98 protein-coding genes, 3 tRNA genes and 1 riboswitch (2 of these 102 running past the window's edge) are annotated in these 115,063 nt (G+C 71.5%); of the genes, 38 read left to right on the top strand and 63 right to left on the bottom strand.

Features of this window, described 5'->3' with window-relative positions:
* The 9 genes from NOSIN_RS02515 to NOSIN_RS27590 form a co-directional block, all read right to left on the bottom strand.
* Positions 1-349, bottom strand: the beginning of a protein-coding gene (locus tag NOSIN_RS02515; RefSeq protein ID WP_077689182.1) for a type I polyketide synthase. Its footprint begins 6,962 nt before the window's first position; only the first 349 of its 7,311 coding nucleotides appear in the window; its start codon is at positions 347-349; its stop codon lies beyond the left edge, outside the window.
* A gap of 96 nt (positions 350-445) precedes the next feature.
* A complete protein-coding gene (locus NOSIN_RS02510) occupies positions 446-5,191 on the bottom strand; it encodes a type I polyketide synthase (RefSeq protein WP_077689181.1) in 4,746 nt (1,581 codons plus the stop codon).
* Entirely contained in the window at positions 5,178-13,322 is an 8,145-nt protein-coding gene (locus tag NOSIN_RS02505; RefSeq protein WP_227014641.1) for a type I polyketide synthase, read from the bottom strand. The genes NOSIN_RS02510 and NOSIN_RS02505 overlap by 14 nt, the downstream gene beginning before the upstream one ends.
* A gap of 552 nt (positions 13,323-13,874) precedes the next feature.
* Positions 13,875-15,140, bottom strand: coding sequence for a styrene monooxygenase/indole monooxygenase family protein (locus NOSIN_RS02500; RefSeq protein WP_077689179.1), 1,266 nt, complete (start codon positions 15,138-15,140; stop codon positions 13,875-13,877).
* A 60-nt stretch (positions 15,141-15,200) separates the two neighbouring features.
* Positions 15,201-15,758 carry a GTP-binding protein gene (locus NOSIN_RS02495; RefSeq protein WP_077689178.1) on the bottom strand — a complete coding sequence of 186 codons (558 nt, stop codon included), beginning with the start codon at positions 15,756-15,758 and terminating at the stop codon, positions 15,201-15,203.
* Between the two features lie 22 nt (positions 15,759-15,780).
* A complete protein-coding gene (locus NOSIN_RS02490; protein ID WP_077689177.1) occupies positions 15,781-16,140 on the bottom strand; it encodes a DUF742 domain-containing protein in 360 nt (119 codons plus the stop codon).
* A 45-nt stretch (positions 16,141-16,185) separates the two neighbouring features.
* Positions 16,186-16,611, bottom strand: coding sequence for a roadblock/LC7 domain-containing protein (locus tag NOSIN_RS02485; protein WP_073702711.1), 426 nt, complete (start codon positions 16,609-16,611; stop codon positions 16,186-16,188).
* A gap of 99 nt (positions 16,612-16,710) precedes the next feature.
* A complete protein-coding gene (locus NOSIN_RS02480) occupies positions 16,711-19,305 on the bottom strand; it encodes an ATP-binding protein (protein ID WP_236743283.1) in 2,595 nt (864 codons plus the stop codon).
* A 696-nt stretch (positions 19,306-20,001) separates the two neighbouring features.
* Complete coding sequence (locus NOSIN_RS27590; RefSeq protein ID WP_236743282.1) at positions 20,002-20,382, bottom strand: MDR/zinc-dependent alcohol dehydrogenase-like family protein; 381 nt, start codon at positions 20,380-20,382, stop codon at positions 20,002-20,004.
* A 20-nt stretch (positions 20,383-20,402) separates the two neighbouring features.
* Between NOSIN_RS27590 and NOSIN_RS27585 the strand changes: the two genes are divergently transcribed.
* On the top strand, positions 20,403-20,603 hold the full coding sequence (locus NOSIN_RS27585) for a hypothetical protein (RefSeq protein ID WP_227014639.1): 201 nt from the start codon (positions 20,403-20,405) through the stop codon (positions 20,601-20,603).
* 13 nt (positions 20,604-20,616) lie between these two features.
* Here the strand turns inward: NOSIN_RS27585 and NOSIN_RS27580 are convergent, their stop codons facing one another.
* From NOSIN_RS27580 to NOSIN_RS02445, 7 genes are all read right to left on the bottom strand, one after another.
* Complete coding sequence (locus NOSIN_RS27580; RefSeq protein ID WP_236743281.1) at positions 20,617-21,108, bottom strand: alcohol dehydrogenase catalytic domain-containing protein; 492 nt, start codon at positions 21,106-21,108, stop codon at positions 20,617-20,619.
* A 493-nt stretch (positions 21,109-21,601) separates the two neighbouring features.
* On the bottom strand, positions 21,602-23,410 hold the full coding sequence (locus NOSIN_RS02470; RefSeq protein ID WP_077689175.1) for an ABC transporter substrate-binding protein: 1,809 nt from the start codon (positions 23,408-23,410) through the stop codon (positions 21,602-21,604).
* A complete protein-coding gene (locus tag NOSIN_RS02465; RefSeq protein ID WP_077689174.1) occupies positions 23,407-23,595 on the bottom strand; it encodes a hypothetical protein in 189 nt (62 codons plus the stop codon). The genes NOSIN_RS02470 and NOSIN_RS02465 overlap by 4 nt, the downstream gene beginning before the upstream one ends.
* 4 nt (positions 23,596-23,599) lie before the next feature.
* Positions 23,600-24,640 (bottom strand): ABC transporter ATP-binding protein, encoded by a 1,041-nt coding sequence (locus NOSIN_RS02460; RefSeq protein ID WP_375539655.1) that lies wholly within the window; start codon positions 24,638-24,640, stop codon positions 23,600-23,602.
* Positions 24,633-25,691 (bottom strand): ABC transporter ATP-binding protein, encoded by a 1,059-nt coding sequence (locus NOSIN_RS02455; RefSeq protein WP_077693360.1) that lies wholly within the window; start codon positions 25,689-25,691, stop codon positions 24,633-24,635. The genes NOSIN_RS02460 and NOSIN_RS02455 overlap by 8 nt, the downstream gene beginning before the upstream one ends.
* Positions 25,692-25,696: 5 nt before the next feature.
* Positions 25,697-26,575, bottom strand: coding sequence for an ABC transporter permease (locus tag NOSIN_RS02450; RefSeq protein ID WP_077689172.1), 879 nt, complete (start codon positions 26,573-26,575; stop codon positions 25,697-25,699).
* Between the two features lie 10 nt (positions 26,576-26,585).
* A complete protein-coding gene (locus tag NOSIN_RS02445) occupies positions 26,586-27,659 on the bottom strand; it encodes an ABC transporter permease (RefSeq protein WP_143832834.1) in 1,074 nt (357 codons plus the stop codon).
* A gap of 326 nt (positions 27,660-27,985) precedes the next feature.
* Here NOSIN_RS02445 and NOSIN_RS02440 point away from each other — a divergent pair, with 326 nt between their 5' ends.
* Positions 27,986-29,596, top strand: a complete 1,611-nt coding sequence (locus tag NOSIN_RS02440) for an alpha/beta hydrolase (RefSeq protein WP_077689171.1) — start codon at positions 27,986-27,988, stop codon at positions 29,594-29,596.
* A gap of 71 nt (positions 29,597-29,667) precedes the next feature.
* Here NOSIN_RS02440 and NOSIN_RS02435 read toward each other — a convergent pair whose 3' ends face one another.
* From NOSIN_RS02435 to NOSIN_RS02415, 5 genes are all read right to left on the bottom strand, one after another.
* On the bottom strand, positions 29,668-30,255 hold the full coding sequence (locus NOSIN_RS02435; RefSeq protein WP_077689170.1) for a septum formation family protein: 588 nt from the start codon (positions 30,253-30,255) through the stop codon (positions 29,668-29,670).
* A 227-nt stretch (positions 30,256-30,482) separates the two neighbouring features.
* Positions 30,483-30,983 carry a septum formation family protein gene (locus tag NOSIN_RS02430; protein ID WP_077689169.1) on the bottom strand — a complete coding sequence of 167 codons (501 nt, stop codon included), beginning with the start codon at positions 30,981-30,983 and terminating at the stop codon, positions 30,483-30,485.
* A 413-nt stretch (positions 30,984-31,396) separates the two neighbouring features.
* Positions 31,397-31,470, bottom strand: a tRNA-Lys gene (locus NOSIN_RS02425).
* 199 nt (positions 31,471-31,669) lie between these two features.
* Positions 31,670-31,743 (bottom strand) — tRNA-Lys (locus NOSIN_RS02420).
* A 136-nt stretch (positions 31,744-31,879) separates the two neighbouring features.
* Positions 31,880-32,065, bottom strand: a complete 186-nt coding sequence (locus NOSIN_RS02415; RefSeq protein ID WP_077689168.1) for a hypothetical protein — start codon at positions 32,063-32,065, stop codon at positions 31,880-31,882.
* Between the two features lie 681 nt (positions 32,066-32,746).
* On the opposite strand from NOSIN_RS02415, the gene NOSIN_RS02405 reads away from it, so the two are divergent.
* Together NOSIN_RS02405 and NOSIN_RS02400 are read left to right on the top strand one after the other, a co-directional pair.
* Entirely contained in the window at positions 32,747-33,733 is a 987-nt protein-coding gene (locus NOSIN_RS02405; protein ID WP_077689166.1) for a MurR/RpiR family transcriptional regulator, read from the top strand.
* An 81-nt stretch (positions 33,734-33,814) separates the two neighbouring features.
* Positions 33,815-34,846, top strand: a complete 1,032-nt coding sequence (locus NOSIN_RS02400) for an N-acetylmuramic acid 6-phosphate etherase (protein WP_077689165.1) — start codon at positions 33,815-33,817, stop codon at positions 34,844-34,846.
* 85 nt (positions 34,847-34,931) lie between these two features.
* Here the strand turns inward: NOSIN_RS02400 and NOSIN_RS02395 are convergent, their stop codons facing one another.
* On the bottom strand, positions 34,932-36,500 hold the full coding sequence (locus NOSIN_RS02395) for a DUF885 family protein (protein WP_077689164.1): 1,569 nt from the start codon (positions 36,498-36,500) through the stop codon (positions 34,932-34,934).
* 383 nt (positions 36,501-36,883) lie between these two features.
* Here NOSIN_RS02395 and NOSIN_RS02390 point away from each other — a divergent pair, with 383 nt between their 5' ends.
* A complete protein-coding gene (locus NOSIN_RS02390; protein ID WP_375539657.1) occupies positions 36,884-37,537 on the top strand; it encodes a SanA/YdcF family protein in 654 nt (217 codons plus the stop codon).
* 97 nt (positions 37,538-37,634) lie between these two features.
* Here the strand turns inward: NOSIN_RS02390 and NOSIN_RS02385 are convergent, their stop codons facing one another.
* From NOSIN_RS02385 to NOSIN_RS02370, 4 genes are all read right to left on the bottom strand, one after another.
* Positions 37,635-38,600, bottom strand: coding sequence for a hypothetical protein (locus tag NOSIN_RS02385; protein WP_077689163.1), 966 nt, complete (start codon positions 38,598-38,600; stop codon positions 37,635-37,637).
* Positions 38,601-38,784: 184 nt separating this feature from the next.
* Positions 38,785-40,215 (bottom strand): hypothetical protein, encoded by a 1,431-nt coding sequence (locus tag NOSIN_RS02380; RefSeq protein ID WP_077689162.1) that lies wholly within the window; start codon positions 40,213-40,215, stop codon positions 38,785-38,787.
* 130 nt (positions 40,216-40,345) lie between these two features.
* A complete protein-coding gene (locus NOSIN_RS02375) occupies positions 40,346-40,951 on the bottom strand; it encodes a SanA/YdcF family protein (RefSeq protein WP_077689161.1) in 606 nt (201 codons plus the stop codon).
* Between the two features lie 256 nt (positions 40,952-41,207).
* Positions 41,208-41,825 (bottom strand): DUF1707 SHOCT-like domain-containing protein, encoded by a 618-nt coding sequence (locus NOSIN_RS02370; protein ID WP_227014638.1) that lies wholly within the window; start codon positions 41,823-41,825, stop codon positions 41,208-41,210.
* A gap of 797 nt (positions 41,826-42,622) precedes the next feature.
* On the opposite strand from NOSIN_RS02370, the gene NOSIN_RS02365 reads away from it, so the two are divergent.
* Positions 42,623-44,449, top strand: coding sequence for a UvrD-helicase domain-containing protein (locus NOSIN_RS02365; RefSeq protein WP_077689159.1), 1,827 nt, complete (start codon positions 42,623-42,625; stop codon positions 44,447-44,449).
* 72 nt (positions 44,450-44,521) lie between these two features.
* On the opposite strand, the gene NOSIN_RS02360 is transcribed toward NOSIN_RS02365, so the two are convergent.
* Both NOSIN_RS02360 and NOSIN_RS02355 read right to left on the bottom strand, forming a co-directional pair.
* A complete protein-coding gene (locus NOSIN_RS02360) occupies positions 44,522-46,072 on the bottom strand; it encodes a DUF6114 domain-containing protein (protein ID WP_077689158.1) in 1,551 nt (516 codons plus the stop codon).
* 4 nt (positions 46,073-46,076) lie between these two features.
* Positions 46,077-46,724: a DUF6230 family protein gene (locus NOSIN_RS02355; RefSeq protein WP_077689157.1), complete on the bottom strand. Its 648-nt coding sequence runs from the start codon at positions 46,722-46,724 to the stop codon at positions 46,077-46,079.
* 211 nt (positions 46,725-46,935) lie between these two features.
* Between NOSIN_RS02355 and NOSIN_RS02350 the strand changes: the two genes are divergently transcribed.
* Positions 46,936-48,837 (top strand): GMC oxidoreductase, encoded by a 1,902-nt coding sequence (locus NOSIN_RS02350; protein WP_077689156.1) that lies wholly within the window; start codon positions 46,936-46,938, stop codon positions 48,835-48,837.
* A gap of 75 nt (positions 48,838-48,912) precedes the next feature.
* On the opposite strand, the gene NOSIN_RS02345 is transcribed toward NOSIN_RS02350, so the two are convergent.
* On the bottom strand, positions 48,913-49,713 hold the full coding sequence (locus NOSIN_RS02345; RefSeq protein ID WP_077689155.1) for a MerR family transcriptional regulator: 801 nt from the start codon (positions 49,711-49,713) through the stop codon (positions 48,913-48,915).
* A 116-nt stretch (positions 49,714-49,829) separates the two neighbouring features.
* On the opposite strand from NOSIN_RS02345, the gene NOSIN_RS02340 reads away from it, so the two are divergent.
* The 5 genes from NOSIN_RS02340 to NOSIN_RS02320 all read left to right on the top strand — a co-directional run bounded on the left by NOSIN_RS02340 (position 49,830) and on the right by NOSIN_RS02320 (position 54,769).
* Positions 49,830-50,684: an SDR family NAD(P)-dependent oxidoreductase gene (locus NOSIN_RS02340; protein ID WP_077689154.1), complete on the top strand. Its 855-nt coding sequence runs from the start codon at positions 49,830-49,832 to the stop codon at positions 50,682-50,684.
* Between the two features lie 16 nt (positions 50,685-50,700).
* Positions 50,701-51,612, top strand: a complete 912-nt coding sequence (locus NOSIN_RS02335; RefSeq protein ID WP_077689153.1) for an AurF N-oxygenase family protein — start codon at positions 50,701-50,703, stop codon at positions 51,610-51,612.
* A gap of 277 nt (positions 51,613-51,889) precedes the next feature.
* The gene (locus NOSIN_RS02330; protein WP_171986546.1) at positions 51,890-53,431 is read left to right on the top strand and encodes a flavin-containing monooxygenase; all 1,542 of its coding nucleotides are present in this window, start codon (positions 51,890-51,892) and stop codon (positions 53,429-53,431) included.
* The gene (locus NOSIN_RS02325; protein WP_077689152.1) at positions 53,428-53,766 is read left to right on the top strand and encodes a DUF4873 domain-containing protein; all 339 of its coding nucleotides are present in this window, start codon (positions 53,428-53,430) and stop codon (positions 53,764-53,766) included. Before NOSIN_RS02330 ends, NOSIN_RS02325 begins: the two co-directional genes overlap by 4 nt.
* Positions 53,767-53,869: 103 nt before the next feature.
* Positions 53,870-54,769, top strand: a complete 900-nt coding sequence (locus NOSIN_RS02320) for an alpha/beta fold hydrolase (RefSeq protein ID WP_171986545.1) — start codon at positions 53,870-53,872, stop codon at positions 54,767-54,769.
* 64 nt (positions 54,770-54,833) lie between these two features.
* On the opposite strand, the gene NOSIN_RS02315 is transcribed toward NOSIN_RS02320, so the two are convergent.
* Positions 54,834-55,265, bottom strand: coding sequence for a PPOX class F420-dependent oxidoreductase (locus NOSIN_RS02315; RefSeq protein WP_077689150.1), 432 nt, complete (start codon positions 55,263-55,265; stop codon positions 54,834-54,836).
* Positions 55,266-55,541: 276 nt separating this feature from the next.
* Between NOSIN_RS02315 and NOSIN_RS02310 the strand changes: the two genes are divergently transcribed.
* Positions 55,542-56,558 (top strand): helix-turn-helix domain-containing protein, encoded by a 1,017-nt coding sequence (locus NOSIN_RS02310; protein ID WP_077689149.1) that lies wholly within the window; start codon positions 55,542-55,544, stop codon positions 56,556-56,558.
* A 286-nt stretch (positions 56,559-56,844) separates the two neighbouring features.
* Positions 56,845-57,033, top strand: coding sequence for a hypothetical protein (locus tag NOSIN_RS26575; RefSeq protein ID WP_143832832.1), 189 nt, complete (start codon positions 56,845-56,847; stop codon positions 57,031-57,033).
* Positions 57,034-57,893: 860 nt separating this feature from the next.
* Here the strand turns inward: NOSIN_RS26575 and NOSIN_RS02305 are convergent.
* From NOSIN_RS02305 to NOSIN_RS02290, 4 genes are all read right to left on the bottom strand, one after another.
* Positions 57,894-58,163 carry a type II toxin-antitoxin system RelE family toxin gene (locus tag NOSIN_RS02305; RefSeq protein WP_227014637.1) on the bottom strand — a complete coding sequence of 90 codons (270 nt, stop codon included), beginning with the start codon at positions 58,161-58,163 and terminating at the stop codon, positions 57,894-57,896.
* Positions 58,160-58,369 carry a hypothetical protein gene (locus NOSIN_RS02300; protein ID WP_077689147.1) on the bottom strand — a complete coding sequence of 70 codons (210 nt, stop codon included), beginning with the start codon at positions 58,367-58,369 and terminating at the stop codon, positions 58,160-58,162. Before NOSIN_RS02300 ends, NOSIN_RS02305 begins: the two co-directional genes overlap by 4 nt.
* 647 nt (positions 58,370-59,016) lie before the next feature.
* Positions 59,017-59,301: a hypothetical protein gene (locus tag NOSIN_RS02295; RefSeq protein ID WP_309232735.1), complete on the bottom strand. Its 285-nt coding sequence runs from the start codon at positions 59,299-59,301 to the stop codon at positions 59,017-59,019.
* Between the two features lie 175 nt (positions 59,302-59,476).
* A complete protein-coding gene (locus tag NOSIN_RS02290) occupies positions 59,477-60,022 on the bottom strand; it encodes an ATP-binding protein (protein WP_143833011.1) in 546 nt (181 codons plus the stop codon).
* Between the two features lie 251 nt (positions 60,023-60,273).
* Between NOSIN_RS02290 and NOSIN_RS02285 the strand changes: the two genes are divergently transcribed.
* The 3 genes from NOSIN_RS02285 to NOSIN_RS27575 all read left to right on the top strand — a co-directional run bounded on the left by NOSIN_RS02285 (position 60,274) and on the right by NOSIN_RS27575 (position 62,117).
* Complete coding sequence (locus NOSIN_RS02285) at positions 60,274-61,137, top strand: helix-turn-helix domain-containing protein (RefSeq protein ID WP_077693356.1); 864 nt, start codon at positions 60,274-60,276, stop codon at positions 61,135-61,137.
* The gene (locus tag NOSIN_RS02280) at positions 61,134-61,376 is read left to right on the top strand and encodes a DUF397 domain-containing protein (RefSeq protein ID WP_077689144.1); all 243 of its coding nucleotides are present in this window, start codon (positions 61,134-61,136) and stop codon (positions 61,374-61,376) included. The genes NOSIN_RS02285 and NOSIN_RS02280 overlap by 4 nt, the downstream gene beginning before the upstream one ends.
* A 576-nt stretch (positions 61,377-61,952) precedes the next feature.
* On the top strand, positions 61,953-62,117 hold the full coding sequence (locus NOSIN_RS27575) for a hypothetical protein (RefSeq protein ID WP_227014636.1): 165 nt from the start codon (positions 61,953-61,955) through the stop codon (positions 62,115-62,117).
* A gap of 214 nt (positions 62,118-62,331) precedes the next feature.
* On the opposite strand, the gene NOSIN_RS02270 is transcribed toward NOSIN_RS27575, so the two are convergent.
* Both NOSIN_RS02270 and NOSIN_RS02265 read right to left on the bottom strand, forming a co-directional pair.
* A complete protein-coding gene (locus NOSIN_RS02270; protein WP_077689143.1) occupies positions 62,332-63,693 on the bottom strand; it encodes a four-carbon acid sugar kinase family protein in 1,362 nt (453 codons plus the stop codon).
* A gap of 152 nt (positions 63,694-63,845) precedes the next feature.
* Complete coding sequence (locus tag NOSIN_RS02265) at positions 63,846-64,928, bottom strand: Gfo/Idh/MocA family oxidoreductase (RefSeq protein WP_077689142.1); 1,083 nt, start codon at positions 64,926-64,928, stop codon at positions 63,846-63,848.
* A 342-nt stretch (positions 64,929-65,270) separates the two neighbouring features.
* Between NOSIN_RS02265 and NOSIN_RS02260 the strand changes: the two genes are divergently transcribed.
* From NOSIN_RS02260 to NOSIN_RS02250, 3 genes are all read left to right on the top strand, one after another.
* Positions 65,271-66,635 (top strand): ABC transporter substrate-binding protein, encoded by a 1,365-nt coding sequence (locus NOSIN_RS02260; RefSeq protein ID WP_077689141.1) that lies wholly within the window; start codon positions 65,271-65,273, stop codon positions 66,633-66,635.
* Positions 66,636-66,757: 122 nt separating this feature from the next.
* Positions 66,758-67,735: a carbohydrate ABC transporter permease gene (locus tag NOSIN_RS02255; protein WP_077689140.1), complete on the top strand. Its 978-nt coding sequence runs from the start codon at positions 66,758-66,760 to the stop codon at positions 67,733-67,735.
* Positions 67,732-68,706 (top strand): carbohydrate ABC transporter permease, encoded by a 975-nt coding sequence (locus NOSIN_RS02250; protein ID WP_077689139.1) that lies wholly within the window; start codon positions 67,732-67,734, stop codon positions 68,704-68,706. The genes NOSIN_RS02255 and NOSIN_RS02250 overlap by 4 nt, the downstream gene beginning before the upstream one ends.
* A 24-nt stretch (positions 68,707-68,730) precedes the next feature.
* Here the strand turns inward: NOSIN_RS02250 and NOSIN_RS02245 are convergent, their stop codons facing one another.
* The 5 genes from NOSIN_RS02245 to NOSIN_RS02225 all read right to left on the bottom strand — a co-directional run bounded on the left by NOSIN_RS02245 (position 68,731) and on the right by NOSIN_RS02225 (position 74,003).
* A complete protein-coding gene (locus tag NOSIN_RS02245) occupies positions 68,731-69,660 on the bottom strand; it encodes a fructosamine kinase family protein (protein ID WP_077693355.1) in 930 nt (309 codons plus the stop codon).
* Between the two features lie 23 nt (positions 69,661-69,683).
* Positions 69,684-70,211, bottom strand: coding sequence for a low molecular weight protein-tyrosine-phosphatase (locus tag NOSIN_RS02240; RefSeq protein WP_077689138.1), 528 nt, complete (start codon positions 70,209-70,211; stop codon positions 69,684-69,686).
* A 108-nt stretch (positions 70,212-70,319) separates the two neighbouring features.
* Positions 70,320-70,754 carry a response regulator gene (locus tag NOSIN_RS02235; protein WP_073702827.1) on the bottom strand — a complete coding sequence of 145 codons (435 nt, stop codon included), beginning with the start codon at positions 70,752-70,754 and terminating at the stop codon, positions 70,320-70,322.
* Positions 70,755-70,782: 28 nt separating this feature from the next.
* Positions 70,783-72,714 carry a sensor histidine kinase gene (locus NOSIN_RS02230; protein WP_077693354.1) on the bottom strand — a complete coding sequence of 644 codons (1,932 nt, stop codon included), beginning with the start codon at positions 72,712-72,714 and terminating at the stop codon, positions 70,783-70,785.
* A 23-nt stretch (positions 72,715-72,737) separates the two neighbouring features.
* On the bottom strand, positions 72,738-74,003 hold the full coding sequence (locus tag NOSIN_RS02225) for a PP2C family protein-serine/threonine phosphatase (RefSeq protein ID WP_077689137.1): 1,266 nt from the start codon (positions 74,001-74,003) through the stop codon (positions 72,738-72,740).
* Between the two features lie 521 nt (positions 74,004-74,524).
* Between NOSIN_RS02225 and NOSIN_RS02220 the strand changes: the two genes are divergently transcribed.
* The 3 genes from NOSIN_RS02220 to NOSIN_RS02210 all read left to right on the top strand — a co-directional run bounded on the left by NOSIN_RS02220 (position 74,525) and on the right by NOSIN_RS02210 (position 76,359).
* Positions 74,525-75,214 (top strand): biliverdin-producing heme oxygenase, encoded by a 690-nt coding sequence (locus tag NOSIN_RS02220; RefSeq protein WP_077689136.1) that lies wholly within the window; start codon positions 74,525-74,527, stop codon positions 75,212-75,214.
* Positions 75,215-75,284: 70 nt separating this feature from the next.
* Entirely contained in the window at positions 75,285-75,944 is a 660-nt protein-coding gene (locus NOSIN_RS02215) for a TetR/AcrR family transcriptional regulator (RefSeq protein WP_077689135.1), read from the top strand.
* A 154-nt stretch (positions 75,945-76,098) separates the two neighbouring features.
* Positions 76,099-76,359 (top strand): hypothetical protein, encoded by a 261-nt coding sequence (locus NOSIN_RS02210; RefSeq protein WP_077689134.1) that lies wholly within the window; start codon positions 76,099-76,101, stop codon positions 76,357-76,359.
* A gap of 29 nt (positions 76,360-76,388) precedes the next feature.
* Here the strand turns inward: NOSIN_RS02210 and NOSIN_RS02205 are convergent, their stop codons facing one another.
* On the bottom strand, positions 76,389-77,327 hold the full coding sequence (locus NOSIN_RS02205; protein WP_077693353.1) for a 3'-5' exonuclease: 939 nt from the start codon (positions 77,325-77,327) through the stop codon (positions 76,389-76,391).
* Between the two features lie 270 nt (positions 77,328-77,597).
* Here NOSIN_RS02205 and NOSIN_RS02200 point away from each other — a divergent pair, with 270 nt between their 5' ends.
* Both NOSIN_RS02200 and NOSIN_RS02195 read left to right on the top strand, forming a co-directional pair.
* Complete coding sequence (locus NOSIN_RS02200) at positions 77,598-78,560, top strand: asparaginase (protein ID WP_077689133.1); 963 nt, start codon at positions 77,598-77,600, stop codon at positions 78,558-78,560.
* 44 nt (positions 78,561-78,604) lie between these two features.
* Complete coding sequence (locus tag NOSIN_RS02195; protein WP_077693352.1) at positions 78,605-79,873, top strand: NAD(P)/FAD-dependent oxidoreductase; 1,269 nt, start codon at positions 78,605-78,607, stop codon at positions 79,871-79,873.
* Here the strand turns inward: NOSIN_RS02195 and NOSIN_RS02190 are convergent.
* Complete coding sequence (locus NOSIN_RS02190) at positions 79,857-80,048, bottom strand: ferredoxin (RefSeq protein ID WP_077693351.1); 192 nt, start codon at positions 80,046-80,048, stop codon at positions 79,857-79,859. The two genes, NOSIN_RS02195 and NOSIN_RS02190, sit on opposite strands and share 17 nt — an antisense overlap.
* Positions 80,049-80,342: 294 nt before the next feature.
* Here NOSIN_RS02190 and NOSIN_RS27960 point away from each other — a divergent pair, with 294 nt between their 5' ends.
* The gene (locus NOSIN_RS27960; protein WP_269087583.1) at positions 80,343-82,577 is read left to right on the top strand and encodes a DUF4153 domain-containing protein; all 2,235 of its coding nucleotides are present in this window, start codon (positions 80,343-80,345) and stop codon (positions 82,575-82,577) included.
* Positions 82,578-82,697: 120 nt separating this feature from the next.
* On the opposite strand, the gene pip is transcribed toward NOSIN_RS27960, so the two are convergent.
* A complete protein-coding gene (gene pip, locus NOSIN_RS02180; RefSeq protein WP_077689132.1) occupies positions 82,698-83,654 on the bottom strand; it encodes a prolyl aminopeptidase in 957 nt (318 codons plus the stop codon).
* Positions 83,655-83,952: 298 nt separating this feature from the next.
* Complete coding sequence (locus NOSIN_RS02175; RefSeq protein WP_077689131.1) at positions 83,953-84,840, bottom strand: DUF4429 domain-containing protein; 888 nt, start codon at positions 84,838-84,840, stop codon at positions 83,953-83,955.
* 218 nt (positions 84,841-85,058) lie between these two features.
* On the opposite strand from NOSIN_RS02175, the gene NOSIN_RS02170 reads away from it, so the two are divergent.
* Both NOSIN_RS02170 and NOSIN_RS02165 read left to right on the top strand, forming a co-directional pair.
* A complete protein-coding gene (locus NOSIN_RS02170; RefSeq protein ID WP_077689130.1) occupies positions 85,059-86,777 on the top strand; it encodes an AMP-binding protein in 1,719 nt (572 codons plus the stop codon).
* A gap of 255 nt (positions 86,778-87,032) precedes the next feature.
* Positions 87,033-88,094, top strand: coding sequence for a 3-deoxy-7-phosphoheptulonate synthase (locus tag NOSIN_RS02165; RefSeq protein WP_077689129.1), 1,062 nt, complete (start codon positions 87,033-87,035; stop codon positions 88,092-88,094).
* A 96-nt stretch (positions 88,095-88,190) separates the two neighbouring features.
* Here NOSIN_RS02165 and blaOXA read toward each other — a convergent pair whose 3' ends face one another.
* Complete coding sequence (blaOXA, locus tag NOSIN_RS02160) at positions 88,191-88,991, bottom strand: class D beta-lactamase (protein WP_375539656.1); 801 nt, start codon at positions 88,989-88,991, stop codon at positions 88,191-88,193.
* Positions 88,992-89,419: 428 nt separating this feature from the next.
* A riboswitch (glycine riboswitch) is annotated at positions 89,420-89,522 on the top strand.
* A gap of 145 nt (positions 89,523-89,667) precedes the next feature.
* Between blaOXA and gcvT the strand changes: the two genes are divergently transcribed.
* The 4 genes from gcvT (at position 89,668) to NOSIN_RS02140 (ending at position 94,075) form a co-directional block, all read left to right on the top strand.
* Positions 89,668-90,780, top strand: a complete 1,113-nt coding sequence (gene gcvT / locus NOSIN_RS02155) for a glycine cleavage system aminomethyltransferase GcvT (RefSeq protein WP_077689127.1) — start codon at positions 89,668-89,670, stop codon at positions 90,778-90,780.
* A gap of 155 nt (positions 90,781-90,935) precedes the next feature.
* Positions 90,936-91,316, top strand: a complete 381-nt coding sequence (gene gcvH, locus NOSIN_RS02150; RefSeq protein WP_077689126.1) for a glycine cleavage system protein GcvH — start codon at positions 90,936-90,938, stop codon at positions 91,314-91,316.
* Between the two features lie 7 nt (positions 91,317-91,323).
* Positions 91,324-92,592: a serine hydroxymethyltransferase gene (glyA, locus tag NOSIN_RS02145; protein ID WP_077689125.1), complete on the top strand. Its 1,269-nt coding sequence runs from the start codon at positions 91,324-91,326 to the stop codon at positions 92,590-92,592.
* 70 nt (positions 92,593-92,662) lie between these two features.
* Complete coding sequence (locus tag NOSIN_RS02140; RefSeq protein WP_077689124.1) at positions 92,663-94,075, top strand: L-serine ammonia-lyase; 1,413 nt, start codon at positions 92,663-92,665, stop codon at positions 94,073-94,075.
* Here NOSIN_RS02140 and NOSIN_RS02135 read toward each other — a convergent pair.
* From NOSIN_RS02135 to NOSIN_RS02125, 3 genes are all read right to left on the bottom strand, one after another.
* Positions 94,062-94,532 (bottom strand): hypothetical protein, encoded by a 471-nt coding sequence (locus NOSIN_RS02135; RefSeq protein WP_077689123.1) that lies wholly within the window; start codon positions 94,530-94,532, stop codon positions 94,062-94,064. The two genes, NOSIN_RS02140 and NOSIN_RS02135, sit on opposite strands and share 14 nt — an antisense overlap.
* 227 nt (positions 94,533-94,759) lie before the next feature.
* Positions 94,760-96,190: a sodium:solute symporter family protein gene (locus NOSIN_RS02130; RefSeq protein ID WP_077689122.1), complete on the bottom strand. Its 1,431-nt coding sequence runs from the start codon at positions 96,188-96,190 to the stop codon at positions 94,760-94,762.
* Positions 96,191-96,373: 183 nt separating this feature from the next.
* Complete coding sequence (locus tag NOSIN_RS02125) at positions 96,374-97,207, bottom strand: MurR/RpiR family transcriptional regulator (protein ID WP_077689121.1); 834 nt, start codon at positions 97,205-97,207, stop codon at positions 96,374-96,376.
* 134 nt (positions 97,208-97,341) lie between these two features.
* Between NOSIN_RS02125 and NOSIN_RS02120 the strand changes: the two genes are divergently transcribed.
* A complete protein-coding gene (locus NOSIN_RS02120; protein WP_077689120.1) occupies positions 97,342-98,598 on the top strand; it encodes a metal-dependent hydrolase family protein in 1,257 nt (418 codons plus the stop codon).
* Positions 98,599-98,603: 5 nt separating this feature from the next.
* Here the strand turns inward: NOSIN_RS02120 and amaP are convergent, their stop codons facing one another.
* From amaP to purU, 7 genes are all read right to left on the bottom strand, one after another.
* Positions 98,604-99,194, bottom strand: coding sequence for an alkaline shock response membrane anchor protein AmaP (gene amaP / locus NOSIN_RS02115; RefSeq protein ID WP_077689119.1), 591 nt, complete (start codon positions 99,192-99,194; stop codon positions 98,604-98,606).
* A 2-nt stretch (positions 99,195-99,196) separates the two neighbouring features.
* A complete protein-coding gene (locus tag NOSIN_RS02110; RefSeq protein WP_077689118.1) occupies positions 99,197-99,802 on the bottom strand; it encodes a DUF6286 domain-containing protein in 606 nt (201 codons plus the stop codon).
* Position 99,803: 1 nt separating this feature from the next.
* Positions 99,804-100,187 (bottom strand): Asp23/Gls24 family envelope stress response protein, encoded by a 384-nt coding sequence (locus tag NOSIN_RS02105; protein WP_218908754.1) that lies wholly within the window; start codon positions 100,185-100,187, stop codon positions 99,804-99,806.
* A 1-nt stretch (position 100,188) separates the two neighbouring features.
* Positions 100,189-100,362, bottom strand: coding sequence for a hypothetical protein (locus NOSIN_RS27080; RefSeq protein WP_170293649.1), 174 nt, complete (start codon positions 100,360-100,362; stop codon positions 100,189-100,191).
* 37 nt (positions 100,363-100,399) lie between these two features.
* Positions 100,400-100,717 carry an Asp23/Gls24 family envelope stress response protein gene (locus tag NOSIN_RS02100; protein WP_077689117.1) on the bottom strand — a complete coding sequence of 106 codons (318 nt, stop codon included), beginning with the start codon at positions 100,715-100,717 and terminating at the stop codon, positions 100,400-100,402.
* 2 nt (positions 100,718-100,719) lie between these two features.
* Entirely contained in the window at positions 100,720-101,190 is a 471-nt protein-coding gene (locus tag NOSIN_RS02095) for an Asp23/Gls24 family envelope stress response protein (protein WP_077689116.1), read from the bottom strand.
* A gap of 377 nt (positions 101,191-101,567) precedes the next feature.
* Entirely contained in the window at positions 101,568-102,449 is an 882-nt protein-coding gene (purU, locus tag NOSIN_RS02090; RefSeq protein ID WP_077689115.1) for a formyltetrahydrofolate deformylase, read from the bottom strand.
* A 192-nt stretch (positions 102,450-102,641) separates the two neighbouring features.
* On the opposite strand from purU, the gene NOSIN_RS02085 reads away from it, so the two are divergent.
* A complete protein-coding gene (locus NOSIN_RS02085) occupies positions 102,642-103,868 on the top strand; it encodes an alanine racemase (RefSeq protein WP_077689114.1) in 1,227 nt (408 codons plus the stop codon).
* A gap of 251 nt (positions 103,869-104,119) precedes the next feature.
* Here NOSIN_RS02085 and NOSIN_RS02080 read toward each other — a convergent pair whose 3' ends face one another.
* Positions 104,120-104,515 (bottom strand): DUF3618 domain-containing protein, encoded by a 396-nt coding sequence (locus tag NOSIN_RS02080; protein WP_077689113.1) that lies wholly within the window; start codon positions 104,513-104,515, stop codon positions 104,120-104,122.
* Positions 104,516-104,531: 16 nt separating this feature from the next.
* The gene (locus NOSIN_RS02075) at positions 104,532-105,653 is read right to left on the bottom strand and encodes a CDP-alcohol phosphatidyltransferase family protein (protein WP_077689112.1); all 1,122 of its coding nucleotides are present in this window, start codon (positions 105,651-105,653) and stop codon (positions 104,532-104,534) included.
* 317 nt (positions 105,654-105,970) lie between these two features.
* Here NOSIN_RS02075 and bcp point away from each other — a divergent pair, with 317 nt between their 5' ends.
* A complete protein-coding gene (bcp, locus tag NOSIN_RS02070) occupies positions 105,971-106,453 on the top strand; it encodes a thioredoxin-dependent thiol peroxidase (protein ID WP_077689111.1) in 483 nt (160 codons plus the stop codon).
* Positions 106,454-106,564: 111 nt separating this feature from the next.
* Positions 106,565-106,639, top strand: a tRNA-Leu gene (locus NOSIN_RS02065).
* Positions 106,640-106,781: 142 nt separating this feature from the next.
* Here NOSIN_RS02065 and NOSIN_RS02060 read toward each other — a convergent pair.
* The 4 genes from NOSIN_RS02060 to NOSIN_RS02045 form a co-directional block, all read right to left on the bottom strand.
* A complete protein-coding gene (locus tag NOSIN_RS02060) occupies positions 106,782-108,065 on the bottom strand; it encodes a serine/threonine-protein kinase (protein ID WP_227014635.1) in 1,284 nt (427 codons plus the stop codon).
* A gap of 250 nt (positions 108,066-108,315) precedes the next feature.
* Complete coding sequence (locus NOSIN_RS02055; protein WP_077689109.1) at positions 108,316-109,662, bottom strand: M16 family metallopeptidase; 1,347 nt, start codon at positions 109,660-109,662, stop codon at positions 108,316-108,318.
* A gap of 58 nt (positions 109,663-109,720) precedes the next feature.
* The gene (locus NOSIN_RS02050) at positions 109,721-111,052 is read right to left on the bottom strand and encodes a M16 family metallopeptidase (protein WP_077689108.1); all 1,332 of its coding nucleotides are present in this window, start codon (positions 111,050-111,052) and stop codon (positions 109,721-109,723) included.
* 170 nt (positions 111,053-111,222) lie between these two features.
* Complete coding sequence (locus tag NOSIN_RS02045; protein WP_077689107.1) at positions 111,223-111,897, bottom strand: hypothetical protein; 675 nt, start codon at positions 111,895-111,897, stop codon at positions 111,223-111,225.
* Positions 111,898-112,095: 198 nt separating this feature from the next.
* Between NOSIN_RS02045 and sppA the strand changes: the two genes are divergently transcribed.
* Together sppA and NOSIN_RS02035 are read left to right on the top strand one after the other, a co-directional pair.
* On the top strand, positions 112,096-113,841 hold the full coding sequence (gene sppA, locus NOSIN_RS02040) for a signal peptide peptidase SppA (protein WP_077689106.1): 1,746 nt from the start codon (positions 112,096-112,098) through the stop codon (positions 113,839-113,841).
* 20 nt (positions 113,842-113,861) lie between these two features.
* Complete coding sequence (locus NOSIN_RS02035; RefSeq protein WP_077693348.1) at positions 113,862-114,320, top strand: flavin reductase family protein; 459 nt, start codon at positions 113,862-113,864, stop codon at positions 114,318-114,320.
* 428 nt (positions 114,321-114,748) lie between these two features.
* Here NOSIN_RS02035 and NOSIN_RS02030 read toward each other — a convergent pair whose 3' ends face one another.
* On the bottom strand, positions 114,749-115,063 hold the 3' end of the coding sequence (locus tag NOSIN_RS02030) for an ABC transporter substrate-binding protein (RefSeq protein WP_077689105.1). The gene runs 591 nt beyond the window's last position; only the last 315 of its 906 coding nucleotides appear in the window; its start codon lies off the right edge, out of view — the gene reads right to left on this strand; its stop codon occupies positions 114,749-114,751.

Raw genomic sequence — 115,063 nt, 5'->3', positions numbered from 1 at the left:
GCGGGTCCATGGCCGCCGCCTCACGCGGCGAGATCCCGAAGAAGTCCGCGTCGAAGCCCGCCACGTCGTCCAGGAAGCCGCCCCAGCGCCTCGATCCCAGCCGGTCCGCCAGGGCGTCCAGGTCCCATCCCCGGTCGGTGGGCGGGTCGCCGACCGCGTCCACCCGGTCCTCCAGCAGGCGCCACAGCGCCTCCGGGGAGTCCGCCCCTCCCGGCAGCCGGCATCCCATGCCCACGATCGCGATCGGCTCGGAGTCGCGCGAGCGCAGGTCCTCCAGTTCGGCGCGCGTACGGCGCAGGTCGGCGGTCACCCGTTTGAGGTAGTCGAGGAGTCGGGCGTCTTCCGTCATGGTGTTGACTCACCGTTTCGCGTTGTCCACGGACCCGGGGCCAGGCGTGGAGGGGTGCTTGGAGCGGGGGATCGGGTAAGTACGGGCCGATACGGGTCAGCCGCCCAGGGCGTCGTCGATGAACGCGAACAGCTCTTCCCTGCTCGCGGACTCCAGGTCGTGGTCCCCGCCGGGGGCCTGGGGGGAGAGCCGCTCGAGCAGTCCGCGCAGCCGCCGGGCGACGGCTTCGCGGTCCAGGGCGGAGCCCTCGTGTTCGGCCAGGGCGGCCTCGATGCCGTCGATCCGCGTCATCACGACCTGCTCGGTGTCACCGAACAGCCGCCCCTCCAGGTGGTGGGCGAGCGCCACGCACGTCGGGTAGGAGAAGGCGAGCCCCGAGGGCAGACGGAGCCCCGTGAGCGTGGCGAGCCGGTTGCGGAGTTCGACGGCGGTCACCGAGTCCATGCCCAGGTCCTTCAGGCCGCGGTCGACGTCGAGCGCGTCACCGGAGGGATAGCCGAGGATGGCGGCCACGTGCTCGCACACGTGGTCGGTGAGGACCCTCCGGCGCTCGGCGCGTCCCAGCCCGGACAGCCGTGCCTCCAGACCGCCCGCGACGGCCTCACCGGCCCCGGGCCCACCGGTGCCGGCGGCCCCCAGGCCGTCGATGAGCGGGCTCGGCCGGTTGGCGGTGAACGCGGTACGGAACCGCGGCCAGTCGACGGCGGCGACGGCGAGCGCGGGCAGGTCCCGGTCGAGGGCGTGCCCGAACGCCGTGACGGCGGCCTCCGGGTCCATGGTCGGCAGGCCGTGGCGGCTCAGGAGGGCGGCGACAGCCCCGTCCTCGGCCATGCCGCCGCCCGCCCAGGCCCCCCACGCCACCGACGTGGCGGGCAGCCCGAGTGCGCGGCGGTGGTGCGCGAACGCCTCGCAGAACGCGTTGCCCGGCGCGTAGTTGCCCTGCCCGGACACGCCGAAGACGGCGGAGACCGAGGAGAACAGGACGAAGGCCGACAGGTCCGCGTCCCGGGTGAGTTCGTGCAGGTGCACGGCCCCGTCGGCCTTGGCGCGCAGGGCGCGGGCCACCTGGTCGGGGGTGAGCGAGTCGATCGCGCCGTCGTCCAGGGAGGCCGCCGTGTGCACGACCGCGCGGAGCGGGTACTCATCGGGGACCTCCTCCATAACCTCGGCGAGGGCGGCCCGGTCGGCGATGTCGCACGCGGCGAACGTCACCCGGGCTCCCTCCGCCCGCAGCTCGGCCTCCAGTTCCCCGGCCCCGGGCGAGCCCGCCCCGCGGCGGCTCACAAGGAGCAGGTGTTCGGCGCCGCGCCGGGCGAGCCAGCGCGCGGTGTGCGCCCCCAGCGCCCCGGTTCCGCCCGTGACCAGGACGGTTCCGGAGGGCTCCCAGCGGCGTACCGCCCGGATCCGGCTCAGCGGTGCCCGCTTGAGTCGGCGGGCGAGGATCCGGTCACCGCGGACCGCGATCTGGTCCTCACCGTCGGAGCGCTCCCCCGCCAGGACCGAGGCCAGTACCTCACCGGCCCCGGGTGCGTCGGCGGCGGGCAGGTCGACGAGGCCGCCCCAGCGGTCGGTGTGCTCCTGGGCGGCGACCCGTCCGAGTCCCCACACGAGTGCGGCGGCGGGATCGGTCACCCCGTCCCCGGCCGTGACCGCTCCCCGTGTCACGCACCACAGGGGTGCGGTGATCCCGGCGTCGCCGAGGCCCTGCATGAGCAGGACGGTGCGCCGGTGCCCGGCGGCCTCGGTGGGCCGGGGCACGGACCTCTCCGTACGGGCGCCGGCCAGGGCGGACGCCGAGAGGACTCCGACGACGGAACCGGCCTCCTGTGCGGCCTTGGCCGCGAGGCTCGCCATGGAGGCGCGGTCGGCGTCGGCGGGCACGTCCACCGTCCGGACGCGGTGGCCGCGCGAGCCCAGCGCCGCGGCGCAGTCGGCGACGGCGGGGTCGGCCGGGTCGGAGTCGAACAGCAGCCAGGTCCCGGCCGGTCCGGGGCGGCCCGTGCCCGCGTCCACGGGCACCCAGTCCTCCTCGTAGGACCAGTCGTCCAGCGGGTCCGCCGCCCGGGGGCCGGAGGGCGTCCGCCCCGGGGACACGGGGCCGGCCGCGACGGCGGGGTCCCGCCAGTACCGCTGGTGCTGGAAGGCGTAGGTGGGCAGGTCGACGACACTCCGCCGACCGCCGTACACCTGGTCCCAGTCCAGGTCGACGCCGTGCGCGTGGGCCTCTGCCAGCGAGGTCAGGAAGCGTTCGGTGCCGCCCTCCCCCCGGCGGATCGTGCCCAGGACCACCGTGTCCCGGGCCTCCGACTCCTCGGAGGTCTCCTGTATGGCGGGGGCGAGCACGGGGTGCGGGCCGACTTCGACGAACATGTCGTACCCGTCGTGGAGGAGGGCGCGGGTCGCCCGTGCGAACTCGACCGTGCTGGAGAGGTTGCGGTACCAGTACTCGGCGTCCATCCCGGTGGACTCCAGCCTGCCGCCGGTGAGGGTGGAGTACACGGGGATGTCGGGCCGTCTCGGGGTGATCCCGGCCAGTGACGTGGTGACGCGCTCGCGCAGGCGCTCCACGTGGGGCGTGTGCGAGGCGTAGTCCACCGCGATCATCCGCGCGTGGACGCCTTCGGCCTCGTACCGCTCGACCAGCGCGCGCACCGCCTCGGCCTCACCCGCCACGACCGTGGCCGCCGGGCCGTTGACGACCGCCACGTGGACCTTCCCGTCCAGCGTGGCGACGCGTTCGCGGACCTGGTCCGCCGACCGGGCGACCGAGGCCATCGCCCCGGTGCCCGAGAGCTCCAGGACCGCCTGGCTGCGCAGCGCCACGACCTTCGCGGCGTCTTCGAGGGAGAGTGCGCCGGCCACGCAGGCGGCGGCGATCTCGCCCTGGGAGTGTCCCACCACGGCCGCCGGGCGCACACCGTGGGTGCGCCACAGCTCGGCGAGGGAGACCATCACGGCCCACAGCACCGGCTGGACCACGTCCACGCGTTCCAGGGAGGCACCTCCCTCCTTCCCCCGCAGCACCGAGGTCAGCGACCAGTCCACGTGCGGGGCCAGCGCCTCCTCGCACTCGGCCATCCGCCGGGCGAAGGCCGGCGAGGAGTCCAGGAGTTCCACGGCCATGCCCTCCCACTGGCCGCCCTGGCCCGGGAAGACGAAGACGGGCTCGCGGTCGCCCCTGGCCACGCCGAACACCACACCGGGGTGCGGACGCCCCTGGACCAGGGCGTCCAGGGCGTCCAGGTACCCCTCACGGCCGTCGGCGACGACGACGGCCCGGTGCTCCAGCGCGGAGCGGGTGGTGGCCAGCGACCAGCCGACGTCCGCGAGATCGGCCCCCGGCCGGTCCCGCAGGTGGTCGCGGAGCCGCGCCGCCTGTCCGCGCAGGGCGGCGCCGTCACGCGCCGAGAGCCTCCAGGGCCGGGGGCCGGCCGTGCGGCCGGGGCGCGGAGCTTCCTCGGGGGCGTCCTCGGGAGCCTGCTCGACGATGACGTGGGCGTTGGTCCCGCTCATCCCGAACGAGGACACGGCGGCCCGTCTCGGCCGGTCAGTCCGCGGCCAGGAGCGCTCCTCCGTGAGCAGCCGGACCGCCCCCGCCGACCAGTCCACGTGCGGTGTGGGCTCGTCCGCGTGCAGGGTGCGCGGCAGCACGCCGTTCTGGAGGGACAACACCAGCTTGATGAGTCCCGCGACCCCGGCCGCGGCCTGGGCGTGGCCCACGTTGGACTTGAGGGAGCCCAGCCACAGCGGCCGGTCCGCGGACCGGTCCTGGCCGTAGGTGGCCAGCAGCGCCTGCGCCTCGATGGGGTCGCCCAGCGTGGTGCCCGTGCCGTGCGCCTCGACCAGGTCGATGTCGCCTGGTCCCAGACCGGTGTCGGCCAGGGCCTTGCGGATGACCCGCGCCTGGGAGGGGCCGTTGGGCGCGGTGAGGCCGTTGGAGGCACCGTCCTGGTTGACCGCGCCGCCCCGGACGAGCGCCAGGACGCGGTGGCCCCTGCGGCGGGCGTCGGACAGGCGCTCCAGGACGACCATGCCCACGCCCTCGGCGAAGCCGGCTCCGTCGGCGTCCGCTCCGAACGCCTTGCACCGGCCGTCCGGTGCCAGCCCCTTCAGGTGGGTGAACTCCGTGAGCGGCCCCGGTGAGGACATGACCGTCGCCCCGCCCGCCAGCGCGAGCGAGCACTCGCCCGCGCGCAGGGCGTGCACGGCCAGGTGCACGGCCACCAGGGAGGAGGAGCAGGCGGTGTCCAGCGTGATCGCGGGGCCGGTGAGTCCCAGGGTGTAGGACAGGCGGCCGGAGGCGACGCTGAGCGCCGTCCCCGTCATCGCGAACCCGTCCTCCGGCGCCTGGTCCAGCCGCGGCCCGTACTCGGACGTGAGCGTGCCGACGTAGACGCCGGTGTCCGAGCCCGAGAGCGAGGACGGCGCGATCCCGGAGCGCTCCAGGGACTCCCACGCCACTTCGAGCAGCAGGCGCTGCTGCGGGTCCATGGCCTCGGCCTCGCGGGGGGAGATCCCGAAGAGTCCGGGGTCGAAGTCGCCCGCCGCGTCGAGGAAGGAGCCCTGGGACATCGCGGAGCGGGGCGCGCCGCCCTCCTCGCCGAGAAGCGACGGAACGTCCCAGCCGCGGTCGTCGGGCAGCGGGCCCACCGTCTCGCGACCGTGCGAGAGCAGGTCCCACAGGTCCTCGGGCGAGTCGACGCCGCCCGGCAGGCGGCAGCCCATCCCCACGATGGCGATCGGCTCACGGGAGGCGGTCCGGTCGGCTTCCTCCCGCAGCCGCGCGTTCTCCTTCAGCGCGGATCGGAGTGCCGCAACCAGTTGGTGGTCATCGGTAGTCATCTGCCGTCTCCTGTCCACTGGGGGATGCGTGGCCGTCGCCCTTCAGGGCGAGGTTCACGAGATCCTCGACCCCCATCGCATCGATGCTGCTCTCGTGTGATCCGGCGTCATCGACGGATGTGTCGGTGTCGGCGTGCCCTCGCTGAGCGGCCTCCGGCTGGTCGGGTACCAACAGGCCCGCCAGCGCGAGCGCGAGCGCGCGCGGGGTCGGGTGGTCGAAGACGGCGGTGGCCGGAACGCGGACCCCGACCGCGGCGCCGAGCCGGTTGCGCAGCTCCAACCCGGTGAGCGAGTCCAGTCCCAGGTCGGTGAAGGGCCGGTCGGCGGACACACGGGAGGGTCCGGCGTCGGGTCCGTGGCCCAGGACCACGGCGGTGTGCGAGCGGACCTCGGCGAGCAGGGCGCGGTCCCGCTCGGCCCCCGACAGCGCGGCGAACCGCTCGGCGGCGGTGTCCGCGCCGTCCGCCGGGGTGTCCTGAACGTCCTGGGCGCCCTGGGTGGTCCGAGTCCCCTGGGTGGTCGGTCCCACCAGGCCCCGCAGGACGCCGCCACCGGTGCCGGCGGTGTCGAACAGGGCGGGGACGCCGTTGACCATGTCCCACAGCAGAGCGGTGTCCAGGTGCCGCAGGGCCTCCTCGGCGGGCATCGGGAGCAGGCCGCCCCGGCTGAGGACGCCGAGGTCGCTGTCGTCCAGGTGACCGGTCATGCCGCTGGCACCGGCCCACAGCCCCCACGCCAGCGAGGTGGCGGGCAGTCCGCGCTCGTGGCGGTAGTGGGCCAGGGCATCGCAGAAGACGTTGGCCGCGGCGTAGTTGGCCTGACCCGCGTTGCCCAGGACTCCGACGGCCGACGAGAACAGCACGAACGCTCCCAGGTCCGCCCCGGAGGTCAGCTCGTGCAGGTTCCACGCGGCGTCGACCTTGGGCCGCAGCACCCTGTCGACCTGCTTCGACGTGAGCGAGGTGACGGTGGCGTCGTCGAGCACGCCGGCGGTGTGCACGACCGCACCGAGGGGGCGGTCGTCGGGGATCCCGTCCAGGACCCGCTCCAGGTCCTTCCGGTCCGCGGCGTCGCAGGCGACCACCTCCACCCGGGCTCCGAGTGACTCCAGTTCGGCGGTGCGCGCCTCCTGACCCTTCGCCTCGGGACCGCTCCGGCTGACGAGCAGCAGGTCGCGCACCCCGTAGCCGGTGACCAGGTGGCGCGCCACCCGGTGTCCCAGGGTGCCCGTACCGCCCGTGACCAGCGTGGTGCGCTCCTGCGGGAAGGGCGCCGGAACGGTCAGGACGAGTTTGCCGACGTTCTCACCGCGTTGGAGGGAGCGGAAGACCTCCTTGGCCTCGCGGAGATCGTGGGCCGTGGTCGGAAGGGGCCGGATCGTGCCGCTGGTGAACAGCTCCATGATCCGTCCCAGCATCTGACCGATCCGCTCGGGAGCCACCTCGGTCAGCTTGAACGCCTCGTAGCCCCGTCCTGGAAAGGCCTCGGCGACCTCTTCCTCGGAACGGACGTCGGTCAGCCCCATCTCCACGAAGCGGCCGCCCGGGCCCTCGCCGTCACCCGGCGAGCGCAGCAGTCGCAGGGACGCGTCCACGAACTCGCCGCTGAGCGAGTTGAGGACCACGTCCATCCCGCGCCCGCCGTTGGCGGCACGCAGACGCTGCTCGAACTCCAGGTCACGGGAGGAGGACAGCCGCTTCTCGTCGAGTCCGTACTCGGCCAGTCCCGCCCACTTGTGAGGGCTCGCGGTGCCGAACACGCGTGCCCCCATGTGCTGGGCGAGTTGGACGGCCGCGGTTCCCACACCGCCCGCGGCGGCGTGCACCAGGACGCTCTCCCCCGGACGCACCGCGGCCAGGTCCACCAGTCCGTAGTAGGCGGTCAGGAAGGCGACCGGAACGGCCGCCGCCTGTTCGAAGGTCCATCCGCCGGGGATGCGGGCGAGCTTGCGGCAGTCAGCGACCGTGATCGGCCCGAACGCGCCGTCGAACATGCCCGCCACCCGGTCGCCCGGGGCCAGGTCCGTCACCTCGGCACCGGTCTCCAGGATGGTCCCGGAACCTTCGAGGCCGATCCCCGTCTCCCCCTCGACCAGGCCGAGTGCCACGACCACGTCCTTGAAGTTCACCCCGGCGGCACGGACGGCGACGCGGACCTCGTGGGGTCCGAGCTCTCCCCCGGCCTCGGGCGCCGACAGCAGCTCCAGGTTCTCCAGGGAGCCGGGACGGCGGGTGTCCAGCCGCCACAGCGCGTCGGGGGGTGTCAGCTTCTGGTCGTCGCCGGCCCTGACCAGCCGGGGCACCAGGAGCGCACCCGAGCGCAGCGCCATCTGCGGTTCGTCGAGCTCGACCGCTTCGGCCAGGACCCGGTGGGAGTCCTCCGACCCGTCGGAGTCCACGAGCACGAGGCGCCCGGGGTGCTCCCGCTGGGCCGCCCGCAGCAGGCCCCACACCGGGGCCGCGGCGAGCCCGGTGAGCCGGGTCCCCGGGTCGGTGGCCACCGCGCGCCAGGTCACCACCACCAGCCGGGCGTGGTCGGTACGCGGGTCGGTCAGCCAGGAACGGACGGTCTCCAGGACGGATTCCAGGCCCTGGCGGACGGACTCGGGCACCGAGGCGTCCTCGGAGTAGACGGCCGCGGCGGGCAGTTCGGTGAAGACCACCGGCGGCACCGTGCCGTCCAGGTCGATCTCCCTCAGATCGGGCAGACCGGTGGGCACGGAAGGGGCGGGGTCGGGCGCGACGGCCCTCTCCCACACCAGCTCGTACAGGCCCGGCAGCTCGGAGGGATCGCGCTCGGGAAGGGCGTCCGCGTCCAGCGGGCGCATGACCAGTTCGTCCACGGCCACGACCGGGTCTCCGGCGTCGTCGAAGACGTGCAGGCGGTAGCGGTCGGCCCCCAGTTCGGTGGCGCGGACACGCAGGCGGCCGGACACCGCGCCGTCGGCGGCGGCACGCACCCGTACCCCCGACCAGGCGAAGGGAACCGTCAGGGCGCGTTCGTCGGTGCCGCCGTACAGCAGGACCCCGTGCAGGGCGGCGTCCACCAGGGCCGGGTGGGGGCCGTGGAAGGGACCGCCGGTGTGGGGCACGTCGGGCAGTTCGATCTCGGCCAGGAGGTCGTCCCCGCACCGCCACACGCCCCGCAGTCCCTGGAAGAGCGGACCGTAGGCGTAGCCGCGCCGGGCCAGACGGGTGTAGTCGGGCCACACGGTCACCGACTCGGCGTCGGCCGGAGGCCACGAGGTGTCCGCCGATGCGGCACCGTCCGTGCCGGAGTGCTCGGCGTCGAGCGCCGGTCCCTCGGCCAGGGCGCCCGAGGCGTGCCGGGTCCAGGGCGCGTCCGACGCGGCGTCCCCGGGCCGTGCGTGGACGTGCACCTCGCGCCGTCCCTGTTCGTCGCGGACGCCCACGGTGACCTGGAGCCTGGCACCCGCGCCGCGCGTCAGGACCAGCGGCGCCTCCAGGGCCAGGTCGGCCACGGCGGTGGCGCCGACCCGGTCGGCCGCGTGCGCGGCCAGGTCCACCAGAGCCGTGCCCGGCACGACGATCCGGCCGAGGATGCCGTGGTCGCGTACCCAGGAGTGGTCGTCGAGGCCGATGCGGCCGGTGAACACGGTGCGCCCGTCGGCCAGCGCCAGTCCTCCGTCGAGCAGCGGCCGCGCGACCGCCTCCGGGGCGGCCTCGACCAGGGTGGACGGAACCACCCAGTGGCGTTCGCGCTGGAAGGGGTCGTCGGGAACGATGACCGGGGCGCTCTCGTCGGCCACGCCCTCCAGCACCACGTGCGCGTTGGTGCCGCTGATCCCGAAGGAGGACACCGCGGCACGGCGCGGGCGCCCGGTGTCCGGCCACGGTTCCGGTTCGGCGAGCAGCCGCACGCCGCTGCCGTCCCAGTCGACCTTGTCGGTGGGCTCGTCGGCGTGCAGCGTCCTGGGCAGGCGCCCGTGCCGCAACGCCTCCACCGTCTTGATCACCCCGGCCACCCCGGCAGCCGCCTGTGAGTGCCCGATGTTGGACTTGAGCGAGCCCAACCGCAGATCCTCGTGGGAGCCGTCTCGCGCCCGGCCGTACACCGAGATCAGCGCCTTGGCCTCGATCGGGTCGCCCAGCCTGGTGCCCGTGCCGTGCGCCTCCACGGCGTCCACCTCGCCGGGTTCCACTCCGGCTGACGCCAGGGCCTGCCGGATCACCCGTTCCTGGGACTCCCGGTTGGGTGCGGTCAGGCCGTTGCTGGCGCCGTCGGAGTTGACCGCACTGCCCTTGAGCAGTGCCAGGACCGGGCGTCCTGCGCGGCGGGCACGCGAGGCGCGCTCCAGCAGGAGCACACCCGCGCCCTCGGCCCAGGCGGTGCCGTCGGCCGACGCCCCGAAGGCACGGCAGCGACCGTCCGGAGACAGTCCGCGCTGGGCGGAGAACTCCAGGAACATGCCGGGGGTGGCCATGACGGTGGCTCCGCCTGCCAGGGCCATCTCGCACTCGCCGCGCCGGATGGCCTCGGCTCCCTGGTGCAGGGCCACGAGGGAGGACGAGCAGGCGGTGTCGATGGTCATCGCCGGACCGCGCAGGCCCAGGACGTAGGCGATACGGCCCGAGGCCACGCTCAGGGTGCTGCCGGTGAGCCGGTACCCCCCGTCGTTCTCCGTGCCCTGGTCGGCCAGGCGCGGCCCGTACTCGGTGGGCATGGCGCCGATGAACACGCCGACCTGGCGTTCACGCAGGTCGTCCGTGCTCATGCCGGCGCGCTGGACCGCCTCCCAGGAGGTCTCCAGCAGCAGCCGCTGCTGGGGGTCCATGGCGTCGGCCTCGCGGGGGCTGATCCCGAAGAAGCCGGGGTCGAACAGGTCCGCGTCGTACAGGAATCCGCCCGAACGCGTGTAGGTGCGGCCGGGGGTGCCGGGTTCGGGGTCGTAGATGCCCTCCAGGTCCCAGCCGCGGTTGTCGGGGAAGTCACCGATAGCGTCCACGCCGTCCTCCACGAGGCGCCACAGCTGCTCGGGAGAGCGCACCCCGCCCGGCAGGCGGCAGGCCATCGCGGTGATGGCGATCGGGTCGTCGTCGGGAACCGGCGCGGCGACGGCGGGCACCGCGGGGGCGGTGGGAGCGGGAGCAGAGGTGGCGGCGGGGACGGCGGTCGAGTCGGAGGCGGGTTCGGCGGCCCCGAACACCTCCTCCCCCAGTTCCCCGACGAGGAACCCCGCCAGTGCGGAGGGCGTGGGCAGGTCGAACAGGACGGTGTCCTCCAGGTGGACCCCGGTCTCCCGGGACAGCATCCGCCCGAGCTGGAGCAGCATCATCGAGTCGAAGCCGAGGTCACGGAAGGCACGTCGCTCGTCCGAGGCCGTCAGGGACGCCCTGCCGAGTACCCGAGCGGTGTGTTCACGCACCAATGCACGAGTATTCCGGCCGTCGCTTCGCGTCAGGACGGTGGGCTCTTCGGGCCCTGAGACCGCTGCCCGGTCGACGGGCACCACGGCCTGTGTGTCCGGCCAGTAGCGCTGGCGTTGGAACGGGTAGGTCGGCAGGTCGATATGACGGGCACCGGTGCCCCTGAACAGCACCGCCCAGTCGACGTCCACGCCGGCGGTGAACGCCTGGGCCGCCGCGGTCAGCAACTGTGCCTGGTCCCCCGCCTCCCTTCGCAGGGTCTGCAGTACCCGGCCCTCCACCCTGGCCGCGTCCAGCGTGCGCTCGATGCCGAAGGACAGGACCGGATGCGGTCCCACCTCGATGAAGGTGGTGTGGCCGGCGTCCACGGCCGCCTTCACCGCGTCGGCGAAGCGAACGGTGCCGCGCAGGTTCTGGTACCAGTACGACGCGTCCGTTGGCGTCTCGGTCCCGTCGAGCCGCTCCCCGGTCAGAGTGGAGAAGAACGGCACCCGGGCGGAGTGCGGCTCAACACCGCCGAGCCGTTCGAGCAGGTCCTCACGGATATGTTGGACGTGTTGGGAGTGGGAGGCGTAGTCCACGTCGACCAGAGCACCGTGGACACCGTGGTCGACGCAGTACTCCACGGCTCCGCGGACCGCCGCCGGACTGCCGGAGACCACGACCGACTCGGGTCCGTTGACCGCGGCCAGGTGCAGGTCCTCGTAGCTTCCGACGAGCTCCTCGGCACGCTGGGGGGACAGCCCCAGCGAGGCCATGCCACCGCTTCCGGCCAAGGAGGTCAGCGCCTGGCTGCGCAGGGCCACGACCTTCGCGGCGTCGTCCAGCGACAGGGTCCCGGCCACACACGCCGCGGCGATCTCCCCCTGGGAGTGACCGATCACCGCCGCGGGCTCCACGCCCAGCGCCGACCACACCCTGGCCAGGGAGACCATGACCGCCCACAGCACCGGCTGCACGACGTCCACCCGTGTTCCCGGGCCGGTGAACGTCGGCGCTTCGGGCTCGCCGCGCAGCACCTGGACCAGTGACCAGTCCACATGGGGACTCAGCGCCCGCTCACACTCCAGCAGGCGCCGGGTGAACACCTGGGCGAGGGGGCCGTCGCCGTCGAGGAGGTCGCGTGCCATCCCCGCCCACTGACCGCCCTGCCCGGGGAAGACCATGACGGGCCGCTCCTGTGCCCTGTCGGCCGGAACCGACGCGGGTGCGACCGACTCCAACTCCCTCGCTCCATCGCCACCCGACGCGAAGATGACCGCGCGGTACTCGAACACGGCACGAGTGGTGGCCAGCGACAGGCCCACGTCCTGTGCCCTCAGGCCCGGACGGGACGAGACGAAGAAGTGCAGGGCGGACGCCTGGGCGCGCAGCGCCCCCTCGGAGCGGGCCGACAGAACCCACGGAACGGGGTCGAGGGTGCCCTCGCCCGTGGCGGAACCGGCCCTGCCGGCCTGGACCGGCGGGGGCGGACCGAGCACCAGGTGGCAGTTGGTACCGCCCATCCCGAAGGAGGACACACCCGCGAGCGGGGCGTCCGCGGGCCAGGGCTCACGGCGGACCTGCGGACTCAGCCGCAGCGTCTCCAGGTCGATGTCCGGGTGGGGCGCGGCGAAGTTCCGGGTGGGTGGGAGCTGCCCGTGGGAGAGGCTGAGCACGGTCTTGACCAGGCCCACGATGCCCGCCGCGCCCTCCAGGTGGCCGATGTTGGTCTTGGCCGACCCCACGCGCAGCGGCTCCTCACGGCCGTCGGCGAACACCGAGCCGAGCGCGGCCGCCTCGACCGGATCGCCCGCCGGGGTACCGGTGCCGTGCAGTTCCACGTAGCCGACCTGTGCCGGGTCGACCCCCGTCCGTCGGTAGGCCGCGCGCAGGACCTCCTCCTGGCCGTGGACGTCGGGGCGGGCGAGGTAGGAGGTCTGACCGGAGTTGTTCACGGCGCCGCCGCGCAGGACGGCGTGGACGGGATCGCCGTCGGCCAGGGCGCGGTCGAGCGGTTTGAGCACCACGACGGCGCCGCCCTCACCCCGCACGTAGCCGTTGGCCCGTGCGTCGAAGGTGTAGCAGTGCGCGTCCGGCGAGAGCCCGCCGAACTGGACCACGCCCTCGGTGCTCTCCGGCGTCAGGATGAGGTTCACCCCGCCCGCCAGGGCCGTACCGCACTCGCCCCGGCGCAGGCTCTCCATGGCCATGTACACCCCGACCAGGGACGAGGACTGCCCGCTGTCCACGGTCAGGCTCGGTCCGGACAGGCCGAGGGCGTAGGAGACGCGGTTGGCGATCATGCCGCGCTGGGTGCCCACGAACGTGTGGTGGGTGATGCCGCTCTGTGCGGTACGTCGCTGCAGGAGGGCGTAGTCGGAGGCGATGGCACCGGTGAACACGCCGGTGTCGGTGTCCCGCAGGGCGTGCGGCGACATGCGGGCGTGCTCCACCGCCTCCCAGCTCAGTTCGAGCATGATGCGCTGCTGCGGATCCATGGCCAACGCCTCGCGCGGGGAGATCCCGAAGAAGCCCGCGTCGAAGTCCTCGGTCCGGTCGAGGTACCCGCCCCAGTAGCGGTCACGTGCCGAAGAGGTGACGCCGAGCCGGTCCGGCGGAGCGGAGATCGACTCCCGCCCCTCGCACAGCAGCCGCCAGAAGGCATCGGGGGTCGAGGCTCCGGGGAGACGGCAGGAGACTCCCACCACGGCGATGGGAGCACCGGCTTCTCCCTGACCGCCGTACGCATGGTCACTGCTCAACGCGTTCCCTCCGATCACGCCCACACCGATCACGCCCACGCTCTCGCCGTGCGTACACGATGACTTCCGCGATGTGCGTCCTCGCGGAAGGCGTACTTGTATCCGTATCGTGCAGATGCACGGACTGAATCGCTTTTTCGCAGGTCAGAATGGATTCTTTGGAAATATGACGTATCTCTCCCCCGGGAAGGACTAAAGTCCTCACCCCGAACGGAGCCAGAGGGAAGGCCTGCGAAAAGGAGCACACACGGGGATACACGAAACACCTTTCTGGCTGGCAGGCCTTCTTCCGGGAGGCACCCCCGGTGCTGCAGGTGCCTGACGTGCCAACCCCACTGTCACATAAACCCCACCAGTGATCATAGGACGCGTACAGGCACCAACACGGAGGATCGTAACCGCTGCTCAGGATGCATGACAACGCATCACCGCTTTTCGGTCATTCCACTTAACCATTCGGGCAGTGTCATAACCTGAGAAAAAAACCGTTCCAAGACAGCAAGAAGCCCGATGTCCCAGAGGACATCGGGCAGGTGTGCGGCGACGCCGCTGTCAGGCTCCGTGCTGTGCGCGGACCTCGGCGAGGTACTGCATGGCCAGGTCCGGATCGAGCAGCCACTTGGCGTAGTCCGGCGGGTAATCCCACCCCTGGATCCAGCGGTTCCCGATCTCGGGGAAGGTGTTGGCTCCTTCGATGAGCTCGTAGAAGTACGGCGGAAGGTCACCGGTCTCCCACATCGTGGAGTTCATCTCCGACCAGAGCTGGTTGTGCAGGCCGAACTCCCAGAAGCGGTCGAACGTGTTGACCAGGAACTCCTCGTCGAACTCGCGGTCGCCGTGCTCCATGATGCACTCCAGGTACGTCTTGGCACAGCGGGTGGAGTTGTTCCAGCTCTGGCACACGTACGGATCCATCGTGACGACGACGTCCGCCATGCCGAGGACATGCCCGCCGGACGGAAGCACACCCACGGGGTTTCGGACCTGGGGTGTCAGGTCCTCGACCAGGGTGCTGTTCCCACCGTTGATCAGGACCGCGTCCTTGGCGCGCTCGAAGTACTCCGGAGCATAGTTACGGAGGAGGTCCTTCATCCGCCGCAACTGCTCCTCGGGGCCGGGCCGGTCAGGCCACGCGTCCATGGGGCCACCCCGCTGGTCCACCATCATCAACGTGTGGCAGGGGCCGTCCTGTGTAAGGATCGGCATGAAGTTGATGTTGCCCGCCTGGGCCGCCGACGCGGCCCAGCCGATGTTCTCCTCAGCGTGCTCGTCCGGCCAGACGTCGTACACGTACGCCTGCGCGATCGAACGCGGCCTGGCCCCGCTGAACCTGCTCTCGTCGTAGTCGAAGAGCTGGCCGAGCTCACCGTGTCCGACGGCCACGACGATCAGGTCGAACATGCGCGAGAAGTAGTCGAGGTCCGTGACGGTGACACCGTGGATGACGACCTTGCCACCGCGGTCCTCGAAGTACTCCAGCCAGTCGGCCATCTTCACGCGCCGGTCGACCGAGACCATGTAGTCGTTGCCCTCGCCTGTCCTGCCCTTGAAGGACAAGGGCGGCCGGTCCTTCGTCGGGTACAGGTGCACCTTCTCCTCCCTGATCTGCGGCGCCAGGGCGCTCCAGAGATCAAGGTCGTGGTGCCGTTCGTAGTTCAACGCCGTCGGAAGCGTGAACTGTGAGATCGAGGGCTTGCCCGTTCGGATCTCCATCGAGGACTGCCCCGTGATCACCGTGACGTCGTAGCCATGGGTCAGGAGCCCGTGAGCCAGGTGCAGGCCGGCGTGACCCGCGCCGACGATAAGGATCTTGCGCATTGTCGCTAACTTTCCTGGGGAATCTGCGGGGCGATGGGGAGGACTGGGGCTCCCCGTCCGTCAGGCGACGGGCTCGCTGGTGCGGTTGTGCTCCAACGCGTACCTGAGCAGCGTCTTGAGCACCTCACCTCCGGACAGCCGGTTCCGGGCGTCGAAGTCGATGATCGGTACCTCCGGACTGACCTCCAGTGCCTCGCGAACCTGCTCGGAGGTGTAGTCGAGGTGACCCTCGAACTTGTTGAGCGCCACGATGTAGGGAATGCGTTTGTTCGTCTCGAAGTAGTCGACGGCGTCGAAGGAGTCCGCGAGCCTCCGGCAGTCGACGACCACCACGGCACCCACGGCGCCCCGGACGAGATCGTCCCACATGAACCAGAAACGCGCCTGGCCCGGTGTGCCGAACATGTACATGACCAGCTCTTCGTCGATGGTGATGCGACCGAAGTCCATCGCGACGGTGGTGGTCGTCTTGTCGGGTGTGATCGAGTTGTCGTCGTGACCGATGCTGGCCTCGGTCATGATCGCCTCGGTGGTGACAGGCGGAATCTCCGATACCGAGTGCACCAAGGTCGTCTTGCCGGCGCCGAAGCCACCGGCGATGACGATCTTGCTCGACATCTTCTTGCGATTCGACCGCTTGTCACTGGAAAAGTCGTTCGAGACCACGAAGAGCCCTCTCCAGAACCTGGTTTTCCGATGGACTGCTGCCGGTGATGGTCGGGTGAATGTACACCAGGTCCTGTTCAGCCAGGTCACTGACCAGGACCTGGGTGACGCCCAGGGGGATGTTCAGCTCGGCCGACACCTCGGCCAACGACCGGGTCTCCCGGCACAGCTTGTAGATATTGATCGACTCCGGCATGAGGGTGCCGGGGGGATCCTGCCCGGGCTCGGATGTCGAGACCAGGGTCTGCACCATCAGCGGATGCCGTGACCGTGTCCGCCCACCAGTGAAGGTGAACGGGCGAACACGGTTACTCCTTCGCCTGCGGAAGCTCATAGCCGAGGCAACCTCATTCCTCCCGAACGGTTACGTTCACCGTCGTCAGTTCTGGATGACCTCGCGCAGCTGCGATCGCAGCTGCGGCGTGAGCACATGGGCGACGTTCTCGACGAGCTTGGTCATCTGGAAGCCGACGATCTTGAGTTCGGTGCCGGGGGCCGTGAGGACCGCCATGCAGGAGCCGTCGCTGATCGCCATGATGAACAGGTGCCCGTGGTTGAAGCGGACGAGGAGCTGCTCGCACTCACCCCTCTGGAAGAGGCTGGCACCGCCGACGGCCAGACTGTGCAGGCCGCTGGCGATGGCCGCGAGCTGTTCGGCGTGCTCCTCGGGGAAGTCACTGGAGTGGGTCAGGACGAGGCCGTCGGAGGAGACCACGACGGCGTGCTCGACACCGCGCACGTCCCGGACGAACCGGTCGATGAGCCAGGAGAAGTTCTCAACACTGTCGTTCACGGATTCAGTCATCGCTGTGCCTTACCTGCCTGGGCCGGGTGTGGTGTTCGCTGAGGTCGGGGATGCGGAGCGCACCGGGAGGCGCGCCCCCGGAGGGGGTCGGGAGGTCCGTCACTTCTTGTCGTTCCCCGACTCGTCGGGGCCCTCGAGTGCCTCGCGCTCCCCGTCGAAGAAGTCGCCGAGCTCGTCTCGGATCTGCTTGGCTCTGGCCTCGCCGCTCAGTTTGGGCGGGGTGTCGTCGCGGGTCTTGGGCTTGTTGTCCGAGCCCTGCCCGCCGGGGCGCGGCATCATCCGCAGGGGGGAACCGTGCGGGGTGGCGCTGCGCCGGGGCAGCCCCGCGGAGGTGACCGCGGAGGCGTCGCCCACGGGCGGCTTGGCCGATCCGTTGACGGAGGGGCGCGGAGCCTTGGGGGCCGTCGGAGCCGCCGGAGCCGGGGTGGCCGGGGTGGCCGGGGTGGCCGGGGCACTCGCCGGAACGGTCGATGTGCGGGCCTGTCCGGGGGTCCGCGGAGTGGCCACGCGCAGCAGCTCCTTGGGGATGATCGTGTAGGCGTTCACCCCTCGGAAGGAGCGTGACTCGAGCCTGGTCTCCAGTCCGTGCCTCCTGGCGATCCGGCTGGCGACGTAGAGGCCCATGTGGCGGGGTACCTCGTCGTCCAGGACCGGCTCTCCGCCCAGGCGCTTGTTGAGCTCGACGAGCTGGGCCTCGGGAATGCCCACGCCCTCGTCCTCGACGACGACCATGAGCCGTCCGTCGTCCATCTCCTGGGCGCTGATCACGACCTGGGAGTGCTCGGGCGAGTTGGCGGTGGCGTTGTCCAGGAGTTCGGCGAGCAGGTGGCTGATGTCGTCGGCCGCCATACCGGTGATGGAGGTCTGGGGGATCTTGCCCATCCGGACCCTGGGATAGTCCTTGATCTCGGAGGTGGCGGCGCGGGCCACGTCGAGCAGCGGGACGATCTCGTCGTGGGCGTCGGACTCGCCGCCGTCATGTCCTGTGAGCACCAGGAAGTTTTCCCCGTTGCGCCGCATACGGGTCGCGAAGTTGTCGATCTGGAAGAGCTTGTCGAGCAGATCGGGGTCCTGGGAGTCGGTCTCCAGGTCCTCGACCATCTCCAGCAGGGCGTCCACGAGCGACAGGTCGCGCATGGCCAGGCCGGCGAGGGCCTCGTTCAGGAGGTTGTGCCCTCCGTTGGAGAGCGCCGCCTGGAGTTCCTCCCTCTTCTTCTCCGTCGCTCCGGAGGGCGCCGCCTCGGCCGCGGGCTCCTCGGCGGCGGGTTCGGGAGCGGCGGGCTCCTCCTCCGGCTCGGGCCGGGGATCGGCGGCCTTCTCCAGTTCCCGCTTCTTCTCGGTGTCGGCCCCGTCCGGCTCGGCCCGGGTCAGGGCCCGGTCCTCGCGTGCGTCCTCCGACTCGGTTCCGGTCGTCTCGGCGTGCTCGGCGAACAGCATGCTGGCCGACTCGGCGCTGACCACCTTCGGCGGCTGTCCGGCGGTGAGCACGATGACGTGCTGGACGGGCTGGCCGTAGTGGCCGTAGGGGTTGTGCTGGCCCGGGTAGAAGACCGGCTGCCCCTGGAAGACGTACCCCGGGGGCTGGAAGGGCGCGGGATAGGCGCTCTGGTAGCTGACCAGGGGCTGGGGCGGGTACGGCATCGGGTAGGAGGCGGGGTGGCCCTGCGGGTAGGGGGCCTGCTGGGGGTAGGGAGCGGGCTGGCCCTGCGGGTAGGGGGCGTAGCCGCCGTACTGCGGCGGAGCGGGCGCGTAGCCCTGCGTAGGGGGCGCCTGCTGGGGGTGGTGCTGCTCCTGCCAGCGCTGCTCGTGGGGGTTGCCGTACTGTGCGCCCGGAGCCTGCTGGTAGGGGCCTCCGTACGCCGCGTAGGGGTCGTGGCCCGTCTGGCCGGCGCCCGGCTGCGAGGCGGCGTACCCGTGCTGTCCCTGGACCTGCGGGGGCGCGGGAGCGGCGGGCCGCTCTCCGGGCGCCTGGTAGGGCTGCTGGGGCGCGGGCTCCTGCCCGCCCCACGCGGCCGCCCGCGGAGGCTGCTGGTACGTCTCTCCTCCTTGGGGTGCTCCACCCTGGGGCTGCTGGGAGTCGTGCCGCTGGAACGCGGTCGGCGCCTCCGTGCCCTGGGGCGGCTGGCCCTGGGGCTGCTGCGGCCCCTGCTGCGGCTGCTGCGGCTCCTGAGGCTGCTGGCCCTGCGACTGCTGCGGTCCTTGGGGCTGCTGCGGTCCCTGAGCCTGGTTGTGGGCCTGGGACTGCTGACCCTGGTCCTGCTGGGGCTGCGCGGGCTCCGGGGCGGGAGCCGTGAACGGCTGTGTGTGCGCCGCGGGGGCCTCAGGCCGCTCCGCGCGCTCCGGCTGGGAAGGAGTGTCAGTCATGGCGTCCGTGGTGGCGGGGATGTGCGGAGGGCGTGGTTCGGGCTCGTCGAGGCCAACGCCGCGCCACTGGCCGACCGGGGTGGCTCCGGTGTCGACGTCGTCGACGTTCACCCGCCGGGTGGTGGTGTAGGGGTTGGGAACGCTCACCCTCGTGGAAGGGCGGTACCCGTTCTCGGCGGAGCCGGAGAAGGGGCCGGTGGCGGGCGGGACGGGGTCTCCGCCGCGTTCCGTGGTGCTGGCCTCGGAAGCGTCCCCGGCCGTGTGCTGGCCGCCTTCCCGGTCCGATTTACGGCCGGGGTCCTGAGAGTGCGGATGCACGGGATGATGCACGGGATTTCCTTGCTCGGTCTCCGGGGAGAGGTGTTCCTGGGCTCTGATCATGCGGGAGATGGCCCGGCGGAACCTGCCCTCTCGTCTGGCTCCTTGCCCGTCCTCCGCCGATGGCCTCGGCCCGTCCCCGTGAGGGCGGGGAGCGGAGCTGTCTCGCGGCGACGGCGCCTCTGCCACAATCTCGTCTCCTCGTATGCGGGTGGGCGGATCGGCGGTGGTCCCGCACCACCGCCCTGACCTGGGATGTGGCCGTCTCGGGGACCGCGGCGGGGCCCGTGGCAGCCGGGAGCCCCGTACGCCGGGGGAACGCCTTCACGGGGACTGTGCGCCCCCGCTCGGGCGGGGATCCAGACGGACATGCCACCCCATCCGGTGACAAGCATCCTCGTCCCGCACAATTCCTGTACTTCCACCGAGAACCGTCGTTCGGTTCGTCAGACTAACAAAGGACGGCGGACTTGGCAGACGAATCGGGGAAGCACCGCCAAAGCATCTGGGACATCCCCCCTGACGTGCGGGAACACCCTGTGGGGACACCTCACCTGCGGCTGCTTTTGTGAGTTTTATGGAGTCATGTCTGTTTACGGTCCGGTGTCAGCAACTTGTACCGTCGGCGCTACAGATCGAACCCGGCCTGCCCGGCACGTGCGTTGACCAGCGCGGACATGTTTCCCGGCGGCTGCGCGTCGTCCCGGATCAGCTGGTGCGCGTCCCGATCTCGTCGAATTCCACGATTCTTGTCACACACGGGTCGAGCTGTCCGCCCTCGACGAGGTCGATCACCATCCGGCACTGCGCCGGGGAGGCGAAGTGCGACCCCTGGAGGCGCTTGGGGCGCATCCACAGGAACCACAGGTCCACGCCGGCGCGGAAACCCGAGGCCGCTCCGCAGATGACCGCCGTCCCCGCGCTGTCGCACAGGTAGAGCGAGGTGGGCAGGGTGTCGGCGCCGGTGTGCTCGAAGACGGTCCGGGGCGCGCGCCGCTCCCCCGGCTCCTCCCGGAAGCGCTTGCCGAAGGCCCGCACCCCGCGTGACCAGGCCGCGTAGGCCTGCGCGTCCTGCTCGTCGGGGGACACGGCCCCAGTGGTCGAAGTCGGTGCGCAGGATCACGCCGACCGCGCCCAGCTCACGGCACACCCTCGCCTTGGCCTCGGTGGAGACCACCGCGATCGGCCTGCCGCCCACCTGGCGGGCCAGTCGGATGGCCGCGCTGCCCAGTCCCCCGGCGCCGCCCCAGATCAGCACGGGGTCGCCCGGACGGACCACGTTGGGCTCCCAGCCGAGGAGCTGGCGGTAGGGGGTGGCCGCGCTCACCGGGAAGCCGCCCGCCACGTCCCAGGGCAGGCTCTCGGACTTGGGGTGGCACTGGAGGTCCCGCACGAGGGTGAACTGGCCGAAGGAGCCGAAGTCGTTCTCGTAGCCCCACACCCGCATGCTCCGCGAGGCGATGGGGTCGCGGCCCGTCCGGATGTCTCGGCGCCCTCGTCCCACTGGCCGGGGGCGATGACGACGTGGTCGCCGACCGCCACGCCGCGCACGCCCTCCCCCACCGCCCAGACCACGCCGGAGCCGCCGATGTGGTAGTCCTCCTCGGCCCCCGCCTTCTCTCGCATGGCGATGACGTCGACCGGGTGGCCCTGGGCCGCCCAGACGTCGTTGTAGTCGATGCCCGCGGCCATCGTGCAGACGAGGACGTGCCCGGGCCGGACCCCGGGCACCGGAACGACCTCGCGGGCGAAGGCCTCACGGGGATCGCCGTAGCGCTCCCGCCGGAGGGTGAAGGCGTGCATGCGTGCGGACACGTGGCCCGGCGGGGCACCTCGCCGAGGTCGTACAGGTCCTTGCGCACGTGCGGTTCCTTTCGGGGAAAGGCCCGGGAGGCACTGCGCGGGGCGGCGACGTGCGGAGCGGGGGCCACGGCCCTCCCGCCGGTTCCTTTCCGACCTGCTTCCCCGCCTCTCCCGGCCCGTCCCGAGAAAAGCCCCGGACTGGGAATCCAGCATTCCCGTCCTTCCCAGACCGAGCTCGGACACATCGAAAGACCACCGGGCCCGTGGAAAGCACAGCGTTTCCGCACCACCGGGGAACAGAGGCGAAAGTCCCGGAAGAAGGATTTTCCGCCGAAACGTGCGGTACTCACCACCGCCCGTGCGATGTGGCAGAGAAGTATCTTCCCATCCTCCATACCGGCATAAACGATTATTGTTCCGAAGAAGCACGCACGAGCACGGGGGCGGGACCGCGCGGTCCCGCCCCCGTGCCCTCCGGCGGCCCGGGCCCCGGGCCGCCGCCGTCCTACTGCTCGACCGGTCCCAGGCCGCCCTGGATCAGTGCCAGCATGATGTGGTTGTCCATGTAGATCTGGTTCTGGTCGGCGGGGTGCTCCTCGGGGAAGGACTCCACCCGGACACCCTCCAGGGCCGGCGCCAGGTACTCGTACGTCCAGATCGGGATGCGCGGCAGCAGTTCGTTGAAGACGATCGCCATCGTCTTCAGGGCCTTCCTCTGCTCCTCCTCGTTCCCCGCCGTCTTGGCGGTCTCGACGAGCTCGGCCAGGTCCACCTCGCCCTGGCTGGGGCTCTCCACCTTGAGGTCGAAGGACTGGCCCGGGGCGTCCTCGGTACCCGCGTTCTCCACGAGGTAGTTCATCTGGAAGGCGCCCCAGTACTGGGGGATCTCCGGATTGCCCCAGTGGCGCACGGCCACCTCGAAGTCACCCGCGGACCAGATGCCCCAGGGGTTGTCCGCGGGGACGTTGCGCGCGGTCGTCTTGATGCCGAAGGCGTTCCACGCCTCCTCCACCTGGACGGCCGTCAGCTCGAAGTCGCCCCAGCCCGCGACACCGATGATCTCGAAGCCGGCCGCCTCGCCCTCCGCGGTGTGCCAGACCCCGTCCTCCTTGGTCCAGCCCGCGTCCTCCAGCAGTTCGGCGGCCCGGTCCAGGTCATGGCCGTAGGCCTCGAAGCCCGCGAGCTCATCGGCGCTGAAGACCTGCTCGGTCTGGAGGTCGACCATCCCGGAGTAGTACTTCACCGGGGAGTAGGCCTCGCCCCGCGCCACCCGGCCGATCTGGTCGCCGTCGAGCAGGTGCGCGAGCGCCTTGCGCACCCGCACGTCCTTCAGCTCGGGCTTGGCCTCGTAGTTGAACATCAGGCCGCAGCCGTCGTAGCCCGGGTGCTCGATCCACCGGAAGCCCTCGACGCCCTTGAACGCCTGCTGGTCGGCGGCGGAGGTGGCCAGGGTCGAGTAGTCGATCTCGCCCTGCTGGATCAGCAGGGAGGCCTGGCGGTTGTCGCCCTTGTGCACGACCACCTCGTCGAAGTTCACCTTCGAACCCTGGTAGCCGGTCTCCTCGCGTACCAGGGTGATCTGCGCGTCGGACATCTGTGCCTGGTCGAACGTGTACGGGCCGCTGGTGATGATGGTGTCGGGGTTGAACTCGATGAACTCGGCGTTGAACTCGGCGTGCTCGTCGTCGCCCTGGCGGACGCCGTCGGCCACCATGGCGATCGCGCGCGCCCCGAAGTCCCCGTAGGTGGACTTGGAGAAGACGCGGTGCTTGACGACCTGGAGCTCGATCCCGGGGAACGGGTTGTCGAAGCGCGCGCGGACGCTGAGGTCGTCCAACTGCTCCAGCTCGGTGACCTGCGGGAAGCCCACCGACCAGCTGGGCGCCTCCAGGACCCGGATGGCGTAGTTCTGGTGCAGGTCCTCGGCCGTCAGGTCGGTGCCGTCGCTCCACTTCAGGCCCGGGCGCAGGGTCACGATGAGGTCGTCGCCCTCCCAGGCGCTCTTCTCCAGGAGCAGGTAGTCCCACTCGTGGGTCTGCCAGTTGTAGAACGCGCCGGAGGGCAGGAAGAGGTCGGCGTACACCGAGTTCATCAGCAGCGCGCCGTCCTCCACGGCGACGTTGCGCGTCTGGGCGGTCAGGTCGAAGTCGAAGACGCCCGTGAACCGCGCGGCGCCGCCCGAGCCGGTGTCGCCACCCGCGCAGGAGGTCAGCACGCCGGCGCCGGCGGCGCCCGCCGCGCCGAAGCCGATCGTTCGGAGCAGGCGCCTGCGGCTCATGTCCGGAATCAGGGGGTGGGGGGTGGTGGGGGTCATGGACTCTTCCTTTCGAGTACGACGGCGAGCAGACCGAGGGAGAGCACGACCAGGCCGATCACGACGGTGAGGGCGCTGATGACGAACTCGGCTGTGCCGGGGGGAGTGAGAACGGTCGTGAGGGCACTGGTCAGGGTGAGGAAGGCTCCGACGAGGAGTCCGAAACGGCCGACGACGAGAAGCACGGCCTCACCCCCTGTTGACGACGTGGCAGGCCAGAAGCCGGTCGTGGCCGGGTACCAGCGGCGGCCGGACGGTGTCGCAGTCGCCCTGCTCGTAGAGGGGGCAGCGCGGGTGGAAGTCGCATCCCGGCGGCAGGTCCGTCAGGTCGGGGATGTCGGCGCCGCGCAGCCTGATCCGCTCCCGGTTCCGTGCCAGGTCGGGGTCCGGCTCGCAGACGGCGTCGATGAGCGCCTCCGTGTAGGGGTGGCGGGGATCGTTGATCACGCGCGAGGTGGGACCGTGCTCGACGACCCTGCCCAGGTACATGACGGCGATCTCGCCCTCCCAGGCGAAGTACTTGGCCACGGCCAGGTCGTGCGTGATGAAAAGGAAGCCGACGCCGAGCTCGTCCCGCAGCCTGCCGAGGGTGTTGAGCAGGCTGACCCGGATGGACACGTCCAGCATCGAGGTGGACTCGTCGGCGATGATCACCTCGGGGTTCATCGCCAGGGCGCGGGCCACGGCCACGCGCTGGCGCTGGCCGCCGGACATCTGGTGCGGGTACTTGTCGAGGTGTTCCTCGGCCGGGGTGAGGTCGACCCTCTCCAGGAGTTCGGCGGCGGCCCGGCGGGCTTCGCGGCGGTCCTTGACCAGTCCGTGGCGGCGCAGTCCCGCCGAGACGGTCGAGTAGACGGTGCGCACGGGGTTGAGCGAGGCGTAGGGGTCCTGGTGGATGTACTGGACCGAGCGGCGGAAGCGGCCCTTCTCGCGTCGGTCCATCGCGGCGACGTCCCTGCCCCGGAAGAACACGGAGCCGTGGACGGGGTCGGCCAGTCCGGCGGCCATGCGGGCGCTGGTGGTCTTGCCGCAGCCGGACTCCCCCACCAGGCACAGCACCTTCCCCGGGCGCACGTCCAGGTCGACCCCGGCGACCGCGGGGACGTCGCCGCGCGGGGTGGAGAACACCTGGTGCACGCCCCGGAGGCTGAGCACCGCGTCCCCGGCGCCCGTTCCGGGGGCGTGCGCGTGTCCGGGCCGCGGGGAGGCTGGGACGGTCCGGTCAATCACGGGTGACCCCCTCGGAGAAGAGTTCGTGGGAACGCAGGCAGGCGGCGGCGTGGCTCATCCCCTCGGGACGGCTCCTGAGCACGTCGAGCGTGGGACGGGTGGACTCGCACCGGTCGACGGCGCGCGCGCAGCGCGGCGCGAAGGAGCATCCGGGCGGCAGCGCCCCGACGCTGGGCGGTCCGCCGGGCAGCGACTCGGGGACCCGGAGGTCGCCGGTGACCGGGGGCACCGAGTTGATCAGCGCCGAGGTGTAGGGGTGCCGGGCGCGGTGGAAGATGTCGCGGGTGGTGCCGGTCTCGATCATCCGGCCCGCGTACATGGTGCCGACGCGGTCGGCGAGCTCGGCGGCCAGGCCCAGGTCGTGGGTGATGAAGACCATCGCGAAGCGCAGCTCCTCGCGCAGTTCCGCGAGGCGTTCGACGATGGAGCGCTGGGTGAGGATGTCCAGTGCGGTGGTGGGCTCGTCCAGGATGAGCAGCTGCGGTTCCAGGGCGAGGGCCAGGGCGATGAGGGTGCGCTGGCGCATGCCGCCGGAGAGCTCGTGGGGGAAGCCGTCCAGGACCCGGGCGGGGTCGAGCCGGACCATCCGCAGCAGTTCGGCGGAGCGTTCGAGGATCCGCGCGCGGGAGCGGCGGCCCCCCTCGTGGGCGCGGAAGGTGTCGAGGAAGTGGTCGCGCACCCGCAGTACGGGGTTGAAGGCGTTCATGGCGCCCTGGAAGACCATGGCGGCCTCGTTCCAGCGGAAGCGGCGCAGGTCCTCGCGGGCGAGGGTGCGCACGTCGACGAGGCGGCCGTCCTTGCGGCGGAAGAGGACCTCCCCGGCGGAGACGACACCGGTGCGCGGGAGCAGCCGGAGCAGGCCGAGGCCGAGGGTGGTCTTGCCGCAGCCGGACTCCCCCACCAGGGCCATGGACTGGCCGGGGTAGAGGTCGAAGGAGACGTCCCGGACCGCGGTGACCTGTTTCCTGCGGCCGGTGCGGTAGCCGACGTCGACGCCGCGGACGGAGAGCAGCGGCCCCTCGGCGGTCGGGGCGGCGGTGGGGTCGGTCACGTGGCTCACCTGTCCCGGAGTCGTGGGTTGAGGGCCTGTTCCAGGGACCGGGTCATGGTGACCAGCCCGATCTGGAAGAGCATGATCATCACCATCGGGGCGATGAGGAAGGGAGCGGCCTGGGGCAGCAGGAACGCGTTGTTGTTCCAGGCCTGCTGGATCATCAGTCCCCAGTTGTCGGCGGTGCTGGGCAGCAGGCCGAGCAGGTACATGCCGACCACCGCGTAGATCGCGTTGGTGACGGCGATGATGAAGTTGACGAAGATGTAGCCCGCCATGTTGGGCAGCACCTCGACGAAGAGGATGCGCGCGGTGCCCAGGTCCTGGAGCCGGGCGGCCTCGACGAACTCGCGTTCCTTGAGCGTGAGCACCTGGGCGCGGATGGAGCGCATGAGGTAGGGCCAGGTGACCAGGCCGATGATGAACGAGACCACCAGCGGCGACGCGGTGCGGTAGAACGACGCGATGACCAGCATCAGCACGATGAACGGGATGGTCATCGTGATGTCGGTGAGCTGGAGCAGGAGGTGGTCGACGCGTCCGCGCACGTACCCGGCGACACCGCCGAGGACGACGGCGGTGGCCACGGTGATCAGGGCGGCGACGACGCCGACCCAGATGGGTTCGCGTCCGCCCAGTACGAGCTGGACGAAGGTGTCCTTGCCCTCGTGGTTGGTGCCGAGCCAGTGCTCGGAGGTGATCGGGCCCCAGATCGCGGTGACGTCGGTGGGGTTGCGGGTGTCGATGAGCAGCGGCCCGACGAAGGAGAAGGCCAGGACGCCGAGGACCAGGCAGAGGCCGAGGAACCCGCTGGTGCTGCGGGTGACGCCCTGCCAGACGGCGCCCCAGACCCCGGGGGCGGAGGTGGTGTTGACGACGGCCATGCGGGGGCTCCTACGTGCGGATACGCGGGTCGAGGCGGCTGTAGAGCAGGTCGGCGGCGAGGTTGGCGACCACCACGCACGAGGTGATGATGATGAGCAGTCCCTGGAGGAGCGCGTAGTCGCGGTAGTTGACGGCGTCCAGGAGCAGGCCGCCGACGCCCTTGTAGACCAGGACCTGCTCGACGAAGATCGCGCCGCCGACGAGGGTGCCGAAGGAGATGGCGATCTGGGCGACCAGGGGCAGGACCGCGTTGCGCCCGACGTAGGAGGCGGCGATGCGGTGGTCGCGCAGCCCGCGGGCGCGCGCGACGGTCACGTAGTCCTCGCTGAGCACCTCGGTGGTGGAGGCCTTCATGATGAGCATCCAGGTGCCGATGATGGCGAGCACGTAGGTGAGGATCGGCAGGGCCGCGTGGTAGAGGGCGTCGCCGACGAACTCCGGGGTGAGGCCGGGCTGGACGCCGGGGCTGATGGTGCCGCGCAGGTCGATGGGGTTGAACCACCCCAGGTACATGCCGCCGCCGAAGACCAGGGCCATCGCGATGAGGTAGTTGGGGACGGCGCCCAGGACCGAGGCGACGACGCTGAGCACGTGGTCCAGGAAGCGGTTGCGCCGGTAGGCCATCACCATGCCGAGGGCCAGGCCGAGGACGATGGCGATGACCGTGCCGACACCGATGCTGAACAGGGTCCAGGGCAGGTAGGCCCCGATGGCGTCCATGACGCTCTGGCCGGGCCGGGTGATGGTCGTGCCCATGTCGAGGGTGACCAGGCCGATGAGGAAGTCCCACCACTGCTGGTACAGGGGTGCGTCGGGGTCGTAGGCCAGCGAGTTCATCGCGACGGCGCGGGCCTCCTCCATCGACATGCCGCCCTGCGTGAGGCGTCCTGCCATCACGTCGATCGGGTCGCCCGGCATGGCGCGGCCGAGGAAGAAGGTCACGTTGGCGACGACGAACACCACGACGACGGCCTTTCGGGCCTTGACGAGCGCGTGGTGGCGCCAGATCCGGAGCGGCAGGGGTGCGGGCTGCGGTGACGGTGGGGGTGAGGGCGGCGGGGAGACCGCGATTTCGGTGGCCACGGGGCTCCTTCGGGAGGTACGTCTGGGGGAACCACGTTTCTATTAGGAAAGTTTCCTAATAGAAGAGCACGGTAGCCCGTTCCGTGTGGCCCACGCCACCCCCGTGACCAAACGGCATCCTGCGCGCGACAGGATCGGCATCCCGAAAAGAACAGAAGCCGATAAACCACCACATAAAGGCGTTCAGGAATTGGCCGCATCCGGCCACTTCCGCACACACATGACTTTTGTTGGTGTTGTGGCTATTCAGGCGATTCGTACGGTTGCGTCTCCGATGTACACGACCCCGTTCCCCCGAACGGGCCGAGAACGCGGAGGCGACCCACGTGCGCACAGCACGCGTGATCCCCATGGCCTCGGGTGTCCTCGTGACAGCCCTGGCCGCATCCCTCGCGGCGGCTTCCCCGGCCGCCGCCGACCCCCCGGACTCCCCCGCCGACGACTCCGCCCTCGCCGAGTTCCACGAACAGGAACTCGCATGGGCGCCCTGTACGGAGGAGGTGCTCCAGGGCCTGGAGTGCGCCGGCGTCGAGGTCCCGCTCGACTACTCCGATCCCGACGGTGAGCGCGTCACCGTGGCCATCAGCCGGGCGAGGGCGAGCGCCCCCGACCGGCGGCGCGGCATCCTGCTCACCAACCCCGGAGGGCCGGGCGGCCCCGGCCGCGTCCTCGGCGGCTACTACGAGGGGACCCGGGTGGGCGAGGTGTACGACGTCATCGGCATGGACCCGCGCGGCACCGGCGCCTCCTCTCCCCGGATGGACTGCGGGAACGATCCCGTGCCGGTCTACCCGCGCCCGACCAACGCCGAGATCTCCGAGGCGACGCGGGAGGCGATCCGTTACCAGCGCGAGTGCCAGCGGGCCCAGGGCGGTCTGCGCCCGCACATGACCACGGCCAACACCGCCCGGGACATGGACGTCGTCCGGGCCGCTCTGGACGAGGAGAAGACCAACTACCTGGGCTACTCCTACGGCACCTACCTGGGCGCGGTGTACGGAAGCCTGTTCCCCGAGCGCCTGGACCGCAGCGTCCTGGACTCGCCGGTGCACCCCGACGGCGTCTGGCGGGAGATGTTCCTGACGCAGGCCCCGGCCTACAGTGCGAACATGGACCGGTACACCGCGTGGGCGGCGCGGCACGACGGCGCCCTCGGGTTCGGCTCGACGCAGGAGGAGGTCTACGCGACCTTCGAGGCGACCTCCGCACGACTGCGGGAGGAACCGCGCGAGGACATCCCCGGCCTGGTCTACGACAGCCACGCCTTCGACTTCGAGGTCGGCCAGATCTCCCGGTACCAGCAGTTCTGGGACCTGAACTCGGACTACCTCGGCTACCTCGTCCGCGGCGAGCCCCTCCCAACGGCGCTCGCGTCCGAGTTCGAGGCCCTCGCCGAGGAGGACGAAGAGGAGGACGTCACCCTCATGAACGTGGACCTACAGACGGCCGTCCTGTGCGAGGCCGAGTGGCCGGGACGGATCAGCAGGTACCACGCGGACGCGCGCGAGTACCGGGAGGAGCACCCGTACGGGGTCGGCGCCTACTGGTCCGTTCCCCATCCGTGCACCTTCAACACACTCGACCGGCCCGAGCCCCCGGTGGAACTGGAACGCGACGGCTACCCCGAGCCGCTGCTCATCGCCGGTGAGTTCGACGCCAACACCCCCTACGAGGCCGGGGTGGCCATGGCCAAGAGGTTGGAGAGCCCGCTGATCACCGTCGCGGGCGACGGCGGACACGGGTTCTACCTGCCCGGCGGGCTGGAATGCGTGGCCGATCCGGTGGAGGCCTACCTGGTCGACGGCGTGGTCCCCGATGACCTCACCTGTCAGGGCCTGCCCCCGGCGGAGATGGGCACACAGCCGGAACCGGAGCCGGACACCGAGCACCTGGCGCCCATGAGGGAGGAGCCCGTCCTGGGCGGCCCGGTGGTCTGAACCCCGTGAACGACGGCGGCCCGCACCACCGGGAACCGGGCGGTGCGGGCCGCCACCCGTCGGAGGGGAGTCTAGAGACCGGAGCCGGCCAGCGTGCCGGTGGTCTGGCCGGCGGGGTCGAAGACCAGGCAGAGGACCTCGCGGTCGCCGAGCTCGGTCCAGCCCTGCTCCGTGGGGAACCAAGGGGTGAAGTCGAGGCTGGAGGTCTCGTAGGAGGTGCCGACGAAGCCCTCGAACGCGGCGTGGCACACCTCGCCGGCCATCTCGGAGACCCGGTCGAAGCCGGGGTAGGCGCCGGGCTCCTGGAGGTCCTCCGAGTGGTAGACCTCCTGGTCGTGCGGCTCCGAGCAGTCGATCTTGGGCGCCTCCGAGAACTCGCCCTCGGCGGTGATCTCGTTGACGCAGTCGCCGACGTAGAACGAGAAGACGTCGGTGTCCTCGGGGCCGGCGGGCTCGCTGGGCTCGGTCTCCACGGGCTCGGCGGTCTCGGTCGGCGCCTCGGTGTTCACGGGCTCCGGCTGCTCGACCGGGTCCCCGCCGTTGGTGAAGGCGGGGGGCAGCAGGGGCAGGCCACAGGCCGTGGCCGCCAGAGTGGCGCCCGCGGCGAGGGTCCCGAGGATGACACGGCCGATCAGCGGTCGGCGCTTTCCGGACAGCATGGGGACTCCACAGGATCGTTGAGGTACTCGGGCCGACGCGGGGGCAAGGTCGGCGACACTTGTTCCAGATGCCCGGGACGCGGGGAAGGTTTCATCCCGGGCTCGGACGAATCAGATTTTCTTGTGCACTCCGGGCGCGACGTGCCGCGTATCACCGCAGGTGTGGGCACGGGAGAGCAGGGGACGAAGGCGGAGCAGGGCCTTTCGCCGGGTCGGACGGCCCGCGGTCAGCGGTTCGCGCCCTCGAGGGTTCCGGTGACCGGCTCGCCGCTCCCGCCGGGCTCGACGGTGGTGACGTAGCAGAGGATCTCGCGGTCGTTCAGCTGGTCCCAGGTCTGCTGGGTCGGGGCGAGGTAGGCGGCGTAGAGCTCCGACTCGTCGTAGGAGACGCCGACGAAGCTCGTGAAGTTGTCGCCGTAGCAGATCTCCTCCGCCTCGGTGGAGACCGTGCCGTCGCCCGGGAACTCCTCCCCCGTCATCTCGTGGGAGAAGAAGAACTCGGAGTCGTGCTCCTGGGCGCAGTCGACCAGCGGGATGTCACTGACCTCCTCGCCCCCGAGCGCGGCGTTCATCTCGGATTCGCTGAAGCAGTCGCCGACGTTGAGATCCATCACGTTGCCGACGCCGAGAGCGGAGATGAGGGCGCCGCAGCCGCTGAGGGAGAACGCGGCGCCGGCGGCGAGCACCGAAACGCCGACGGTACGCAGGACGGGGGAAACAGAAGACATGGGGATACTCCGAAACTCATGCACGGGGATTACCACCTGACAGGAGTGGCAGAAAGGTAACAATTCACCATCCGGGGGTTTATGTCAATCTCATTCTTGGAACACGAATGCGACCATGTGGTCACCCATCGTGTCGTGGCCCGCACGGGCCACGCCCCCGCGGCGCGAGACAGCCCACCACACGGCGACGACACTTTTCCGCACCACCACACATCTGCCCGCCGAAGGACACGGAGAGTGGCGGCGAGGTACGCACGGAGCAATGGCCCCTCCCTTTCACAAAGGGAACGGAGCGTCCTCGCGAAAATGCGGCGGGTAACAGGTGAGACGAAAGGACTCGGAGGAATCTCCGGTGAAATCCTCGGGACAGCACGAAGGCCCCGGTCGGAACCGACCGGGGCCTTCGCCTCGTGTGCGTCATCAGGGACTCGAACCCCGGACCCGCTGATTAAGAGTCAGCTGCTCTGACCAACTGAGCTAATGACGCCTGTTGTTCACCGCCTGGCTGCTCGCCCGCGGCAACGTTGTTCACTCTACCCGAACCACGGGGCCCCTGACGCCGCGAGGCGCCCGATGTGGGGCACGCCACCAGGGCGTCCTCGCACCTTCGGAGGCCGGGCGGGACGGACGCGAAAAGACAGAAAGGCTCCGGGAGAGGATGTGACCTCTCCCGGAGCCTCATGCTGTGCGCCATCAGGGACTCGAACCCCGGACCCGCTGATTAAGAGTCAGCTGCTCTGACCAACTGAGCTAATGGCGCCCGCCGTTCACCGGTGCCGGCCCCGTGGGCCGCACCCTGGCGACGTCGTTAACTCTAGCAGGACCACGGGGTGGTCGCGAACCGCTTTCGGGGCGGCCGGTACCGACTCCGTGCCGGGCGCCCTCCGCCGCTGGGACTAGGCGAAGGCCAGGACCAGAGCGATGATCACGGCGATGACCAGAACCACACCGACGGCCGCGAGCAGGATCGGCAGGATCGGGCGGCGCGCGGGCTCCTCGGGCTCCGGGTTCTCGTCGACGAAGCGGCGGAAGTGCTGGGTGTTGCCCGCCGGGTCCATGTTGGAATCGTTGTTCTGTGTCATGGGATTGACACTAGCGACTCCTGTGGGTGATGAGCACCCCCGTATGCAGATCCGACCGATTTCATGACCTCGGGGTGATGATGCGCGACCTGGACGGAACGCCGCCTCCCCGCCCACGGACATGTCGACGCTTCCCACCCAGGTGAAAGCCGAACGTAAGGTCCCTGGCCGACACTCGTGTCGGGAGGGCGGGATACGGCCGGTACTTCCCCGCGGCCGTGTCGGCCCTTCCCGGGCCCGGCACGCGGCACGGCGGCCATCCGGGCCGTGGACGTGTCCCCGCGTGCCGGGCCCACCCCCTTCCAGAGCCCACCGCCCCGGCCTCGGCTCGCCCCGCACCCGCGGGCCGGTCGACCGGTACCTGGTGGTGACCGCCGCCGCGCGACCGGCCGGGCCGCTCCTCGGTGAGGTCGGTCCCGCAGCCACCGCCTCCGCCCGTGGCCGGCTCCACCCGTGGTCAGCGGGGTGCTGCGGTGGCGACCGACGCGGACGGGTGAGCCGCGGGTGAACCGCGGCGCCCCCTTCGGGGTCAGACTTCGGGGTCAGAGCGCCGCCTGAGCTGGGATACCGCGATCGGGTCCAGGTACTTGCCGCCACGGCCGTCCCTTGAAATCCTGGATTCTCCCGATTTTCCCCTTCGCTTCGTTGACTCTGCACCACGACCGAAAGAAACTTTCCTCCATGGCGGAAACTCCGAAGGACGCGGACGGTCGGCCGGAGACCCAGGACGTCTCCGCACCACCCGTCCCCACGACCGTCCTACGCATACGGTCGCTCCTGCCCTCCCTCGCACCCGCCGAACGGCGGGTCGCCCAGCACGTCATCGACGACCCAGAGAGGACCGCCGCCTCCTCCATCACCCAGCTCGCCAAGGACTGCGCCACCTCCGAGGCCACGGTGATCCGGTTCTGCCGCACCATCGACTTCGGCGGCTACCGGGAGCTGCGCCTGGCGCTGGCCACCGAGGCCGGTCAGGCACGCGGTGCCCGCTCGGGCTCACCGGAGCTGTCCAGCGACATCAACCCCGACGACACCCTCGTCACGGTGGTCCAGAAGATCGCCTACACCGACGCGCGCGCGGTGGAGGAGACCGGCGCCTCCCTGGACGTGGAGGTGCTGCGCACGGTCATCGACACGTTGGCGGGCGCCCGGCGCATCGACGTGTACGGGGTGGGAGCGAGCGCGTTCGTCGGCGCCGACCTACAGCAGAAGCTGCACCGGATCGGGTTGACCTCGTTCGCGTGGTCGGACGCGCACGTGATGCTCACCAGCGCGGCGCTGCTGGACGAGCGCGACGTGGCCATCGGCATCTCCCACAGCGGCACGACCATAGACACCGTGCAGGCGCTGACCGAGGCGGGGCGGCGCGGCGCGCGGACCGTCGCCATCACGAACTTCCCCCGCTCGTCGATCGGGTTCGCCGACCACGTGCTGGTCACCGCGGCGCGCGAGACCACGTTCCGTTCGGGGGCCACGGCGAGCAGGCTGGCACAGCTGACGGTGGTGGACTGCCTGTTCGTGGGCCTGGCCCAGAGCCGCTACACCGACAGCCGCACCGCGTTGGAGACCACCTTCGAGGCGGTGCGGGGGCTGCGGCTCGACGACGACCGCAGGCGCCGCAGGGGCGAGGGCGCCGGCGGCGGGAGTACGGACGGAAACGACGGCTGACCAGGTACGCCGGCCCCGCACGGATCCGCCCGACGGCGGGCCCGGGGGCGTCCGGCGGACCGGCGGAAAGGAACGGCACGGGTGCGGATCGAACAGGAGAGCGCTGTGCACGACGGCGGAGGGGACGCCCCGGGGGAGGCCGGTGTCCCGTCCTCCTCCGGACGGACGGAGGACGGCGGGGCCGTGATCGTGCGCGCGCCCACCGAGGCCCGCAACTCCGGTACCCACGACATCGACCTGCTTCCGGCGCTGGACGTGCTGCGCCGGATCAACGCCGAGGACGTCACGGTCCCCGCCGCGGTGGGCGCGGTCCTGCCGGAGCTGGCGCGGGCCGTGGAGCTGGGGGTGGCCGCCCTGGAGGCCGGGGCGGCCATCCACTACTTCGGGGCGGGCACGTCGGGGCGGATCGCCGCCCAGGACGCCGCCGAGCTGCCGCCGACCTACGGTGTGCCCGCCGAGTGGGTGGTGGCCCACCACGCGGGCGGCGGGGAGGCGCTGGTGCGGGCCGTGGAGGGGATCGAGGACGACTGGGAGTCCGGGCGCGCCGACGCGGCCGGGATCGCCCCGGGCTCGCTGGTGGTGGGGCTGGCCGCCAGTGGCCGGACCCCGTACGTGGGCGGCGCCCTGGAGGCCGCCCGGGAGCGCTCGGCGTCGACGGTCCTGATCAGCGCGAACCCGCGGGCGCCGCTGGCGGGGAGCGTGGACGTTCACGTGGGCATGGCCACGGGCGCGGAGGTGATCGCCGGGTCCACCCGGATGAAGGCGGGCACCGCGCAGAAGCTGGCGCTGAACGCGTTCTCCACCGCGGTGATGGTGCGGATGGGGCGCACGTACTCGAACCTGATGGTGGGGGTGGACGCCACCAACGGCAAGCTGCGCGGCCGGGTGGTGACCATCCTGACGCAGGCCACGGGGATGGGCGAGCGGGTGTGCGCGGACGCGCTGAGCGCGGCCGGGGGCGACACCCGGGTGGCGCTGGTGTCGCTGCTGGCCGACGTGGACGCGGCCGCGGCCGCGCGGGCGCTGAACGCGGCGCGGGGCCGCGTGCGCGACGCGCTCGCCGAGCTGGGCCCGGCGGACGCGGAGCAGGGAGCGGCCCCGGGCCCGGAGTAGGGCCCCGGAGCAGGGGCCGGACCGGGGCCGGCCCACCGCCCGGGCTGTTCCGGGTGGGGGCCGGTCCGGGTCCGGGCCGTCCGGATCAGCCGTGTTCGAGTACGGCGTCGACGAGGCCGAGCGGCGGGGATCCCAGGTCGAGCAGCGCCCGGTGGAAGCGGGCGAGGGTGAACCCGTCGCCCCAGCGCTCACGCGCCCGCTCCCTCAGCCGCAGGATCTCCAGCTTCCCCCAGGTGTAACGGCCGTAGGTGGGGTCGAAGGTGGCGCGGCGCGCCTCGGACAGGGCCGCGGGACCTTGCAGCGGCGTGTCCTCGGCGAAGCGGGCGGCCGCCTCCTCCACGGTCATGGTGCCGCTGTGCACGCCGATCGCCACGGACAGGCGGGTGACACGGATGAGCGCCTCCACCCACACGCCGGCCTCGTAGTGGTCGGCGGTCCACGCGGCGTCGCCCAGGCGTTCGGCGGCGTAGGCTCCGAAGCCCTCCTCCGCGCACATCTCCTCCACGTAGTGCGCCCAGCCCTCGGCGAAGGTCATGGAGTGCAGGGCACGGCGCACCGGGCCCGGTGCCCGGCGCAGGGCCCGGCCGTGGGAGAAGTGGCCCGGGGCGACCTCGTGCACGCTCACGGCGGGCAGGGTGGTGTGGCTGAACATCTCCAGCCACTCGTCGGCCTCCTCCTTGGTCCAGGAGGCGTCGGGCGGGGTGATGAAGTAGAAGGAGGGCGTGTCGGCCTCCCACGGGCCGGACCACGCCATCATCGCGGTGGCCCAGCGCTGGGAGGGCGGGGAGACGTCCACCCGGCACTCACCGTCGCTGTGGGGCGCCAGGTCGCGCTCGGCGGTGAACTCCAGCGCCAGTTCCGTCCAGCGGCGGGCCGCGTCCAGGACGCCGTCTTTGTCGGGGTGCCGGCGGGTGAGCTCGCGGGCGAACTCCATGGGCTCGCGGCCGGGGGCGAGGCGTCCGGTGGCCTCGGCGAGTCGGGCCCGCAGGCGGTCGCGTTCGGCGTCGGCGCGCGCGGCCAGGTCGGCGAGGTCCACCTCGACGGCCTCGCCGCTGCCCATCAGGCGTCCGAGTGCCTCGGCGCCGAGCCCGGCGCTCTCAGGCCCCTCCTTCGCGGCCCGCTCGATGTGGGCGACCAACCGGGCGTGCGCGTCGAGGGCGGCCTCGCGGACGTCGGCGGGCAGGTCGTCGGGCAGGCCCTCGGCGACTCCGCGGACGGCGCCGATGAGGGACTCGGCGACGGGCGCGGGCACGCGGTCCAGGGCCGCGATCGCGTTGTCGACCACACGCGGCCACTCGGCCAGGTGGGCGGTGCGTGCGGCGTCGCGGTCGGCCCGCGGGGCGTACTCGCGGTCGTAGCCGGAGAGGTCGAGCTCGCCCAGGTGGTAGAGGGGGTTGGCCCGGTGGAGCTGGAGTTCGCCCAGCTCGTAGCGGAGCGCTTTCTCGAAGGCGGCCAGGTGCGCGTCGTCGTGCGGGTCGTCGAGGGGATCGCCGCCGAGCCGGGACAGCGCGTCCCGGACCCCGTCTGGCGACATGTCGGCGACCTTCCCGTCGTACTCGTGCATACCGGAGCCGTCGCGCATGTTCCCCGGCATGAGGTCGGCGAGGGCCCTGAGCCGTGCGGGCAGGTCGTCGTGCTGTGGCTGGAAAGGCATGCGGTGACTCTAACCGCGCCGTCCGCCGGAAGGACAGGCGGTTTCCGGCTCCGGGCCCCGCGGTGTGCGGGGGTGCCGGGTGGGGGACGGCGGGTCTCCGGGGACGGCTGGCCTTCCGGCGCCCCGGCATCTACCCGGTGCCGTGCAGGAACTCCGGGGCGGACCCGGGCGTCTTCCCTGACGTGACGAACCCAGACTCCGCCGATTCCCGAGGCCACGTCCCCGGCGGCGGCTCCGACGATCCCGGCGACCCGAGCGGCGCGGGCGGCTCCGACGCTCCCGAGGGCTCTGGTAACACCGGCGGCTCCAGGGGGTCCCGCGGCTCCGGGGGTTCCGGCGGCGCCCACGGTTCCCGTAGGCGCCGGCGCCGCCCCCGGCTGCGGCTGCGGCTGCGGCACCTCGCCCTGCTGGCCGTGTTCGCGATGGTGGCGGGGTGCGCGCCGTTCCTGTGGGTGCTCTCCTCCACCGCCGACCACCGCCACACCGCCGAGACCGTGCCCGAGCGCCCGGTGGCGCTGGTGCTGGGCGCGGGGGTGCGTCCCGACGGCCGGCCGAGCCTGCTGCTGGCACGGCGCCTGGACACCGCCGCCGGACTGTACTCCGCGGGGAAGGTGGACGCCGTGCTGGTGAGCGGGGACAACAGCGTCGAGCACTACAACGAGACCGACACGATGATCGACTACCTGGTGGCGGCGGGGATCGATCGGGAGCGGATCGTGGGCGACTACGCCGGGTTCTCCACCTGGGACTCGTGCGCGCGTGCCAACGAGGTGTTCGGGGTGGAGGCGGCCACGGTGGTCACCCAGGACTTCCACCTGCCCCGGGCGGTGCGGCTGTGCCGTGCCGCGGGGATCGACGCGGTGGGCGTGGCCGACTCCAGCCTGCGTGAGCGCACCTTCGCCACCGTGTACGGCTGGTTCCGGGAGGTCCCGGCGGCGGTGGCGGCGCTGGGCACGGTGGTGCTGAGGCCGGATCCGATGTTCCTGGGCGACTACGAGACGGGGGTGGACGACGCCCTGGCCCCGGAGCGCGAGTGAGCCGCGTGGCCCCTCCCCCGGTGATCTTGCTCCCAGTGGCACTGTGACCGGTCGAGAGTGCCACCAAGAGCAAGATCACCGGGGAAACGGGAGAAGGTCATCTGCCAGCACGGGCAACGGTGGCCAGGATGTACTCGGGGCGGTGGAGGTCCTGCCAGGTGAACCGGACCACGCGGACGTCCGGGTACCACAGTTGCAGGGCGTTCTGGCGTTCCCGGTCCCGGGCCAGGGCTTGCGGGGTGCTGTGCGGGCCGATGCCGTCGGCCTCGCCGATGAGTCTCAGGTGCTCCCACCAGAAGTCGACGATGCCGATGAGCCTTCCGTGCCTGTCGGTGAAACGGCGCTGAAGCTCGGTGGGCGGAAGACCTCCGTCAGCGCACACCAGGCGGACACGGGTCTCCAGGGCGCTCTGCGCACGACCGTCGGCCAACGGCCACCATCCACGTACCTGTACACAGCCTCTCCGGCCCCGGTTCGCCCTCTCCAGCCGCTCTGTGTCCTCGCCGGTGACGAGGCCCTGATTCAGGCAGGAGTCCATAAGGCACACGGCGGTGTCCCGGTCCACGCACAGGAGGGTGTCCCTCAGGGATCTGCCCGGGTCGGTCAGGCGGATGCCCTTCCCCACGGTGGTGACTTCCTCCTCGGAGACGTACCAGCTGTGCAGGGTGATACCGCGAATGTGACGCTGGGCGCCGAGCGCGGGGATGACCATGTGCATCTCTCGACCGTCCCAGCGCCTCAGTCCCTGCATGCCCCACAGGCGCGCGGCGGTCTCGCCACCCGCGAAGGAGTGCGGCCCCAGGGACAACTGGGCGGCCATGACCGAGGTACGCAGATGGCCGGTGGGATCGGAGCGGTCGGCCAGGGAACGGACGGAGTACACCCGGGGATAGGGACGGTCCCAGCCGCCGCCGCGCAGGAGCCGACGGATGTCGTCCTTGGTGAGGCCGAGGTTACGTGCCTGTGCCCAGCTGAGCATTCCGTACTGTCGGGAGGCCACGGCGAGCGCCGCCGTGACGGTGGCGTCACACGGCGAACCTGGTGGTGGGGCCGCCTGATTCATGCCCTCTACTCTGAGCTGGGAACTCCCGAGCCGCCAGCCTTCTTGCCGTCCTGTGGACAAGTGACCCCCGTTCCCCGGTGATCTTGCTCCCAGTGGCACTGTGACCGGTCGAGAGTGCCACCAAGAGCAAGATCACGGGGAAGGAAGCGCGCACGTCACACCGGTGACGCTCCCGGCCGGCGCGTCAGCGGCCGCCGCCGAAGAGGCGTCCGAGCAGCCCGCCGGGCTGGGGTGCGGCGGGCGCCTGCGGCCGCGGGTCCGCGGCCTCCTGCGGCTCGGGCTCGGGTTCCACACCCACCAGGTCGCAGAACTCCTGGGCGTCGTCCGGCAGCGCCCAAGCGCCCAGGGTCCGGGTGAACTCCTCGTCCTCCCACGCCGGAGCGGGCAGCTCGGCGATCGCCCACAGGACCTTGAGGGTCTCCTCGTCGTAGTCGGCGTTGACGTGCTCCTCGGTGGTGTAGCCCCTGCTGCGGGGACCGAGCACCATCTCCAGGCCCGCACCGGTCACCAGGGCCCGGGACTCGTCCTCGCCCTTGATCAGGCCGGGGAGCATGTCCAGGCGCAGGCGGCGGGCGCGGTCACCGGCGCGGCCGAGCGCCAGGAAGCCCAGGACCTGCGGGGAGCGGCCGCCGCAGTGCGGCCAGGACTCGTTGAACAGCCCCTCGTAGCCCATGGAGGTACCGCCGCCGCGGCCGATACGGCGCAGCGCCTCGCGCGGGGTGTTCTCGCCGTGGATGAGCACCATCGCCACCGAGGCGGCGAAGGAGTTGTACAGGTTCCCGCCCGCCATCTGGTGGGTGAGGCCGACGGAGGTGTCGATGTCCGCGGGGGTGGCCAGCAGGCCCAGGGCGAACAGTTCGGCGGGCAGCGGCTCGCCGGTGTCCATCCCGTTCATCATGTCGCGCAGGTTCGTGGGCGTCTGCGGGGCCGGGCGCAGGTCCTTGGCGAGCAGGAGCTGGGAGGCGCCGGTGATCTCGGCGGCGATCCGCTCCGCGTCGGAGGTCAGGAAGCCCAGCAGGTAGCTCACCCACTCCCCCGCGCGGTCCATGCCGCCCCGGTTGGCTCCGCCCCTGAGCAGCGCGACCAGGTCGGGGACGCGCGCGCAGACGGCCTCGTAGGTGTCCAGCTCGGCCCGCAGGAGCTCGGCGCCGCCCGGCTGCTCCATGACGGCGAGCCGGTTGCGCATGCGGCGGTGGTGCTGCTCGTCCGGGGCCTCCTCCGCCCAGGACCGGTACTGCTCGCGGACCTTCTCCGCGTCGTTGGAGGTCGCCCAGACCACCTCGTCGCGCCACTGGTCGAGGCTGAGGGGCTCGGGGAAGCGGTCCTCGGCGTGCCCGGCCACCAGTTCCAGCAGAAGGCTCAGGGGACGCCAGCGGTCGGTGACCGGAGTGGACTCGGCACAGGCGATGTCGACCAGGAAGTCGACCGCCCTGGGTGCGGCGAGGTGTCCGGGGGCGGGGAAGTGGATGATGTCGTGGAGATCGGAGAGTGCGCCGTCGCTTCCGGCGAGCCGTCCGAGCAGCTCGGGGATGCGCGCACCGCCCTCGGGGGCCAGTGCCGCCCAGTCCACGTTCTCCGCGCCGCCGTGTGGGTCGTTTTCCGTGGTCGCGTTCATGCTGCCGATTATCCCGGTTGGGGATCCGTGGACGCGCCACCCGGCTCCGGAACCGTGTTCGGCGGGCACACGTCCCCGCCGTACGAGGGGGTACCGGCCGCCCGGACCCCAGAGCCCGGTCAGAATTCGGTCAGAGTTCGCTGTGGGCCGGGGCGGGGCGCAGGAGCGCGTCGCGCAGGGCCTTGACGGCGGCGCCGACCTCGCGGACGTAGCCGATCACCGTGGAACGGCGCCGCGCTCCCATGCTGGAGTCCCCCACCCCGACGGCGTCGATCCCGGCGGCCCGCGCGAGGGCGACCGTGCGGGGCAGGTGGAAGGACTGGGTGACCATGGTGGCCGCGTGCACGTCGAACAGGTCGCGCACCCGTACGCAGGTGTCCCAGGTGCGGTAGCCGTAGCGGTCGGCGTCGATCCTGTCGGCGGGCACGCCCTGCTTGACCAGGTACTCGGCCATGGTATCGGTCTCGCGGTTGGACACCTCGCGGTTGTCTCCGGAGACGATGATCCGCTCGGTCCCGCCGTCCTCGAACAGGCGCACGGCCAGGTCCAGGCGGCGGGCGAGCAGCGGCGAGGGCCCCTCGCTCCACGCCGCGGCGCCCAGGACGACGGCCACGGGCCGGTGCGGGACGGTGCCGACCCTCCTGCGGCGTCCGGCGCTGGCCACGTAGGTCCAGGCGTAGGGGGCCAGCGCCAGGGCGCACGCGCCCGCTCCGACCGCCGCGATCCACAAGCCCACCCCTGCCGCCTCTCCTGTTGTCCGACGCGTACGCGCCGTCGCCGTGCCGGTCACGCGCGAGGCCGCGCGCACCCCATCATGGCGCACCGGCGGAGGTGGTGGTATCCGGACGAAGGCACGCAGACCACCGCGCGCACGGGCGTGGGGACCTCCCGCGTCCGCTTCCGGCACCGCCCGTCCGCAGACCACCGTGCGCACGGGCGTGGGCGACCGTGCGGCGGCTATGCCCCCGGGCCCCGCCGCGCGGGGGCCGGGTTCAGCTTCCGAGCGCTCTCGGGCCGGCCCAGGGGAAGGGGCGCTTGTGCCGGATCTGGAGGGAGCCGCCCCGGCAGGTACCGGTGACGACGAAGTGCGGGTGGGAGGGCCCCCGGAGGGAGTCCACCTTGGAGCGCAGGGCACCGAACCAGGAGGAGTCCACGTCCACCTCGGCGGTGGCGCCCTCGGGCAGGACCAGGTCCCCCATGCCGTGGGAGGTGTCGAGGTGGACCTCGACGACGGCGCCGGCGAGGGAGGCCGCGCGAAAGTCCAGGCGGGTGATGCCGTGCTTGTTGTACACCTCGACGCGGTGCGGCACCCGCCACCGGCCACCGCGGACGACGACACTGCCCTGCGAGCGGATGACGAGGGGGTCGCCGCCGTCGCCGTGCTCCGGTGGACGGCCGCCCGCCGCAGGGGGGACCTGGCCGGCGGGTGTCCTGACGCCCGCGGGCAGGTCGGAGGTGACCTGTTCGAGGTCGGCGTAGGTCCTGGCGGCGTAGGCCGCGTCGAGCCGCTCGTCGAGCTCGTCGAAGGTGATCCGCCCCTCCCCGGCCGCCTCCCGCAGGACCTCGGCCGCCTGGTCCCTCTCCGCGTCGGAGACGCGCATCTGACTCATGTCCTCGGAGACCACTGTGCTCGCCCGGTCCTCTCCGCCCTCTTGTCGTACCCACGGTAGAACATGACATGGAAGGAACACAGGGACAGCGGGATCCGCCACCCCGCCGACGCTCCCAAGCTCGGTGTCCCGGCGCGCTTTGGGGAGGTCGGGGACTGGGTACCGCTTTCCTAGCGGTGGTTGAGGACTCTGCCGGGGTAGGACGGACCCCGGCAGAGTCCTGAACCACACGCGGTTCCCCCCGCGATACACGATCCCCCACCGGAATCGCTCTGCCCAGAACGTGTCCGGAATCGGCCACCGGGTGAACCGGCCCTCGTCGGACGGCCCGCGTCCCGGGCTTCGCGCGCCTCCTCGGCCCCGTGGTTTTCGGTCCTTCCGCTCCAACGTGAGCGGTCCGCCCCCATACTCCCCACGGAGCCCACTCGGAACAGGCGTTCCCTCCTTCGGAGACCCCTCGTCCACCGGTTTTCGGACATGACATAACTGTGCTTACGGACATCGGAGCTCGGTAGAGAATCCCAGGTCACCGGCCCTCTCCGGCGCCCCCTCGGAAAACCTTCGCCGCGCACTCGAACGCACTTGCGCAAAGGTACCTCTGACCTGCATGGACACAAGACCGACAGGGCACACGAAGTCTGACGGGAATCGCCTTTGGAGCGGCGTTTGCCCAAATTCGGCAACGAGCATCTCCTTAGTAGGCGCGACGCCGCTCCGAGCGGCTCCGCAGCACCATCCGCTCCGACCGCCCCGAGCACACAGACACCACCTGGTCGAAGACCGGAGGAAACCACGACGTGTCCGCCCTCGCGATCGCCCCGACGTTTCTCAGCGACTTCACCCACCTCACGCCCGACGTCCAGCTCGACACCCTGGCCGTGATGCGTGCCTACCAGGCGGGCGACCGGCCCGTCCTGGAGTCCGTCGCGGACGCGGCCGACCCGCGCGTCCGGGTCCTCGACATCACCCCCGACTGGTCCGGCGTCGTCGTCCCCGCCCCCGACGCGGGCGAGTACGACCAGCCCCTCGACGACCACGCCGGCGACCAGCCGGACGGCACGCACTACCGCCTGGTCACCGTGCGCCCGCGCGACGAGGCCCTGCGCTTCGCGCGCGGCCTGCGCCCCGACACGCCGACCGGGGCCGTCCCCGGCGGCGTGGACCCCACGCCCACCGGACCGCCCGAGCTCGCCGGCGCGCTCCAGGCGCCCTTCGACCAGTGGCAGCTCACACTCCACCCCGACCAGCACCGGATCACCGAGACCCGCTACAACGGGTCCGCGCAGGTCACCGGCGGCCCCGGTACCGGCAAGACCGTGATCGCGCTGCACCGGGCCGCGCACCTGGCCCGGCGCGACGCCGCCGTCCACCCCGAGGACACCCGCGAGTCGGTGCTCCTGACCACCTACAACCGCACGCTGGCCCAGTCCCTGGCCGAGCGGCTGGACCAGCTCCTGCCCGAGCCCGGCGTCCGCGCCCGGGTGCGCGTGGCCACCATCGACAGCCTCGCCCGCTCGGTCGTACAGACCCACACCAGCATGGCGCCCCGCCTGGTCGGCAGGGACGAACTGGCCCGGCGCTGGCGCGCGGTGGCCCTGGCCGACGGCCTGCCCTTCTCCGGCCGCTTCCTGGCGGACGAGTGGGAGCAGGTCATCCTCGCCAAGGGGCTGGAACTGCTGCCCCAGTACATCCGCTGCGAGCGCAGCGGCCGGGTGCAGCACCTGGCGCCCGAGCACCGGCGCCAGGTGTGGGAGACCGTGCGGCGCTACGTCGGCGCGATGCGGGTGGAGGGGCTGTGGTCCTACCCGCAGCTGGCCGCCGAGGCCGCCCGGGTCCTGGACCGGGGCGAGCCCCTGTTCCGGCACGCGGTGGTCGACGAGGCCCAGGACCTGCACCCGGCCCAGTGGCGGATGCTGCGCGCCGCCGTCCCCGAGGGCCCGGACGACCTGTTCGTCGTCGGCGACCCGCACCAGCGGGTGTCCGACAACCGGGTGTCGCTGGCCTCGCTCGGCATCAACGTGCGCGGGCGCAGCCACCGGCTGCGGGTGAGCTACCGGGTGACGCAGGAGATCCTGGACTGGAGCATGCCGGTCCTGGACCGCCGGGCGGCCCTGGGCATGGACGACAACGCCGACACCCTGGCCGGTTACCGTTCGCTGCTGCGCGGCCCGGCGCCGGTGGTGCGCGGCTGCGACAACCGCGCCGAGGAGCTCGCCGCGCTGGGCGACCGGGTGCGGATGTGGCTGGAGTCGGGGGTCAACCCCGCTGAGATCGCGGTGGCCGGGCGCAACCAGTGGGTGGTGCGCGGCATCGCCAAGGAGCTGGAGGCCCGGGGCGTCCCCACGGCCCAGTTGGAGGGCGGCGGCAGCGCCGACGCGGTACGCGTGGGGACGATGCACCGGCTCAAGGGCCAGGAGTTCCGCTGCGTGGCGCTGGTCGGCGTCAGTGACCACCTGCTGCCGCCCAAGGCCGCGGTCGAGGCCGCCGACGGCGACCAGGTGGCGCTGGAGCACGCCTTCCAGCAGGAGCGGACGCTGCTGTTCGTGGCCTGCACCCGGGCGCGCGACGCGCTGTACGTGTCGCACGTGGGCCGGCCCAGCCGCCTGATCACCGGCACCTGGTAGGACGGGACCGAAGCGGGGGCGCCGCGGTGGCGGCGCCCCCGTCGCCGTGTCCGGCGTCGTGTCCGGTGGAGATCAGGCTCCGGCGAACTGCCCGTTGAGGTCCGTGATGTTCATGAGGTCGGTGCCGGCCATGGGGTTGTCCACCTCCACGTCCGTGACGACCATGTACGGCAGCAGCAGCGGGGGCGGGAAGTCCGGGGTGAAGGTGAGCGGGATGCCCAGGATGCGCACGTGCATGCGGGTGATGTGCATCTCCACGGTCCCGTCCATGGTCATGGCGGGCAGGCCGAGGCTCATCCGGGTGCCGGCGTCCTCGAACCACAGTTCGGCGCCGCTGAAGTCGGCCCTGCTCATGGTCAGTCGGATGTACCGCCGGGGGCCGTTCATGGTGGGGCACTCCACCACGCCCTCGTAGAGCGCACCGCTCATCGTCAACTGGTCGGAGGTCAGGCCGGACGTGCTGACCGACCCCTGGAAGCAGGGGTACTCCTCCTCCAGCGGGACCTCGGGGAGCTTCCCCTCGTCCTGGGCCGCCTGGCAGTCGCGGACGGCCGCCAGGAACTCCTCCTCGGACTCGGTCAGGGCGGACTCGTCGGTGCGCAGCCGGCACTCCTCCGAGGTGCCCTCCTCGCTCTCTTCGTCCTCCTCGGCCCCCTCGTCCTCCGGATCCTCCGGCGCCTCTTCGCCCTCCTCGCCTTCCCCACCCGGTTCGGTGGGCCCGGCGCTGGGGTCGGCACTGGGGTCGGCACTGGGATCCGTGCCCGGAGACGGCGCGGGTTCGTCGGAGGGGGACGGAGAGGCCCCGTCCCCGGGCTGTTCCTCCTCGTCGCCCGGAGGGGTGAACCAGTCCCAGGGCCAGTCGAGGGCGGGCGCGGGCGCGCTCGCCACGAGCAGGGCCGCGGCCAGGGGCAGTGCGAGGGCGGCCAGCGGCCGGGGTCCCCGCCGGGGGTCGGAGACGGTCTCGTCGACGGCGGTCACCTCGGAGGCGCCGGCGCCCTCGTCCGAGGCGCCGACGGGCTCCGCGTGAGCGGGGACGTCCAGCGGTCCGGCGGCGACGGTCCGGTGGGGAGCGGTGTCCGGACCTGTTCCGGTTCCCGCCCCGTCCGCACGGGTTTCGGTCCTGGTTTCGGCACGGGTCTGCTCCCCGGCCAGGGAGTCCTCGTCCCGGTCACCGTCCAGGTCGCCGTCCTGCGGCGCCTCGTGCGCGCCCCTCCGGCGGCGCCGTCGCGGGCGCCGCCGGACGACGGGTGCCCACGCGAACACGAGCGAGCCGCCGACGATACCGAGCAGCATCCCGATGACGAACCCGCCGAAGTTGGAGGTCACGAAGGACACCAGGGCGAGGAAGAGCCCGACCATCCCGAAGAAGACGTGCTGTGCGGGCTGTAGCCAGCTCAGCACGCCCAGGGTGATCAGCAGCACCGCGATGAGGGTGCCGGAGACGCCGGCGATACCGGCGTAGATGATCAGGTCGATCGGCAGGACCAGGCTCTGCGCGGCCGGTGCGACCAGCAGCTCGATTCCGGCCGCGACGAGGAGGAGGCCGCCCCAGAACGGTCGGCCGCGCCGCCAGTTCCGGAAGTGTCCCCGTCCCGTGCGCAGCAGGGTCAGTGCGTGGGCCATGGGATCAGAAGCATTCGTGGTTGCCGGGTTTGACGGCCAGCTTCAGACCGCTCAGGCGCAGGGATCCGGAGGTGACCGCCCACGTGGTCAGCTCCATGTCGGAGACGGTGATGGACTCGGACTGAAGACCGAAGCCACCCGCGGGCCCCTGGCCTCCCTCGGCCCTGTCCAGTGTGCTGGCGTCGCGGCCGATCTCGATGGTGTCGAACTCGGCGTCGCCCCGGAGCTGCTCGATGTCCAGGACGAGGTCGGTGCCCGTGACGGGCTTGGCCTCGCCCGCCTCGATGACCAGGGTGGCCTCGCCGATGGAGAGGTCCCAGAGGGAGGACATGCACAGGTTGGTCAGCTCGGCGGTCTCCACCGAGGACAGGCCGACCGCCCGGGAGGAGCCGTCCACGGATTGGGCGGGGGCACCGTACTGCGTGAAGCCCTGGCCCACGAGTTCGTCGGCGGACATCTTGAAGCTGTCGCCGGACACGGCGAAGGAGGCGGCGAGCAGACCCTGTGTGGTCATTCCTCCGAGGACGGCGGCGGCCACGAAGCCCGGGACCGCCACGAGGGCGAATCTGCGCCAGACGGTGCCACCACCGCCTTCTGGCTGCTCAGGCACATCCTGGGGCGCCTCTGGCGCCTCGCCGGAAGCCTTGGGCATGAGTACCTCCTGTATGCACCGCACCGAGGCGGTGAGGGGGAGCGAAACTTGCGCCGGAGCGCGCCGCGCGTGTTACATGGAACACAACCTACTCGGCGGTAGTGACGAACATTACAATATCTGTTGTCACATTTCTAGATGGCGCATTCAACGTTGCGGACTCGTAGCCGGCGCATTACGGACCCGCAACTGACCTGGAGAGAGACCAGCCGTGCCCCCAGAGCGCAAGAAAGACCCCACCGCCAACTCCCCCGACCAGACCGACGACCGCTTCGACTACGACGTCCTCGTCGTGGGCTCCGGATTCGGCGGCTCCGTCAGCGCCCTGCGCCTCACCGAGAAGGGCTACCGCGTCGGTGTCCTGGAGGCGGGACGCCGTTTCACCCCCGAGACGCTGCCGTCCTCGTCCTGGGACGTGAAGAACTTCCTGTGGGCACCCCAGCTCGGCATGTACGGCATCCAGCGCATCCACCTGCTGCGCGACGTGATGATCCTGGCCGGCGCCGGTGTGGGCGGGGGCTCCCTCAACTACGCCAACACCCTGTACCACCCGATGGACCCGTTCTTCGAGGATCCGCAGTGGCGGCACATCACCGACTGGAAGTCGGAGCTGGCGCCGTTCTACGACCAGGGCCGCCGCATGCTCGGCGTGCGCACCAACCCCACCGTCACCCCCTCCGATGTGCACATGAAGGCGATCGCCGAGGACATGGGCGTCGGGCACACCTTCCGCCTCACACCGGTGGGCGTGTGCTTCGGTGACGGACAGGACGGCGAGGGCAACCGGGCCGCGCCGGGCGAGTCGGTGGGCGACCCCTACTTCGGCGGCGCGGGTCCCGAGCGCAGGGCCTGCCAGGAGTGCGGCGAGTGCATGACCGGGTGCCGCCACGGCGCCAAGAACACCCTCACCGAGAACTACCTGTACTTCGCCGAGCGCGACGGCGCCGAGGTGCACGCCCTGACCACGGTCGAACGCCTGCGCGAGCTGCCCGGCGGCGGGTTCGCCGCCGACACCCTCAGGACCGGCGCGCCCCGGCGCAGGTCGAACGCCCGCACGTTCACCGCGCGCCAGGTCGTGGTGGCCGCCGGAACCTACAACACCCAGGACCTGCTGCACCGGATGCGCGACTCCGGGGTGCTGCCGCGCCTGTCCCCGAAGCTCGGCACGCTCACTCGCACCAACTCCGAGGCGCTCGTCGGCGCGATGAGCCGCCAGGTCCCGCCGCCGGAGGACCTGACCCGGGGCGTGGCCATCACGTCATCGATCCACCCGGACGAGAACACCCACATCGAGCCGGTCCGCTACGGCAAGGGCTCCAACGCGATGGGGCTGCTCACCGCCATACAGGTGCCCGGCGGCGGAAGGATCCCGCGCTGGCTGCGCTTCCTCGGCCTGGCGGCGCGCCACCCGGCCGTGTTCGCCCGCAGCTTCTCCAACCGTCGCTGGTCGGAGCGGACCATCATCGGCCTGGTGATGCAGTCCCTGGACAACTCGCTGACCACCTCGGTCAGGCGGGGGCTGTTCGGGGGGAGGAGGCTGACCTCCCGGCAGGGCCACGGCGAGCCGAACCCGACGTGGATCCCGGCGGGGCAGGAGGCGGCCGGCAGGCTGGCCGAGCGCATCGACGGCTTCCCGGGCGGCACGTGGGGGGACGTGTTCAACATCCCGTTGACCGCGCACTTCCTGGGCGGCTGCCCGATCGGCGACGGCCCCGAGAGCGGCGTCATCGACCCCTACCACCGGCTGTACGGGTACCCGGGCATCCACGTGGTGGACGGTTCGGCGGTCACCGCGAACCTGGGCGTGAACCCGTCGCTGACCATCACCGCCCAGGCCGAGCGCGCGATGTCGATGTGGCCGAACAAGGGCGAGGAGGACCCCAGGCCGGAGCAGGGCGCCGGGTACCGGCGGGTCAGGCCGGTGTTCCCCGTGTCCCCGGCCGTCCCGGCCGGCGCCTTCGCCGAGCTGCGGTTCACCACCCCGCTGCCGCTGTCGGTGGCCGGCTCCCCGACGCGTTCCGGCGAGACGGGGGATCCGGTGGACGCGGTGGCCGAGGAGACCGCCGCGGCTCCGGCGACCACGGCGACCGCCGGAGACGACGCCAAGGCGTGAGGAACGTGCCCGGCCGACTCCGCGTCCGGTCCACCCACTGACCGCGGAGCCGGCCGGAGCCGACCGGAGGCGGTCTCAGGCCGACCCCGTCAGGCCCTCGGCCGCGTCCGGGCCGCCCTGGTCCTTGTCCGGGTTCTCCTTCTGCAGGTACTCCATCGCCAGGGCGAAGTGCTCTCCCATGACGGTGGTGAGGTTCTCCGCCATCGCCTGCGCCAGGACCGCGTCCACGGCCTGCTGCGCGAGGGGGCGCACCCGCCGTATCAGCTCGGCCATCTCGGCGGTCTCCTCGCTCCTGACCACCGTGCCGGGGGCGTACTCGGCGAGTATGTGGTCGGCGACCAGGCGGACCATGTGCTCGGCGACGTCGCCCACCTTGTCGCGCAGGTTCTCCGCTATGTCGAGCACCGAGTCCACGCTCATGCCCAGCTTGACCAGTTCCACGCCGGCGTGCAGCAGCCGGGGGCTGGGCACCCGGAACCGCAGCCCGTCGCGTTCCAGCACGTTCAGGTCCAGGGCGCGCTTGACGGTCCTCGGCGTCACCCCCAGCCCGAAGAGCTCCTTCAGGTCTCCGAGGGTGAGGTAGTCGGCGATCTCGTCGCTCCAGGCGTCCCCTATGGCCGACTCGAAACCGAGGATGTCGGACAGGTCGCCGCCGCGCTCCCAGACCCGGAACATCTCGCCGATGTTGGCGAAGGTGTACCCGCGCCGCAGTAGCTGGCCGATGAGCCGCAGACGTGCCAGGTGCGCCTCGGAGTAGATGCCCACGCGCCCCTCTCTGCGGGGAGGGGCGAGCAGACCCCGGTCCTGGTACACCCGGACGTTGCGCACCGTCGTGTCGGCGAGCCGGGCGAGTTCGTCAATGCGGTATTCGGCCATGGGTCAAGCGTAGGGACATCCGCGAACCCTACTCGTCAGTAAATTTCTGGCCACTCCCCATTGCATTGTGACAATGCCCGTTGTAACGTTCCGGCAATGACTGTGGAGGAGATCACATGATGACCCCCTTGCCGCGCCACCTGCGCCGGCTGCCCGGCCAGAACGCCATCGTCACCGGCGCCTCCGGAGCGTTCGGCAGCGCCACCGTGGCCGTCCTCCGTCACCTCGGTGTGAACGTCGTCGGCATCGACCGCAAGCCCGCCCCCGGCGTCATCGGCTGCGACATCACCGACGACGAGCAGGTCCGCCAGGGCGTCGCGGAGGCCCTCGACCAGCTCGACGGCCGCCTGGACCTGCTGATCCACTACGCGGGCGTCGGGCCGGCCGTGGACATCGGCCGGGCCCCCGACGCGAACGTCCACCAGGCGCTGGAGGTCAACCTGCTGGGCACCTGGCGGGTCACCGCCGCCGCCATGCCCGCGCTGCTCCAGAGCAGGGGCCGCGTCGTCGTCACCGCCTCGCTGCTGTCGAACCTCCAACTGCCCTTCGCCGGGGCCTACACGGTCTCCAAGCGGGCGCTCACCGCCTACGCCGACTGCCTGCGCGCCGAGTACGGCAGCCACGTCGGGGTCACCACCGTCTACCCCGGCTACGTCGACACCCCCATCCACGACAGCTCCAGGGCCACGGGCGTCGCCCTCGACGGCCTCGTCCCGGCCGAACGGGAGCGCGACACCGTCATGGCGGTGGTCCGCGCGGCCGGAGCCAGGCGGGCCCGCCGCGACGTGGCCTCCACCGTGATCGGCACCGCCGGACTGCACCTGTTCCGGCACTTCCCCGGCACCACGGAACAGATCGTGTCGCTCCAGATCGGCCTGCTCCTGTCGGACGGCGCCTTCGGCGACGCGGAGATCGCCCGGGGACTCCACACGCGGCACGGCGGCCACACGGCCCGACCGGACGCGTCCTGAGGAGGAGGAAGAGAAAATGACCGCAGAGATCACCGCCAAGCCCAAACTCACCGACCGCGAGGACATCGCCAAGAGGCTGCTCCGCGGCTCGGCGAAGGCCTCCTTCGACCCGCTCGTCGAGATCGACTGGGACGCCCCCGTCGACAAGGACATGTGGGCGATCCGCCCCGAGCGCGTCTCGCTGTACGGCACCTACCTGTGGGACCGGCTCAGCGAGGAGAAGCGCAAGGAGCTCGCACGGCTGGAGATCGCCAGCATCGCCACCATCGGCATCTGGTTCGAGACCATCCTCATGCAGATGCTGGTCCGCCACGCCTACCACAACGATCCGAGCAGCAACCACGTCCAGTACGCCTACACCGAGATCGCCGACGAGTGCCGCCACACGGTGATGTTCGCCAAGATGGTGAACAAGCTCGGCGGGAAGACGCACAAGCTCGACCCCGTCGCCTTCCACCTCGGCAACCTCTTCAAGACGATCGCGCACGGTCCGCTGATCTTCGGCGGCGCCCTGTTCGTGGAGGAGGTCCTCGACCAGATCCAGCGCGAGGCGGTGCCCGACGAGCAGATCCTGCCCCTGGTGCGTTCGGTCTCGCGCATCCACGTGGTGGAGGAGGCGCGGCACATGCGCTACGCCCGCGAGGAGTTCCAGCGCGACTGGGTCAAGCGCGGTCCGGTCAACAGGGCCTACAGCCGCCTCCTCCTCGGCCTGGTCACCTACTACTCGGCCACCCGGCTGATCAACCCCAAGGTGTACGCGAAGGTCGGGCTGGACCCGCGCGAGGCCTACCGGGTCGCCCACCGCAACCCCCACTGGACCGGCACCAAGACCTGGGCCGCCCGCAAGGTCGTGAGCACCCTGGACACCGCCGGCGCCATCTCCGGCCTGGGCCGCTACTTCTGGAAGAAGGCCGGCCTGCTCGGCTGACCCCGACCCGGTGGGGCACGGAACCGCCCCGCCACGCCCCACCCTCCCCAGACCCCACCGCCGGAGGACGAAACGCGCCACGTTCTCCGGCGGTGGTCAAAGCCTCCCGGGGCCGAAACGCGCCACGGCCTCGGGAGCCCTCTCCCCGGAAGGCGTCCGCGCCGCGCCTTCCGGGGCGGCAGCTCCCCCGGGGGCGAAACGCGCCACGCCCCCGGGGGACACACTCCCCGACCCGAGCGGCGCCGCTCCGGGCCGGCTCGCACGAAGGGACCAGAACGTGACCGAAGCACCACCCCACTTCCGGGTGGCCATCATCGGATCCGGCTTCGCCGGGATCGGGATGGCCGTCCGCCTCAAGCAGGCCGGTCTGAAGGACTTCGTGGTTCTGGAGCGCGCCGACGAGGTCGGCGGCACCTGGCGTGACAACTCCTACCCGGGCGCCGCCTGCGACGTCCCCTCGCACCTGTACTCGTTCTCGTTCGCGCTCAACCCGAACTGGAGCCGCAGCTTCTCCCCGCAGCCCGAGATCTTCGACTACATGAGGCGGGTCGCCGGGGAGTACGGCGTAGACCGGCACGTCCGCTACAACCACGACGTGAAATCCGCGCACTGGGAGCCCGAGGACAACCGGTGGCGGATCGAGACCGAGCGGGGCACCGTCACCGCCCAGTTCCTGGTCAGCGGGGCCGGACCGCTCGCGGACCCCTCCTACCCCGACATCAAGGGCCTGGAGACGTTCGAGGGAACGATGTTCCACTCGGCGGACTGGGACCACGACCACGACCTGACCGGCCGCAGGATCGCCGTGATCGGCACCGGGGCGTCCGCGATCCAGTTCGTGCCAAGGATCCAGCCCAAGGCCGGGAAGCTGACGCTGTTCCAGCGGACCGCGCCGTGGGTGATGTTCCGGCACGACCGCGACATCACCAAGCTGGAGAGCTGGCTGTACCGGAACGTCCCGCTCGCCCAGCAGATCGCCCGCAAGAGCATCTACTGGGGCCGGGAGAGCTACATCCTCGGCTTCGCCAAGAACCCCAGGCTGCTCTCGGTCGTGGAGGCCCTGGGCCGGGCCAACATCAACCGCAGCGTGAAGGACCCGGCGCTGCGGGCCAAGCTCACCCCGAACTTCCGGGCGGGCTGCAAGCGCATCCTGATGTCCAACGACTACTACCCGGCGCTGGCCAGGCCCAACGCGGACGTGGTCACCGACGACATCGTGGAGATCCGCCCGAACGCCGTGGTCACCCGCGACGCGGAGGGCCGGGAGACCGAGCACGAGGTCGACACGATCATCCTCGGCACCGGCTTCCACGTGACCGACCCGCCGGTGGCCCAGCGGATCTTCAACGCCGAGGGCCGGTCGATGTCCGACCACTGGGGCGATGACGTGCAGGCCTTCCGCGGCACCACCGTCGCCGGGTTCCCGAACGCGTTCGTGCTGGCCGGACCGAACACCGGGCTGGGACACACCTCCCAGGTGTTCATGATCGAGGCCCAGATCCGGTACACCATGCAGGCGCTCAAGTACCTGTGCAGGAACGGGCTCGACCGCATGGACGTGCGCCCGCAGGCCCAGGAGGACTACAACGAGATGCTCGCCAGATCCATGGAGGGCACCGTGTGGGTGACCGGCGGATGCGACAGCTGGTACCTGAACGAGAACGGCCGCAACACCACGCTGTGGCCGACCTTCACGTGGAACTTCGCCCTGCGCACGCGCTGGTTCGACCCCCACAACTACGACCTGCGGATCGACCGCGCCCGCGGAGGCGGCTCCCGCCGGTCCGACCGTGTACTGGCCGGGGGTCGGGCGCGGTGAGCGGGTTCGGTGACGACGAGGAGGAGTACAAGGGCACGGTGACGGTCGTGCTGGATACCGACGAGAAGGCCTCCGTCGAGGTGCGGGCCCACCTGGCCGGCCACTTCTCCCCGCTGACCGGCGACTACCGCTGGCGCGGACGGCTGTCCCCCAGCCCCGAGGTGACCGAGGCCTTCCGCGACGGGACGCGGACCGTCGTGGTGCGCACCCCCGACGGGTTCGAGGGCACCGGCACCCTGGACGAGGCCAACCTGTGGGGCGGGCACCCGGTCAACGGGGCCGGCAGCCCTCCCTTCGCGGTCCCCAGCATCGAGGTCGACGAACTCGACGGCTGAGCCGGCCGCATCCCCAGACACCCCCTCGGGCACGCGCCGGCCCGAGGGGGCACCCCCGTCAGTTCCCCCGGCGCGCCTTGCCCCCGAGTGAGAGGTATCCCCGATGGCAACCCGACACGTGGGTCAGGTCCGAGAACTCCAGGTGCGCTCCGCCGACGGCACGCTGCTGCACGTCGAGGTACGCGGCCCCGAGGACGGGCCGACCGTGGTCCTCGCCCACTGCTGGGCGACGTCGCTGGCCTCGTGGGGGCCGGTGGTGCGCGAACTCGATCCGTCCCTGCGGGTGGTGCTCTACGACCAGCGCGGCCACGGCCGCAGCCAGACGCCGATCACCCGCGCGGGGTACGGCGCGGAGAAGCTGGCCGAGGACCTGTGCGCGGTCCTGGAGGCGGCCGTCCCCGAGGGGCGGAAGGCCGTCGTGGCCGGGCACAGCATGGGCGGGATGACCGTCATGGCGGCCGGCGCGCACCCGGTGTTCCAGGACAGGGCCGCCGCGGTGCTGCTCACCAACACCGGATGCACGCAACTGCCCAAGCGCTCGACCGCGATTCCGCTGCCCGGACCGCTGGGCACGCTCGGCTCGAAGGTCTTCCTGAAGGCGCCCCTGCCCCTGGGCCCGAGCAACCCCGTCACCACCGCGCTGCTGAGGCCCATGATCATGGGCCGGGAGTCGGACCCGCGCATGGTGCGGCTGTGCATGAGGATGGTGCACGCGTGCGCCCCCGTGCCCCGGGGCGCGTGGGGAGGCGTGATGACCACGCTGGAGGTGGAGGAGTCCACCCGGCAGATCTCGGCGCCCACCGTCGTGCTGGTGGGGACCGAGGACAAGCTGACCCCGCCCTGGCACGCGCACCACATCGGTTCGCTGTTGAAGGACTGCCGCGAGGTGCGGGAGATCCCCGGCGCCGGGCACATGGGGCCGCTGGAGTACCCGAGGACCCTGTCCGAGCTGCTGGGGAACCTCGCCGCCGAGCACCTGGGCGCCCGTTCGAAGGCCGCCTGACACGGCTCGTCTCCCCGCGGTGCCCCCGGTCAGGACGGCCGGGGGCATCGGCGTGCGAGTGCCGTCAGCGGATCCTGGCGCCGTACACGTGGTCGACCGTCATCGTCATGAGCACCCTGCGGTCGGACACCATCGCCGCCCGGTACTCGTCCCAGTCCGGGTGCTCTCCCGAGGCGAGGCGGTAGTAGCGCACCAGCGCCTCCACCTCGGGGCCGTGGGGGTCGGTCCCCGGACCGGTGAGCACCGCCGTGCCCTCGGCGGTGGCCCACGCCCAGCCGTCGGGGCTGGTGACCTCCAGTGCGGCTCGCGGGTCCCGGCGCAGGTTGGCCGTCTTGGCCCGCCCCTCGGTCACCGAGACGTGGATGACCTCGGCCTCCTGGTCGTAGAAGGGCATGACGGGTGAGAGCTGAGGGCGTCCGTCCGACTTGATCGTCGCGAGGACGCCGAGCCGGCTCTCCGCGAGCAGCGCGCGCGGGTTGAACGGTGTGGCGGTCATGTTCGGGGTCACCTCTCGACCGGGTGCTGGCTGTTCGTGGCGGTGCGGGGCCGGGCCGGTCGTGACCGCGCCCCGAGGACTCACGGAACCGCCCGATCACCACCGCGCCGCCGCTGCCACCGTGCCCATCATCCACGGCCTGCTCGTCCGGGGCCCGCCGAACCGCGAAAGTCCGACGCCGGTACCGAACCCCGCACCGGGCACGGGCCCCTCGGAGTGGGCCTACGCGTCGAACGGACTTGCATCTCAAGTCGCTTGAGGTCCCACAGTGGCTCCATGCGCGAACAAGAGCTGTACCCCATCGGAGACGCCGCACGCCGCAGCGGCCTGAGTGTCAGCGCCGTCCGGTTCTACGCCGACGCCGGACTCATCGAGCCCACGGGCATGAGCGAGGGCGGCCACCGGCTGTACGACATCGACGCCATCGCCCGGCTGGAACTCGTCCGCACCCTGCGCGAGTTGGACACCGACCTGGAGGAGATCCGCCGACTGCTCGAAGGGAGGACCGACCTGCACGGGCTGCTCACCACGCACCTGGAGATCGTCGAGCGCCAGGAGCGCACCCTGCGGGCCAGGCGTGCGGTGCTCAGGACCCTGATCAGGCAGGGCGGCACGACCGCGCAGGCCGACCTGATGCACAAGCTCGTCTCGATGACCGACGAGGAACGCGAGCGGATCATCGACGACTTCTGGAACGGCGTCGGCGAGGGCCTCGACGTCCCCGACGGCTTCGTCGACCGGTTGCGGATGATGCGGCCGGTCCTGTCCGCGGATCCCACGGCCGCCCAGCTCGAAGCCTGGATCGAACTGGCCGACCTGGTGCGTGACCCGGGGTTTCGCGACGCGGTCCGCACCTACCTGCGGGAGACCTACTCCACGAGGGAGGGACGGGACATGGCGAGCGCACCGTTCCAGGACTTCGTCCACACGAGCGGGGTCCCGCTCATCGAGGAGGTCCTCGCCGCGTACCGTGCCGGTGAGTCCCCCCGGTCCCCCTGGGCACAAGAGGCCGTCACGCGCTTCATGGAAGCGGCCACGGCGCTGTCCGGCATACCGCTCACCCCCGAGTTCCGGAACAAGATGGCCGACGGATACCGGCAGGCCCCCGACATCATGCGCCGGATCGCCGAAGAGGACGCCGCCTCCGAGGGCCCCGTGTACGACGACACCCACGGCCGGTACCTGTCCCTGGTGGCGGCGATCAACGGGACCGCGCCCGAAGAGGACGGAGACGATCCGGCTCCCTACGTCTGGATCGCCGATGCCATGCGCGCTCCGGCCACCGACTCCTGAGGGCCTCACCGATCCGAGTTCTGGACCCCGTGCCCGGTGAGCCACAGGTCTTTGCGGGCGTTGCCTGAGTGTGCCCTCGAAGAACGCGCCTTACCTGCATTCAGCACAACGAGTGATACACAACCGTTCTTCGGCAGCGCAGGGACCGCTTTTGGGTCGACGGACCGAAGGCCATGGAGGCACTTCGTCCGCCAGGGGATGTCTTTTGTCCATGCATCAGGCTTTTGCAGCTTTTACCCATGTGGGGTGATCGGGTGTTAGGTTCGAGAGCGTTCCAATACGGAAAGTGACGTACATCGTGAAGCCCACAGTGCACCTGGCATTCGGGGCGGCCTCGACCGCGCTGGCCGCTTCGGTGCTGGCCTTCGACTTCCCCTACTACGCCATCGTGGCGGCCGCGGCCCTGATCGGTGTGTTCGCCGTATGGCTGACGCTCACGATCCGCGGCATCCGGGCCCGCGAATCTTCCTCCTGATACCGGGAGAACCCGGGAAATTTCTTCGGTCCCGCACCGCCCGGCTCTTGGTGGGGTCGCGACGGCTGTGGCCGTGCTGCTGCCCAACGTGGCTCTCCCCAGGAACAGCAGGCGGTGATGGTGCGCGGGTCAGGGAGTTCGCATCGGGCCCTGCCTGGCATGAGAAAAACCCCCGCGCAACACTCGGTTGCGCGGGGGCTCTCGCATCTCGCCGAACCCTGCGGATCCCCCGATACCGGCGGTCCAGCGCGGGCCGTGCGCGCTCACCCCCGTGGGCGCCGACCCCGCACCCGCGCCGTGTCATCCCTGGGCCACACAGCCGTGACGGCCGTCCCCCGTGGCCCGCGAGGCGCGCAGGTGCTCTCCCGGCCCCTACCCGTCCTTCGGCGAGCAAACACTGACTGGCCCATTAGATGGCAGCGAATTCGGTGAGGAGTGTCTGCGTCGACATCCGAGCGACTACGCGCGTGGCTGATGGGCCCGGTGCATCACTAAGGAAACAGCGTGAAACACCCCGGATTGGGACCACCCCCGCGTGCGCGGGGAGCACACTTTTTCCGCCGCCGGTGGGAGTCCACCCCGGGGACCATCCCCGCGTGCGCGGGGAGCACGTAACTGACCTGGGAACTTACCAGCGGCAAGCAGCCGTTTTTCCAACTTCTCGAAAAACAGACAAACCGGACAGCACCTGCGACCCTCGGAAAACCACGGCAGCAGCGTACCGAGAGACTCATCGATCTCCCACCAGTAATGCACCAACAGGCGAAAACAGGATCGGAACAAAACTGGTCGAGTCACTGCTGCGTGGGCACCCTGCCTGCCAAGGCTGGACCTGACTACCCGCGCTTCCCCTGAGAGAGCTACAGGTCGTCGTAGAATCCGCCTCGGGGAGCAACCTTAAGAACCAGAACGACGAGAACACCATCATCGAGCTCGTAGCGAATGCGGTAGCCACCGACGCGGATGCGCCACATGTCAGGGTGGCCTTTGACCTGGACGCATCCATTCGGTCGGGGATCATCGGCGAGCGCCTCGATCGCTGCCCGTACCCGCTTGCGAACGGATCCGTCGAGGCGCTTGATGCCCTTACGTGCGGTATTGGTGTACTGGAGGACGTAGCGGCCGCTCAATCGTCGTCTCCCCATACCTCGTCATGGGTGAAGACTGGTTCGCGTCCAGCTTTGACGTCTGCGGAAATCCGCTCAGCCTCGGCATCATCGTGTTCCTCGATGAGTTGCTCATAGTGCTCGACCCAGCTAGCTGGGACGAGCACGTACCCTCTCAGGTCACGACCGACCCCAGGGCCTTCTTCGGGTTCCATAGGCATCGCGGTCATGGTGCGTTCTCCGTGCTTGATGGGATACCGGGCACCTGTCCTGACCAGGCGGCTCTGGTATGACCGTACAGCCGAGCATCCTATGCAAGTGCGGCGGTGACCGCCTTTCCTCCGAAGGCAGTCATCGTCAGGTGTTCGGGCACTACTCGGTGAGGACGAACGCCGGACCCCAGAGAAGAAGCAGCTAGCCGAAGTCGCGAATCTCAGACATACGCCTCACACGCAACAGGTCTATACCCGCGTGCGCGGGGAGCACTTCACCGAGCAGCCCGACGACGCCCACGACCGGGGACCGTCCCCGCGTGCGCGGGGAGCACCCGGTCGGCCGAAGGGTTGTCCCGGGCGGCCCGGGACCATCCCCGCGTGCACGGGGAGCACCTGAGACGAACCCAGGCCATTCGGCCTCCTCGGGGACCATCCCCGCGTGCGCGGGGAGCACAAGATCGTCGCCAACCCCCGGTCGTACCGGTAGGGACCATCCCCGCGTGCGCGGGGAACACGTAACTGACCTGGAAACTTACCAGCGGCAAGCAGCCGTTTTTCCAACTTCTCGAAAAACAGACAAATCAGGCAGCACCTGTAGTCCTCGGAAAACCATGGCAGCAGCGTACCGGCAGGAGCACGGGTCATACCCCCGCCGGTACACGTCAGGCGTAGGTGGGCGCCGGATCCAGGAGAAGGAGCAGATCGCCCGGCTCCCGGGCCTCGGTCAGACCGGCGGGTGAAGCAACCCAGTAGGACAGCGTCTGCTCACCGAACCAGACGATCAGGTGCGGGTTGTACCGCTGGAGAGCGGCGGCGCGGGCGTGTTCGCGGGCGAACTCGGAGCGCTGGCCGCCCAGGCGGGGCAGGCGTGCCGCGCGGCGCTGGCGGCAGGAGGGGTGCTCGCACACCGGGCAGAACGGGCCCACCAGGGGGCGACGTCGGGGCAACGGCGGCAGCGGACGGTACAGCGGGTCACTGGAGGGTCGCGAGGCGGGGATAGGATGCGTCACTGATCCTGCTTTCTGAACATGTGAGAGTGAGCGGAATTCGGGATTGTTTTGGGGCCCGGGAAGAGCGTTGGCGCGCTTTCCTGGGCCCTTTTGCGTGCAGCAGCGTTGGTGCCTAGGGCTGGACGTTCCAGAGGCTGTCGGTCAGGTCGTAGGCCAGGAAGAACCAGACCTGTCGGTAGTCGCAGATGCCGTTGTCGCCCCAAGAGGTGGCGAGGGCGTCGATCATGGCCAGCCCTCGTCCGGATTCGGCGGCCAGGTCCAGCCCGCCCGACGAGGGCCGCAGGTGCAAGCGCTGGTCGAGGGCGAGCGGCCTGCTGTCGCGCGCGCCCTGGTCGCGACAGGTGAGGTGAAGCCCCAAGCGGGTGCGCTGGCAGGTGAGGGTGTAGACCCCGAAAGGCTGCCCTGAGCGGGAGTGGCGCAGAGCGTTGTTGGCGAGCTCGGAGCCGAGCAGGGTGAACAGGTAGCGGTAGTCGTCATCGCGTTCGGCGGCGCAGGTGTCCAGGAACGCGCGCACCAGCGGCATGTACTGGGCCGATCCGCCGAAGTCGTAGCGACGGGTCCGGTAGTGGGCGCGGTCCGAGCGGCCGGAGAAGTAGTGGCGGCAGCGGGGCGGGACCAGCTCCGCGAGGGGCACGGTCACCTCGGGAAGGGGAGGCATCGGGGGCTTGGGAACGGTTGCGAGCATGACGAACAGACTCCTTGCGTGTGTGGAGTGACAACGGGGGTTCGGTGTGCCCGCAGGAGTGAGACCTTCGCGTTTCCCGGCAGCGGGAAGGGGCACGGCGTAGCCTGACCAGCAGAGACTCTGTGTTACACCTCCGTCACTGACTACAGCTCCATAGTGGACTCGATATTGTCGAGAGTCAAGCTAGATGCGACATTATCGGATGAGTGGCCTAGACTTTGGACATGCGCATCCCTTACAGCCCCACCCTTAGGCTTCGTCTTCTCGTCTCTGAGCTCAAGCAAGGCCGTGAGCGTGCAAAGCTGACGGTCTCTCAGGCAGGCAAGGTTCTCGGGTGGACAGCGTCCAAGATCAGCAAGATCGAGACCACCGAAACCCGCCGTATCACTTCCGGTGACCTCGACAAGCTCATGGATCTCTACAAGATCGACGAACCCTCAAAGCGCTTGGCCATGCACGCACTGGCCCGCGATGCCAAGGAACGAGGCTGGTGGTCCAAGTACCGTGAGGTCTTCGGTGAGCAGGCCCTGCCTGACTTCGAGGCCGAGGCATCCGTCATTCGCAGCTTCGAGGGCCTCGTGATTCCCGGGCTTCTCCAGACTCCCGGATACGCCGAAGCACTGTTCCAGGGCGGACGTTATACCGATGCCAAAGACATCGCCCACCGTGTGGACGCACGCATGACCAGGCGAGAAATCCTGTCAAGGTTCAACCCCGTGCACCTACGGGTGGTCATGGACGAGGCGGCGCTACGTCGCATGATCGGTAACTCATCGATCATGGCTGAGCAAGTGAGGCATCTGCTGCACATGGCGAAGATGCCCAACATCGATGTGCAGGTGCTCCCCTTCTCAGCAGGCTCCCACGCGGCGTTGGTGGCCCCGTTCAGCATCCTGGAGTTCCCCGAGAACCTGGCCTTGCCCATCGTCCACGTGGATACCGTGACTGATTCAGTATTCTTCGAGCAGCCCAAGGATGTCGCCCGCTACAGCGCCACATTTGGCGATATCCAGGGCACTGCCCTGAGTACCACGCAGAGCGCCCGGTTCATCGCCGACGTGCTCGCATCCCTAGAGAGCGACGGATGAGTAACGAGCTGGTTTTCCGCAAGAGCAGCTATAGCGGGCAAGCGCCGAACTGTGTCGAGGTCGCCCACATCCCCACGGGCTTCCGGAAGAGCAGTCACAGCGGTGCTGGTGAAAACTGCGTCGAGGTCGCCGACCTGCCCTGCGGCGCGGCCGTCCGGGACTCCAAGAACCCGGCCAGGGGCCACCTCCCCTTCCCCGCCGCCGAATGGGACGCCTTCCTCGTCATCGCCCGCGGCTAAGGGACTGGCCGAAAACGTGGTGGATGTGAACTAGGAGGCTCCCTCTGCGGTGATCTTGCTCTTGGCGTCACTGTGGGTGCTCCACAGTGACGCCAAGAGCAAGATCACCGTGGTTGAGCGCACCTCCACGAACCTTTGCGGTCACCGCACCGGCCTCCCGTTCCCACCCTCCGGTCCCCTCCCCCACCGAGGCAACACCGGCATCGGCAGCACCGCGCACGACAACGGGGCCTTGATGACGGCCGCTTCCGTCACCAGGGCCCCGCCGCACGTCTGGAAACCCATCCGCCCGACTCTCCCCTCCCCTTGTGGGCAAAGCCTTGGTGGGAGAGCTGGACCACCCGAGTGCTGGATCCATCCTGCGACCGTGCCGCCGGGCGGAGGGAGGAACCCGGGAGTACGGCCGCCTCCGAAGGGACGGACCGTGGACGGTACGCAAGCGAGGTGTCAGCGCGCGGTGGTGCTTCGCCGTCACCGGGCCGTCCCGCACGAAGATGTCGTGGAGACCCTCCACATCCGTGAGGGCGACGAAGCCGAGCTCGGTATCGGAAAGGACGGCGGACCACGCTCAGGGGCATGGCCGCGGTCCAGGCTGATGACCAGGCGTGGACCGGGGATCGCGACCGGCAGCGGGGAGAACGCGAGTCCGGTGAGCGGATCACCGCAGGCCGGGCCGAGGAGTTCGAGGACGCGGAACCCGTGTTCGGCGCTCCGGAGGGCGGGAGGCACCGAGGGCACTGAGAGCACCGTTCACGTTCGCCGTCCCCTCCCAGGACCGCCTTCAGGAGGTTGGTCCGCCGACGGGCAGAGCGCTTCCGCGGTGGCCACCGGACCCGCCACCCGGCGTGGGCGGCGGTCCAACTCCGGTTCGGGGTTCTCGGCCAGGGGGTATCCCGCTACCGTCCCGGCGCGCTGACTCCGCCCCCGGATCCGACTCCGGCCCCTGCGCCCCGGCTCAGACGGTGTCCCGGAGCGGAACCGGCACCACGTGCTCGGACACCTCCGAGTGCACCTGGTGCAACCGGGTCTGCACCGCCCTGCGCAGCTTGGTCAGGCACTCGACCAGGGTGATCTCGTCCCCCACCAGACCGCCCTTGGCCACGACCGGCGTCCCGTCCAACGGCCCTCCGCTGAGGTGTCCGTGAACCGCCAGCGGCACGATCTCGCCGCCCACGTCGAAGGCGTGCACGCCCAGCTCGTCCAGCAGGCTGGCCACCAGGTCACCGCCGCACAGGTACAGACCGCTGGGCAGCGCGTGGGCCCCGATGGTGTCGGCCACCCCGTTGACCACGTCCGCGACCAGCCGCGCGATCCGGGCCGGCAGCTCCACCCGGGCCTGGGCGGGCAGCTCGCGCACCTGCTCGGAGGTGTTCACCACCCGCAGCACGCACAGCTCGGGAAAGCCCGACGAGGTCAACTGCTCGGCCAGCTCCTCGGCGACCTCGTCCGCGTGGCCATCGTCGGGACCGGTGAGCGCCACCGCGTCCACGTCCACGAACCGCACCGCGCCGGTGCGCGCCACCGTGGCGAGCTGCCGCCGGGTCAGCTCGGTGGTGCTGCCCACCACCCCCAGCAGCGGCCCGCGCGAGCCCGCCTGGCCGCGCAGGCGCAGCGCGTAGGCCAGCAGCGCCCCCGTGGGCCCGGGGTCGGCCGCCACCCACACGGTTCCGTCGGTCCGGTGCGCGGCCGCCGCGGCCTCGGCGATGTCGGTCAGGTGCTGCTCGGTACTCGCGTCGCACACCACGACCGGCTCGTCACCGGCGAGCAGTTCGGCGGTGAGCATCGTCTGGGTCACCTGGCGGACGGGCACGTGCCGCACCGGAAGGTCCGTCTGGACCGCGAGGATGTCGGCGACGACGCTGGTGGTCATCGGGCACAGCGGGTCCAGCGCGAGCTCCGTGCGCTCCAGCGGCATCCCGTTGAGCAGTTGCACCCCGTCCTCGGTGACGCGCCCCGAACCCGGGAAGGCCGGAACGAGCAGCACGCGTACCCGCGTCCCGGCGGGGACCCGGCCGCGCACGGCGTCGTAGGCGGCCTCCAGCTCGGCGCCGATGTTGCCGCGCAGCGTGGAGTCGGTGCGCTTGACCACCAGCCCCACCGGCCAGACGGCCTCGACCACGTCCGCGACCAGGTCGGCGGCCTGCTCGGCGGGAACGTGGCGGCTGTCCAGGTTGGCCACGACCACGTCGTAGTCGCCGGACACCCGGCTCACGTGCTCGGGGGTCACCGTGGCCACACGCATCCCGGTTCGGGCGAACCTGGCACCGGTGGCGTTGGCACCGGTGAGGTCGTCTGCGACCACGAGGACCTGGGCCACGGCACGTCTCCTTCGGCGTTCGTCGGCGTCGGGGTCCGGTGGAGTCCAGCACGAACCCCGGAGGGAGGCCCCGGGAAGGGCCTCCTCCCAACATAGGCCCACGAGGGAGCAGCGGTGATGCCCGGACCGTCAGGGACCGGCGCCGGCGGAGTTCACAGGTTGACCACCATGCCCGTGCGCGCGCTGCGCCGGGCGGACTCGATGACCTCCAGCCCGTGGATCACCTCGTGCAGGTCCACCGGCAGCGGCTCGCCCTCACCGACCGCGTCGCGCACCCCCGCGTAGAACTCGGTGTACGCGCCGCGCTCACTGGGCACCCGGCGGGTGTCGCCGTCCACCCCGAGCACGCCCCGGTCCTCCTCGGCGACCACGCCCCAGTCGGCGGCGTCCGGCCGCTCCCCCGCGGTCAGCCTGGCCTCCTGGCCGTCCATCCCGTGGACCGTGAACGCGCCCTCGTTCCCCAGGACCCGAAAGCGCGGCCCGTTCTGGGCGGTGAGCGCGCTCATCCACAGGTGGGAGCGGGTGCCCCGGGCGTGGTTGAGGGCCAGGAAGACGTCGTCGTCGGAGTTGACCCCCTCGCGCAGGGTGTCGATCTCGGCGTAGACGGAGGCGACCGGGCCGAACAGGTTGATCGCCTGGTCGATCAGGTGCGGGCCCAGGTCGTAGAGCAGCCCAGCCCCGGTCTCGACCCCGCCGCTCTCACGCCAGGTCGCCTTGGCCTGCGGGCGCCAGCGCTCGAAGCGCGACTCGAACCGGTGCACCCGCCCCAGGGAGCCCTCCTCGATCAGCTTCCACAGGGTGAGGAAGTCGGAGTCCCAGCGCCGGTTCTGGTACACGGTGAGCACCTGGTCCAGCTTGCCCGCCAGGTCGGTGAGCTCCCGCGCCTGCGCGGCGGTCAGCGCGAAGGGCTTGTCCACCACCACCGCCATGCCCGTCTCCAGGGCGGCCTGGGACAGCGGCGCGTGGGTGTCGTTGGGCGTGGTGACGACCGCGATCTCGTAGCGGTCGGAGTCCGCCCACAACTCGGCGACGTTGGGGTACACGGTGACACCGGGGTAGCGCTCCTCGGCCGCCCGGCGGCGTTCGGGGTTGCCCGTGACCACCGCGGACAGGCGCAGCCCCGGCACCGCGTCGATCAGCGGCGCGTGGAAGACCTCGCCTCCCTTGCCGTAGCCGATGAGTGCCACGTGCAGCTCGGGTCCGCCGTTCTCTGGTGTGCTCGGTGCGTCAGCCATACCACCAATCTAGGAGGTGTTCGGTGTGCGACCGCACCGTCACGCGGCCGCGTCCCCCCGCTCGGTCCACGGCCCCCGGCGGGGAGGGCGCGTGCGGAGCGGACTCGGCCCCCACGGCCCTGCCGTCACCGCGGGTTCCGCCCCGGCGCTCCCGCGTTCGGAGCAGGTCTTCCGCGGCAAAGGTAAAGGCGTTTCGGCATCGTTACGAAAGCTATTGCAATATCTGTAGACATTTTCACCTGGAGCGGCTTCCATCGTGTTCCGGCATGCCCTGGGTCACACGACCCGACCGGCGGCACCACCCGGTGCCCGCCGACCTCCGGACACGAGAGAGAAGCCCCCATGCTGCTACCAGACCGCAAGGCGCGCCGCCGACACCTGGCGGTGGCGGCGACGGCAGGAAGCGTCCTCCTCACGATCTCGGGCTGCGGTTTCCTCAGCGGGGAGGGCGGAGGAGGCGGCACACCCGACGCCTCCGACGTCGACTGCGCCCCCTTCGAGCAGTGGAGCGACGTCGAGGAGGGCACGGTCGACGTCTACTCGTCCATCCGCGACGAGGAGGCCGAGCGCATGGACCGCTCCTGGGCCGACTTCGAGGCGTGCACCGGCATCGACATCAAGCACGAGGGCAGCGGCGAGTTCGAGGCACAGCTGCCCATCCGCCTGGAGGGCGGCAACGCTCCCGACCTGGCGCTGATCCCGCAGCCCGGCCTGCTGGAGCGGGTCGTCGAGGACGGCCACGCCCTGCCCGTGGCCGACGGGGTCAGGGCCAACGTCGAGGAGGGCTGGGGCGAGGACTGGCGCGGCTACGCCACCTTCGACGGCGAGCTGTACGGCTCCCCCTACGGCGCCAACATGAAGTCGATGGTGTGGTACTCGCCGACCTTCTTCGAGGAGAACGGCTACGAGGTCCCCGAGACCTGGGACGACATGCTGGCCCTCAGCGACGAGATCGCCGATTCCGGCACCAAGCCCTGGTGCGTCGGCTTCGAGTCCGGTGACGCCACCGGCTGGCCCGGCACGGACTGGATCGAGAACGCGCTGCTGCGCACCTCGGGCACCGACGCCTACAACGACTGGATCTCCCACGACATCCCCTTCGACGACCCGAAGGTCGCCGACGCCTTCGAGCTGGCCGACGGCGTCGTCCGCAACCCCGACTACGTCAACGGCGACTTCGGCGGCGTGGACAGCATCGCCGTCACCTCCTTCCAGGAGGCCGGGCTTCCGCTGCTCGACGGCGGCTGCGGGCTGTACATGATGGGCTCGTTCTACTCGGCGCAGTTCGGTGAGGACGTCGTGGTGGCCGAGGACGGGGACGTCTACGGCTTCGTCCTGCCCCCGCTGGAGGCCGGCGCCGAGGTCCCGGTCATGGGCGGCGGCGAGTTCGCCGTCCCCTTCGCCGACCGGCCCGAGGTCGTCGCGGTGCACGAGTACCTGTCCACCCCCGAGTACGCCAACAGCCGCGCCTCCGAGGGCGCCTGGGTGTCGGCCAACAGGAACATGGACACGTCCGTCATCGAGGACCCCGCGGCCCAGTTCGCGGCCGAGGTCCTGCTCGCGCCGGACACCGTCTTCCACTTCGACGCCAGTGACTCGATGCCCTCCTCCGTGGGGACCGAGGCCTTCTGGAGCGGCATGGTCGACTGGGTCACCGGCACCTCCACCGACGACGTCCTGGAGTCCATCGAGTCCTCCTGGCCCTGACCGGTCCCCCGGATCAGGATCCCCTCAGCGGATCCCCTGACCGGGGTCCCGTCCCCTGACCGCACGGGGCCCGGCCCGACCGGCCGGGCCCCGTCACCCCTGTAGACCGACAAGGGGTCTCCATGGAGTACTCGTTCCTGTACGAGCTTCCCAAGATCGTGTGGATGCTCATCGGGATCGCCGCCTTCCTGGGCGTCATCGGCCTGATGCTCGTCCTGGTCGACGTGCCGCGCACCCGGCGCGACCGCTGGCAGGCGTTCCTCTTCCTCGCACCGGCCCTGGTCCTCCTGCTCGGCGGGCTCGTCTACCCGGTGCTGCGCACGACCATGCTGTCCTTCCACGACCGCTCCGGCGAGGAGTTCGTGGGACTCGCCAACTACCTCTGGATGTTCCAGCGGCCGGAGATCCTGCTGGTCCTGCGCAACACCCTGCTGTGGGTGGTGTTCGCCCCGGCCCTGGCCACCGCCATCGGGCTGCTCTACGCCATCCTCATCGACCGCTCCCGGTTCGAGGCGGTCGCCAAGTCGCTGGTGTTCATGCCGATGGCGATCTCGTTCGTCGGCGCCAGCATCATCTGGCGCTTCGTCTTCGCCTACCGGCCCGCCGACCAGGAGCAGTACGGGCTGTTCAACCAGATCGTGGTCTGGCTGGACGGGGAGCCGCGGCTGTGGCTGCTCGAACAGCCGCTCAACACCTTCCTGCTGATCCTGGTGCTGATCTGGGTGCAGGCCGGCTTCGCCATGGTCGTGCTGTCGGCGTCGATCAAGGCGATCCCGGCGGAGATCACCGAGGCCGCCCGCATCGACGGCGCGGGGCCCTGGCAGCTGTTCAGCCGGATCACCCTGCCCTCGGTGTGGCCGACCCTGCTGGTCGTGCTCATCACCATCACGGTGCAGACCCTGAAGGTCTTCGACATCGTCCGCACCATGACCGGCGGCAACTACGGGACCAGCGTGATCGCCAACGAGATGTACAGCCAGGCCTTCCAACAGGGACAGATCGGCCAGGGCTCCGCCCTGGCGGTGTTCCTGTTCGTCCTGGTCATTCCGCTGGTGGTCGTACAGATCCGCCGCAACCGCAAGGCAAGGGAGCTGGCATGACGACCACTCCGACGACCCCCGTCGTCTCCGAGGCGCCCGGCAGGGCCTCCCGCAGAGCGCGGGGAAGCGCGGCCGGGCGGGTACGCCGCCGTCTGACCGGTTCGGCGGCCGGCCTCGCGGCGCTCGTGATCGCCGTGCTGTGGACGGTGCCGACCGCGGGCCTGCTCGTCTCCTCGTTCCGGCCCGCCGAGCAGATCCACACCACCGGGTGGTGGACGTTCCTCGCCTCGCCCGAGGTGACCCTGGACAACTACCGGGACGTGCTGTTCGGCGGCGGGGGCGACGGGCAGCTGATCACCTACTTCGTCAACTCCCTCGTGATCACGCTCCCCTCCACGGTGTTCGTGCTGGGAGTGGGGGCGCTCGCGGCGTACGCGCTGGCCTGGATCGACTTCCGTGGCCGGGACTGGCTCTTCCTGGGGATCTTCGCGCTTCAGATCGTCCCGCTACAGATGTCGCTGGTCCCGCTGCTGCGGTTCTTCTCGCAGGGGGTGTCGGTCGGCGGGACCCAGATCCTGCCCGCGTGGGAGCTGACGGGCGCCATGGCCTTCACCAACGTGTGGGTGGCGCACACGATCTTCGGCCTGCCGCTGGGCATCTTCCTGCTGCACAACTTCGTCTCGCAACTGCCGAAGTCGCTGTTCGAGGCGGCCCGGGTGGACGGCGCCGGGCACGGGCACATCTTCACCCGTATCGTGCTGCCGCTGATCGCCCCGGCGCTGGTGTCGCTGGGGATCTTCCAGTTCCTGTGGGTCTGGAACGACCTGCTGGTGGCGCTGATCTTCACCGGGGGCGACGGCTTCACCGCACCGCTGACCGTCCGCCTCGCCGAGATGGCCGGAACGCGCGGCGAGGACTGGCACCGGCTCACCGCGGGGGCCTTCGTGTCGATGGTCGTGCCGCTGCTCGTGTTCTTCCTGTTGCAGCGCTACTTCGTTCGCGGTCTGCTGGCGGGCAGCGTCAAGGGCTGAGGACCGTCCCGGCCCCGGAGCCGGTCAGCCGCCGCGCAGGGCGGTACGGGCTGCCTCCAGGGTCGTGGTCCGGTAGGCGGCGCCGAACAGGCACACGTGCACCAGCAGCGGGTGCAGTTGGTGCAGGGCGACCCGCGACCGCCAGCCGGAGGCCAGCGGCGCCGCCTCGTTGTAGGCGTCGCGGACCCGTTCCAGGTGGGGGAGGCCGAACAGGGCCAGCATGGCCAGGTCGGCCTCCCGGTGGCCGCCGTGCGCGGCCGGGTCGATCAGCACCGCGTCCCGTTCCCGCCAGAGCACGTTGCCGCTCCACAGGTCCCCGTGCACGCGTGCGGGCGGCCCGGGGTCCCCCGCCAGGTCGGGCACCGCGTCGACGACCTTCTCCACCACGCGCACGTCGGAGGGGGTGAGCGCGCCCTGGTCCAGGGCCCGGCGCAGGTAGGGGCGCAGCCGCTGCTCGGCGTAAAAGCGCGGCCAGTCGTCGGAGGGGGTGTTGTCCATGGGCAGCGGCCCGATGTAGCCGGGCCAGTCGGCGCCGAAGTGGTCGGCGCCGGTCATGTGCATCCCGGCGAGCCGGTGTCCGAGCCGTTCGGCGGCCTGGGCGGTGGGCTCGCGCTCCTCCATCCACGGCAGGACGAGGATGCGCTCGTCCCAGGCCAGGACGTCGATGGCCGGCGAACCGAAGGTGCGGCCCAGCCACTCCAGTCCCCGCGCCTCGGCGGTGAGCACCCCGCTCGGCGGGGCGCCCCGGGGCAGGGCCTTGACGAACAGGCGGGTGCCGTCGGTGAGCTCGGCGTAGGAGATGTCCCAGTCGTGGCTGCTCCCGGCGCGGACGGCACGGCCGACATCGCGGTCGAGCAGGACGGACAGGCGTTCGGCCATGGTGCCGCTGACCGGGTCCCTGGGGCGTCTCTCCCCGTGCCCGTCGCCGTCGTCCCCGCCTCCGAACGCCCGCACGGTCGATCCCCTCTCCCCCGGCACTACCGCCCCAACCGGGCGGCGAGCTCGCTGGTGAGGCCCTTGGCGGCGGCCTCCACCATGTTCAGGACGGCGGTGAACCCGTCGTCGCCGCCGTAGTAGGGGTCGGGGACCTCCGGGTTGGGGCCGCTGTCGGGCGCGAAGGAGCGGAAGAGGCGCAGACGCGACATGTCGAACCCGTACCTGTCGCCGTACTCGTCGACGGCGCGCCGCACCTCGTCGACGTTGTCCAGGTCCATGGCCAGGACGAGGTCGCGGGTGGCGAGGTCCGCGGGGTCGAACTGGCGGGCGGTGTGGCCGGTCAGGTATCCGTGCACGCGCAGGGTGGAGGCCGCGCGCGGGTCCATGCCGCCGCCCACGTGCCAGTCGCCCGTGCCGGAGCTGTCCACCTCCACGAGCTCGCTCAGCCCGGCCCGTTCGAGGTCGGCGGTGAGGACCTTCTCAGCCATGGGCGACCGGCAGATGTTGCCCAGGCACACCACGCTGACACGGTAGGGACCAGCGGGATCACGCGGTTCCGGCAAGCTCATACCTCTTACCGTAACGAAAAACCGCCGTGCCCACGCGGCTTCGCCCCGCGCGCGTTCGCACGACCTGCCGGGGCCGGGCGGGACCGGGCCCGTGCGGTGCGCGCCCGATCAGCCCTTGGGAAGGCGGACCACGCTGACGAAGAAGTCGTCGATCTGCCGGACCACCCGTATGAACTGCTCGAAGTCCACCGGTTTGGGCACGTAGGCGTTGGCGTGCAGGCGGTAGCTGCGCAGCACGTCCTCCTCCGCCTCGGAGGTGGTGAGCACCACGACGGGGATGTGCGCGAGGTCGTCGTCGTTCTTGACCTCCTCCAGCACCTCGCGGCCGTCCTTGCGGGGCAGGTTGAGGTCGAGCAGGATCAGGTGGGGGCGCGGTGCGTCGGCGAACTCCCCCTCACGACGCAGGAAGCGCAGTGCCTCGACGCCGTCGGAGACCACGTGCAGGCGGTTGCCCAGCTTGTGTTCCTCGAACGCCTCCTTGGTCATCAGGACGTCACCGGGATCGTCCTCGACCAGCAGCACCTCGATGGGATGCACCAACATGACCTCGCTCAAGCTTCAGACCCCTGCCTCAGGGCCCCGCCCCGTGGCCGGGGGGAACCGTACCGCCACCGGGCCCGGGTGGAGCGGACCGCGCACCGCCGGATCCGTCGTCCGGTTCGGCGCCGCCGTCCTCCTCCGGGGAACCCGTACCCGTGGACTGTCGTGCGGCCGTCGGAGCCGAGTCCTCGGGGGTGGTGGTCTCGGCGTCCTCGGTGCCCTCGACTCCGTTATCGCTGGGAGCGCTTCCGGCGGTTCCCGGCTCGGGGACCGCGTTCACCTCTTGGGCGGAGTCGACGGGCAAGGACCAGCATATGCGGGTTCCGGTCTGGCCGGAGTTCTCTTCCTCTGAGGTTTCGGGCACCTCGGCGTCGTGCGGACCCGTGTCCAGCCAGATCCGTCCCCCGTGGAACTCCACGATCTTCTTGCACATCGCCAGGCCGATGCCCGTACCCGTGTACTTGTCCCTGGTGTGCAGCCTCTGGAAGATCACGAAGATGCGCTCGGCGTACTGCGGCTCGATCCCGATCCCGTTGTCCGTACAGCAGAACACCCACTCGTCCTCGCGCCGCTCGACGCTGATGTGGACGCGGGGCCCCTCCTCGCCGCGGAACTTCACGGCGTTGCCCACCAGGTTGAAGAACACCTGGGTGAGCAGGGTGCGGTCGCCCTGCACGGTCGGCATCGGCTCCCAGGTGACCTCGGCGTCCACCTCCTCCAGGCGGGTGGACAGGTTGCTCAGCGCGTCGTCCAGGGCGCCCTCCAGGGGAACCGGTGTGAAGTTCCTCGTCCGGCCGACCCGGGAGAAGGCCAGCAGGTCGTTGATGAGGGTCTGCATGCGCTTGGCCCCCTCGACCGCGAAGTCGATGTAGGAGTCGGCGCGCTCGTCCAACTGCCCCTGGTAGCGGCGCTGGAGCAGTTGGCAGAAGCTCGCCACCTTGCGCAGCGGCTCCTGGAGGTCGTGGGAGGCGACGTAGGCGAACTGCTCCAGCTCCAGGTTGGAGCGGCGCAGCTCCTCGGTCTGGTTCTCCAGGAGGGCGGACTGCTCCTGGAGCTTGCGCCGGGCGGAGGCGACCTCCTCCAGGTCGTGCACGATGCGCTCGCGCATGGAGTCCACGTCACGGCCGAGCCGGACGATCTCCGGCGGCCCGTACAGGGAGATCCGGTGCGCGTAGTAGCCCTCCGACACCTGGCGCATGTGACCCGCCAGTTCGTCCAGGGGGCGCAGCACCCACTGCTGGAGCATCACCCACAGGAACACCGACAGGAACACCACGACCAGGCCGACCAGGACCAGCAGGGCGATGACCTGCTGGGTGGCCAGGGTCAGGCCGTCGCGGGCCTCGTTGATCTCGGCGTTGAGCTGCTGGGCGGTGGTGTCGCTGACCCGGGTGAGCTCCAGGAACAGGACCCGACCGCGCCGCAGGTCCTCCTGGGAGATCTCCTGGCCGCTGCTGACCTGCTCCAGGGCGGGCTCGGCGAACTCCTCGGTCCACTTCCGGCCCGCGGCGAGCAGGTCGTCGACGTTGGTGGCCACCTCGGGGTTGTCCTCGGCGAGCTGGATCAGGGAGGCCCTGTGCTCGGCCAGGGTCAACTGGCTCTCGACGTAGGGCTGGAGGAACTCGCGGTCCTCGGTGAGGATGTAGCCGCGCAGGGCGTGGTCCTGGGTGAGGTAGGCCCCGCTGGTCTGCTCGACGGCGCTCACGGCGGGGGTCAGGGAGTCGACCTGCAGGCTGAGGGACTCGCGGGCCTCCAGCGCGGCCAGGGTGATGACCGACACCGCCACGACCAGGACGACGGCGACCACGGTCAGCAGGCTGGTGACGCGCCGCCGCAGGCTCCACGACTCGCGGGGGGCGCGTCCGCGCTCACGGCCCGCGCCGTTGACGAAGTGCGCGCCGCCGGTGGAGGCGCCACCGCGCACGCCGGTGCCCGGGGCCGGCCCGGATCCCTCGGTCTCCATGGCCGTCCCCTCTCCGGGTGTGTTCACCCGGTTTCTCCGTGCGTGATGAGCAGCATCGCCACGTCGTCCTGGAGCGGCCCCCCGTTGCTGTGCTCGGCCTCGTCCACCAGGCGTTCGGGAAGCTGGGACAGCGAGGTGTCCCGCGCCAGCACGCCGCTGACCATGCGGCTCAGGCCGGCGACCTCCAGGCGCGCGGGCGGGGCGCCGTCGTAGGCGTCCACGAGGCCGTCGGTGTAGAAGAGCATGGTCGACCCGACGGGGAGCACGACCTCGTCGATGTCGTTCTGCTCGACCGGGAAGACGCCCAGGGGAGGCTGCGGGGTGACCCGGGTCTCCTCGACCGCGCCGCCGCGCAGGATCATGGGCGGCGGGTGCCCCAGGACGCGGAGCCTGACCCGGTCGTCGCCGGTGTCAAGGCTCGCCATGCACAGCGTCGCGTACAGCTCCTCCTGTGCGCGTTCGCTGACCAGGATGTCCTCCAGGTTGGGCAGCACCCGCTCCTCGTCGACGCCGCCCATGATGAGGGCGCGCCAGGCGATGCGCAGGCTGACGCCGAGGGCGGCCTCGTCGGGGCCGTGTCCGCTGACGTCGCCGATGATGACGTGGGTGGTGCCGTCCTTCTCGACCGCGTCGTAGAAGTCCCCTCCGACCAGGGCGCGCTTGCGCCCGGGCCGGTAGTAGGCGCGGTGCTCCAGCGGCGAGCGCTGTAGGAGGACCTGGGGCAGCAGTCCGCGTTCGAGGCGCATGTTCTCGCGGGCGCGCAGGCGGGCCTCGCGGAGGTGGTGGGCGTTCTCGTCGGCGCGGCGCCGTTCGAGGGAGTAGCGCAGGCTGCGTCCGAGCAGGGAGCCGTCGACCTGGCCCTTGACGAGGTAGTCCTGGGCGCCCGCGGCCACGGCCGCGACGCCCTCGTGCTCGTCGTCGAGTCCGGTGAGGACGACGACGGCCGCGCCGGGCGCGCCCTCCAGGACCTCGCGGAGCAGGTCCAGGCCATGGGCGTCGGGGAGGTTGAGGTCGAGCAGCACGCAGCCGCGGAACCCCCCGAGGTGCACGCGCGCCTCGGCGAGGGTCGAAACCCACGTGATGCGCGTGGTCAGGGCCGTCTCGTCGAGCAGCTCCTCGGCGAGGAAGGCGTCACCGGGGTCGTCTTCGATCAGTAGGACGTCAACCGATTCGACGCTGGCCTCCACCCGCTCGTTCACGACGGTGTCCTCGTCCAGGAAGGCGCTTTCGTGCGAGACAGCACCGTTGACGGAGGCGGCCTGTGCCGCCTCCCCGCCGATCACCGTCACGGGATCGTGCTTCGTTCTCCTGGTATCCACTCATCGCCCTTGGTCTGCCGGTCCGTGGGGTGCTCTTCGCGCCGCGTGGCCCCGGGGCACCCGGGGCTCTTCCCAACGGCTCGGACCGCACGGCATCCAAACGATAATCGCCCCGGCGACCTGTTGACCAGCGACCGGTACGAGACACATCCGACGTCGGCGGACGAAACCGCCGCGCCGCTCCGCCCGCGAGAGGGCCCGTCCCCCGCTCGGAGCGGGTGTACGGAGGGGATCCCCGCACCTGGACGGAACGGGCGTATGCGCGTGCAGAGGCACGTGCGGGATGTGACGGGGGACACGCCTGGAACCAAGCGGAGCCTACCCGAGATCCCGTTCGGCCCTCCCCGGATCCACGGGAGCACGTCAGGGGACGGGGTCGGAGGAGGGCGGGGACGGTTTTTCGTGACAGGGTGTCGCATCCACCTTGACAGCGGCCGACATCTAAATGACATGATGTCATAAAACGTGCGGCACGGAAGGCGGGCAGCACCATGAGCACAGCGACCGGGGCCCCCACTACAGCCGTCCCCGACCGGCCCGAGTCCTTCTCCCAGCGGCTCAGGGCCGCGACCTGGAGCGACCACCGGGCCGCGGAGGACCACGGGTTCACCCGGGCCCTCATGGACGGCACGCTCTCCCGGGCCGGATACGCCGGGATGGTCGCCCAGCACTACTTCGCCTACGTCGCGCTGGAGGAGACCGGCGCCCTGCTCGCGGACGACCCCGTCGCCGGGGGGTTCCACCGACCGGAGCTGGAACGGATCCCCGCCCTGGTCCGCGACCTGGAGCACCTGCTCGGCGCCGACTGGCGCGAGAGGATCTCCCCCACCCCGGCCACCCGCACCTACGCGGCGCGCATCGCCCAGATGGCGGACCACCCCGAGGGGTACGTCGCCCACCACTACACCCGCTACATGGGCGACGTGTCCGGGGGCCAGTTCATCCGCCGCGTGGCGGCCGGGGCCTACGGGCTCACCGACGAGGCCGGCGTCGCCTTCTACGTCTTCGACGGTCTGGGCAGCCTCCCCCGGTTCCGCGCCGGGTACCGGGAGCGACTCGACTCCCTGGGCCTGGACGAGGCCGCCGAGGCCCGCCTGGTGGCCGAGACCCGGCTGGCCTACCAGCTCAACACCGAGGTGTTCGCCGACCTGGGGCGGATGTACGTGTCCATCGCGGCCTGAGACGTCGGAGCCGCCCTCCGGCGCCGCCGAACCGCGCCGCGGTGATCGCGCGCCGTGACACCATAGGAGGATGCCCAAGATCACGGCTCCGACCATCGCCGCCCACCGCGCCCGCACGCGGGAGCGCATCATGGAGGCCGTCGACGAGCTGATCCGGACCCAGGGGATCGACCGCGTCTCCATGACCGACGTGGCCAACTCCGCGGGGCTGACGCGCACCGCGCTGTACAACTACTTCCCCGACAAGCCCGCGCTGCTCCTGGCGTTCACCGAGCAGGTCAACCGCTCCTTCGTCGAGCGGTACCGGCGCGAACTGCCCTCGGGGGTGTCGGCGGCACGACGGCTCTCGGCGTTCGTCCGCCTCCAGTTGGAGGGCCTCATGGCGCACCCGCACCCGCCCGCCGCCGAACTCGGGGCCAGCCTCGGCCCCGACGCCTACCAGGCACTCGCCGCCCACGTGGCTCCCATGCAGCGCCTGCTGACCGAGATCCTGGAGGAGGGCGCCCTCGCGGGCGAGTTCGACCCCCTGCCCGCCGAGCACACGGCCCGGCTCACCCTGTCGATGGTCGGCTCCCAGCGCCTGCCGCTCGTCAGCGGCGAGATCGACCTGGACGAGGCCCACGCGCTGGTCACCCGGTTCGTGCTCCGCGCCCTCGGAGTGGTGACCGAAACCGTCGACACCATCCTCCTCAAACCCTCGGGCACCACCACCCAGGGTGGGAGGGCGTGAACACCAGGTCATAAGGGTCGGGACCTAACCCCCGCCACGGCGTCGGCCGGGCGCTCCCGGGGTGGCGGCGACACGTCCCGTCGGCGAGAATCGGTGGCCCCCGCCCGCCCCCGGGCGGTCCCCTCTCGCGACCGAGTGTGAGGCCCTCTCCGACGTGTCCCTCGTGCTAGTCATCCTCGGCACCGTCCTGGTGTCGGTCGCCCTGTTCAACAAGGTGCCCCGCTACGTGCCCGGACGGCCCCCGGAGCCCCGCTCCGGCCGCGGTGGTTCCGTGGCCACCGCGAGGCGCCCCGGAGTCCCCCCGCGCGTGCGCCTGGTCTCGGCCCGGCTCACCGAGCAGGGCAGGGCACTGCTCACCGCGGTCGGCGGCAGCGCCCTGATCGTGGCGTTCTTCCTCACCCTGTCCGGCGTCTGAGCACGGCCCGGCCGCGGAGCGCCGGCGGGTCAGGCTCCGCCGCCGGGACCTCCGCCGATCGGCCACCCGCCGCCGTGGCCGCCCGCCAGCCGCACCAGCAGCCCGCCCGCGGCCGTGGCCGCGATCCCGCCCGTCACGGCGGCGACCGTGGCCAGCCGCTCCCGGAAACGGGTGTCGCGGCGCGCGGCCGCCTCGGCGGCCGCCCGGTCCGTGGCGCCGAAGGCCCCGCCGCACAGCGCCGGGTCCAGTTCGTGGGGCCGCCACCGCGCCCGCCAGGGGCTCAGCGGTTGCAGTCCGCCGGGCACCGACACCGTACGCGGCTTCCACCGGACCGGCGTGCTCACCGTGCCGGGAGCGGGCCCCAGCGCCGCGAAGCGCTTGGGGGAGCGCCCGTCGTAGCGCAGCTCGCCCGGGGCGTTGGTGAGCATCTCCGCGAGCAGCTTGGCGCAGGCGCGGGCGTCGCCCAGGGCCGTGTGCTGGCCGGTCGGCCAGTCCCCGCTGAGCTGGAAGGAGGCCTTGGGCAGCGAGTACCGCTCCAGGTCCACCTGTGAGCGCAGCGCGCGCAGCGCGCACAGTCCGGACTGCCCCGTCGGCAGGCCCGCCGCGGCCAGCTCCGAGCCGAGGAAGCGCTGTTCGAAGTCGAGGTTGTGGCTGACCACGACCGCGTCGGACAGCAGCCCGGCCAGCCTGGGCACCACCTGGGCGATGGTCGGCGCACCGGTGGTGTCGCTCTCGGAGATGCCGTGGAACTCCCGTCCGCCCACCGGCGCGCGCGGGTCGACCAGGGTGCTGAACTCCTCGACCAGCTTGCCGTCTCCGCGTACACGCACCACCGCGATCTCCACGATGCGCGCGCCCTCGTTCGGGTCGAGGCCGGTGGTCTCCATGTCGAGCACCGCGTACTCCAGGTCCGCCGCCCGCATGCCGACCCTGCGCCGGGTCAGCGCGCCCGCCCGCAGCGTTCCCATCGTGTGCCCCACTCCCTCGTCCTACCTTGTCAGCCGGTCGTTTCTCCTGGTGTGTACCGGCAACGACCCTACTCCCCGCGTCCGACAGCGGACTCCGCGCGCATCCCCGCCGGCCCGGAGGATCCACCGCCGTCCTCCCTGGTCCGTGCGGTCCGCGTCCGCCCTGTGACCGGAAGAAAGGTGGATTATGTAACGTTCTTAGGCGTGTCCACGCAGACGAGGACACCCCACGCACACCCTGCCCCGACCTCAACGGCGAGGAGAGCCCGCATGCCCCAGAGTCCGCTGCCCGAGTACGTCCCCCTGGCGGAGGTCGTCCGGTCCGGGATGCTCGAGAGCGTCCACTACGGCGCGGTCGTCGGGCTGTCCCCGGCCGGCCGGATCGCCTACGCGCGCGGCCCCGTGCACCAGCCCATGTTCCCGCGCTCCTCCGCCAAGCCCTTCCAGGCGCTGGCGATGCTGCGCGCGGGCGCGCCCCTGGAAGGCTCGTCCCTGGCCGTCGCCACGGGCAGCCACAGCGGCGAGGGCCTCCACGTCGCCGAGACCGAGCGCATCCTCACCGCCGCCGGGCTCACCGCCGACGACCTGCGCTGCCCGCCCGACTCCCCCGGCGGCAAGGAGGCCCGCGAGGAGTTCGTCCGCGCCGGCCGTGAGCCCGAGCGCGTGCTGATGAACTGCTCCGGCAAGCACGCGGGCATGCTCTCCGCCTGCGTCGCCCAGGGGTGGAGCACCGGCGACTACCTCGACCCCGGGCACCCCTTCCAGGTGCTCGTACGCGAGACCGTCGAGGACCTGTGCGAGGAGCCCGTCGCGCACACCGCCGTGGACGGCTGCGGGGCGCCCCAGCTCGCCGTCACCCTGACCGGGCTGGCCCGGGGCCTGTGGCGGATGCGCACCGCCCCCGGGGGCTCCCCGGAGCGCGCGGTGGTCGACGCGATGAGCTCCCACCCGCTGTACGTGGCGGGCACCGGCCGTATCGACACCGACCTCATGACGCGGATGCCCGGGCTGGTCGCCAAGGGCGGCGCCGACGGCGTCCTTCTGCTCGGCGCCGCCACCGGCGAGACCGTCGCCGTCAAGATCAGCGACGGGGACGCCGAGCAGCGCGCGCGTACCCTGGTCGCACTCGACGCGCTGCGGACCCTCGGTGTGGACGTGTCCTCCGTCCAGGACCGGTTGCGCGTCGACGTCCACGGAGGTGGCGCCCCCGTCGGCGAGGTCCGCCCACTCTGACGAGCCCTCCCGTGAGGGACCACACCACCGAAAGGGACACCACCGTGCGGGACACCCTGAACGACATCGTCATCGTCGGCGCCGGGATGGCGGGGCTGCACACCGCCGAGGCGCTGCGCGAACGCGGGTTCGAGGGACGGCTGACACTCGTCGGCGAGGAGGCGCACCATCCCTACTCGCGGCCGCCGCTGTCCAAGGAGGTCCTGACCGGTGTGGGCATGGACCCCTCCGGCGGCGGTCCCGGCTGGCTGGTGGGCCACCGGTCGCTGCGGCTGCGCGACGAGGCGGCCGTGGAGGGACTCGACCTGGACTTCCGGCCGGGCAGCCGGGCCGTGGGGTTGGACACCGAAGCCCGCGAGGTGCGCGTGTCCGGTCCCGGCGGCGTCGAGGCGGTGCGCTACGACGGCCTGGTGATCGCCACGGGCGCGCGGGCGCGCCGCCCCGACACCGACCTGGCGGGCGTGCACGTCCTGCGCACACTGGACGACGCCGAGGCGGTACGGGCGGCGCTGGAATCCGGCGGCCGCCTGGTGGTGGTCGGCGCCGGCTTCGTCGGCGCCGAGGTGGCGGCCAGCGCCCGCGCGGTGGGCATGGACGTGACGCTGGTGGAGGCGGCTCCCACACCGCTGACCCGGGTGGTGGATCCGCGGATCGGCGAGGTCCTGACCGAGCTGCACCGGGAGAACGGCGTGGACGTGCGCCTGGGCGTGGGCGTGTCCGGTTACGAGGGCCGGGGCCGGGTGGAGCGCGTCCGCCTGACCGACGGCTCCGCCGTGGAGACCTCCCTGGTGGTCGCCGGGATCGGCGTGCACCTGAACACCGAGTGGCTGCGCGGGTCCGGGGTGGAGCTGCTGGCCGACGGCTCGGTCGCGTGCGACGAGTACTCCGCGACGTCGGTGCCCGACGTGTACGCGGTCGGCGACCTCGCGAACTGGCCGCACCCGCGCTACGGCGGACGGATCCGGCTGGAGCACTGGACCAACGCGGCGGAACAGGGCGAGGCGGCCGCGCACAACCTGCTCGCGGGCGGGGAGGGGCGCACGCCCTTCACCCCGGTGCCCTACTTCTGGTCGGACCAGTACAAGCTGAAGATCCAACTGCTGGGACAGGGCACCCCGGCCGATCAGGTCACCTTCGTGCACGGTTCCCCCGAGGACCGAAAGTTCGTGGCCTTCCTCGGCCGGGGCGGAATGCTCACCGGTGTGCTGGGGCTGCGCTCCACCCCGCGGACGATGCGCTACCGGGGCCTGCTGGAGAAGCCGACGACGTGGGACGAGGCCCTGGAGGCGGCGGGGGTCACTCCAGCACGGTGATGGCCCGCTTGGGGCACATGCGCTCGGCCTGGCGGACGCGCTCGTGGGACCCGGCGGCGGGCTCCTCGGTGAGCAGGTAGAGGAAGTCGTCGTCGCGGACCTCGAACACCTCCGGGGCCGCGGCCATGCACAGGGCGTTGCTCTCGCACTGGTCGTAGTCGACCTGGACTCGCATCGTCATCGGCTCCTCACGCGGAAGGCTGTGTCAGCACGACCCTAGCCTTCCGGCCGCGAACGTCGCCGGCACGCGGACGGGTCCTCCTCCCGCCGCGCGGCCGGTGTGCCGGTGAACCGTTCCGGGCACCGCACCGGCCAGAAGTCCGGCGGCGCAGGGTTTTCGCACACCACCCGAAACTTCGTGTTCAGTAACAAAACAGCCATCATGTGAACCCTCGGCGGTCGAGCGCTGTCACACTCCCGACGGCACCGAACCCCAACTCCCACGGTGCCGTCGGGAAAGGTACGTGAGGTGAGCGAGAACGAGACCGCCACGGGTTCCGGGGAACCGCCGACGAGGGGATCCGCCCCGGAACCCCCGAGACCATCCGGCCCGTCGGGACCACCTGGAGCGTTCGGCCCTCCCCCGGGTCCGCCGAGCCCGCACCAGTACGACCCGCGCCGGCACGGCCCGCACCAGTACGGCCCCCCGCCCGGGCACCTGCCCTACGCGCAGCAGTACCAGCAGATGTACCACCAGCCGCCCAGGTCCCGGGTGCCGCTGCCCCGGGCGCCCGCGTGGCTGCCGGTCGCCGTGCTCGGCGTCGGCGTGGTGGCCGCGCTGCTGGCCACGTTCGACCGGCCGGGGATCGGCCTGGTCGTCACCGGCGTGGTCGCCGGGCTGACGGCGTTCGCCGCACTCGTGGTGCGCCCCGCCATCCCCGAGAGCGGCGTGGAGGAGGGGAGGGAACAGGAGTCCGGGGGCTCCGGAGCCGGAGACGGCCGCGCCCTTCCCGCGACCGTGGAGAGCGGTCCCGCCGAGAGGGCGGAGGACGGCGGAGCGCCGCGGCCCGGAGAGGCCTCCGACGACGCGGAGGCCGGGACCGAGGCCGGGACCGGCTCCGAGGCCGCCGGAGACGGTGGGAGGTCCGAGGACGACAGTGTCTCGGGCGAGGCTCCGGACGGGGCTTCACGCGGGGAGCCGAAGGCCGAGGCCGCGGCGCACGGGGACGGCGGTTCCACCGGCACCGCCTCCTCCGGACCCGTGGAGACCGGCGGCGCCGGAACCGGCGAACCCACCGGAGCGGCGGAGTCCGGCACCGCCTCCTCCGGCTCCACCGGGGTACCACCCCTGTGGAGCACCGACACGGCCCCCGCGCCCGGACCCGACCGCTACTCCTACACCTGGTCGGCCGTCTACGGTGTGCTCGCCGCCGCCCTGCTGTGCACGGCGGCGCTCCGCGACGCGGGCTGGGTGCTCGTCTGGACGCTGACCGCGTCCTTCCTCCTCGCCTCGCTCGCCTTCGCCGTGCGCAACCCCGCATCGCGCCAGGGCGCGGTCGGCGTCCTCACCGGCGCCCTCGCCCTGCTGCGCAACCTGCCCTCCACGCCCCGGTTCCTGACCGGGCCGCTGCGCGGTGCACGGTTTCGCCACCTGGTCGGGCCGGTCGTGCTCACCGTGCTGTCCACGGTCGTCCTGCTGTTCGTCTTCGGCCTGCTGTTCGCCTTCGCCGACGCGGTGTTCGCCGGCTACCTGGACCGGATCCTCTCCGGACTGTTCCTGGGACCCGAAGCGTTCAACCCGATCGGCGACCTGTTCGCCATGGTGGTGGCCGCCCTCTTCACCGGCTCCGCGGTCCTGGCCGCCCGCCGCCGCCACGCGCCGAGGCTCGTTCCCCACCCCGGCCCCGCGGTCACCGACTCCGACCGGACGCCCCTGCCGGTGTGGGTGTGGACGATCCCGCTCAGCGCCCTGGTCCTGCTGTTCACCGCCTTCCTCGCGGTGCAGGCCGTCGCCATGTTCGGCGGCGAGGACCACGTCCAGCGCGTCGCGGGGGTCACCTACGCCGAGTACGCCCGCCAGGGCTTCTTCCAACTGGTCGTGGTCAGCGTGCTGGTCCTGTGCGTCATCGCGGTGGCCGTGCGCGTCCTGCCGTCCCGGCCGACCGCCACCCGCACCCTGCGCAACGCCCTGCTCGGGCTGCTGTGCGTGCTCACCCTGGTCATCCTCGCCTCGGCGATGATGCGCCTACAGCTCTACATCGACGTCTTCGGCCTGACCCGGATGCGGGCCGGCGCCGAGGCGTGGATCCTGTGGAGCGCCGGGGTGTTCGGCCTCGTGGTCGCGGCGGGCATCCTCAACACCCTGGGCCGGTCGGCGGCCTGGCTGCCCAGGGCCGCGGTCGCCCTCTCCGGAGTCGCCCTGGCCGTGTTCGCCTACGGCAACCCCGACCTGCGCATCGCCGAGAGCCACCACGACCTGGACCTGGCCGTGGTCGACACCTGGTACCTGCGCGACCTGTCCACCGACGCGATCCCCGGGCTGATGGGGCTGGAGGGCGACGACCGCGACTGCGCGCTGCTGGGCTTCCAGGACCGTGTGGAGGACCTGGAGGACACGGACCTCGCGTCGTGGAACCTGTCCCGCCACCTGGGGTACCGGCAACTGGACGAGCTGGGTCTGTTCGACGTCGGCGGCCAGGCGCACCTGGACTGCTCCCCCGAGTTCGACACCGCGCCCGAACCGCGGCCCCGGGACGACTACTAGGGCGTGTGCGGTGGATGCCGCCCCGCCGGCGACGGTCCCGCGCGACCGCGGTGCCGGCGGTCGAGGGACGGTACGGGCATCCCGGAGGGCGCGTCACCGCGCCCTCCGGGACCGGTCCCGCTACCGCGCGAAGCGGTCGGTCGCCTCGATCAGGTGGTGCAGGATGCCGGGTTCGCTGAACGCGTGCCCGGCGTCGTCCACGAGGTGGAACTCCGCTTCCGGCCACGCCTTGTGCAACTGGTAGGCGGTGTGGGCCGGGGTGCACACGTCGTAGCGGCCCTGCACGATCACGCCGGGGATGTGCCGGATCTTCTCCGCCCCGTCGATGAGCTGGTCCGGGGTGAGGAAACCGCGGTTGTGGAAGTAGTGGTTCTCGATGCGCGCGAAGGCCAGCGCGTAGTCCTCGCCCGCGTGGTGCTCGCGCAGCTCCTCGTTGGGCAGCAGGGTGACCGTGGACCCCTCCCACACGCTCCACGCGCGGGCCGCCTCCAGGCGCACGCCGCGGTCGGGCGAGGCGAGGCGGCGGGCGTAGGCGGCGACCAGGTCGTCGCGCTCCTCCTCCGGGATCGGCGCCAGGTACTCCTCCCACAGGTCCGGGAAGAGCATGGACGCACCGTGCTGGTAGAACCAGGCGAGTTCCTCCTCGCGCAGGGTGAAGATGCCGCGCAGGACGAGCTCGCTGACCCGGTCGGGGTGGAGCTGGGCGTAGGCCAGCGCCAGGCAGCTTCCCCAGGAGCCTCCGAAGACCTGCCAGGTCTCGGCGCCGGTCATCTCGCGCAGCCGCTCCATGTCCTCCACCAGTGTCCACGTGGTGTTGGTGGACAGGTCGGTGTCCATGCGGCTGGCGTGCGGGGTGGAGCGGCCGCAGTTGCGCTGGTCGAACAGTAGGATCCGGTACCGCTCAGGGTCGAAGAGCCTGCGCTGTTCGGGGTTGCAGCCGCCGCCGGGGCCGCCGTGCAGGAACACCACCGGCTTGCCGGCGGGGTTGCCGCACAGTTCCCAGTAGACGCTGTGTCCGTCTCCGACGTCGAGCATCCCCGAGTCGTAGGGCTCGATGGGCGGGTACAGGGTACGCAAAGCTTGAGGCCTTTCGTGGTCGTGTCCTCCCCGGGCGTTCCCCGGTGGAGACGTGGGAAGCGGACGTGAGGGGTGTACCGGGTTCCGCGGGAGGAGCCGGGTGTGGAGAGGTGCCGCGCCGCAGGCGTTCGCTGATGGTGGCGGAGGGCGGCCGCGCGGGCACGGACGACAGGCGAAGGCGGCGGCGGAGAACGCCGGTCCTCCGTGCCCCGAGCCCTTCGTGGGGTACTGCGGCCGAGGCCGACCGTCGAGGGTGGCGGAGGGCGACGGGCGGGCTTGAGGGCACGCGGAGAAACCGTCAGAGCCGGTCGAGGAGCTGGGCCTTCTTGGCGCTGAACTCCTCGTCGGTGAGCAGTCCCTCGGCGTGCAGGCGCCCCAGCTCGCGGATCGTGGAGAAGATCGCCTCGCCGCCGTCGTCGGCCGCCGTCCCCGCTCCGAGCGCGGCGACCTCCGCCCGCGGCTCCTCCGCCGCTGCGACGTGGGCGTTGACGGTGGCCGCCATCAGCAGGGTCTCCTCGCTGCCCTTGGAGCCGTGCGAGGCCAGCGTGAAGAGGTCGTTGTCCAGCGCGGTGGCCTCGGGGATGGTCACGCCGCGCAGCACGATCCGCAGGTACCCCTCGGTGATGTCGACCGGCGGGTACCACTGGGCGGACTCGATCTCGGACAACTGGTAGTCGCGGGACTTCTCCTTCTCCTTGACCGTGCTGGCGAGCCAGCCGTCCCACTGCAGGCGCACCCGGGTCCCGTCGAAGGACGCCGACCCCTCGGCGGTGCGCACCTGGAGCGGGGGGCGGGCCACCAGCCCCCTGGTCACCTCGCGCGGGTCGAGTTCCTCGGTGAGGGTCTCCCGGGCGAGGCGGGCGGAGGCGACGATCTGCTCGGCGAAGTACTCGGCGAGGAGCTCCCCCTCGTGCGGCCCGGTGAGCAGCAGCGGGGTGAGCCCGTCCCGGCCGGGGACGCCCAGGGCCGCGTAGGGGTCGGTGCCCTCCGCCAGCCGTAGCCGCAGCCGCCACCCCTGCTTGCGGCCACCCGGGTCGAAGTCGACCTCGCGGACGGCGGCCATCGGGACCGAGCAGCCGCCCAGGGACTTGAGCAGGGTGGGCACCTTGCGGCCGGAGCCGAAACGGATACGTATCGTCTCGTCGTCGATCCGCCAGGTTCCGTGGTGTCCGCGAAGTTCCTCCATGTGCACCAATCCTAGGGCCAGGCGGATCGGCGCAGGAGACCGCTGGACGGCGCTCCTGGGACCGCTGGCCGGCGGACCGGAGGCCGTCCCGGCGAGGCGTCACGGTCGCGCATCCCGGGTAGGACCAACGGGGCACACCTGCCTCATCCGCCCCTTTTCGGGCGGAGTCGGCGGACAGTGCGGTCGGCTCCCCGTCCCCGAACCGGAGGTCGCCAGAGATGTCGAGAGAGAAGGCCGCCGCGGGTGCGGCGGAGTTCCTCGCCGCACGGGACCTGCTCCTGAGGCACCGCGAGGACCAGGAGAGGGCGCACCAGGAGTTCGCCTGGCCCCGGTCGGACCGGTTCAACTGGGCACTGGACTACTTCGACGAGGTGGCCGAGCGGCGTCCGGACCGGACCGCGCTGTGGATCGTGGAGGAGGACGGCAGCCAGGCCAGGCACACCTACCGGCAGATGTCGGAGCGCTCCAACCAGGTGGCGAACTGGCTGAGCAACCAGGGTGTGCACGCGGGCGACCGGATCATGCTGATGCTGGGCAACCAGGTGGAGCTGTGGGAGACCCTGCTCGCCGCGGTCAAGCTCGGCGCCGTGGTCGCCCCGACCGCCACCGCCCTGTCCGAGAACGACCTGCTGGACCGGCTGGAGCGCGGCTACATCGCGCACGTGGTCTGCGCGGCGGCCGAGACGGAGAAGTTCGCGTCGCTGCGGGGACACTGGACGCGGATCTGCGTGGGCTACATGGAGGGGTGGCTGAACTACGCCGAGTCCGAGCACGCCGGACTGGACTTTCGCCCGCCGCACCCCACCCATCCCGACGACCCCCTGTTGCAGTACTTCACCTCCGGGACGGCCTCCTGGCCGAAGCTGGTCACCCACACCCAGTGCTCGTATCCGGTGGGACACCTGTCGACCATGTACTGGCTGGGTGTGCAGCCGGGCGACGTCCACCTGAACGTGTCCGCGCCCGGCTGGGCCAAGCACGCCTACAGCAGCGTGTTCGCGCCCTGGAACGCCGAGGCGACGGTGCTGGTGGTCAACCAGGAGCGTTTCGACGCCGGGCGGCTGCTGGAGGAGGTGGTGCGCTGCGGGGTGGACGTCCTGTGCGCGCCGCCCACGGTGTGGCGGATGCTCCTACAGGCCGACCCGGCCACGTGGGACGTGGGGCTGCGCGAGGCGGTGGCCACCGGCGAGCCGCTCAACGCCGACGTGGTGGAGCGGATCCGCGACGCGTGGGGGGTGACCGTACGCGACGGGTTCGGGCAGACCGAGACGACCATGCTGCTCGGCAACGGCCCCGGCCAGGAGGTGGTACCCGGATCGATGGGGCGGGCGCTGCCCGGGTACGACGTGCTCCTGACGGACCAGGCCACCGACGAGCCGTCCGACACCGGGCAGGTCTGCGTGGATCTGACCGAGGTGCCCGTGGGACTGATGAAGGGCTACGTCGACAACTCCGACCTCACCCGGTCGGTAACCCGCGGCGGCCTCTACCGCACCGGTGACATCGCCAGTCGGGATTCGAACGGCTACATTACCTATATAGGCAGATCCGACGATGTGTTCAAGGCCTCAGATTACCGGATCTCACCATTTGAACTCGAAAGCGTTCTGGTCGAACACGAATACGTGGCGGAGGCCGCCGTCGTCCCCTCACCCGATCCGCTGCGGCTCGCGGTGGCCAAGGCGTACGTGGCCCCGGCCGACGGGGTGAGGCCCGACGCCGAGACCGCGCGGGCGATCCTGGAGCACGCCCACGAGCGCCTGTCGCCGTACAAGAGGGTGCGCCGCCTGGAGTTCGCCGAGCTACCCAAGACCGTCTCCGGTAAGATTCGTCGGGTGCAGCTGCGCCGGGCCGAGGCCGAGCGCGGCGCGGTCACCGACGGTACGCGCAACCCGCACGAGTACTGGGAGGAGGACCTCCCGGGGCTGGGGGACTGACCGGGCCGGAGACGGGCTCCCGTCCGCTCCGGCGACCGTCCCGACGGAAATTGCCACGGGGTTCGCGGAAATAGCGTCTCACGAAATGAGACGCTTTTTCGGTCGCCGAACCGGTGTGGTCCTTCCCATCCCGCGGGCCGTGCCGAAATACCCGGTGCGGCCGCGCCGCCCGTGTCCGGCCGCGCTACTGTTTTCACGGCGACAGCTTTCGTGACGACAGCGAAATAAGGACAGACGGGACCCAAGGGGAACACCATGCCGAGCACGAACGACACACGGGTGGCCAGTTACAAGCCGCTCATCGCCCCCCGGGACCTGCTGGCCGAGCTCCCGCTGGGTCCCGAGCGCAGTTCCCTGGTGGAGGACTCGCGCGCCGAGGTCAAGCGCGTACTGGACGGCGAGGACGACCGCCTGCTGGTCGTCGTGGGCCCCTGTTCGGTGCACGACCCCGAGTCCGCCATGGACTACGCACGCCGCCTGGCCGAGCTGGTGCCCTCCCTGCGCGAGGAGCTGTGCGTCGTGATGCGCGTGTACTTCGAGAAGCCGCGCACCACCGTGGGGTGGAAGGGCCTGATCAACGACCCCGGCCTGGACGACACCTACGACGTGCACCGCGGCCTGCGCACCGCGCGCAAGCTCCTGCTGGACATCAACTCGCTGGGGCTGCCCGCCGGGACCGAGTTCCTCGACCCCATCACCCCCCAGTACATCGCCGACGTCGTCTCCTGGGGCGCCATCGGTGCGCGCACCACGGAGAGCCAGGTGCACCGCCAGCTGAGCAGCGGCCTGAGCACGCCCGTGGGCTTCAAGAACGGCACGGACGGCGACGTGCAGGTGGCCGTGGACGCCGTCGGCGCGGCCTCCGCATCGCACACCTTCTTCGGGATCGACACCGCCGGAGCGGGTTCCGTGGTCGTGACCGACGGCAACCCGGACTGCCACGTCATCCTGCGCGGCGGCCGCAGCGGCCCCAACTTCGGCGCCGAGCCGGTCAACGCGGCCCTGGACGTCATCGAGGGCTCCGGGCTGCCCCGCCGCCTGATGATCGACGCCAGCCACGCCAACAGCGGCAAGGACCACACCCGCCAGCCCGGTGTGGCGGCCTCGATCGCCGCCCAGGTCGCCGAGGGCCAGAAGGGCGTCATCGGCGTCATGCTGGAGAGCTTCATCGTCGAGGGCGCCCAGAAGCTGGGCGACCCCGCCGACCTGACCTACGGCCAGTCGATCACCGACAAGTGCATGGGCTGGGAGACCACCGGCGAGGTGCTCTCCCAACTGGCCGAGGCCGTGCGCCGGCGCCGCAAGAACGCGGCCTGAGGCCGAGGCACCGAAGCCGGGCCGGCGAGGCCGAGACCCTGAGGCCGGGTACCGTTCCGGGCCGCCCACCGGCGGCCCGGAACGGTACTCCGGGGGTCACTCCCCCGCGGTCTCCGCGGGCGGCGCCTCGGAGGGCCGCGCCTCCGGGGGCAGTGCCTCCAGTTCCACGAGCATCTCCCTGGCCAGCGGCTCCCGCAGCCCGGCGTCCCCGTCCTCCTCCACCTCGACGCGCAGCGCGAACGTGTACACGTCCTCACCGCGCTCCACCCAGCCCACCCACCAGCCGGGAGCGGAGTCGGCGCCCCGGCCCCAGCCGCTCTTGGCGTACAGGGTGTAGCCGTCGCCCTCCTCCACCTCGGCGATCTCGTGGAGCGCCTGCTGGTGCCCGGTGTCCACGGGCAGGTCGGCGAGGGCCAGGCCGGCCAGGAAGGAGGTCTGCTCCATGGCGGAGATCTCCAGCGGGCCCTCCAGCCAGAACCGGTCCACCGAGTCCGCGCCGCCCACCGACCGGTTGCCGTAGCCGAACCGGTCCACCCACGTCGCCATCCGCTGGTGCCCGACCCTGCGCGCCAGCTCCTGGTACACGGGGACGTTCGAGGCGGGCAGGGCCTCGCGCAGGGACATGTCCCGCTCCCACGCGGAGACCGGCTGCGGTTCGCCGCCGTAGGGCAGTACCTCGTCCACGTCCTCGACCGCGCCCGTCTGCAACCCGATCAGGGTGTTGGCGAGCTTGAAGGTGGACGCGGGCACCGCGCGCTCGCGGGCCTCCTCCGGCCCGACCACGACCGCCGTCCGCCTCCGCACGTCGTAGAGCACGAAGGTGCCCTCGACCCCCTCCTCGGAGAACGCCGCCTCCAGGTCCTCGCGCTCCTCGGTGGCCACGTCGCCCCGGGTCAGGGGCCGGACGCCGTTCTCCGCGCCCTGCCCGGCGACCCCGGCCGTCTCCTCCGCGCCCCGGGGGCCGCCGCCCGGCCCGTCCCCGGCGCACCCGGTCCCCGCGACCAGGGTGAGAACGCATCCGGCGGCCAGCGCGGGCAGGCCGGACGCCGCCGCGCGCCTCCTCCGGGCCCTGTGCTCGATGTCGGTTCGCACTGGCCATCCCTCCACGCGCCGAAAGCCCGTCTCCGGCTCACGCTAACCTTCCGGCCCCTCCGGGGCAGCGGGTTCGGCAGGGTGTCGGCACGGACTTTCGCGGGGCGCCGGACACGGGCGCGCTGAGCGGCGGCCCCGTCGCGGGGCCCGTGCGGCGGTCCCGCGACCCCGCCGCGGGCATCCACGGGCACCCTTGGGGCCGTGTGCGGCCGCTGCTAGGCTGAACGTGTTGCTGACCCCGTACGGGAGAGTGCCCGCGTATCCAGCGTGAGGCCGCCGAAGGAGCAATTCCTCCCCGAAGACAACCTCTCAGGCACAGTGGACCGTACGGGCGAGACCACTCTGGAAAGCAGGGACGGGCCGTCCCTCGCCGAAGGTGCAAGCCGCGCCGAGCGCGTGGCGAAGCTCTCAGGCACCGATGACAGAGGGGGAGGATGGCAACGCCACTCACGTCACGACGCCCATCCTCTCGGGAGTGCCCATGTCAGAGCCCGCATCCGCGCCGCGCTCCACAACGCTGCGCGAGGTCCACGAGAAGGCCGGTGCCACCCTCGTCGACTTCGCCGGATGGCTCATGCCGCTGCGCTACGGCAGCGAGACCGCCGAGCACAAGGCGGTGCGCGAGGCCGCAGGCCTGTTCGACCTCTCCCACATGGGCGAGATCCGGCTGACCGGTCCGCAGGCCGCCGACGCCCTGGACCACGCCCTCGTGGGACACCTGTCCCGGGTCAAGGTCGGCCGGGCCCGGTACACCATGATCACCGGCGAGGACGGCGGGGTCCTGGACGACCTCATCGTCTACCGGCTGGGCGAGGAGGAGTACCTCGTCGTGGCCAACGCCGTCAACATGCCGGTCGTGGCCTCCGCCCTGGCCGAGCGGGCCTCCGGCTTCGACACCGAGGTCGCCGACGAGTCCGCCGACCACGCCCTGATCGCCCTTCAGGGCCCGCGCGCCGTGGACGTCCTGGCGCCGCTGACCGACGCGAACCTGGACGACATCCGCTACTACGCCGGGTACGAGCACACCGTCGCCGGCGAGCCCGTCCTGCTCGCCCGCACCGGCTACACCGGTGAGGACGGCTTCGAGATCTTCCTCAACCCCGCGACGAAGGCCCCGAAGGTGTGGGACGCCCTCATGGCCGAGGGGAGGAGGCACGGCCTCGTGCCCGCCGGGCTCTCGGCCCGCGACACCCTGCGCCTGGAGGCCGGGATGCCGCTGTACGGGCAGGAGCTCACCGCCGACCTCACCCCCTTCGACGCCGGCCTGGGCCGGGTGGTCAAGTTCGACAAGGGCGACTTCGTGGGCCGGACGGCCCTGGAGGAGGCCTCGCGCACTTCCCGTCCCCGCCGCCTCATCGGCCTCGTCGCGCGCGGGCGCCGCCCGCTGCGCAGGGGCCAGGACGTCCTGCGCGACGGCGCGGTCGTCGGAACCACCACCAGCGGCGCGCCCTCCCCCACCCTGGGCCGCCCCATCGCCATGGCCTACGTGGACGGCGACCTCGACACCTCGACCGGCGCGTTCACCGTGGACGTGCGCGGACGGGGCGAGGACGTCGACGTGGTCGAACTGCCGTTCTACAAGCGGCAGCCGTAGAGCAGGGGGCCTTCACACCCCGAAGGCCCATGCGCCCCGCGGCGGGATCCCACCACAGAGGGACCAGCACGCACGGGGCGTGACCGGGCGTAGGCCGGGCCGGGCAGCCTGCGGGCGCGCGGCAGGAAAATGGAACACCTCCAAGGAGAGTTGAAGTGAGCGTTCCCACGGAGCTGGGTTACACCGCCAAACACGAGTGGGTCGTGATCGAGGACGGAGTCGCCACCGTCGGGATCACCTCGTTCGCCGCCGAGTCCCTGGGCGACATCGTCTTCGTCGAGGCGCCCGAGGTCGGCAGCGAGGTGTCCGCGGGCGAGCCGTGCGGCGAGGTGGAGTCCACCAAGTCCGTCAGCGACATCTACTCACCCGTCAGCGGCGAGGTCGTCGAGGTCAACGAGGCCCTCGAAGACGCGCCCGAGTCGGTCAACTCCGATCCCTTCGGGACCGGGTGGCTGTTCAGGGCCCGTGTCTCCGAGGAGCCCTCCGATCTGCTCTCCGCCGAGGAGTACACCAAGCTGACCGAAGGCGAGGAGTAGGCCCCCGATGGCTACTGACAACACGCTCAACCAGACGCTGGGCGAACTGGACCCCGAGGTGTCGGCCGCGGTCGACGCGGAGCTGGCCCGCCAGCGCGACACCCTGGAGATGATCGCCTCGGAGAACTTCGCTCCCCAGGCGGTCATCGAGGCGCAGGGCACCGTCCTGACCAACAAGTACGCGGAGGGCTATCCCGGCCGCCGCTACTACGGCGGGTGCGAGCACGTCGACGTCGTCGAACAGCTCGCGATCGACCGCGCCAAGGCGCTGTTCGGCGCCGAGCACGCGAACGTGCAGCCGCACTCGGGCGCACAGGCCAACACGGCCGTGTACTTCGCGCTGCTCAAGCCGGGTGACACCATCCTGGGCCTGGACCTGGCCCACGGCGGCCACCTGACCCACGGCATGAAGATCAACTACTCCGGCAAGATCCTCAACGCGGTGGCCTACCACGTGCGCGACGAGGACGGCACCGTCGACTACGACGAGATCGAGGCGCTCGCCGAGGAGCACCGGCCGAAGATGATCGTCGCCGGGTGGTCGGCCTACCCGCGCCAGTTGGACTTCGCCCGCTTCCGCAAGATCGCCGACTCGGTCGGCGCCCTGCTGATGGTGGACATGGCGCACTTCGCCGGCCTGGTCGCGGCGGGGCTGCACCCCAACCCGGTGCCGCACGCCGACGTGGTCACCACCACCACGCACAAGACCCTGGGCGGTCCGCGCGGCGGCATGATCCTGGCCAAGGCGGAGTACGGCAAGAAGATCAACTCCGCGGTGTTCCCCGGCATGCAGGGCGGACCGCTGGAGCACGTGATCGCGGCCAAGGCGGTCTCGCTCAGGGTCGCGGCGGGCGAGGAGTTCGCCGACCGCCAGCGGCGCACCGTCTCCGGCGCCAAGCTGCTAGCCGAGCGCCTGACCCGCCCGGACACGGCCGAGGCCGGCGTGAAGGTGCTCACCGGGGGCACGGACGTGCACCTGGTCCTGGTGGACCTGGTCGGCTCCGAGCTCAACGGCAAGGAGGCCGAGGACCGCCTGCACTCGGTCGGGATCACGGTCAACCGCAACGCGGTGCCCAACGACCCGCGTCCGCCGATGGTCACCTCCGGCCTGCGGATCGGCACCCCAGCGCTGGCCACCCGCGGTTTCGGCGACGAGGACTTCGCCGAGGTCGCGGACGTCATCGCCGAGGCGCTCAAGCCGGAGTTCGACGCGGCCGCCCTGCGCGGCCGCGTGCAGGCGCTGACCGCGAAGTACCCGCTCTACCCGAACCTGTAGAGCTCCGCCGTGCGGGGCCCGGTGCCCCGCACGGCGTCACACGGCCCTGTACTCAACGAGGAGGACAGCCATGGCCATCAGCGTGTTCGACCTTTTCAAAATCGGTATCGGCCCCTCCAGCTCGCACACGGTCGGGCCGATGAAGGCCGCGCGCACGTTCGTGGACGGACTGCGCGGGGACGGCCTAATCGACGGCGTGGCCCGGGTGCGGGCCGAGCTGTACGGATCCCTGGCACTCACCGGCAGGGGGCACGGAAGCGACACGGCCGTGGTCCTGGGACTCATGGGACACACCCCCGAGCACGTGGACGTGGACTCGGTCCCCGGCCTGGTCGGGCGGGTGCGCGAGGAGCGGACCCTGTACCTGGGCGGGCCCGACGGGCCCCCCGTGTCCTTCGACCCGGCCGTGGACGTGGACTTCCGGCGCAAGGAGAGCCTGCCCGACCACCCGAACGGGATGCGGTTCGTGGCGGTGGACCCCTACGGGGCCGAGCTGACCGCGAGGATCTACTACTCGGTGGGCGGCGGATTCGTCGTGGACGAGCGTGCCGCGGGCGCGGACCGCATCAAACCGGACGACACCGTGCTGCCCCACCCCTTCGACAGCGCCGAGGAACTGCTGGGGATCTGCGCCGAGACGGGGATGTCGATCAGCGCGGTGATGCTCGCCAACGAACAGGCCTTCGGCCGGACGGCCGCGGAGATCCGCGCGGAACTGCTCACCATCTGGACCGCGATGCGCCAGTGTGTGCGCCGCGGGGTCATGACCGAGGGCAGCCTGCCGGGCGGGCTGAAGGTGCCGCGCCGCGCGCACCGGCTGTACCGGCAACTGGGCGGGGTCTGCGACGAGGCGGGGCTGCTGGCCCCCACCACCGCCGACCCGGACCCGATGCGGGGCAGCGACTGGATCACGCTGTACGCGCTGGCGGTCAACGAGGAGAACGCCGCGGGCGGCCGGGTGGTGACGGCGCCGACCAACGGAGCGGCGGGGATCGTCCCGGCGGTGCTGCACTACTACATGCACTTCAGCCCTGGCGCCGGGGACGACGGGGTGGTGCGGTTCATGCTCACCGCCGCCGCGATCGGCCTGCTGTTCAAGCAGAACGCGTCGATCTCGGGCGCCGAGGTCGGCTGCCAGGGCGAGGTGGGATCGGCGTCCTCGATGGCCGCCGCCGGGCTGGCCGAGGTGCTGGGCGGCACCCCCGCCCAGGTGGAGAACGCCGCGGAGATCGCCATGGAGCACAACCTGGGGCTGACCTGCGACCCGATCGGCGGCCTGGTGCAGGTGCCGTGCATCGAGCGCAACGCGCTGGCCTCGGTCAAGGCGATCAGCGCCGCGCGCATCGCGCTGCGCGGCGACGGCAGCCACTTCGTGTCCCTGGACAAGGTCATCCGCACCATGCGCGACACCGGCCGCGACATGATGGACAAGTACAAGGAGACGAGCCGCGGCGGCCTGGCCGTCAACGTCATCGAGTGCTGAGCGGGGGAGCCTCCTGCCCCGGTTCGCGGGGAAGCAGGGACCGCTGGTCCGCGACGACGTCGAGGAGTGCGAGGTCGGCCACGTACGCGACGTCCGCCTCCCAGAGGTTCGCCGCGTCGCGCCCCGACCAGCGTTTGAGCAGCCCCTTGTACCAGACGCCGTCCCGGCGGATCCAGCACAGCCTGGTGCCCTCGGGGGCGTAGTCGGGGAAGCAGTGGACGCACGGCGGCCGGTCGTGCAGGACCTGTGCCAGGGGCACCACCCGGGGGTCGTGCGCTTCGAGCCCCAGGCGCAGGGCCTTCCGCTGCCTCTCGACCAGGGCTTCGCACCGGGCCGTCCCGTGGAACACCGTCCCGCCCGGTGTGACCGTGACGCGTTCCGCCAGTCCGCTGGGAGCGGGGCGGCAGAGCCCGCACTGCCTGGGGAGAAGGTCGTGTACGCACCGGCTCTCACCCATGTGCCGACTGTTCCACACGGCTACGGCGGTCGGCGGGGGACCGTTGCGCGGCCCCCCGCCGAGGCGGCGGCCGACCTGGGAGGAAGCCCGCGGACGCGGACGCGGGTGACCGGAACCGGCCACGCCCTCCCGTGTCCGGGACGTGGGAGAGCGGTGCCGGGACCCGGAGAAGGCGTGGCGCCGTGTCGGGGAGAGCGGGCCGGGCCAGCGGGCCGGCCCGGCTCCGGTCAGGGGTTCGTGCCGGCGGTGTCCGCACCGCCGACCGCGGCCACCCGGTCGGGGTCGGGCGCCCCGGTGGCCAGGCTGGCCACGACCAGGGCCACGAGTGCGGCGGGCAGGGCGACGACGACCGCGTTGAGGCCGCCCGGTGTCCCGGCGACCTGCCAGCCGATGGTGGTGGCGGCGCCGGCCACCAGGGCCGCGACCGCGCCCGCGGTGGTCGCGCGCCTCCAGAACAGCACCGACAGGACGACCGGGGTGATCGCCGCACCGTAGACCGTGTAGGAGTACATCTGTAGCTCCAGCACGGTCGGGAAGAACAGGCCGAGCGCGAATCCCAGGACCGCGATGCCCAGCACCGACAGGCGCTGGACCACCAGCTTGCGGCGCTCGTCCGCCCGGTCGCCCGTGAACCGCGCGTACAGGTCGTAGGCGATGTTGGAGGCCGCCGAGAGCATGTACGAGGAACCCGTCGTGATGACGAAGGCGACCGCTCCGGCCAGGATCAGGCCTCCCAGCACCGCGGGCATGTACCCCTCCGAGGCCAGGCTGAGGATCGCCATGTCGCCGTTGATGCCGGGCATCAGGACCGCGGCGGCGGTGGCGAGCAGCACGACGGGGACGAAGACGAAGAAGCTGCCCACCAGCATGCCGAGGGTGGAGAAGCGGGCCTCCCGCTCGTCCCTGGCCGCGGCCAGGCGCTGGTACATGTTCTGGTCGGCGAGCAGGAGGAGGAAGAGCGGCAGGAAGTAGCCGAGGAGCTGGAGGGCGGTCAGGCCGCCGGTGAAGGTGGTCGCCTGTTCCGGGAGCCCCTCCCAGTAGGCGGTCGGTCCGCCGACCGCGGCGAACACCAGCGGCAGCGACACGAACAGGCCGAGCACGATGAGGATGGCCGAGAAGAAGTCGGTGTAGGCGACCGAGAACAGGCCGCCGCTGACCGTCAGCAGTGTCACGACCACGGCGACGAGCACGGTCCCCTGGGTGGCGGTCAGCGGGGTGACCAGGCTGACGACGTATCCGCCGCCGACGAACTGGGACGCCGTCAGCCCCAGGTAGGCGACGGCGGTGACCACGGCGGCGACGGTGCGCACACCGATCCCGAAGCGCACCTCCAGCAGCTCGGGGATGGTGTGCCGCGACGCCCTCCGGATGCGCCGGGCCGCCAGGAGCAGGACCAGGATGCCCAGCGGCGTTCCCGCGAAGAAGACGAGGCCGGCCGTGGGGCCGTAGGTGTAGGCGAAGTTGGCACCGCCGATGATGGTGCCCGAGCCCACCCAGGTGACGAGCATGGTGGCGATCATGACCGGGCGGGGAAGGCTGCGCCCCGCGAAGAGGAAGTCGTCGCCGCCGCGGAGCCTGCCGGAACGCATGAAGTAGAGGGCGATCCCGATCATCGCCAGGATGTACACGGCGAGGATCACCAGATGGGTCGTCTGCATGGGCCACCTTGCGAGGTTCGGATCAGGGGATGTGGACGGGAGGGGTCAACCACCGGCGGTGGTCCGATCGGGCCATGAAAGCAGCCGCCACCCGTGAAATGCAACACTTATTGCACCTTACGTGACCCTGATCACAGTGCGTCGGCGCCTCCCGTCGCCGCAGGCCACGCGCCCGGCCCCCGCTCAGAAGAGCTCGGACTGCTCCCACAGGCGCTCGGTGCCGCGCACCGCCTCCAGCACCGCCTCCCCGCCGATCCGGGCCAGTTCGGCCAGTACCGCGTGGACGACCGCCGTGGTCGGGGTGAGGGAGGGGAACATGCCCACACCCTCGCTGGGGACCAGGAGCACGTGCTCGGCCCCGTCCGCAAGCGGGGAGTCCCTCCTGTCGGTGATGACCGCCACCGGCACGCCCCTGTCGCGGGCCACCTCCGCCGCCGCCCGCAGCGCGACGGGCAGCCGCCACAGGTCGCACGCCAGCAGCAGGTCCCGCGGCCCCATCCGCGCCAGCGCGTTGACCAGGGCCGTCCCCCCGACGTCGACCCGCTCCACGTCGTAGCCCATGATCCCCGCGGCGTGCGCGAGTTGCAGACCCGGCGCCGCGAAGGTCCCCGATCCCACCACCCGCGTCCTGCGCGCCCCGTGGATCGCCTCCGCCAGGGCGCTCACCCTGCCGGGGTCGAGGGTCAGCTCCAGGGCGCGCAGCCCCTCCCGGTCCGCGCGAAACGCCGCGCGCACCGGGTCGGCGTCGGCACCGGCGTGCTCGGCCAGGACCTCGCCCGCGTTCAGCGAGGCCAGGTAGCGCGAGCGCAGTTCGACGCGGAGCGCGGGCCAACCGGTGTACCCGAGGGCCTGCGCGGCCCGTACCACCGTGGCGACGTTGACGTCCGCCCGCTCGGCGAGCTCGGCGGTGCTCGCGTAGGAGGCGAACTTCGGCTCGTCCCGCAGCACCCCGACCACGCGCTCGGCCGCACGGCCGAGGCGCCCGCCGCCGAGCGCGGCCTCGATCCAGTCCGCCATCACCCCTCCGTCCCGGCGCCCCGACGCGCGCCTCCCCAAGCGATACCACCCCCGGGGCCGCGCCCGGAGTTGATGCAACATATATTGCATAAAGGGCGTGGCCCACACGCCGACCCGTTCCACCGGAGGTACTCATGACCCGCCAGTCCCACCCCTCGGTCCTCTTCACCGGAGCCGGGCTGCTCGACCCCGAGGCAGGCACCCGGACGCCGGACTCCTGGCTCCTGGTGGAGGACGGACTCATCGCGGGCAGCGGGCGGGGACCGGCCCCCGGGACCGGTGGCGGGGTCGAGGTCGTCGACCTGGCGGGGGCCACCCTCATGCCGGGCCTCATCGACGCCCACGTGCACCCGACGGCCTTCAGCGCCGACCTCGGCGCCGCGATGGACCACTCCCCCTCCTACGTCGCCAGCTACGCGGCCCGCTCCCTCAACTCCATGCTCAGGCGCGGTTTCACCACCGTCCGCGACGTCGCCGGAGGGGACTGGGGACTGGCCAGGGCCGTCGACGAGGGGCTCGTCGACGGCCCCCGGCTCATGTTCGGCGGCAAGGCCCTGTCACAGACCGGCGGCCACGGCGACTTCCGGGCCCCGGGCCGCCAGGGCAACGACACCCACGCCTGCTGCCCCGGGGCGGGCATCGTCTGCGACGGGCCCGTGGAGTTTCGCCGCGCGGCCCGCGAACAACTGCGCACCGGCGCCCACCACCTCAAGATCATGCTCTCGGGCGGGGTGGCCTCCCCCACCGACCGCATCGACTCCACCCAGTCCTCCGAGGACGAGATCCGGGCCGTGGTGGAGGAGGCCGAGGCGGCCAACCGCTACGTCACCGGCCACGCCTACACGGCCCGCGCCGTCAACCGGGGGCTCCGGCTCGGCGTGCGCTGCATCGAGCACGGCAACCTCATCGACGAGAGCAGCGTCGAACTGTTCCTGGAGCACGACGCCTACCTGGTGCCCACCCTGGTCACCTACCAGGAACTGTCCCGGCAGGGGGCCCGCAACGGCCTTCCGCTGGCCGGTCAGGACAAGGTCGACGCCGTACTCAGCAGCGGCCTGGACGCCCTGCGGCTGGCCCACGACGCCGGGGTGAACCTGGTCTTCGGCAGCGACCTGCTCGGCGGGATGCAGGACCACCAGAGCGAGGAGTTCGCCATCCGCGGCCGGGTCCAGCCCGCCGCAGACGTCCTGCGCGCCGCCACCGTCAACGCCGCCCGGCTCCTGGGGCTGGAGGGGACCGTCGGCACCCTGCGCGACGGTGCGCGCGCGGATCTCGTGGTGGTCGACGGCGACCCGCTCGCCGACATCGCGGTGCTCGCGTCCCCGGAGACGAGTGTGCGCACCGTCCTGCGCGACGGCCGGGTGCGCCACGAGCGCGACGAGGCGCGCTGACCCCGTCAGGCCAGGATGCGCCGGGGGTTCTTGGCCGGCGCCGTCATCGACATCCGCACGACCGTGGGCACCTGCTCCAGGTCGAGCGCCCGCCGCAGGTTCGCCAGCGCCTCCGAGCGCACCCGCCGCCACACCCCGGCCACGTCCGCGTCGGCGTCCAGGGTCAGCGCCAACCGCAGGTGCGGGGCGTCGGTGGACTCGGTCAGCCGCGCGTGGACACGGCGCACCCCCGGGTAGTCGGCGACCTCCTCCTCCAGGGCACCGCGCGCCACGCTCTCGGACATCTCCACCCGGCCCTCGTCGCCGCGTTCCAGGACCAGGCGCCCCACGGTGTCGTTGAACCCCTGGGCCATCAGCCAGCGCAGGGCCAGGAAGGCCGCGACGACGGCCGCCGCGACCACCACGTAGGGCACCCACTGCTGGCCGAGCACCTCCCGGACCGGGGGGCCGAGCAGCGCGCTGTCGGCCAGGCCCCGGCCGAACAGGCCGAGTCCGGCGGCCAGCGACGCCAGTCCGGCGGCGAGCAGCACCACACCGACGACCGCCAGCCCCCACCGGTTCCCCCGTGCCGATCTGCGCGACCTGTCACCAGTCATGGTCACCCCTCCGCGTACCGCACGTGGGTGGCGATCCGCATGCTGCGCAGCGGCGCCAGTTCCTCCAGCCGCCGCTCCACGGCCGCGGTCACCTTGAGGGGCAGATCCTCCGACTCGCGCATCCCGGTGCGCACGTGCACCCTGATCCTGTTGCCGCGCACCGTCACGTGCGCGTCGTCGACCCCGCTGACGTCCTCGGCCGCGGCGCTCACCGCTCGGCGCAGCGCGGGCCGGGTCAGTCCCACCACCAGGGCGGGGTCGTCGGTGCGCAGCGCCGTCCAGCGCCCCTGCCCGGGGGTCAGGGCGGCCACGATCAGGGCCAGTCCGATCAGGGCCAGGACGGCCGAGGCGATCTGCACCGACGGCGTCGACCAGGTCGCGGTCGAGGCGTATCCGGCGGCGGCGTCGACCGGGACCAGCCGCAGCGGGCTGCCCGCCAGCGCCGAGATCACCTCGGCGGCGGCCACGACGGCCACGACGAGGATCACGAGGCTCGTGATCACCGCGGGCCAGGACCGCCGCGGGCGGAACGTGTGGACGGCCACCCGCCTGGCCCGGGGGTCGACGCCCTGGTCGGGACGTCCGAGCACCTCTTCCACAGTGGTCATGTCAGCGCACCAACTCCGCGATCTCGATGTCGATGTGGCGGACCTGCTTACCGGTGATCCGCTCGACCCTCTGCCTGACGTGCCCCCGCGTCCGCGCGGCGACCTCGCGGGCGGAGCGCGGGTAGTGGACGCCCACCCTCAGCCGCAGCAGGACGATGTCACCGCTGATCCGGGCGCGCGCCGTGCGCGAACGGACCAGCAGCGCCCCGGGGACCTCCCGGACCGCCTGCGCCGCGACCTTCTCGACCACGTCGTGCTCGATGACGGTACGGCCGCCCGGGTCGCGGCCGTACCCGCCGCGCGCGCCGCCCGGGGCGTCGTCCGGATAGTTCCTCTGCCGGGGTACCGTGCCGGTCCCTGTTCCGGCCACGTCCGCTCTGCGCATGTCAGGCGGAACGCCGCGCGAACACCGCGGTGAGGTCGATCTCGCCCGCCACCGCCCGGCCGGCGACGTACCCCGCCAGACCCAGGATCAGGACCAGCGCGAAGGCAACGAACCCGCCGAACGCGGCGGCGAGCCCCAGCACCGTCCCGTAGGACAGCCCGACGATGGGCCACATGGCTTCCCCCTCTTGTCCAGCCTCTGGTGCTTCTTCCTCAACCACCCGCGCGGGTGTCCTCCCCCAGGCCCGCGACCACGTCCTCCACGGAGATGTGGACGGTCCGGCCTCCGGCGAGCGGGGCCAGGGTCCGGCGCACCTCGGCGGCGATCTCCGGCAGGGGCCTGCCGAAGCGGACCACGACACCGACCTCGACGTCGTCGGCGCGCACCGCCACCCCGCGGATCCGCCCACCGGGGACGGGCGTGGCCAGCGTCCCGAATCCTCCGGACGAGAGCCCCACCACGTCCGGGAGGCCCTCGGCCTCCCGGACCAGTCGCCGGGCCACCTCGCCCGGATCCTCACCGGCGCCCACAGCTACTGGACCCGGGGCGAGGATCCGCCGTCCTCCTCGCCGCCGTCCTCGTCGGGCAGGTGGATGTCGTCCACCCTGATGTTGATCTCGGTGACCTCCAGGCCGGTCATGCGCTCCACCGCCGTGGTGACGTTGCGCCGCACGGCCGCGGCCAGGTCCTGGATGGCGGCGCCGTACTCGACGACCAGGTCGATGTCGACGGCGGCCTGGCGCTCGCCCACCTCGACCGAGACGCCCCGCGTCACCGAACCGCTGTCGCTTCCCCTTGTCACGACGTCCCTGACGGCGCCGACGGCACGTGCGGTCCCGCCTCCCATGGCGTGGACTCCACCGATCTCGCGCGCGGCCATCCCGGCGATCTTGGCGACCACCCCGTCCGCGATCTGTGTGTGCCCGCCCTCCTCGCGCGAGGAGTCGCCCCGGCCCGTCCGGCCCGCCTCACGGGCTCCCGGCACCTTGGTCTCGGACTTCATCTCCGTCACTGGTCCCCCTACGCAGTGTGCGGTCCGCGATCGCGGCCCCGGCTTTCGGGGGCGCCCCCGCCCCCGTCGGCGCGCTTTCCGCCCATGTCCGTGCCCCGCACCCGGAAGGCACTCCCCCAGGTGTCGGACCGAAACCCCCCGCCACCCCAACGGCCGGAAGGTTTCTCACTGATCACACCATATACGCACAGTGTGTAGTCAACAAGGTACCTACAGTAATGTTTTGCTGGTCAGAATGGGCACCGGCACTCCCATTCATGCCCCGAAGAAGTGTGTGGAACCGTCTGGAACGAGAAAACGCAAGGGGCGCCCGAAGGCGCCCCTCTCTGTCCGAAAACCACTTTCCGCGGGCGGACCCGCGGCCGCGGTCAGCCGAAGATGACCGTCTTGTCCCCATTGAGCAGGACACGGCGCTGCGCGTGCCAGTTGACCGCGCGCGCCAGCGCCACCGACTCCAGGTCCCGGCCGATCGCCGTGAGCTGCTCCGGGCTGTGCGTGTGGTCCACCCGGGACACCTCCTGCTCGATGATCGGGCCCTCGTCGAGGTCGGCCGTGACGTAGTGGGCGGTCGCGCCGATCAGCTTCACACCGCGTGTGTGGGCCTGGTGGTAGGGGCGGGCACCCTTGAAGCTGGGCAGGAAGGAGTGGTGGATGTTGATGATCCGGCCGGACATCTTGGCGCACAACTGCTCGGAGAGCACCTGCATGTAGCGGGCCAGGACGACCAGGTCCACGTCGTAGGAGTCGACCAGCTCCAGCAGCCGCGCCTCCTGCTCGTGCTTGGTCCCGGCGCTGACCGGCAGGTGGTGGAAGTCCACACCGTAGGAGTCGGCGAGGAACTCCAGGTCCGGATGGTTGGAGATCACGGCGGCGATGTCCACGTCCAGCAGGCCGCTGCGCTGGCGGTAGAGCAGGTCGTTGAGGCAGTGGCCGAACTTGGACACCATCACGATCACGCGCGGGCGCACGTCGCGGGGCGCGAGGGTCCACTCCACGAACGAGTCACCGCCGCCGAAGCCGCTCGCCAGCGCCGCGAAGGCCCCGCGCAGGACGTCCTCCCCCACCACGCCGTCGGGCCCCCGCTCGGCCACGAACTGCATCCGCAGGAAGAAGCGCGCCGTGTAGTGGTCGCCGTACTGCTGACTCTCGGTGATGTTGCAACCGTGGTCGGACAGCAGGTTGGCCACAGCGGCGACGATGCCCCGGCTGTCGGGGCACGAAAGGGTCAGGACGTACTCACGCTCACTCATGGAAAGAACCACTCCCGGGGTCGGACGGCTGATCAGCCGTGACGCCCCAGGATATCGGCCCCCGCGAAGCCGCGGGGCGCCCGCCCCGTGCCGCCCGGCGGGCGCGTGGGAGGGCGGCACAGGGGCGCTCCGGAGGGCGTTCCTCCCTCCGGGGGAATATGAAAAACATTCATGTTCTGGCATTCTCAGGGCATGACAAGCCTGCGCGAGACGTACGAGGCCGCCACCCACGGGCTGGACGCCCCTTTCGCCATGGTCGACCTGGCCGCCTTCCGCGCCAACGCGGCCGCGCTCACCCGCCGCGCCCACGGAAAGCCCGTCCGGGTCGCCAGCAAGTCGGTGCGCAGCCGCGAGCTGCTGCGCACCGTCCTCTCCCTGCCCGGCTACGCGGGGATCATGGCCTTCACCCTGCCCGAGGCGCTGTGGCTGGCCACCGGGGACCACCCGGTGAGCGACGACGTCCTCGTGGCCTACCCCACCGTCGACCGGCGGGCCCTGGACCAGCTCGTCCGCGACCCCGGCGCCGCCCGCTCCATCACCCTGATGGTGGACGACACCGCCCATCTGGACCTGGTCGGCGCCGCCGTCGCCCGGGCCGCCGGCTCCCGCGGCCCCGACGCGCCACCGGTGCGGGTGTGCCTGGACATCGACACCAGTTGGCAGCCGCTGGGCCCGCGCACGCGCGTGGGCACCTACCGCTCCCCCGTGCGCACCCCCGCCCAGGCCGCCGCGCTCGCCCGCGCCGTCGTGGCCCGCCCCGAGCTGGAACTGGACGGGATCATGGCCTACGAGGGCCAGATCGCCGGGGTGGGCGACGCCCCTCCCGGCAGGCCCCTCTACGGCCGCCTCCTGCGCGCCGTCCAGCGCCGGTCCGCCCTGGAGCTGGCCCGGCGCAGGGCCGCGATCGTGCGCGCCGTCCGCGCCGTCGCCGACCTGCGCTTCGTCAACGGCGGCGGCACCGGCAGCCTGCACACCACCGGCAGGGAGAGGGCCGTGACCGAGCTGGCGGCGGGCTCGGGGCTCTACCACCCGCACCTGTTCGACCACTACCGGTCCTTCGACGGCCGCCCCGCCGCCCTGTTCGCGCTTCCCGTGGTACGGCGCCCCGCCCCCGGTGTGGCCACCGCCCTCGGCGGCGGCTACCCGGCCTCCGGACCGGTCGACGCCCACCGTGCCCCGCTCCCCCACATGCCCGCCGGGCTGTCCCACAGCTCCACCGAGGGCGCGGGCGAGGTGCAGACGCCCCTGCTCGGAGCCGCCGCCGACGGCCTGTCGGTCGGCGACCGGGTGTGGATGCGCCACGCCAAGGCCGGAGAGCTGTGCGAGCGCTTCGACGTGCTGCACCTGGTCGACTCCGACACCGGCGAGTACGAGGGCGCCGTCCCCACCTACCGGGGCGAGGGACGGACCTTCCTCTAGGGCGTGTACGGCGGGATACTCACCCTGCTGCGCGACGCCCCGGCGGCACCCTCGCCGCGTTCTCATCAGTCGACAGCCGAACCAGGAGGGACCCCGCCGTGCGACACTGCCGAGCTCGCGAGGCAGGCACAGCAGGGGCGCTCCTTCCTCGCCTTGCGAGGCCACCGCGCAGGCCGCGCCAGGGGCCCCGAAACCGAGGGAGGGGCCCGCGCACATCGCGCGGGCCCCTCCCTCGTCGTCTGCCGTGGGCACTACCTCCTGCGGCGCACGGCCCAGGCCACCACTCCGGCGGCCACGACCGCGCCGACGGTGACCGCGAGGATCACGGCCTCCGGGGGGAGCTGTCCTCGTGACTGGTAGGTGGTGACGACCTCGTTGTCACCCTTGACGACGATGCTGCCCTCCTCGGGCTCCACGGGGCGACTCTCCACCCGTACCGCTCCGCCGCCGACCACCAGGGCACGCGCCTCGTCGACGATCCGGGCACCGCGCTCGCGGGCCCTCTCCACCTGCCTCCGGGCGATGTTGGCGGGTCGGGCCTGCACGCTCAACTGGTCCAGGGTCTCGGCGAGCCTCCGCTGCTCACGGTTGATCTCCGCCTCGATATCCGCCGGGGTCTGGCGCGGTCCGGTGTCGCGTCCCGTCATAGGGTGCCTCTCTCCACTAGCGCAGGCTCGTCTGGGATCCCGTACCCGAGTCGGTGTCCCGACTCTTCTCCTCCGCGCCGTCGGACGGGCCGGAGAACCTCAGCGCGCTGTCGATTCCGTCGACCACGCGGAAGAAGTCCCGCGTGGACAACCACAGTTTATAGATGATGGCGATCTCGAAGGCGAGGAGCAAAACGCCCGCCACTGCGGTGATCCACCCGATCAGGGACGGAACCGCGAAGACCGCGACCGCCAGCGGGGCGATGACGAACACCGTCATCTGGAACTCGATGCCGCCGATCAGGTGGGTGCGCACGCGCTGGTCGTTGAGGGAGGCCCAGAACCGCTGGTACCAGGGGAAGCGGTCCCGGAACTCCTTGTGCAGGTCCACCTTGGGCAGGGTGAGGTCGGGCTGCTTGCCCGCCGTGCGCTGGTTGCGCGCCTCGCGCTCGTTCTGGCTGCGCAGGATCTGCTCCAGCACGCCGATGCCGTGCCGCAGCACCGCCTGCTCGCCGCCGTCGCTCATCGTGCGACCGCCCGCGCCGGTGGCGGAGCCGGTGTCGTCCTCCTCCGGCTCCAGCATCGACAGGGTCGCGCGGGCGCGCTCCAGGGCGGCGGCCAGGTGCGAGCGCATCTCCCTGCGCACCTTGTAGACCTGGAGCTCGTTGAGGTAGCGCAGCATGTCCAGGAAGACCACGGCCAGGGCCAGCCACACGAACCACACAGGCCCGCCGTCCTCCGAGCGGTCCGCGGCCACCACGTACTGTCCGCCCATGAGGGCGACCACGCACACCAGCACCCGGAACCGGTCGGAGACGTAGTCCATCCACGCCCCGAACAGCGACTCGGAGCCGGTGAGCCGGGCCAGCTTGCCGTCCACGCAGTCCACGAGGAAGCCCAGGAAGTACAGCAGCGCGCCCAGGGCGAGGAACTGGCGGTAGCCCAGGGAGAAGCAGACGGCCGCTCCGAGACCCAGGAACAGCGCGACCACCGTCAGCTGGTTGGGCGTGACCGAGGTCCGGTTGGCCAGGAGGCGAACGAGCCGGACCGCGACCGGGTCCACGAGGTAGACCGTCCACCAGGAGTCTCGCTCCTTGAGGGTTCGCGCCCTGACCTCGTCGAGTGTGAATGCGGGCATCGTCGCCAATACTCCCCACAGCGAAGCGGATGTGTTCCGGTCCGGCGGGCTCGGGGCACCGCCGACGGCGCGGAGTCCCGGTGCGCGCGGCGGGCGCCGCCGGGGACCGACCGAAAGGCCAAGTGCGTCAACAATAGGTGATCGCACCGCTGGTCACTCCCGATGCGGACGAACCGAACCGGAATCGCAACCGAAGACCGTACCCCCAGCCTGGCACAACCCACGAAGCGTCAATCCACGGGGCGCCGCTCGCTAGGGTGAGGACGAGAGTCGGCGGGGCCGTATCCGCCCCGCCAGCGAGCAGAGGGGAACACCACGTGAGCGATCCGATCCGTCTGGAGCCCGGCGACCAGGCGCCCGACTTCACCCTCGACGACGCCGACGGCAAGCCCGTCACCCTCAGCGAGGTGCTGGCCTCCACCGGCAAACGCGTCGTCCTGTACTTCTACCCCGCGGCCATGACCCCCGGGTGCACCACGGAGGCCTGCGACTTCCGCGACAACCTGCGCGAGTTCGACTCCGCCGGGTTCACCGTGCTGGGCGTCTCCCCGGACGGCAGCGACAAGCTCGCCAGGTTCCGGGACAAGGAGGGTCTGACCTTCACCCTGCTCGGCGACCCGGACAAGGACACCCTGCGCGCCTACGGCGCCTACGGGGAGAAGAAGAACTACGGCCGCGTCGTCCAGGGCGTCATCCGCTCCACGGTCGTCGTGGGCACCGACGGCAAGGTGGAGAAGGCCTTCTACAACGTGAAGGCCACCGGCCACGTCGACCGCGTCAAGAAGGAACTCGGCCTCTGACACACGCGCCGGACACGGCCCGGCCGAGCGGGGCGAGCGGCCCCGGGGCGTGCTCGGCGAGCACGCCCTGGCGGCCGGGCCTGGTCCGGGCACCGGTACAGTTGACCTCAGGGGGCCGTAGTCCAACCGGCAGGAGACGGCAGCTTTAGGTGCTGTACAGTGCGGGTTCGAATCCCGCCGGCCCTACGAGCCAGGCCCGCTGCCCGGGGAGTCACGCCCCGGCCGCGGGCCTTTCCGACTTCTCCCTGTGGCCCGGCCTCCCCTAGGGCATGTACGGCGAGTACTCACCCTGCTGCGCGACGCCCCAGCGGCATCCACCACACACGCCCTAGCGGATCAGCAGCGCCCACAGCATGACGGCCAGCAGCAGCACCACGCCGAGGACGACCGCGCTGACGGCGACCACCGGCATCCGGCTCTTCTCCGCGTGCCTGCCCGAACTGGTCAGCCCCAGCGTGTCCGTGGACTCGCGGATGGACGTCATGATCGAGTTCATCGCCTCGGGACTGTTGCGCAGCCGCTCGTTGATGGAGTCGGCCAGCACGCGCCCGCCCGCCCTGAAGTGCTCACGGGCCGACTCGGGGCTGTCCTCCTCGTCGTCGTCCTCATCCTCGTGCTCGCCCTCGGGACGGGGCTCGGCGGGCCGGGCCGTGCCCTTGGCGGCCGTCTCCGGGCTCGTCTCGGGCGCCCACGGGGCCAGCGCCGCGATCCGCAGCATCTTGGTGGCGTTCTCGGCGGTCAGGCGCTCCGACGGCTCGACCCTGAGCAGTCCGGCCAGCACCGGGGCCAGCGGGCCCGCGTTGGCGGCCTCGGCGGGCTCGTCCAGCTGTTCCTGGCGCAGGATCTTGATGTAGCCCTTGCGGTCGTAGGGCGGATGTCCCTCCACCGCCGCGTACAGGGTGGCGCCCAGGGACCACAGGTCCGACTCCGGCCCCACCGGCCCCGCCTTGGCCCGCTCCGGCGGGATGTAGGCCGGGGAGCCGATGATGCGGCCCGAGGAGCTCAGCGCCGACTCGCCGTTCCAGGCGGCCAGCCCGAAGTCGGTCAGCACCACCCGTCCGGTGTGGCTGATCATCACGTTCTCGGGCTTGACGTCGCGGTGCACGATGCCCTCGCCGTGCGCGACCTTGAGGGCGTCGATGAGCTGTAGGCCGACCTCGGCCACACGCTGGTAGGGCAGCGGGCCGCCCACCTGGATGAGCTCCTCCAGGGTGGAGGCCTCCACCAGCTCCATGACGATCCACGGGCGGTCGTCCTCGTCCACGACGTCCAGGACGGTGACGAGGCTGGGGTGGGTCAGGCGTCCGGCGACGCGGGCCTCGCGCGTGGTGCGCTGCAACAGCGACTCGCGCTCGGAGCGGCTCAGATCCGCGGGCAGGCGCAGTTCCTTGACGGCCACCTCGCGGTCGATGACCAGGTCGGTGGCACGCCAGACGGTGCCGACACCGCCCCGGGCGATCTCCGACACCAACTGGTAGCGCCCCTTGAGCAGGCGTCCCTCAGGTCCGGAGTCGGCCACGCCGGCCGTCTCCAGACGTGCGGAGGAGCGCGACGCCTCGGGTCGCTGTGTGTGGGGGTTGTCTAGGGAGGACACGGTTATCCACGGGTCCATTCACCGGCCATGGTGGCCTCCTGCGGAGCATTGCGGTCGCTGTCACCACGTAGGTGCACGGATCACTCGTTATACCAGCAGGACGCCGGTTCCATGCTGGTGGTTGCCGTATCACAAACACATAGGTTCGCTTTCGTTATGTCCAGCGAAAACCCGCGCATGCGGTGACGTGGATCTCGCCCGGGGACTCCCACCCCTGGTGGGGGACGGGAACGGGTGTACGGGAACGGCGCCCGCACACCCGCGGGTCTCAGGACCAGAGGGATTCGGGGGTGCGCACCTCGACCGGGCCGACCCCGATGTCGGTGAGCGGCCGACGCAGGCGTTCGGCGTCGCCGACGACCACCACGACCGACTCGTCGGGGTGCAGGTACTCGGTGGCGGCGCTGTCCAGGGACTCCTTGGTGAGCCTCTCGTACCCGGCCCGGACACGGTCCACGTGGTCCTCGGGCAGGTCGTGCACGACCATGTCGACCAGGGCGCCCGCCATGGCGCGCGCCGTCGCGTAGTTGACCGGAAGGCCCACCGTGTTGGACTCGCGTACGGCGGTCAGCTCCTCCTCGGTGACCCCCGACTCGCGGAGCTTGGCGATCTGCTCCAGCGACGAGGTGATCGAGTGGGCGGTGGTGTCCGCCTCCACCTGGGTGCTCATGAAGAACACCCCGCTGTCGCGGCGCAGGTCGAACCGCGTTCCGGCGCCGTAGGTGTAGCCGAGGCGCTCGCGCAGCTCCATGTTGAGCCGGGAGGTGAACATCCCGCCCAGGACCTCGCTGATGCCCTCGGCGCGCGGCAGGTCCACCTGCGAGCGGGAGGGGGCGCGGTGCGCGATGACCAGGGCCGACTGGACGGAGCCGGGCCGGTCCACGACCAGGAGGCGGGGCAGTTCCCCGGGCGGCGGCGCGGGCGCGGTGGGCTCCCCCGCCGGCACGGCCGAGGCGTCGCCGAACACGGTCTTGCCCAGCTCCTCCAGGTCGACCCCGGTGAGGTCGCCGACGACCACGAGGGTGCCGGCGACGGAGGCGACGGAGTCGGCGTGGAAGGCCGCCACGGTCTCGGGGGTGACGTCGGCCAGCTTCACCGGGCCGCCCGCGAGCGGCGTGGCGTAGCGGCCGGTGAACAGCTGTCCGCCCAGGCTGCGCATCGCCAGGGTGCCGGCCGAGGCGGCCTCCAGCCAGAACCGCTCCAGCAGCTGGTCACGGCGGCGGACGATGTCGTCGGGGTCGAGCGCGGGGCGGCGCACCGCGTCGGCGAACAGGCGGACCGCCTCGCCCAGGCGGCTGGCGGGGGCGTCCAGGCCGGTGATGAAACCGTCCCAGCTGACGCGGGAGACCCACTCGGCGCCGTAGCGCTCCAGGGCCGGCGCCAGGGAGCTGTTGCCGTCGGGTCCGTCCTCCAGGACCTCGCTGGTGAGCGCGCTGACCCCCATGGCGTCGAGCGGCTCGGCGGCGCCGCCGTGGGGGTGGACCAGGCGGAGGGAGACGAGCTGTTGGCCGGGCACGTCGACGGCGACGACCGTGCCGCCGCCGACGGTGACACGGCGGGGCTTGGGAAAGGTGTAGGACGCTGCGGCACCGAGGTCCGGGAGGGACTGCTGCATGCTCTGTGGCTCTTTCTGAGGCTTGCGGTAACAGGGCCGGGGAGTGGAGGCGGGCGCGTCAGGCGCCGGAGGCCTCCGCCACGGCGTCGGCCCCGGCGGCCTGGGGCTCCTCGGGGTCGAAGCGGACGACGAGCAGGTTGTCGTCGACCAGCAGGCGCTCGGCCGCGGCCCGCACCTCCTCGGCGGTGATGTCGTCCCAGCGCCGGGGCCAGGTGTAGGCCAGCTCGGGGTCGTCGAACAACTGGGTGCAGCTGCTGATGCTGTCGGCCAGTCCGGAAGGGCTGGAGATGGACTGCAGGTGGTCGCGCTCCAGGACGGCGCGCGCCCGGTCCATCTCCTCCTCGGTGACGCCGGCGGCGAGCTTGCCGATCTCCTCGCGCATGGCCTCCTCCAGCACGTCGCCGCCGACGCCCTCGCGGGCGAGCATGTTCACCAGCATGAGGCTGTCGGTGTAGCGGAACGGCAGGATGTCGGCGGCGGCCCCGCCGTCGTCCGCGGCGATGGGGCGGTCCACCACCAGGGACCGGTACAGGCGGCTGCCCTGGCCCTGTCCCAGGACGGCCGAGGCCAGGTGCATGACGTCGAACCCGTGCTCGCCGTAGGGGGCGACGCGGAAGCCGATGAACACCCCGGCGGCGGGCACGGTCTCGGTGACCGAGTCGCGGACCGGGCCGCCCAGAGGGGCGCCCAGCGCGGGGTCGGGGGCCTCGGGAACGGTGTCGCGGGCGGGGATGGGGCCGAAGAACTTCTCCACCCGGGCCAGGACGTCCTCGGGGTCGAGGTTGCTGACCACGGTGAGCACGCAGTTGTCCGGGCCGTAGTGGGCCTTGTGGAAGGACTTGACGTAGTCGAGGTCGGCCGCGTCCAGGTCGGCCATGGAGCCGATGGTCGGGTGGTGGTAGGGGTGGCCCTCGGGGTAGGCCAGCCGCAGGATGCGCTCCAGGGCGGTGCCGTAGGGCTGGTTGTCGTAGCGCTGGCGGCGCTCGTTCTTGACGACGTCGCGCTGGTTGTCCAGGACCTCCTGGGTCATGCCCTCGCGCAGGGTCGCCAGGCGGTCGGCCTCCAGCCACAGGACGCGGTCCAGGGCGTGGTCGGGGACCGTCTCGAAGTAGTTCGTGCGGTCGCTGGAGGTGGAGGCGTTGATGTCGCCGCCGAGCCGCTCGATCTCCTCGAAGTGCTCGCCCTTGGCGACGTTGCCGCTGCCCTGGAACATCAGGTGCTCGAAGAGGTGCGCGAAACCCGTGCGCCCGGGGACCTCGTGCCGCGATCCCACGCCGTACCACAGGTTCACGGAGGCGACCTGGCCGGTGGAGGCCGGAGCGGTCACCAGACGCAATCCGTTGTCGAGTGTGTACTGACCGACCCGTCCCGCCGCTCCGATGGTGGTCACCAGTGCTGCACCCCGATTCACGCCGTCGTCTGAACTGCCGCCGTCCGCACGTCGGCTTCCGCGCGAACGGCCCTTGTTGTGACGACTACGACCCTACGGCCTCGCACGACCTCCAGGACACCCGAACCGGTAATCGGAGGGACCGATACCGGTACCGGTGCGCGGAGGAATCAGTTCTGGTACCCGGTGGTGTCCATGGACAGGGCGATCTCGTCGTAGACCGCGGAGTACTGGGCGTCGGCGGACCACACGTACAGCAGGACGTCGCTGATGGGCAGGAACCACATGCGCACCTCGAAGGTGTCGTCGTTGGCGCACGTCACCTCCCACACCGAGTGGTGCGACTTGAGGCCGTCCGCGTGCTCGGTGAAGTCGGAGACCTTCAGCTTGGCCTTCTTCACACCGATGCCTCCGGAGGCGGCGGTGTTGAGGCTGCGGCAGCTTCCGGTGTCGGCCGCCCAGCCCTCGTCCTTCTTGAAGACGTCGCCCTTGGCCGGCCACTTCCGCGGGTGCTGGGCCGACGCGTGCGGGGTCAGCTGCACCGAGCCGTACGCGCAGGCCGCCTGCCCGGGCGGGCTCATGCACAGCGTGCCGCCCTCGCTCTGGGTCTCCCACCCCTCGGGGACCTTGATGGACACGCCCTCGATCGTCTCGGCGGCGAACTCCTCCGGCGCCGGGGGCTCCGCCGCGGGCAGGATGCCGCTCTCGCCGCGTTCCAGCTCGATCTCGCCGCCTCCCCCTCCGGAGCAGGCGGCCAGGAGCAGCAGTGCCGCGCCCGCCGCGGCCGTTCCCATGGCCGCGCGCGCACCGCGTGCCCGCCGCCGTCGCCCGTGGATGCCCGCCATGCGTCGTCCTCTCGTGCGTCCCGTCGTCAGCACCGTTGACCTTAGCGCCTGCCGACACACGGCGCGCACCGTCCGATCCCGCACTTTCGGGATCCATCGGACGCCGGCGGAGGAGAGGGGACGGCACGGGGCGGACCCGGGGCGCCGCGTGGGAGGGAGTGTCCGGCGGCGGGGCCCGGCGGCCACTACCCTGGGCCCATGGTGGACCTCGCGAAGATCACGGAGCCCTTGTCCCTCGTCCGGCAGCGCCCCCAGGGGCCGCTGGTCCTGGAGCTGGACCTCACGGAGGGGGTCGCCGACGAGGCCCCCGGAGACCCGATCAGCCAGATCATGAACCGGCGCAGACAGCACTACCTCGACGTCCTGGAGGGCATCCGCCGGGGCGCGCGCGATCCGCGGGTGGCGGCGCTGCTGGTCCGGGTGGACGCCCGGTCGCTGGGTTTCGCCAAGGTCCAGGAGCTGCGCCACACCGTCGCCGACTTTCGCGCGACGGGGAAGCCGGCCGTGGCCTGGGCCGACTCCTTCGGTGAGACCGGCGCGGGGAACCTGCCCTACTACCTGGCGTGCGCGTTCTCGCGCGTGGTCATGGCGCCCACCGGCGTGCTCGGCCTGACCGGCCTGCTCATGCGCACGACCTTCGTCAAGGGGGCCCTGGACAAGCTGGACGTCACCTACGAGGTGGGGGCGCGCCACGAGTACAAGAACGCGCTGAACAGCGTCACCGAGACCGGGTACACCGACGCCCAGCGCGAGGCCAGCGACCGGATCGTCACCTCGCTGGGCGACCAGTTGGCCGACGCGGCCGCCGAGGCCCGCGGGCTGACGGCGGACCGGGTGCGCGCTCTGGTCTCGCGCGGCCCGTTCCTGGCCCAGGAGGCGGTCGAGGAGGGGCTGGTCGACCGGCTGGCCTACCGGGACGAGGTCTACTCGGAGCTGTTCGAGCAGGTGCGGGAGGAGGCGCGCGGCAGGGACGGCGCGGGCGGCGGCCGGACGGTGGAGCCGGAGCTGCAGTTCGTCACCCGCTACCACCGCAAGCACACCCCGCCCCCGCTGCCCCAGGTCAGGGGCGGTTCCGGATACATCGCGCTGATCTCGGCGACCGGGACGATCAGCCTGGGCCGGACACGGCGCTCGCCGCTGGGCGGCGGCACCGTCATGGGTTCGGACACCGTGGCGGCGGCCTTCCGGGCCGCGCGCAAGGACCCGCGGGTCAAGGCGGTCGTGTTCCGCGTGGACAGCCGGGGCGGCTCGCCCACCGCCTCCGACGCGATCCGCCGCGAGACCGAGCTGACCAGCCGGGCGGGCATCCCCGTGGTGTCGGCGATGGGCGACTTCGCGGCGTCGGGCGGCTACTACGTCACCTTGGGCTCCGACGCGGTGGTCTCCCAGCCCGGCACCCTCACCGGCTCCATCGGGGTGTTCACCGGCAAGCCGGTCCTGGGCCGGCTGCTGGAGCGGTACGGGGTGACCAGCGACTCGGTCAGCACCGGTGAGCACGCGGGCATGTTCGACACCGAGCGGCCGTTCACCGAGTCCGAGTGGGAGCGGATCAACGCACTGCTGGACCAGATCTACGAGGACTTCACCGAACGGGTCGCCCAGGCGAGGAAGATGACCCGCGAGCAGGTGGACGAGGTGGCCCGGGGACGGGTGTGGACCGGCGAGGACGCGCGCGAGCGAGGCCTGGTGGACGAGCTGGGCGGCCTGGAGACGGCCGTGCGGCTGGCCCGGGAGAGGGCCGGCGCGGGACCGCTGCCGCTGCGCTCCTTCCCTCGCACGAACCCGCTGGACCAGATCCGCCCGCACGAGTCGAGCGAGGACGTGGGCGCCTCGGGTCCGCAGACCGCGTTCGGCGCGTGGGGTCCCCTCCAGCACGCGGCCATGGCGATGGGGCTGCCCGCCGGGGGCCCGATGACGATGCCCGGAGCCTGGGAGATCCGTTGACCGGTTCGTACCTGGACGCGATGGCGCTGCTGCCCACCGGGGTCGCGGTGGTGACCGTCGCCGACGGGCGCGACGACGTGGGGGCGACCGTCAGCGCGTTCGGATCTGTGTCGGCCGACCCGCCGGTGGTGTCGGTGAGCGTGGGCGCCGAAGGCTACATGGCCGAGGTGATCGAGGAGGTCGGCGCCTTCGCCGTGAACGTGCTGGGCGCCGGCCAGCGCGCGCTGGCGGGCCGTTTCGCCGCCGAGGGGCGTCCCAGCGCCCGCCTGCTGGTGAGCGGCCAGTCCCACCACCGGGGCGGGCTGACCCGCGCGATCGTGCTGGACGACGCCCTGTCGGCGCTGGAGTGCTCCGTGCGCCAGAGCGTCCTGGTGGGCGACCACGTGGTCTTCCTCGCCGACGTGGTGGGCCTGCCCGTGGTCACGGGCACCGGTGCGGCGCTGGTCCGCTGGGCGGGCCGCTACCACTCGCTGGACTGACGCGCGGCCACCGGGCAGTGGCCCGGTGGCCGCGTCCGAGGGCCTGTTCGATGCACGCCCGCCCAGCCCCCAAGGGGTGCCGGGCGGGCGGAGCGGAGCCCCAGGAACCCTGCCGGTGAGTGCTTGCTCAGCCCCTGGGGATGTCGTTCGGGCGCCGGCGGGGTTCTGGAGGCGCCGAAGGTTCCCGCCTACAGGGCGCCCGAACACGGGGCGAAGCGGAGCGGAGCCCCAAGAAAGACACTGCTGGACCGATGGGCAGGGGACAGGGCCCAAGGGGGTGCCGTTCGGGCGCCGGCGGGGTTCTGGAGGTGCCGGACGTGCGATCGCGAGGAACGAGCCATCGCACGGGAGGCGCCGAAGGTTCCCGCCTACAGGGCGCCCGAACACGGGGCGAAGCGGAGCGGAGCCCCAAGAAAGACACTGCACTGCTAGACCAGGCCCTCCTCCTCCAGCCACTCCTGGGCCACGTCGGCGGCGTTCTCGTTCTGGACCACCACACGCTCGTTGAGCCGCGTGAGGGTCTCGGTGGTGAGCGCGGCCGACACCGCGTTCAGGGCGGCGCGGGCGGTGTCGTCCACCTGCTCGCTGTTGATCAGCGGGGTGATGTTCTGGGCGCCGAAGAGGTTCTCCGGGTCCTCCAGGACCACGAGGTCCTCCACCGCGATCTGCGGGTCGGTGGTGAACAGGTTCGCGGCCTGGATGTCGCCGTCCAGGAGCGCCTGGGTCAGCAGCGCCACGTCCAG

It is taken from the genome of Nocardiopsis sinuspersici, from assembly GCF_001998325.1.
In the GTDB taxonomy this organism is placed as follows: Bacteria; Actinomycetota; Actinomycetes; order Streptosporangiales; family Streptosporangiaceae; genus Nocardiopsis; species Nocardiopsis sinuspersici.
Note: the sequence above shows the minus strand (reverse complement) of the source record. Positions and strands in the feature narration are given on the sequence as shown.

Bases quoted from the DNA above. Each gene is read 5' to 3' on its own strand.
- NOSIN_RS02285 (WP_077693356.1), top strand. From the start codon at position 60,274: ATGCGCATCCCTTACAGCCCCACCCTTAGGCTTCGTCTTCTCGTCTCT.
- NOSIN_RS02190 (WP_077693351.1), bottom strand. From the start codon at position 80,048: ATGCGAGTCCAGGTCGACTACGACCAGTGCGAGAGCAACGCCCTGTGC.
- NOSIN_RS27575 (WP_227014636.1), top strand. From the start codon at position 61,953: ATGGCCGCGGTCCAGGCTGATGACCAGGCGTGGACCGGGGATCGCGAC.
- NOSIN_RS02130 (WP_077689122.1), bottom strand. From the start codon at position 96,190: ATGCAGACGACCCATCTGGTGATCCTCGCCGTGTACATCCTGGCGATG.
- NOSIN_RS02110 (WP_077689118.1), bottom strand. From the start codon at position 99,802: ATGACCACTGTGGAAGAGGTGCTCGGACGTCCCGACCAGGGCGTCGAC.
- NOSIN_RS02170 (WP_077689130.1), top strand. From the start codon at position 85,059: ATGTCGAGAGAGAAGGCCGCCGCGGGTGCGGCGGAGTTCCTCGCCGCA.
- NOSIN_RS02370 (WP_227014638.1), bottom strand. From the start codon at position 41,825: ATGAGTCAGATGCGCGTCTCCGACGCGGAGAGGGACCAGGCGGCCGAG.
- NOSIN_RS02280 (WP_077689144.1), top strand. From the start codon at position 61,134: ATGAGTAACGAGCTGGTTTTCCGCAAGAGCAGCTATAGCGGGCAAGCG.
- NOSIN_RS02125 (WP_077689121.1), bottom strand. From the start codon at position 97,207: ATGGCGGACTGGATCGAGGCCGCGCTCGGCGGCGGGCGCCTCGGCCGT.
- glyA (WP_077689125.1), top strand. From the start codon at position 91,324: ATGGCTACTGACAACACGCTCAACCAGACGCTGGGCGAACTGGACCCC.
- NOSIN_RS02415 (WP_077689168.1), bottom strand. From the start codon at position 32,065: ATGACACAGAACAACGATTCCAACATGGACCCGGCGGGCAACACCCAG.
- NOSIN_RS02235 (WP_073702827.1), bottom strand. From the start codon at position 70,754: ATGTTGGTGCATCCCATCGAGGTGCTGCTGGTCGAGGACGATCCCGGT.
- NOSIN_RS02310 (WP_077689149.1), top strand. From the start codon at position 55,542: ATGCGCGAACAAGAGCTGTACCCCATCGGAGACGCCGCACGCCGCAGC.
- NOSIN_RS02215 (WP_077689135.1), top strand. From the start codon at position 75,285: ATGCCCAAGATCACGGCTCCGACCATCGCCGCCCACCGCGCCCGCACG.
- NOSIN_RS02495 (WP_077689178.1), bottom strand. From the start codon at position 15,758: ATGTCGAGCAAGATCGTCATCGCCGGTGGCTTCGGCGCCGGCAAGACG.
- NOSIN_RS02250 (WP_077689139.1), top strand. From the start codon at position 67,732: ATGACGACCACTCCGACGACCCCCGTCGTCTCCGAGGCGCCCGGCAGG.
- NOSIN_RS02335 (WP_077689153.1), top strand. From the start codon at position 50,701: ATGACCGCAGAGATCACCGCCAAGCCCAAACTCACCGACCGCGAGGAC.
- NOSIN_RS02095 (WP_077689116.1), bottom strand. From the start codon at position 101,190: ATGAAGTCCGAGACCAAGGTGCCGGGAGCCCGTGAGGCGGGCCGGACG.
- amaP (WP_077689119.1), bottom strand. From the start codon at position 99,194: ATGACTGGTGACAGGTCGCGCAGATCGGCACGGGGGAACCGGTGGGGG.
- NOSIN_RS02470 (WP_077689175.1), bottom strand. From the start codon at position 23,410: ATGACCCCCACCACCCCCCACCCCCTGATTCCGGACATGAGCCGCAGG.
- NOSIN_RS02490 (WP_077689177.1), bottom strand. From the start codon at position 16,140: ATGAGCTTCCGCAGGCGAAGGAGTAACCGTGTTCGCCCGTTCACCTTC.
- NOSIN_RS02060 (WP_227014635.1), bottom strand. From the start codon at position 108,065: ATGGACCCGTGGATAACCGTGTCCTCCCTAGACAACCCCCACACACAG.
- NOSIN_RS02140 (WP_077689124.1), top strand. From the start codon at position 92,663: ATGGCCATCAGCGTGTTCGACCTTTTCAAAATCGGTATCGGCCCCTCC.
- NOSIN_RS02080 (WP_077689113.1), bottom strand. From the start codon at position 104,515: ATGACGGGACGCGACACCGGACCGCGCCAGACCCCGGCGGATATCGAG.
- NOSIN_RS02175 (WP_077689131.1), bottom strand. From the start codon at position 84,840: ATGGAGGAACTTCGCGGACACCACGGAACCTGGCGGATCGACGACGAG.
- NOSIN_RS02240 (WP_077689138.1), bottom strand. From the start codon at position 70,211: ATGAGCTTGCCGGAACCGCGTGATCCCGCTGGTCCCTACCGTGTCAGC.
- NOSIN_RS02345 (WP_077689155.1), bottom strand. From the start codon at position 49,713: ATGGCCGAATACCGCATTGACGAACTCGCCCGGCTCGCCGACACGACG.
- NOSIN_RS02045 (WP_077689107.1), bottom strand. From the start codon at position 111,897: ATGGCGGGCATCCACGGGCGACGGCGGCGGGCACGCGGTGCGCGCGCG.
- NOSIN_RS02500 (WP_077689179.1), bottom strand. From the start codon at position 15,140: ATGCGCAAGATCCTTATCGTCGGCGCGGGTCACGCCGGCCTGCACCTG.
- NOSIN_RS02075 (WP_077689112.1), bottom strand. From the start codon at position 105,653: ATGCCCGCATTCACACTCGACGAGGTCAGGGCGCGAACCCTCAAGGAG.
- gcvT (WP_077689127.1), top strand. From the start codon at position 89,668: ATGTCAGAGCCCGCATCCGCGCCGCGCTCCACAACGCTGCGCGAGGTC.
- NOSIN_RS02135 (WP_077689123.1), bottom strand. From the start codon at position 94,532: ATGGGTGAGAGCCGGTGCGTACACGACCTTCTCCCCAGGCAGTGCGGG.
- NOSIN_RS02435 (WP_077689170.1), bottom strand. From the start codon at position 30,255: ATGCTGTCCGGAAAGCGCCGACCGCTGATCGGCCGTGTCATCCTCGGG.
- NOSIN_RS02265 (WP_077689142.1), bottom strand. From the start codon at position 64,928: ATGGCTGACGCACCGAGCACACCAGAGAACGGCGGACCCGAGCTGCAC.
- NOSIN_RS02105 (WP_218908754.1), bottom strand. From the start codon at position 100,187: ATGCGCAGAGCGGACGTGGCCGGAACAGGGACCGGCACGGTACCCCGG.
- NOSIN_RS02450 (WP_077689172.1), bottom strand. From the start codon at position 26,575: ATGGCCGTCGTCAACACCACCTCCGCCCCCGGGGTCTGGGGCGCCGTC.
- purU (WP_077689115.1), bottom strand. From the start codon at position 102,449: ATGAGTGAGCGTGAGTACGTCCTGACCCTTTCGTGCCCCGACAGCCGG.
- NOSIN_RS02340 (WP_077689154.1), top strand. From the start codon at position 49,830: ATGATGACCCCCTTGCCGCGCCACCTGCGCCGGCTGCCCGGCCAGAAC.
- NOSIN_RS02395 (WP_077689164.1), bottom strand. From the start codon at position 36,500: ATGCCTTTCCAGCCACAGCACGACGACCTGCCCGCACGGCTCAGGGCC.
- NOSIN_RS02200 (WP_077689133.1), top strand. From the start codon at position 77,598: ATGCCCCAGAGTCCGCTGCCCGAGTACGTCCCCCTGGCGGAGGTCGTC.
- NOSIN_RS02220 (WP_077689136.1), top strand. From the start codon at position 74,525: ATGAGCACAGCGACCGGGGCCCCCACTACAGCCGTCCCCGACCGGCCC.
- NOSIN_RS02355 (WP_077689157.1), bottom strand. From the start codon at position 46,724: ATGCCCAAGGCTTCCGGCGAGGCGCCAGAGGCGCCCCAGGATGTGCCT.
- NOSIN_RS02255 (WP_077689140.1), top strand. From the start codon at position 66,758: ATGGAGTACTCGTTCCTGTACGAGCTTCCCAAGATCGTGTGGATGCTC.
- NOSIN_RS02315 (WP_077689150.1), bottom strand. From the start codon at position 55,265: ATGACCGCCACACCGTTCAACCCGCGCGCGCTGCTCGCGGAGAGCCGG.
- NOSIN_RS02205 (WP_077693353.1), bottom strand. From the start codon at position 77,327: ATGGGAACGCTGCGGGCGGGCGCGCTGACCCGGCGCAGGGTCGGCATG.
- NOSIN_RS02485 (WP_073702711.1), bottom strand. From the start codon at position 16,611: ATGACTGAATCCGTGAACGACAGTGTTGAGAACTTCTCCTGGCTCATC.
- NOSIN_RS02035 (WP_077693348.1), top strand. From the start codon at position 113,862: ATGGCGCTGCTGCCCACCGGGGTCGCGGTGGTGACCGTCGCCGACGGG.
- NOSIN_RS02085 (WP_077689114.1), top strand. From the start codon at position 102,642: ATGACAAGCCTGCGCGAGACGTACGAGGCCGCCACCCACGGGCTGGAC.
- NOSIN_RS02320 (WP_171986545.1), top strand. From the start codon at position 53,870: ATGGCAACCCGACACGTGGGTCAGGTCCGAGAACTCCAGGTGCGCTCC.
- sppA (WP_077689106.1), top strand. From the start codon at position 112,096: ATGGTGGACCTCGCGAAGATCACGGAGCCCTTGTCCCTCGTCCGGCAG.
- NOSIN_RS02430 (WP_077689169.1), bottom strand. From the start codon at position 30,983: ATGTCTTCTGTTTCCCCCGTCCTGCGTACCGTCGGCGTTTCGGTGCTC.
- NOSIN_RS02120 (WP_077689120.1), top strand. From the start codon at position 97,342: ATGACCCGCCAGTCCCACCCCTCGGTCCTCTTCACCGGAGCCGGGCTG.
- NOSIN_RS27080 (WP_170293649.1), bottom strand. From the start codon at position 100,362: ATGTGGCCCATCGTCGGGCTGTCCTACGGGACGGTGCTGGGGCTCGCC.
- NOSIN_RS02230 (WP_077693354.1), bottom strand. From the start codon at position 72,714: ATGGAGACCGAGGGATCCGGGCCGGCCCCGGGCACCGGCGTGCGCGGT.
- NOSIN_RS02385 (WP_077689163.1), bottom strand. From the start codon at position 38,600: ATGAATCAGGCGGCCCCACCACCAGGTTCGCCGTGTGACGCCACCGTC.
- NOSIN_RS02300 (WP_077689147.1), bottom strand. From the start codon at position 58,369: ATGACCGCGATGCCTATGGAACCCGAAGAAGGCCCTGGGGTCGGTCGT.
- NOSIN_RS02260 (WP_077689141.1), top strand. From the start codon at position 65,271: ATGCTGCTACCAGACCGCAAGGCGCGCCGCCGACACCTGGCGGTGGCG.
- NOSIN_RS02510 (WP_077689181.1), bottom strand. From the start codon at position 5,191: ATGACTACCGATGACCACCAACTGGTTGCGGCACTCCGATCCGCGCTG.
- NOSIN_RS02165 (WP_077689129.1), top strand. From the start codon at position 87,033: ATGCCGAGCACGAACGACACACGGGTGGCCAGTTACAAGCCGCTCATC.
- NOSIN_RS02360 (WP_077689158.1), bottom strand. From the start codon at position 46,072: ATGGCCCACGCACTGACCCTGCTGCGCACGGGACGGGGACACTTCCGG.
- NOSIN_RS02405 (WP_077689166.1), top strand. From the start codon at position 32,747: ATGGCGGAAACTCCGAAGGACGCGGACGGTCGGCCGGAGACCCAGGAC.
- NOSIN_RS02055 (WP_077689109.1), bottom strand. From the start codon at position 109,662: ATGCAGCAGTCCCTCCCGGACCTCGGTGCCGCAGCGTCCTACACCTTT.
- NOSIN_RS02290 (WP_143833011.1), bottom strand. From the start codon at position 60,022: ATGCCTCCCCTTCCCGAGGTGACCGTGCCCCTCGCGGAGCTGGTCCCG.
- NOSIN_RS02380 (WP_077689162.1), bottom strand. From the start codon at position 40,215: ATGAACGCGACCACGGAAAACGACCCACACGGCGGCGCGGAGAACGTG.